This window comes from Pseudomonas sp. UBA2684 (genome assembly GCA_002354655.1).
Classification (GTDB): Bacteria; Pseudomonadota; Gammaproteobacteria; order Pseudomonadales; family Pseudomonadaceae; genus Aquipseudomonas.
Genome location: DELY01000003.1, coordinates 234,306 through 349,648, shown reverse-complemented (window position 1 = coordinate 349,648; position 115,343 = coordinate 234,306). Strand labels below are relative to the sequence as shown.

The following is a 115,343-nucleotide window of genomic DNA, read 5'->3' as shown; positions in this document are numbered from 1 at the left end:
GCGCTTCCTCCAATGAACGCAGGGTTTCCACGTCGAGGTCGTTGGACGGTTCGTCGAGCAGCAGTACGTTGGCGCCCTCTTTCAGGGTCAACGCCAGGTGCAGACGGCCGCGCTCACCGCCGGAGAGGTCCTTGACGAACTTCTGCTGGTCGCCACCCTTGAAGTTGAAGCGACCGACGTAGGTGCGCGACGGCACCTCATAGTTGCCGATCTTGATCATGTCGGAGCCACCGGATACGGCTTCCCACACGCTCTTGCTGCCGTCGAGGTCGTCGCGGCTCTGATCGACGCAGGCCAGTTGCACGGTGTCGCCGACGTCGATGCTGCCCGAGTCCGGCTGTTCCTTGCCCATCAGCATGCGGAACAGGGTCGACTTACCGGCACCGTTACCGCCGATCACACCGACGATGGCGCCCTTGGGCATGCTGAACGACAGGTTGTCGATCAGCATGCGCTCGCCATAGCCCTTGCTGACGTTATTGAACTCGATGACCTTGTCGCCCAGACGCGGCCCCACCGGGATATAGATCTCGTTGGTCTCGCTGCGCTTTTGGAATTCCTGTGACTGCATTTCCTCGAAGCGCTGCAAGCGGGCTTTGGACTTCGACTGGCGGGCCTTGGCGCCTTTGCGCACCCACTCCAGCTCTTCCTTCATGGCCTTTTCGTGGGCCGACTGCTGCTTGGACTCTTGCGCCAGGCGGTTGGATTTCGCTTCCAGCCAGCCGGAGTAATTGCCCTCATAAGGAATGCCGGCGCCGCGGTCGAGTTCGAGAATCCAGCCGGCGACGTTGTCGAGGAAGTAACGGTCGTGGGTGATCGCCACCACGGTGCCGGGGAAATCGTGGAGGAAGTGCTCCAGCCAGGCCACCGAGTCGGCGTCCAGGTGGTTGGTCGGTTCGTCGAGCAGGAGCATATCCGGCGCCGACAGCAGCAGGCGGCACAGCGCCACGCGGCGTTTTTCACCACCGGAGAGCACGGATACCTTGGCATCCCAGGCCGGCAGACGCAGCGCATCGGCGGCGACTTCCAGCTGGCGCTCGAGGTTGTGGCCGTCGGCCGCTTGCAGGATGGCTTCCAGCTTGCCTTGCTCGGCGGCCAGCGCATCGAAGTCGGCGTCCGGTTCGGCGTAGGCGGCGTAGACCTCGTCCAGGCGCGCCTGGGCGTTCTTGATCACGCTGACGGCCTCTTCGACCACTTCGCGTACGGTCTTTTCCGGGTCCAGCTGCGGCTCTTGCGGCAGGTAACCGATATTCAGCTCAGGCATCGGCCGTGCCTCGCCGTTGAACTCGGTATCGACGCCGGCCATGATTTTCAGCAGCGTGGATTTACCCGAGCCGTTCAGGCCGAGCACGCCGATCTTGGCGCCGGGGAAGAACGACAGGGAGATGTTCTTGAGGATTTCCCGCTTCGGCGGCACTACTTTGCCCAGCCGATGCATGGTGTAGACGTATTGAGCCATGGATAACCTTGGTTCTATGACAGGGAACTGGAAATGGCTGGAGGCTCTCGTGCTGCAAACCCGAGCTGGGCTGACGGTGCCTGCCAGGCGCACGAACGCCGCAACAGCAGACGCCCGCTGGCTGAAAGCACAGACAGCTTCCGCGCGCGTGCGGCAAAGCTACCGGAATGCGCGGTGCAGGGCAAACGACGCTCGTCGGCTGCACTGGCACTTCGCCACAGTTATGGCATGCTAGCCGCCCCGCGTATGCCCGCCCCAGACATACGCATCGCGCCGCCTGCTTTTCCTAAGCCGTAGCTGCAGGATTTTCATCAGTGCCAACACCCACACCGTCCTCGTTACCGCGCGCTCCCGGCGAACCGCTGGCCGCGCCTTTACGCGGCTCGATCAAAGGCGCCCTGGTCGCGCTGGTGCTGGGCATGCTGGTGCTATTGCTCTGGCAATTACAGCTGGAATCGCGCCAGTTGCAGGACAACCAGCGCCAGCTCAATCACGAATTCAACGCGCAACTGGCCAATCACCTGAGCCTGAGCATGGAGCTCAAAGCCCGCGCCGGGCTGGCGATGCTCCGGCAGAGCGCCGCACAGCCGTCGGCAACCCCCAGTGCGGAGCAACTGCACAACCTGCGTGCGGTCTTCCCCACCCTGCGCAGCCTGGCCTGGCTGGGCCCGCGCGGCGGCATCGTCGCCGACAGCGAAGAGCGAGGGGATGATGCGCTGTACCTGGCCAGCCTGTTTCAGCGCAGTCATGGCGAAGCCTATCGTTATGCCTTCAGCGCCCGCGATGGCGGGCAGATCTACCTGTTGCTGCGGCACACCGAGGGCAGCGGCGCGAGTGGTTACTGGGCGTTACGCCTGACCACCCAAGCCCTGCGCAGCTGGCTGCAAGAGCACCACCAGAGCACGCACCAGTGGCTGCTGGAAGACCGCCTGGCGCAGCGGGTGATCGCCAGCCAGCAGGATCAGCGGGGCACACCGAGCCCGATCTTCCCGCCCGTTACCGCCGAAGAGCTGGCGCAGAGCATTCTGCTCACCCCGCTGCGTGGCAGTGACTGGCAACTGCGCGCGCTGTTCAACGAACGCAAAGTGCGCGCCCAACTCCTTCCGGAGCTGGCTGGCAAGTTCCTGCTGTTCACCCTGTGCACCCTGCTCACCTTATTCGCCCTGTATCGGTTGCTGCGCGAGCAGAGCACCCTGCATGAACTGAATGCCGCTTCGCGCCGCTCGCTGCACCAGGCCGCCAGTGCGTTGGGCGCCATCGAAGAACGGGTGCTGGTCACCGACAACAACGGCCAATTGCGCTACCTCAACCCGCAGGCCGAAGAGCTGTTTGGCCTGCGCAGCAATGACGCGCCGAACTGGCACCTGCTGGAGCTGTTGCCGCGCCTCGACCCGCTGTTGCTGCACGGCACCACCTTCCACAGCGACCTTGGCCCGGACCTGGTGGAAATCCAGCAGGACGGCATGACCCGGCTGTTCGACATCACCCGCAGCGAGCTGGGCGACGAGTCGAAACGCCTAGGGTTCGTCTGGGTGCTGCGCGATGTCACCGAGGAACAGCACGCCACCCGCGTCTTGCAGGAAACCCGGCGGCGCTATCAGGACATCTTCGAGGGCACCGGCACGGCGCTCTGCGTGCTCGACCTGGCCGGCCTGCACCAGTACCTGCAAGCCCAACAGCTGCGCGACAGCGCCAGCCTGACGCGTTGGCTGCACGAGCACCCGCAGCGGCACGACGAGCTGCTGCAGCGGCTGCGGTTCACCGAAACCAACCAGGTGGCCCTGCGCCTGCTCGGTGTCGACTCTACCGAGCAGGCCTGGCAGCACCTGATCGACAGCGGCCCGCTGCGCCCCGGCGGCTTCCGCGTGCAGTTGCTCGGCGCACTGCTGGAGGGCGGCGGCCAGCTCGAACTGGAAAGCCAGATCAGCACACCACAAGGTCAAGAGCGTCACCTGTGGCTGGTATTGCGCCTGCCGGACAGCCCGCAAGACCTGAACGCGGTGACCCTGAGCATCAGCGACATCACCAGCCGCAAACGCATCGAACTCTCGCTGATCGAGCGCGAGCGCTTCTGGTCGGATGTGGTGCGCGCCGTACCCGACACCCTGTATGTGCACGACCTGAGCAACCAGCGCGTGCTGTTCAGCAACCACCACCTGGGCCTGCAGCTGGGTTACAGCGCGGCCGAGCTGAAGGACATGGGCGAGCATTTCTGGGAGCGCATCCTGCACCCGGACGACAGCGACTACTACTGGCGCATCCGCAACCTGCAGAAGGTGGTCGGCGACGGCCTGCTGCTCGAATCGGTACTGCGCTGGCGGCAACGCGACGGCACCTGGCGCTCGTTCAGCATTCGCGAACAGGCCCTGGCGCGCGACCACAATGGCCGCGTCAGCCGGCTGATCGGCGTGGCCAAGGACATCACCGAACAAATTGCCCGCAGCGAATCTTTGCGCGACAGCGAGCAGCGTTACCGCTTGCTCGCAGAAAGCATCAGCGACGTGATCTTCTCGACCAACGACACCCTCCGACTCAACTACGTCAGCCCCTCGGTGACGCCGGTACTCGGCTACGAAGCGGAATGGGTGCTGGCCAACAGCTTTACCAGCCTGGCCACCAACCCGCAGCAGCTGGCCGGCCTTTATGTGCTGCTGGAGCGGGTGCGCAGCGCGCTGGGCGACCCACAGCGGATGAGCGAACTGCGCAGCCAATTCCAGCCACAGCTGTTCGTCTTCGACTGCCTGCGCGCCGACGGCCGGAAGATTCCGGTGGAGCTGCGCCTGGTGCCGATGTGGGACGAAAACGGCCGCTTCGAAGGCCTGCTCGGCGTTGGCCGCGACATCGGCCAGCAACGCCGGGCGGAAAAAGACCTGCGCATGGCCGCCACGGTATTCGAGCACTCCACCGCAGCGATTCTGGTTACCGACCCGGCCGGTTACATCGTCCAGGTCAACAAGGCGTTCAGCCGGGTCAGCGGCTATAGCTCGGCGCAGGTGCTCGACCAGTTGCCCGGCATGCTCACCGCCGACCGCCAGCAGGCCAGTCACCTGCACTACATCCTGGGCCAGCTCAACCAGCGCGGCAGTTGGGAGGGTGAGGTGTGGCTGAAACGCCGCGACGGCGAGAGCTTCCCGGCCTGGGTCGGGATCACCGCAGTGCAGGACGAAGAAGGCGACTTGGTCAGTTATGTGTGCTTCTTCAGCGATATCAGCGAACGCAAGGCCAGCGAACAGCGCATCCACCGCCTGGCCTACTACGACGCCCTGACTCAACTGCCCAACCGCACCTTGTTCCAGGATCGCCTGCACACCGCCCTGCAGCATGCCGAACGGCATCAGGAATGGGTGGTGCTGATGTTCCTCGACCTCGACCGCTTCAAGCCGATCAACGACTCGCTCGGCCACGCCGCCGGCGACCGCATGCTCAAGGACGTGGCGATCCGCCTGGCCGCCTGCGTCGATGGCGACGACACCGTGGCGCGCATGGGCGGCGACGAATTCACCCTGCTCCTGCAATCGCGCAGCAGCCGCCAGGGCGCGCTGAACCGGGCCATCCACGTCGCCGAACAGATCCTCTCCAGCCTGGCCCGGCCGTTCGTCCTCGAAGGCCGCGAGTTTTTCGTCACCGCCAGTATCGGCATCGCCCTGAGCCCGCAGGACGGCAACGAACTGAGCCAACTGATGAAAAACGCCGACACGGCGATGTACCACGCCAAAGAGCGCGGCAAGAACAACTTCCAGTTTTACCAGGCGGCGATGAACGCCAGCGCCCTGGAGCGCCTGGAGCTGGAAAGCGACTTGCGCCATGCCCTCGAACAAGGCGAATTCGTGCTGTATTACCAGCCGCAGTTCTCCGGAGACGGCAAACGCCTGACCGGCGTGGAAGCGCTGTTGCGCTGGCAACACCCACAGCGCGGCCTGGTGCCGCCGAACGACTTTATTCCGGTACTGGAAGAGCTGGGCCTGGTGGTGCAGGTCGGCGACTGGGTACTGGCGGAAGCCTGCCGGCAGTTGAACAGCTGGCACGCAGCGAAAATCCGCGTGCCGAAGATCTCGGTCAACCTCTCGGCCCGGCAATTTGCCGAAGGCGCGCTGGATCAACGCATCGCCAAGATTCTCGCGGAGAATCGCACGCCACCGGCCTGTCTGGAGCTGGAGCTGACCGAAAGCATTCTGATGCAGGACGTCGCCAGCGCCCTGCAAACCCTCGCCGACCTCAAACGCCTGGGCCTGTGCATCGCCATCGATGACTTCGGCACCGGCTATTCGTCGCTGAACTACCTCAAGCAGTTCCCCATCGATGTGCTGAAGATCGACCGCAGCTTCGTCGACGGCCTGCCGCAAGGCGAGCAGGACGGGCAGATCGCCCGCGCCATCATCGCCATGGCGCACAGCCTGAACCTCGCGGTGATTGCCGAAGGCGTGGAAACCCAAGCGCAGCTGGACTTCCTGCGCATGCACGACTGCGACGAAGTACAGGGTTACTTGCTCGGCCGACCGATGCCCGCCCACCAGTTCGCCGCACAATTCAGCGGCACCGCACTGTTTATGCTCAGTTGAGAGCGCAACCGGCAAGAACTGTAGGATGGGTTAGCCGCCTAGACGATGCTCGGTAAACCGCCCTTTCTGCGCGGCGTAACCCATCATTAACGACGCACCCGCTGACACTGACACCGTGTTGGGTTACGCGGCGGCTGAAACCGATGGCTTGCTGAATAGGGCATCCGCCGCTAACCCAATCTACGAACTGGGCGCGGCAAGCCAGGCTCGTAGAGTGCGTTCGCGCGCCGACAGCAAGCGCATGGGGCGCGAACCATGCCGCCAGCGATGAAGCCCACTTGTCTGCCATATGACCAACCTTCATATGCCTGTTTGCGGCGGATGCGCTAGAATCCGCCCCCTCTTTCCACCGCCCAGCTGATTTTCTCAGGGGATTGCCATGTTCAGCCGTGATTTGAATCTTGCCCGTTTTGACGCCGATTTGTTTGCTGCGATGGAGCAAGAAGCCCAGCGCCAGGAACATCACATCGAGCTGATCGCCTCGGAAAACTACACCAGCCCGGCGGTGATGGAAGCCCAGGGCTCGGTACTGACCAACAAGTACGCCGAAGGCTATCCGGGCAAGCGCTACTACGGCGGCTGCGAATACGTCGACATCGTCGAGCAGTTGGCCATCGACCGCGCCAAACAGCTGTTCGGCGCCGACTACGCCAACGTCCAGCCGCACTCCGGCAGCCAGGCCAATAGCGCCGTGTATATGGCCCTGCTGGAAGCCGGCGACACCGTGCTGGGCATGAGCCTGGCCCACGGTGGCCACCTGACTCACGGCGCCAGCGTCAGCTTCTCCGGCAAGCTGTACAACGCCGTGCAGTACGGTATCGACAACGTCACCGGCCTGATCGACTACGACGAAGTCGAGCGCCTGGCCGTCGAACACCAGCCGAAGATGATCATCGCCGGCTTCAGCGCCTACTCGCAGGTTCTGGACTTCCCACGCTTCCGCGCCATTGCCGACAAAGTCGGCGCTTACCTGTTCGTCGACATGGCCCACGTCGCCGGCCTGGTTGCCGCAGGCGTGTACCCGAACCCGGTGCCGTTCGCCGACGTGGTCACCACCACCACCCACAAAACCCTGCGCGGCCCGCGCGGCGGCCTGATCCTCGCGCGTGCCAACGAAGCGCTGGAGAAGAAATTCAACTCCGCGGTATTCCCAGGCGGCCAAGGCGGCCCGCTGGAGCACGTGATCGCCGCCAAGGCCGTGTGCTTCAAGGAAGCCCTGCAGCCGGAATTCAAGGCTTACCAGCAGCAAGTGATCAAGAACGCCCAGACCATGGCCAGCGTGTTCATCGAGAACGGCTACGACGTGGTCTCCGGTGGTACTGAAAACCACCTGTTCCTGCTGTCGCTGATCAAGCAGGACATCACCGGTAAAGACGCCGACGCCGCCCTGGGTCGCGCATTCATCACCGTGAACAAGAACAGCGTACCGAACGACCCGCGTTCGCCGTTCGTCACCTCGGGCCTGCGCATCGGCACCCCGGCCGTGACCACCCGCGGCTTCAAGGAAGGCGAGTGCCGCCAACTGGCGGGCTGGATCTGCGAGATCCTCGCCAACCTGGGCGACGCGTCGGTAGAAGCGCGCGTGCGCGAGCAAGTCAAAGCGCTGTGTGCCAGCTTCCCGGTCTACGGCCAGTAAGCCCACACCGCGAAACGCAAAAGCCCGCCAATTGGCGGGCTTTTTTCTGTGTGCCTGGTTTTACGCCGGGGTTTTCGCGTAACGCGCCAGTTGCGCATCACGGCTCATCACGTCCAGGGTCGCGGCCAGCACATGCTCGCTGGTCACGTCTGCGGCGCTGAAGATACTGCCGAAATTCTCATGGGTGACCTTGGCGAAATGTGCACGGTCAGCGGCTTCGATGCCCAACAGCGTGGCATAGGCATCCAGCGCCTCGCCCTGGCCCTGGGCCATGTCTTCGGCAATCGAATCGAGCATGCCGTTCATCGCCAGCAACGAGCGGCCACCGTAGCCCAGCTTGACCCCGGAGTCGCAGCCGTTGGTGCCGGAGGTCAGGCCGAAGGTGGCGTTACCCGACGTGCCGTTGGTGGTAGTCGCCAACAGATGAGGAACCAGACCACGTTGACCTTCGAACAACATATTGCCCCAGCCGCAGCCTCCGCCACCGGCCTGGTCAGCCTGGGCAGCCAGACTGGCTGCACTCAACAAACCAAAAATCAGCCCTTTGCTCAGCAGTCGCTTATCCATTTTTTTGGTGCTCCGCAAATAATTGGTAATAAATCCGCTCTAGCAGCTTTGGCGACACTGACCGAACTGTCAAACCGCTGCTGCAAGAAACCATCCAGTCCCCCAAATGGCCCGCCACGCATGGCACAAGGCCGCTACTCTGGCGATGCGCCGCCCCAGGTAAACCGCGCCAGAGGCGGCAGCCTTAGCTATAGTGGATAAAACTGCCCCGGAGTTTTTTGCATGAGCGAAACAGCCAACGAGCGTCGGCGCTTCCAGCGCATCGCCTTCGACGCGCCCACCGAAATCATGCAGGGCACACGGCGCTGGGCAGTCGAGTTGCATGACGTGTCCTTCAAGGGGTTGCTGGTCAAATGCCCACCCGACTGGAACGGCGATCCACACCAACCCTTTGAGGCCAGCATCGAACTCGGCATTGATACCCATGTGCGCATGGAAGTGGTGTTGACGCGCACCCAGGATGATCTGCTGGGCTTCGTCTGCCGCCATATCGACCTCGACTCAATCAGCCACCTGCGGCGTCTGGTGGAGTTGAACCTGGGTGACGAACACCTGCTGGAACGCGAACTGGCGGCACTCGGCGAACAAGAATAGGCGACGAGCGAATCGCAGCTCCTATGCTGATCCAAATGACCTTGGAACCGTACAAAGGCTGGTCCGCCATCGGGCTCCATCGGTGGACAAGGCTTCGCCATGTCCACCCGACAAACGCCGCTATTCGAATAGCGCATCCAGTGCCTGCTCCAGGCGTGTTACCGCAACCACCTGCAAACCGGCCGGCGCCTCTTTCGGCGCATTGCCTTTGGGCACGATGGCGCGCTTGAAGCCGTGTTTGGCGGCTTCCTTGAGCCGCTCCTGACCACTCGGCACCGGGCGAATTTCGCCGGACAGGCCAACCTCGCCAAACACCAGCAGGTCATGCGACAACGGCTTGTTGCGCAGGCTGGAAATCACCGCGGCCATCAAGGCCAGGTCAGACGCGGTTTCCAGCACCTTGACCCCGCCGACCACGTTGAGGAACACATCCTGGTCATAGGTCGGAATCCCGCCGTGGCGGTGTAGCACGGCCAGCAACATGGCCAAGCGATTCTGATCCAGGCCCAAGGTGACGCGGCGCGGGTTGCCCATATGGCTGGTGTCGACCAGCGCCTGCACCTCTACCAGCATCGGCCGGGTGCCTTCCCAGGTGGCCATGACCACACTGCCCGGCACTTCCTCCTGGGCGCGGGTGAGGAAGATCGCCGACGGGTTGGTGACCTCCTTCAAGCCCTTGTCGGTCATGCCGAACACGCCCAGTTCGTTGATCGCGCCGAAACGGTTCTTCACCGCGCGCAACAGGCGCAGACGGCCATCGGACTCGCCCTCGAAATACAGCACGGTGTCGACCATGTGTTCCAGCACGCGCGGGCCGGCCAGCGCGCCTTCCTTGGTCACGTGGCCGACCAGGAAGATCGCCGTGCCGCTCTGTTTGGCGAAGCGCACCAGCAGCGCCGCGCTCTCGCGCACCTGGGCCACGCCGCCGGGCGCCGATTGCAGTTGCTCGGTGAAGATGGTCTGGATCGAGTCGATCACCATCACCTTGGGTTTCTCCACCCGCGCGGTGGCGATGATGGTTTCGATGTTGGTTTCGGTCATCACCTTGAGTTTGTCTTCCGGCAACCCCAGGCGCCGCGCACGCATGGCCACCTGCTGCTGCGATTCCTCGCCGGTGACATACAGCGCCGGGAAGCGCGTGGCGATATTGCACAGGGTCTGCAACAGGATGGTCGACTTGCCGATCCCCGGATCACCGCCGATCAGCACCACCGAGCCATCCACCAGGCCACCACCGAGTACCCGATCCAGCTCCCCGGAAGCCGTGGAAAACCGCGGCATTTCCTCGACGCTGACTTCGGCGAGCGTCTTGAGCTGCGCTTGCTGGCCCGCCCAACTGGTGCGCCCGCTCGGCGTCAAGGCATTGGCCTCCAGCAAGGTTTCCACCAGGGTGTTCCAGGCGCCGCATTCGCCGCACTGGCCTGCCCATTTGGGGAATGTTGCACCGCACTCGGTGCAGCCATACATGCGTTTGGCCTTGGCCATCAACGGGCTCCGTCAGACAAAGAGCGCATGATAGCCCGTCCCCGCGTCTGAACGGCAAGCGCATGGCCGGCGGGGCGGGTTCGTGTCAGCTGAAGCCGAGCGCGCAAGCGCAGGTCGGCTCTCTTCTCGGGAGCGAGGTGCGTAGCCAGGGGGAATAAGGGTCGTTCTAAGCGGCTGCGCTATGCCGGACCAACACTTGGCAGACACTGACTCGACAGCGCTGTCGAGGTGAAAAAAAGCGTATTCCGCGTGTCGAATCCGCGGAGCAAGCCCGCGAAATCCATACCGGCCTCCCCCCGCGGGCCATTCGCGGAAGTGCGCGGTAAGCGATCAGCAGTTCGCCGCTTGAGCGCGATCAACGCGCCCGTCAGCCACCGGCGCCGTTGCTCAGTAACGTGGCAACTTCGTCCTTGAGGCTGACGCGCTGCATCTTCAAGCCGAGCAAGGTCATCTCATCCATGGCCACGCGGCCGTCCTCCACCTCATAGATACGTTTATCCAGTGCTTCATACTCCTGAGCCAGCCGAACGAAGTGACCGTCGGCCTGAAGCAAATCGCTCAATTGCGTCTCGAACTCGGGGAAGTCGCGACGCAGGGGATGATGTTCCAATGGCATGGCAGCACCCTCTAAGGCTTGGTTACTATGAGACTAGCTCAGCTTGTGGCTTTCCACAGAAGACCTCGAACATGCCAGGCCGGCTGTTTTTTGCTTAACTTGATCCGCCCCCACGAATAGAGAGAACGCATTATGCGTGCCACCCCAGGTTGTTCCGACTGCCGTGACGGCAAAGGACTGGAGTTCCCCATCAGCATGGCCTTTCAGCCAATCGTCAACCTCGACACCCGGCAGATTTTTGCCCATGAGGCCTTGGTGCGCGGCAGCAATGGCGAATCCGCCGGCCACGTACTGGCGCAGATAAATGCCGAAAACCGCTACGCCTTCGACCAGAGCTGCCGGATTAAAGCCCTCGAATGGGCGGCCAAATTGCAAGTGCCGGGCATGGTCTCGATCAATTTCATGCCGAATGCCGTGTACCGCGCGGAGACTTGCATCCGCGCCACCCTGGAGGCGGCGCAGCGCTTCAACTTTCCGCTTGAACGGATCATCTTCGAGGTCACCGAACAGGAACAGGTGCTGGATATCGACCACCTGAGCGGCATCCTCAAGGCCTATCGCAAGCAAGGCTTCATGACTGCCATCGATGACTTCGGCTCGGGTTATGCCGGCCTCAATCTGCTCGCCGACTTCCAGCCAGACCTGATCAAGCTGGACATGGAGTTGATCCGCGGCATCGACCAGGACAGCGTGCGGCAAATTCTGGTGGAGGCAACCCTGCAGATGTGCCGCAAGCTGAAGATCCAGGTGATTGCCGAAGGCATCGAAACCAGCGCTGAGTTGCAGACCCTGAGCGCGATGGGCGTGGAGCTGTTCCAGGGTTACCTGTTCGCCAAACCGGGTTTCGAGACGCTGCCCACCCTGCACTTTCCCTAGAACACCCCGCTGGCAAGCGCGCGGCGCTGGATTACACTCAGCGCACACCATTCTTCAGGGAGCGACACATGAGCATCGTCAGCGAGTTCAAGGCCTTCGCGGTCAAAGGCAACGTGGTCGACATGGCCGTCGGGATCATCATCGGCGCGGCATTCGGCAAAATCGTCTCGTCCTTCGTCGGTGACGTGATCATGCCGCCCATTGGCTTGTTGATCGGCGGCGTCGACTTCACCGACTTGGCGATCACCCTCAAGGCCGCCGAAGGCGAGCTGCCGGCGGTGGTCCTCAGCTACGGCAAGTTCATCCAGACCATCCTCGACTTCATCATCGTTGCCTTCGCCATTTTCATGGGCGTCAAAGCCATCAACCGGCTCAAGCGCGAGGAAGCCGTGGCTCCTAGCCTGCCGCCGACGCCGAGCCCGGAAGAAACCTTGCTCAGCGAAATCCGCGACCTGCTGAAAGCCCAGCAGAACAAGGAATAGCGCCCAGTCGGACAACGAAAAATGGCGCCCGAAGGCGCCATTTTTTATGACTGCTGGTTATGCGTGCTGCGGCGTGAGCAACAACTTAGCCACCCGTCGGTCCTTGACCTCGATCACCGTCAGCTGCCAGTCGGCATACTCGACCTGATCACCGATCAGCGGCAAACGATCCAGCAGGCTCATCGCCAGCCCGGCGAGGGTCTGGTAGTCGTCGGTCGGCTTGGCCTTGAAATCCAGACGTTCGCGCAACACCGCCAGGTTCAGTGCACCGCTGACGCGATAACCGCCCTCCACGGCCTCGATATCCGGGCCGTCCACTTCACTGGCATCCGGTAGCTCGCCGGCAATCGCCTCAAGGATGTCGGTGAGGGTCAGCAAGCCTTCGAAACCACCGAACTCGTTGACCACGAAAGCTACGTGGGTCGAGGCCTGGCGCATCTGCTCCAGGGCGCTGAGCACCGAGGCGCTGTCCGGCAGGTTGAGCGGCGCACGCACCAGGCTTTCGATGTCCGGTTGCTGGCCCTTGAGCAGCTCCTTGAACAACTCCTTCTTGTGGATATAGCCCAGCGGCTCATCCGCGGCATCGCCACGCGACACCAGCAGGCGCGAGTGCGGCGACTCCAGCAGCGCCTGGTGGATGCTCTCCAACGAGTCATCGAGGTTGATCCGGTCGACCTGCATGCGGTCGGTCATGACTTTCTGGATCGACTGCCCAGCCAAGCTCAGCACGCCGCTGATCATCACCCGCTCGCGACGGTCGAACAGCACGGCTTCGCCGGCGCCGCCTTCGAGCATATCGGCGATGTCCTCGCCCACCTCGTCGGCCTGCACCTTGCCGCCGAGCATGCGCATCACCGCATGGGCGGTGCGCTCACGCAGGCCGCGCTCGCCTTGCAGGTTGCGCTTGCGCCGCGAACGGGCCAACTGGTTGAACAGCTCGATGAGGATCGAGAAGCCAATCGCCGCGTACAGATAACCTTTCGGAATATGGAAACCCAGGCCTTCGGCGGTCAGGCTGAAGCCGATCATCATCAAAAAGCCCAGACACAGCATGATCACCGTCGGCCGTGCGTTGACGAAGGCGGTCAGCGGCTTGCTCGCGACGATCATCAAACCCATGGAAATCACCACGGCGATCATCATCACTTGCAGGTGTTCGACCATGCCGACCGCGGTGATCACCGCGTCCAGGGAGAACACCGCATCGAGCACGATGATCTGCGCCACCACCGGCCAGAAGCGCGCGTAGACCTTACTGCCAGACGCCTGATGGGTATGCCCTTCAAGACGCTCGTGCAACTCCATGGTGGCCTTGAACAACAGGAACACACCACCGAACAGCATGATCAGGTCTCGTCCGGAGAAGCTCTTGCCGAACACCTCGATCAGCGGCTCGGTCAGGGTCACCAGCCAGGCGATGCTGGCCAGCAGGCCCAGGCGCATGATCATCGCCAGGCTCAGGCCGATCAGTCGGGCACGGTCGCGCTGCTCGGGCGGCAGCTTGTCGGCGAGGATGGCAATAAACACCAGGTTGTCGATGCCCAGGACAATTTCCAGGACGATCAGGGTCAGCAGGCCTAACCAGGCCGTGGGATCAGCGATCCATTCCATTTAGTGTGCAGCTCTCTTGGCTAAAAAACGGGCACAGCCGAATACGACCAGCGCGCAGGAAAGTGCGGCACTAGCAAACGGCTGAAGGGGAAATCGTGCAGCGGGTTGCTGCAGAACACGCGAACGCAGGGCTGCGTCGCCGGAAGTCAGCGCCGCCCTCGCGCTTTGTGGCGAGGGCGGCTTACACCTGTCACTGTCCATACAATCCAGGAAGGAATCAAAGAGGGGCACGATATTAGGGAATTTGCCGGCAAAGACTAAGCGACAAAACGTTACGAGATTTTTACCGGCGAACGTCTACCAGTAATTTTCCACCGCTACCTGACCTGGTCGGCGCGCCAGGCTGAGCTGCAAATCGCGCCGATTCAGCAGGGTGCGGGTGTCGTCGATCATCTGCGGATTGCCACAGAGCATCAGCCGCGAATGCTCGGGGCTCAGCGCCAGACCCGCAGCCCGCTCCAGTTCGCCAGTGCTCAGCAACGTGGTGATGCGCCCATGCAGGCAGCCTGGCGCCTGCTCGCGGGTGACCAGCGGCAGGTAGGTCAACTTGTCGGCATAGCCGGACAGATGTTCCAGGCGCGCGAGCCCGTGAATCAGCGGCTGATAGGCCAACTCGCTGGCGGTGCGCGCGCTGTAAACCAGGACGATGCGCTCGAAACGCTGCCAGGCCTCGAAGTCCTGCAACAACGAGAGGAACGGCGCCAAGCCGGTGCCGCTGGCCAGCAGCCAGAGATCGCGGCCATCGGCGAAGCGATCGAGAGTGAGAAAGCCGAAGGCCTGCTTGTCCACCAACAGGCTGTCGCCGGCCTTGAGCCGGCTCAGTTCGCCGGTGAACTCGCCGCCGGGCACGACAATCGAGAAAAACTCGAGGAACTCATCGTGCGGCGCCGAGACCATCGAATAGGCGCGCCAGACCAGCGTGCCGTCGGCTTTCTGCACCCCCAGGCGGGCGAACTGTCCGGCGCGAAAACGGAACCCCGGGTCGCGCGAACAGCGCAGGCTGAACAGGCTCGGCGACCAGACCCGCACCTCGCTCAGGATCTGCCGGGTGAACTTGTCTTCGCTGACGGTCATACTTCACACCCTTTTGCGCTCACATCGCCCACAGTGTCCCGCAAACCGCCCCGGACAAACACCAGCAGCTTATATGCCTATATTCGTTACGCCTTTCGCCCAGCTCGACCTGATCCGCCAACCCGAACAGCAGGCCGAGCCGCTGCAAGCCTTCGACGCCGCCGACGAGTACCTGCTCGGCCACGTGCACACGCAGGGTCTGACGCCGGACGCGCGGGTGCTGGTACTCAACGACAGCTTCGGCGCCCTCGCTGCCAGCCTGGCAGGCCGAGCCGAAGTCAGTAGCAGCGGCGATTCGCATTTGGCCCAGCTGGGCTTGCAGATCAACCTGCGGCGCAACCAGCTGCCGGCCGCGGCCGTGCACTTTGTACCGACCAGCGAAGCCGCTCAGGGCCCCTTCGATCGGGTGCTGATTCGCGTACCCAAGACCCTGGCGCTGCTGGAAGAACAGCTGATTCGCCTGCACGGCCAACTCGCCCCCGGCGCACAGGTGATTGCCGCGGCGATGGTCAAGCACCTGCCGCGCGCCGCCGGTGATCTGCTGGAGAAATATATCGGTCCGGTACAGGCCTCGCTGGCGGTGAAAAAGGCCCGCCTGCTGTTTGCCACCCCAGAGGCCAAACCGGCCCCACTATCGCCCTACCCGACGTGTTATCGCCTGGAAAAACCGGCCATCGAGCTGCTTAACCACGCCAATGTGTTCTGCCGTGAAGACCTGGATATCGGCACCCGCGCGTTTCTACCGCACCTGCCCAAACACCTCGGCCGCGTGCGCGTCGCCGATCTCGGCTGCGGCAATGGCGTGCTGGGTATCGCCTATGCGCTGGGCAGCCCGCAGGCCGAGCTGACCCTGGTCGATGAGTCGTATATGGCGGTGCAATCGGCGCAAGAGAACTGGCGTGCGGCGCTGGGCGAGCGGCCGGTGGAGATTCGTGCGGGCGATGGCCTGGCCGAGCAGGCGGAGGATTCGCTGGATCTGGTGCTGTGCAACCCGCCGTTCCATCAGCAGCAGGTGGTTGGCGACTTCCTCGCCTGGCGTATGTTCCAGCAAGCCCGCGCGGCCTTGGTCAAAGGCGGCGAGCTGTGGATAGTCGGCAACCGCCACCTGGGCTACCACGCCAAGCTGGGCCGCTTGTTCCGGGGTGTCGAGCAGGTGGTGGCGACGCCAAAGTTTGTGGTGCTTAAGGCGACCAAGTAGCAATAACGAGTGTAGGGTGGATCACGCTTCACCGATCCACCATGGCGTCGGCACGGTGGATGAAAAAGGCGTCATCCACCCTACACAAACGTCCGTCTTTACGGCGTGCCCATCCCCGCCGCCTGCATAAATAGGCGCAGCAGATAGGACACCGTGCCCAAGGCCAGCACGCTGCCGGCCCAGATCAGTACCAGCCAGCCGAGGCGTTGCCACAGCGGCTTTTTCTCGTCTATGTCGTTCATCTTGCGCCCTCAGAACCTATTCGAGGTCTCGCGAGCTAGAGCCATGCAAGGCGCTACGTTAGTAACAGCCTCCGGCTGGTCAAAGCGGCGAGAAACGTAGCGTAGCGGAGTAACAGCCGCAGGCTGGCCCGCAGGGTGAGCGCAGCGAATCAAGCGGAGTGTACTTTTGTACATGAGCATTACTCGTTTCACTCGCCCTTCGGGTCGCGCTAAAGCGCGTTAGCCGCAAGCGGCTTTCCGAGCCTGTTTTTAACGCAGCAGGGCCGACGCGCAGCAGACCGAACTAGGACCTCAGTGGTAGCCATCTTCTTCGGTGACCTTGCCGCGGAACACGTAATAGCTCCAGGCGGTGTACATCAGGATAAAGGGGATGATGAACAGCGCCCCGACCAGGATAAAGCCCTGGCTCTGCGGCGGTGCGGCGGCTTCCCAGATGCTGATCGACGGCGGGATGATATTGGGCCACAGGCTGATGCCCAGGCCGCTGTAGCCGAGAAAGATCAGCGTCAGGGTCAGCAGGAACGGCGAGTAGTGGGCATTGTTGGCCACCGCGCGCAGCAGCGCCCAGGTGCACAGCAGCACCAGCAGTGGCACCGGCATAAACCAGAAGATATTCGGCAGACTGAACCAGCGTTGGGCGATATCGGCATGCGCCAGCGGCGTCCACAAGCTGACGATACCGGTAACGCCGAGCAGCACGAACACCAGCGGCCGCGCCATATCGTGCATCTGCTGCTGCAAACGGCCCTCGGTCTTCATGATCAGCCAGGTACAGCCGAGCAAGGCATAGGCGGCGATCAGCGCCAGGCCGCAGAACAGCGAGAACGGCGTCAGCCAGTCCAACGCGCCGCCGACATACACCCGGTCGACCACCTCGAAACCCTCGATATACGCGCCCAGCGCCACGCCCTGGAAGAAGGTCGCGGTCAGCGAGCCGCCGATAAACGCCTTGTCCCAGATGTGCCGTTTGCGCGCCTTGGCTTTGAAGCGGAACTCGAAGGCCACGCCACGGAAGATCAGCCCCAGCAGCATAAAGATCAGCGGCAGGTACAGCGCACTGAGCACCACCGCATAGGCCAGCGGAAAGGCGCCGAACAGCGCCGCACCACCGAGCACCAGCCAGGTTTCGTTGCCGTCCCAGACCGGTGCCACGGTGTTCATCATCACATCGCGCTCGCCTTCGCTTTTGACGAAGGGAAAGAGGATGCCGATGCCCAGGTCGAAGCCGTCCATCACCACATACATCATCACCCCGAAGGCGATGATCACGGCCCAGATCAACGAGAGATCAATGCCCATATTCAGCTCCTTTCGCTCAGGGAGTCAGTGTCGCCGTCTTCCAGGCCCTCTTCGGGCGCGGACAGCGGACGCGACGGCGTACGTTGCTGGCCCGGTCCGCCCTCGACGGGCTCCTTGCCTTCGTCGGTGATCGGACCTTTGCGCACCAGGCGCAACATGTAGCTGATACCCGCGCCGAACAGGGCGAAATACACCACCACGAACAGCACCAGAGTCAGGCTCATCTGCGCAAAGCTGTGCCCGGACGAGGCATCGGCAGTGCGCATCAGGCCCTGGATGATCCACGGCTGACGACCGATCTCCGTGGTGTACCAGCCGGCGAGGATGGCGATGATCCCCGACGGGCCCATCCACACCGCCAGATGGAGGAACGGTCGGCTCTGGAACAGCGTGCCGCGCGAACGCAGCCACAGGCCCCAGAGGCCGGTAAGGATCATCAGCATGCCGATGCCGACCATCACCCGGAAGGTCCAGAACACGATGGTCGAGTTGGGCCGGTCTTCCTTGGCGAACTCTTTGAGTGCCGGCACCTGCTTGTCCAGGCTGTGGGTCAGGATCAGGCTGCCGAGCGCGGGAATCTCGATCTTGAAGCGGGTTTCCTCGCGCTGCATATCCGGCCAGCCGAACAGAATCAGCGGGGTCGGCTCGTCACCGTGGTTTTCCCAGTGACCTTCGATCGCGGCGATCTTCGCCGGCTGGTACTTGAGGGTATTCAGGCCGTGGAAGTCACCGATCACCGCCTGGATCGGCGCCACGATCAGCGCCATCCACATGGCCATCGACAGCATCTTGCGAATCGCCGGGTTGTCGCGGCCGCGCAGCAGGTGCCAGGCCGCCGACGCGCCGACAAAGAACGCCGTGGCGAGGAACGCCGCGGTGGCCATATGCGCCAGGCGATAAGGGAACGAGGGGTTGAACACCACGGCGAACCAGTCCACCGGGATCACCCGGCCGTCGATGATTTCGAAGCCCTGGGGGGTGTGCATCCAGCTGTTGGAGGCGAGAATCCAGAAGGTCGAAATCAGCGTGCCGACCGCCACCATCACCGTGGAGAAGAAGTGCAGGCCCGGGCCGACGCGGTTCCAGCCGAACAGCATGACGCCGAGGAAGCCCGCCTCGAGGAAGAATGCGGTGAGCACTTCATAAGTCAGCAGCGGTCCGGTGACCGCTCCGGCGAAGTCGGAAAACGCGCTCCAGTTGGTGCCGAACTGGTAGGCCATGACCAGGCCGGAGACCACGCCCATGCCGAAGTTGACCGCAAAGATCTTCGACCAGAAGTGGTACAGATCGCGGTACACCGTCTCACCGGTCTTCAGCCACAGGCCTTCGAGCACCGCCAGGTAACTGGCCAGGCCGATGGTGATGGCCGGGAAGATGATGTGGAACGAGATGGTGAAAGCAAACTGGATTCGGGCGAGATCGAGCGCCTCTAAGCCGAACATAGAACTTCCTCAGTCAGGTTACTCGGGGCATAGCTGTGTGTGGGCTCCAGACGCTGGAGCGCAATGCGGCGCAATTGTTCTTGTCATGCGGGGATCACGCGGCAGGTGGAGCCAAGCAGCTCCTCAGGCAAGCCCAAGGTGGGTATTGACCTGGATCAAGCAACGACTAAAGAGTAACTCCGGATTACCGGCTTGCTGCTGTGGTTATTTGTCGCGCAGAACCGCCGCGAGCAGCCCGCTTGCGCGGCGAATTGAGCGTGCTAGGCTGGCATACCTTTAGCTACCTAAGTATCTATCTGGCCTCCAGTGGGGCACGGCATGGCCGGCTCCACGGCCACAACATCGCGGGCCACCCCGCAGCCATGGGCTGGCGTTGTCGACGTCACGCCCGCCACCGTTACCCAGTCAAAAGCCAAGCGCCCATGTCAGTCCACGGCAAACTGCTCCTGCGTCACCACCGTCCGTTCATCGCCTTCTGGCTGGCGCGGGTATCTACCGCCAGCGGCTTCCAGATGCTCACCGTGGCCATTGGCTGGCAGATGTACACGCTCACCGGCAACGTGCTCGACCTGGGCCTGGTCGGTCTGGTCGAGTTCCTGCCGCGGGTGCTGTTTATCCTGCTGACCGGGCACGTCGCCGACCGCTTCGACCGGCGCAAGGTTGCCGCGTTGTGCCAGAGCGCGCAGGGCCTGATCGCCCTGGCGCTGCTGCTCGGCAGCACGGTCGAGGGCATCAGCCGTGAAAGTATTTTCCTCATCGCCTTCCTGCTCGGCACCGCGCGGGCCTTCGAGATGCCGACCACCCAAGCCTTGCTGCCGAACATCGTGCCGCCAGGGCTGTTTCCCGCAGCGGTTGCCGCGTCCGCGTCGGCAATGCAAACCGCGACCATCGTCGCCCCGGCGGTCGGCGGCCTGCTCTACGCGGTCGATGCGGGCTGGGTCTATGGGCCTGGCGCGGTGCTCTATGGCATCGCCCTGAGCCTGATGCTCAGCCTGCCGGCGCAACAGAAGCCGCTGAAACAAAAGGTCTCGCTGCAATCGCTGCTCGCCGGCTTCCGCTTTATCCGCAGCCGGCCCGCGGTGTTCGGCGCGGTGTCGATGGACATGGTCGCCGTGCTGCTCGGTGGCGCCACGGCGTTGCTGCCGGTGTTCGCCAAGGACATCCTGCTCACCGGTCCCTGGGGCCTCGGCCTGCTGCGTTCGGCGCCGGCGGTGGGCGCGCTGTTGATGTCCATCTGGCTGGCCCGCTTCCCGATCGAACGGCGGGTCGGCCCGGTGATATTCACGGCGGTGGCGATTTTCGGCGTGGCGACCATCGGTTTCGGCCTCTCCACTTCACTGTGGTTCAGCCTGGCGACCCTGGTGCTGCTGGGCGCGGCGGACATGATCAGCATGGTCATTCGCGGCGCCTTCGTGCAGTTGCAAACCCCCGACGAGATGCGCGGCCGCGTCGGCGCGGTCAACGGCCTGTTTATCGGCGCGTCGAACCAACTGGGGGATTTCCGCGCCGGGGTCAGCGCCGCCTGGTTCGGCACGGTGCCGGCAGTGCTGATCGGTGGTGTCGGCGCGCTAGTGGTCACCGGCCTGTGGATGCGCCTGTTCCCGGAACTGGCCAAGCGCGATCACCTGCATGGGCCAGCGCCTCGCGCGGCCGACTGAAGCGCCGCTCAACCGACCAGCATCGCCTCGGCCACCTGCTTGCGCGTGCCCTTGCCGCGCAGCTGTTCGACCAGGGTCAGGGCGAACTCCAGCGCCGTACCCGGGCCCTGACTGGTGATGCAGTTACCGTCGACCACCACCGGCTGATCGACGAAGGTGCAACCGCTGAGGCGATCGCTGAACGCCGGGTAGCAGGTCATCCGACGCTGCTTGAGTACGCCGAACTGCTGCAACGCCAGCGCGGGTGCCGCGCAGATCGCGGCGAACAACTTGCCGGCCTTGGCCTGCTGGCGCACCCGCTCGGCCAGCGGTTCGTGCTCGGCCAGGCGCTGGGCACCCGGCATGCCGCCGGGCAACACCACCAGGTCGAATTCCTGGGCCAGCACGTCGACCAACATGGCATCGGCGGTCAGCCGCGTACCGCGAGCGCAGGTGATCATCCGCCGGCCCTCGATACTGGCCACCACCACCTCGATTTCGGCACGCCGCAGCACGTCGATCAAGGTCACGCACTCGAGGTCTTCGACGCCATCGGCAACAGTGATTACGGCACGTGAGGTCATGTTCGTCTCCTCGAAAAACAGAACGTTAACTGTCTGCCCGGTCATAAATTCACCGGCCACAGGCATGCTGTTATGATGCGCGCCTTTTTCCAGATCGCCAGCACAATCATGCACTCGCTCGAGGATGTGCTTTGCTTTCGATCTGCACATTCACGGCGCGATTGGCGCCACGGGGAGCCAGCATGCTGGAAAGACTGTTCCAACTCAAAGCGCACAACACCACGGTGCGCACCGAGATCCTCGCCGGTCTCACCACCTTTCTGACCATGGCTTACATCCTCTTCGTCAACCCGAGCATCCTCGGCGAAACCGGCATGGATAAAGGCGCGATCTTCGTCGCCACCTGTCTGGCCGCCGCCATCGGCTCGGCGGTGATGGGCCTGATCGCCAACTACCCGATCGCCCTGGCCCCCGGCATGGGCCTCAACGCCTTCTTTACCTACACCGTGGTGCTCGGCATGGGCCACACCTGGCAGGTGGCGCTCGGCGCGGTGTTCCTCTCCGCGTGCCTGTTCTTTCTGCTGTCGATCTTCAAGATCCGCGAGTGGATCATCAACAGCATCCCGCTGGAGCTGCGTTCGGCGATTGCCGCCGGTATCGGCCTGTTCCTCGCGCTGATCGCCCTGCAAAGTGCGGGCATCGTCGTCGATAACCCGGCCACCCTGGTGGGCATGGGCGATCTCAGCAAGCCCTCGGCGCTGCTGGCGATCCTCGGTTTCTTCCTGATCATCGGCCTGGAGGCACGCAAGGTCACAGGCGCGGTGCTGATCGGCATTCTGGTGGTGACCGTATTGAGCATCGCCCTGGGCATTTCCGAGTTCGGCGGTGTGCTGTCGATGCCACCTTCGCTGGCGCCGACCTTTATGCAGCTGGACATCATGGGCGCGCTGGATATCGGCCTGGTCAGCGTGGTCTTCGCCTTCCTCTTCGTCGACCTGTTCGACAACTCCGGCACCCTCATCGCCGTGGCCAAGAAGGCCGGCCTGATGCGCAAGGACGGTTACATGCCGAAGATGGGCCGCGCGCTGATCGCCGACAGTACCGCCGCGATGACCGGCTCGCTGCTGGGCACCTCGACCACCACCAGCTACATCGAATCGGCCGCCGGCGTGTCCGAGGGCGGACGCACCGGCCTGACCGCCTGCGTGGTGGCGGTGTTGTTCCTCCTGGCGCTGTTCTTCGCCCCGCTGGCCGGCAGCGTACCCGCCTTCGCCACCGCGCCGGCACTGATGTTCGTCGCGGTGTTGATGACCGCCGGCCTGGCCGAGATCGACTGGAGCGACATCACCGTCGCCGCGCCGGTACTGATCACTGCCCTGGCCATGCCGCTGACCTTCTCGATTGCCTCGGGCATCGCCTTCGGCTTTATCGCCTGGGTCGCGGCCAAGACCCTGTCCGGGCGCTGGCGCGAGCTGAACGCCATGCTGGTGATCCTCGCGGTGTTCTGCGTGATCAAGCTGGGTCTGTTCTCCTGAGGCCACCCGTCAATAGCGCAGGCGCGTGCGCCTGCGGATGCTGCAAACCCTAGATTACCGAGTCGTCCATGAGCCGTGCACCGTTCGATCCCACCACCTACGCCGACCAGCTTGCGGTAAAGAAACAGCGCCTGATTGAGCTGTTGGCACCGTTCGATGCCCCGGCCCCCGAGCTGTTCGAGTCGCCGCGCGAACACTACCGCCTGCGCGCCGAATTCCGCCTGTGGCGCGAGGGCGAAGATCGCCACTACGCGATGTTCGAGGCCGGCGACAAATTCACGCCGATCTTCTTCGAAGACTTCCCCATCGCCAGCGCGCAGATCAACGCCCTGATGCCGCGACTAAAGGCTGCCTGGCAAGCCAGTAGCGCCCTGAGCTTCAAACTGTTTCAGGTCGAATTCCTCACCACCCTGGCCGGCGACGGGCTGATCACCCTGTGCTACCACCGCCCGCTGGATGCGGCCTGGCAGGCCGAGGCCGAAAAGCTCGCCGCCGACTTGCAGGTCAGCATCATTGGCCGCTCCAAGGGCAAGCGCAGCGTCATCGGCAGGGACTATGTCGAGGAACAACTGCAGGTCGCTGGCCGCACCTTCAGTTACCGCCAACCGGAAGGCGCGTTCACCCAGCCCAACGGCGAGGTGAACCAGAAGATGCTCGGCTGGGCCTATGAGGTGCTGGGCGAGCGTGAGGACGATCTGCTGGAGCTGTATTGCGGCAACGGCAATTTCACCCTGCCGCTGGCCACCCGTGTGCGCAAGGTGCTGGCCACCGAGATCAGCAAGTCCTCGGTGAATGCCGCCCTGGCCAACCTGCAAGACAATGGCGTGGATAACGTGACCCTGGTGCGCCTGTCCGCCGAGGAACTGACCGAAGCGCTCAACGAGGTGCGGCCGTTCCGCCGCCTGGCCGGCATCGACCTGAAGGGCTACGACTTCGGCAGCGTGTTCGTCGACCCGCCGCGCGCCGGCATGGACCCGGACACCTGCGAGCTGACCCGGCGCTTCGCGCGCATCCTGTATATCTCCTGCAACCCGGAGACCCTGGCCGCCAACATCGCCCAGCTCAGCGACACGCACAAAATCACCCGCTGCGCGCTGTTCGACCAATTTCCCTACACCCACCACATGGAATCGGGCGTACTGCTGGAGCGTCGCTGAGCAACAGGCTTCAGGCCTTGTTCAGCCCACGCAAGGCCCAGAATGCCAGCCCTGCCGAGACTACCTCGATCAGCAGGGCGATCAGGTTGAAGGTCTGCTGGGCGCCGCCGTCCAGCCACAAGCCGCCAATACGCGCCAGTGCCAGCGAGCTGTAGAGCAGCACCAGCAGGGTCAGCGCTGCGCGAACCAGTTCGAGGCGGCTGAGCGCCAGCAGCAGAAACGCCGCCAGGCCAATCTGCATGCCGCCGTAATAGGCGCGCACATCGGTTGCCGCGGCGGGCGCCATCAGCAGCATGCCGCTGAGGTTGCTCATCTCATGCGGATGAGTGAAATACGCCAAGCCCAGGCCGGCCAGGGCCAAAACTTGAACCAGCAGCAAGATTCTTGCAAACAGCATGGCTGAACTCCGCGAAGAAGGGGACGGCGAGGATACGTCTGCGCACCTGAAGCGAATACCCTGAGCCGCCGGTGATCGCAAGGCGAACAAGGACTGTTCGGCGTTTTTTGGAAAAACCCATGGCGCCTTCCGCGAGATGTTCTACAACTACTGGCACAGAAACGCCATTCACGCAGCTGATCGACAAGGAGGTCGACATGTTTCGCATCCCCCTCCCCAACGCCATGAACGCCCGGCCGCTGCGCCAGCCGGGTGCCTTTAGGCACATCCATTCACAACCCACCCAGGAGGTAACCACCCACCACCCGATAAACCGTGACACGGCCTAATCCCCCGCGGACGCCGGCCTGATAACCCATAACGGAAACCCTGCAGGTTCGACTGCGAACCGCTTTATTCAGCCAATGGCAGGCGTTATCCACATCAAGGAGAGAATCAATGCACAAGCCCCATGGACATATCGCCCGGGCACTCGCTATCGCCGCCCCGTTGTTCGCTGCCGCAGCGAACGCCGGCACCTATCCCGACTTCGGCTACCAGCCACCGAGCAGCCAATACGCCGGCCCGCTGTTCCAACTCAGCCAGTCGTACCCCAGTACAGCACCACCGGCGACGTCCTTGCCGGCGTTCTTCGAGCAATTGCCCAGCCCGATGAGCAACGATTTCGAAACCTGGCGCGCCTACATGTCGGCGGTCAAGGATTACTGCCTGGAAGGCAACGTGGCAGCGAACTGGGACGTGCAGAAGAACTCGCTGCGCCAGTGGTTCCACATGCCCTGGCAGCACTACGGCCCGCTGGGTCGCGAAGGCATCCACGGGTTGACCAAGGAAGCGCAGATCCAGGCGAAACAACTCGCCCCAACCCAGGTGACCACCGGCCAGACCTATGCCGTCGGCATCTACAACGACATTGGCGCGTACACCATCGGTGAAGTCTGGAAGGACCCGCATAACCCCAACCCGGACTTCACCTCCAGCCCCAACAGCTTCGCCAACGGCACCGTGGTCTGTAAGGCACTGTTCGCCGACGTCAACCTCAGCGAAGTGCCCTTCTTGCAGAACCCGGTGCTCTGGCAAGGCTACATCACCAAGACCTTCGACTCGGCTGACCGCGAGGTGAAGAACGTCGCCCTGATCCAGATGGACATCGCCGTACGCGACACTCGCGCCAGCGACACCGGCTGGATCTTCGGCACCTTCCAGTACAACGGCGCCATCACCGGCAAAGCGAGCTGGGACAACCTGGTGCCGGTGGGCATCATGTGGGGCAACGATCCACAGGAGACCGGTAACGATTTCACCAATCCGCAGCCGACCCAGACCAAGATCAATCCCAACCTCAAACAAACCGCCATCAACGCCAAAACCAGCGAACTGCCGCCCACCCACCTGGGCTGGAATGGCCGGTTGAATGGCCCGGTGGATAACCCCAACAGCTCGTGCCTGAGCTGCCACATGACCGGCGAATACCCGCAACTGGCGATCATGAACCCGACCTTCCAGGCGAACCCGCCAGCGGTGGGCTCAGCCGAGTGGATGCGCTGGTTCCAGAACATCCCTGCCGGCCAGCCATTCAGTGCCGGCACCAAGAGCAGCGATTACAGCCTGCAACTGGCCGGTGGCCTGGCCAACTTCTATGACTGGAAGTGCAATCAGGACGGCGTCTTCGTCGACGGCCACAACGCCTGCCAGAAAGCCGATCAACTGAAGCTGATGCTCAAGAGCGGCGTGAAACAGCAGCACGTTCAACCGGTCCAACGCGACCCAGGGCTGATGGAACTGGAATAACCACAACCCCGGTTCCGGGCCGTCCTGCGCCCGGAACCACTTCCGTTTACCGCTGGCAACAACCGGCCGATGGGCACACCGTAGGCAGGGCGCTATGCTTGGCCCTCAGCCCTATCGGAGTTCCGCCATGCGCCGCTCGCTACTTGCCCTCGCCCTGTTCAGCAGCCTCGCCAATGCGGCCGAGCCGCTCACCATCGACGTGCACCGTGATCCCAACTGCGGCTGCTGCAAAGCCTGGATCAGCCATCTGCAAGCCAACGGCTTTACCGTCAACGACCATGTCGAAAGCAACATGAGCGCGGTCAAACAACGCCTCGGCGTGCCGCCACGCCTGGCCTCCTGCCACACCGGGGTGATCGACGGCCAGTTTGTCGAAGGCCATGTGCCGGCCGCCGACATCCTCAAGCTGCGTCAACAGCCCGATCTGCTCGGCGCCGCCGTACCGGGCATGCCGACCGGCTCGCCCGGCATGGAATATGGCGATGTGCGCGATGCCTACCAAGTCATCGGCCTGAGCAAGCAAGGTAACGAACGGGTGATCAGCGAATACCCCGGCAACTGATCGCGGCCCTGGCCTGACGACCGGACTGGCGCGCGCCCGCCACTACGACAACACTCAACCCCAGCAATGGCACAGGGAACCAGGTGATGCGCTGGAAACGGGCACGACGCAGTGACAACGTAGTGGATGCGCGCGGTGGTGGCGGCGGGATGCGCTTCGGCGGCGGCAAAGGCTTGAGCCTGGGCGGCATCGCCGCGGTGGTGATCATCGGCTTGCTGATGGGCCAGGACCCAGTGCAGATCCTTGGCCAACTGGCCGGCCAGGCCACACAGAGCAGCTCGCTCGGCCTGCCGCAAAGCGCGCAGCCGGCGAACAACGACGAGCAATCGGAGTTCGTTCGCGCCGTGCTCGGCGACACCGAAGACACCTGGCGTGAAATCTTTCAAAGTGCCAACCGGCAGTACCGCGACCCGACCCTGGTGCTGTTTCGCGGCGGAGTCAATTCCGCCTGCGGCTTCGCCGACTCGGCCGTCGGGCCGTTCTACTGCCCCGGCGATCAGCGGGTCTACCTCGATCTGGAGTTCTTCCGCGAACTGGAGCAGCGCTTCGCCGCGGCGGGCGACTTCGCCCAGGCCTACGTAATCGCCCATGAAGTGGGTCACCACGTGCAAACGCTGCTCGGCGTCTCCGCCAAGGTCAATGCCGCGCGGCAACGCGGCGAACGCGTGGCGGGCGATAACGGTTTACTGGTGCGCCAGGAGTTGCAGGCTGATTGCCTGGCCGGCATTTGGGCCCACCACGCCCAACGCCGCCTCGACTGGCTGGAGCCGGGAGATCTGGAAGAAGCGCTGACCGCCGCCAACGCGATTGGCGATGATCGCCTGCAAAAACAGGCACGCGGTCAGGTGGTCCCGGATTCCTTCACCCACGGCACCTCGGCGCAGCGCGTGCGCTGGTTCAAGATGGGTTTCGAACACGGCAATGTCGGGCGCTGCGATACGTTCACAACCGCTCGCCTGTAAGCGCCCACCGGGGTCTGTACGCGAGGCGTTCACTTCATCTGTTGAAGCCTGGTTAGCCAAGCCGGCTAGCGCGGAGCTTAGAAACGAAAAACCCTCGGAGAGATTATCTTCCGAGGGTTTTTCGCTTGGGAGCCCTTGAGCGGCAAGCCTTTGAGCGTAATCCATCAACCGAGCAAGCCAACAGCTCGGCCTGTACGCCCCTGGTTATTGCATCCAGGGCGGTGGTGGTTCTTCGCCCCGGGGCTCGTCCTCGGCATTCAGCAACGCCTGGCGCCGGGCTTCCTCGGCCAGGGTGGCCTTGATCTCACGCATCACCGCGTCGATGTCGGCGGCATCTTCAGGGTCGTCGAACTCGCCGGTCAGCGGGCTGTCCGGGGTCAGCTCGCCGGCTTCGTAGAGCGCCCACATTTCCTTGGCGTACTTGGTGAACTTCAACTCGGGGGCGAACTGACCGAAGTAGGCGGCCATGTTGCCGACATCGCGTTCAAGCATCTTGAAGGCATGGTTGTTGCCGGCCGCATCCACCGCCTGCGGCAGGTCGATGATCACCGGGCCTTCGGGGCCCAGCAGCACGTTGAACTCGGACAAATCGCCATGCACCAGGCCGGCGCAGAGCATCTTCACCACTTCATGGACCATGAAGGCGTGGAACTCACGGGCATCGTCCGGGTGCAGGTCGACATCGTTCAAGCGCGGCGCGACATCGCCTTCGCCGTCATCGACCAACTCCATCAGCAGTACGCCTTCGAGGAAGTCGTAGGGCTTGGGCACGCGCACTCCGGCACTGGCCAGGCGGAATAACGCCCCCACCTCGGCGTTCTGCCAGGCGTCTTCCTGGCCTTTACGGCCGTACTTCGAACCCTTGGCCATGGCGCGGGCATCGCGGCTATTACGGACCTTACGGCCCTCCTGATACTGCGCGGCCTGGCGGAAGCTGCGCTTGTTCGCCTCTTTATAGACCTTGGCACAGCGCAGCTCGTCACCGCAGCGCACCACGTATACCGCGGCCTCTTTACCACTCATCAGCGGGCGTATCACTTCGTCGACTAGGCCAGCCTCGACCAGGGGTTCTATGCGTTTTGGCGTCTTCATCAGCTTTAATCAGGGGTCCTGTGTTGCCCAATTCGCGTCTGCCGCCCGTTATACGGCAATCCTCCCGCAGAGCCCAGCCTATGCAGAGCCATGCATCCATTAACAGGCCAATAAAATCTTGGCGCGGCGCTTCGATTGACCGATTGCCGCGATGTTGGCCGGGCGTTTCAGGCATTTGAAAGCGCGATTCGGATTGGCGTTCGCGGCTCCAACGCCGACAATCGGCTTATCGTCCACTGGAGCCGCGCCATGCTCGACCTCGACCGCTGCTGGCAAGCCGTGTGCGCCCGCGATGCCGCACACGACGGCCAATTCGTTTTCGCCGTGCGCTCCACCGGCATCTATTGCCGGCCGAGCTGCCCCGCAAGGCGCCCGTTGCGTCACAACGTCAGCTTCCACGCGACACCAGCAAGCGCCGCAGCGGCAGGCTTTCGTCCGTGCAAACGGTGCTCGCCACAGGCCGCCAGCCCCGCCGAACAACTCGACGCGCTGGTTGCCGCCGCCTGCCGCCTGCTCAGCGAGCCGGCGCAAACCCCGACTCTCGAGCAACTCGCCGCCCGCATCGGCCTATCGCCCTCGCATCTGGCGCGCGCCTTCAAGGCACGCACCGGGCTGACCCCGAAAGCCTGGGCCAGCGCCCAGCGGCGCGCCCAACTGGAAGCCGGTTTACCGCAGGCCGGCTCGGTGCTCGATGCGGCGCTGGCCGCCGGTTATTCCGGCACCCGCGCGCTGTACGAGCATGCAGACGCCCTCAGCCCGACCCAACGGCGCAAACAAGGTGCGGGGGAAACCCTGCGTTACAGCATCGCCGCCTGCCCGTTGGGCCAACTGCTGCTGGCGGCCAGCACACGCGGCGCGTGTGCGCTGCTATTCGGCGACAGCGCAGAAGAACTGGAAAAACAATTACAGCAACGCTTTGCCGCCGCCCAACTAGTGCCTGACGACCGTGGCCTGGGGGACTGGCTGGGGCAAGTCATCGGCCAACTCGAAGCACCGCAACGCGCCGCGCACCTGCCGCTGGACCTGCGCGGCACGGCGTTTCAGCAACAGGTGTGGCGCGCACTGCAACACATCCCACTCGGCCAGACCCGCAGCTATGGCGAACTGGCCAGCAGCCTCGACAGCCATCCGCGCGCGGTGGCGCGGGCCTGCGCCAGCAATCCACTGGGGCTGCTGGTGCCCTGTCACCGGGTGATCGGCGCCAATGGCGCGTTGAGCGGCTACCGCTGGGGGCTGGCGCGCAAGGCCACGCTGCTGAAGCGCGAGGCCGAGGCAAGCGCCACCACGGAATAGGCGCGTGGGCTGATAACGCCATTCGCACAGGCAAAAAAAGGGCGGCACCGCCATGGCGGGCCGCCCTAAATCACGGAGTTGCATACTGCTCGCGACCGCGCTGAATTGCGCTCACGGCCAGCAGACCACCGAAAAACTACTGCGCTCGGCTATGCCGCGTTGCCATCAACCTCGGATGCTCATGTACAACTCGTACACTCGGCTCGGGCTTCCTGCTTCGCCTTACCGCCTGCATCCATACAGTCGTCCGCTTCCTCGGCTGATTGCGCCTTGCCTAGCCTTCGCTCGCTACGTTTTTCAACGATCTGCTGTTGGATTACTTTTCCAGGATCGCGGTCACACCTTGGCCGCCAGCGGCGCAAATCGAGATCAAACCGCGCCCCTCTTGCGCCACCGCAAGCAACTTGGCCAGGTTGGCGACGATCCGTCCGCCAGTGGCGGCGAACGGGTGGCCGGCGGCCAGCGAGCTGCCCTTGACGTTCATCTTGCTGCGGTCGATGGCGCCCAACGGCGCAGCCAGGCCCAGGCGGGTCTTGCAGTAGTCGGCGTCTTCCCAGGCCTTGAGGGTACAGAGCACCTGGGCGGCGAAGGCTTCGTGAATTTCGTAGTAGTCGAAGTCCTGCAACGTCAGTTTGTTGCGCGCCAGCAGGCGCGGCACCGCGTAGGCCGGCGCCATCAGCAGACCTTCCTGGCCACCGACGAAATCCACCGCCGCCGCTTCGCCGTCCCTCCAGTAAGCCAGGATCGGCAGACCGCGGGCCTTGGCCCAGTCTTCGCTGGCCAGCAGCACCAGGGACGCACCATCGGTCAGCGGCGTCGAGTTGGCGGCGGTCAGGGTGCCGCGCGGGCCGCGCTCGAAGCAGGGTTTGAGGGTGGCGAGCTTTTCCAGGCTGATATCGGCGCGCAGGTTCTGGTCGCGGGTCAGGCCGAGGAACGGCGTCAGCAGGTCATCGTGCCAGCCCTCGGCATAGGCGGCGGCGAGCTTCTGGTGGCTGGCGACGGCCAGTTGGTCCTGCTCGTCGCGCGCAATCGCCCAGGTCTGCGCCATCAATTCGCAATGCTCACCCATCGACAGCCCGGTGCGCGGCTCGCCGTTGCGCGGAATGGCCGGAGCCAGATGGCGCGGGCGAATCTGCAACAGGCTCTTCAGCTTGTCGCCGGTGCTCTTGCCGCGATTGGCTTGCAGGAGAATCTGCCGCAGCCCCTCGTTGACCCCAATCGGCGCGTCCGAGGTGGTGTCGACGCCGCCGGCGATGCCGCTCTCGATCTGCCCCAGGGCGATCTTGTTGGCCACCAGCAACGCCGCTTCCAGACCGGTGCCGCAGGCCTGTTGCAGGTCGTAGGCCGGGGTTTCCGGGGCCAGGCGCGAGCCGAGCACGCATTCACGGGTCAGGTTGAAGTCGCGCGAATGCTTGAGCACCGCACCGGCGACCACTTCGCCCAGGCGCTCGCCATGCAGGTTGAAGCGCTCGATCAAACCTTCCAGGGCGCTGGTGAGCATCTCCTGGTTACTCGCCGTGGCGTAGACCGTATTCGAACGGGCGAAAGGGATACGGTTGCCGCCAACGATGGCGACGCGGCGCAGCTGGGTCATGGGTGACTCCTTGCGTGAAGTGAATGGCGCACAGGCTAGCGCCTGCTGGGAGTGTCGCATTGGCCGCCTTGCCGGCACAGCGGGCGGCGCGGTCAATTGCGCATTTCTGCGGTCTGCGTAGAGTGAGCGCAACTTTTTGATGCACCAGCAGGAGCCTGTCCCATGTCCGATCGTTACCTCGCCTTCGCCAACTCCACCGCCGGTCGCCGCCTGGTCGGCGCCCTCGGCCTGCCCGCGCCACTGCGCCTGGAGCGCTGGCTGGCAGGACGCAGCCGGCCGGTGGACGGCGCCCTGCTGATTGGCGGCGCCGGCAGCCTGGGGGCTGCCGTGCTGCCGTTTGCCAACAAACTCACCGATCAGCTGTTCGCGGCTGCCGAGGGCCAGCTGGAGCTGCCGCGCTGGACCGCCGAGCACGGCCCCAAGCTCAAGGCGCTGGTGTTCGATGCCAGCGGCCTGAGCCGCTTCGAGCAGTTGATCGAGCTGCGCAACTTCTTCCAGCCGGCCTTCAAAGGCCTGGCGCAATGCCCGCGCGTAGTGATCCTGGGCCGCGCCCCGGAATCGTTGAAAGACCCGGTGGCGGCCAGCGTGCAGCGCTCGCTGGAAGGCTTCAGTCGCTCCCTGGGCAAGGAAATCCGCCGCGGCGGCAACGTGCAGCTGATCTACGTCGGCAAGGGTGCGGAGAATCAGTTGGAAGGCGCGCTGCGCTTCTTCCTCTCGCCGAAAAGCGCCTATGTCTCCGGCCAGGTGCTGCGCCTCAGCGCCTGCCCTGTCGAGGTCAAGGACTGGACGCGTCCGCTGGCCGGCAAGAAGGCCCTGGTCACCGGCGCCTCGCGCGGCATCGGCGCGGCCATCGCCGAGACCCTGGCGCGTGACGGCGCCGAGGTGGTGTTGCTGGACGTGCCGCCGGCCAAGGATGCCCTCAACGCCCTGGCCGCGCGCCTGGGCGGACGTGGCGTAGCCCTGGACATCTGCGCCAGCGATGCCGCCGCACAACTGATCGAGGCGCTGCCGGACGGTATCGACATCGTCGTGCACAACGCCGGCATCACCCGCGACAAGACCCTGGCGAAGATGAGCGACGCGTTCTGGAACTCGGTGATCGACGTCAACCTGAATGCCCCGCAGGTGTTGACCCAAGCCCTGCTCGACGCCGGCACGCTGCGCGACAATGGCCGCGTGGTGCTGATCGCCTCGATCAGCGGCATCGCCGGCAATCTGGGTCAGACCAACTACGCCACCAGCAAGGCCGGGGTGATCGGCCTGGCCCAGGCCTGGGCACCCGCGCTGGGCAAACGCGGCATCACCATCAACGCGGTGGCGCCGGGCTTTATCGAAACGCAGATGACCGCGGCGATTCCGCTGACCATCCGCGAAGCCGGGCGGCGGATGAACTCCATGGGCCAGGGCGGTTTGCCGCAGGACGTGGCCGAAGCCGTGGCCTGGTTCGCCCAGCCCAGTTCCGGCGCCCTCACCGCTCAGGTTCTGCGGGTGTGCGGGCAAAGCTTGCTGGGGGCCTGACAACGCGCCATGCGCAGCTCTGCCCACCCATCTCCCGGCTTACGCTGGGCGACAGGTAAGGCCTGTGGGAGGGGCTTTAGCTGCGGCAGGAATCGCCGAAGGCTCGCCGCTGAAGCGCCTCCCACAATCGGGAGTCGGCCTGGCGCGCCTCACGTCTTACCGCGCTTTCTGAACTCCACCGGGGTCTCGCCGACCCAGCGCTTGAAGGCGCGGTAGAAGGTGCTCGGCTCGGAGAAGCCGGTGCGCTCGACAATCACTTCGATGCGCTCGTCGGTCTTCAACAGCAGCTCCTTGGCCAGCCGGCAACGGTAGTCGGTGACCAGGTCGTTGAAGCGCACCCCGGCCATGGCCAGGCGCTCGCGCAGACGCCGCGCCGGCATGTTCAGGCGCGCGGCGACCTGCTCCAGGGTGGCGCCGCTGTCGACCAGCAATTCGCCGATCAGCTCGCGCACCTTGCGCACCAGGTCCAACCGCTCAACCTCCGCCAACTGCCGGCGCGCCAGCGATTCGTGCATGCGCAGCAACTCCGGCGCGGCGTGGCGCGAGGCCTTGTCCAGCACCTTGGCGTCGAACACCAGGGCATAGCGCTGACCGCCGAGCTGCACCGGGCAGCCGTACACCTGCAAATAACGCTCGGCGGGCGCACCCTCGGCATGCATGAACTGCACCTCGCGCGGGACGAAATCCCCCTCGGTCAAGGCATCGAACAGGCGGATCACCGCTCCGGCGAGCATTTCCGGGAAGTGCCGGGGCGTGCCGGGAATCAGGCCGAGGGTCAGCAGCGCGCGCTCGCCTTGCACATCGAGCGTGGCATTCAGCGTGTCGGAGAGCAGGCGCACGTAGCGCAACGCATGGCGCAGACCTTCGCCAAAGGTCTCGCTGGAGAGGAACAGGTATTCCAGCAGCAAGCCGTGGAACGCCGGCAGGTGCTGGGCCAGAAACAGGCCCACGTGCTCTTCGCCGCATTCCTCGCTGGCGGCTTTCCAGAACAACGCTTGCGCGGCATGGGGGAAGCGTCCGGCAGGCAAGCCTGCGGGCGGTAGGCCGACGCGCGCCAGGACTCGATCGGGATCGGCTCCACTGGCACGCAAGGCATCGATCACCGGGCGCATCAGCGCCACGTCATCGGTCAGGTCACGCATATTTTTAGGTTTCTTGTTATCCGCGAGGCGCGGCCATCTTATGCAGCTTTAGCGTTCCGGCTCAAGGCGCGAATCGGCAGTGCAGACCGATTGACTGCACTTGCCGGGGACAAAGGCGGTGCGGCCAATGTCCTAATCACTGGGCGGACTAAGCTTGCCCATCTTTAGACAAGGAGCGCGCAATGGCTACAGACTGGCTCGACCTGCCCACCGCACCGGCACTGCCCGGCCTCTTCGCGCGTGCGGCCCTGCGCCGTGGCATCACCGGCAAGACCCTGCCCAACCTCGGGCTGCGCTGCGCCGTCACTGTCGAACCTGGGCATTTGGCGCGTTATCGCCAGGTCTGCGGCTTTGCCGACGACGGCCGCTTGCCCGCCACCTACCCACACATCCTGGCCTTCCCGCTACAGATGCAGTTGCTCACCGACAAGGTATTCCCCTTCCCGCTGCTCGGCCTGGTGCACCTGGAAAACCGCATCCGCGTGCTTCGCCAACTGGGCGGCCTGGGCCCGTTTATCGTCAGCGTGGCAGTCAACAACCTCGCGCCCCACGAAAAAGGCGCGGTGTTCAGCATCATCACCCGCCTGGAAGACCAACTCGGTCTGCTTTGGGAAGGCGACAGCCGCATTCTCTGCCGCGGCCTGACGCTGACGGGGCCCATGCTCGAACGCGCCGAGGAGCCAGCCCTGCCGCTGCATGAGCTCGACCGTTGGCCAGCGCCCGCCAATATCGGCCGCGCCTACGCGCGCATCGCCGGCGATTACAACCCGATCCACCTCAGCGCACTCAGCGCCAAGCTGTTCGGCTTTCCGCGCGCCATCGCCCATGGCCTGTGGAACAAGGCACGCAGCCTGGCGGCGCTGAGCGAACACTTGCCCGCCGCCGGCTACGCGGTGGACGTGCGCTTCCAGAAACCCGTACTGCTGCCGGCCCAGGTCACCCTGCACGCCAGCGCGCCGGCGGCCCACGGCCAGTTCAGCCTCACCGGCACGGACGACCTGCCGCATATGGCGGGACGCTGGCAGGTGATCTGACCCCGTGAAACAATGCGGCTCCATCCGACCGGAACCTCGCGGAGCCGCATGAACCTCACCGAACTCACCGCCCGCCTGCACGCCATCCGCGACCGCAACGACTGGCGGCAATTCCACAGCCCGAAAAACCTGGCCATGGCCGCCAGCGTGGAAATGGCCGAGCTGGTGGAAATCTTCCAATGGCTCAGCGAAGCACAGTCGCGCCAGCTCGCCCCCGCACAGCTGGCCCACGCCGGCCAGGAAGTCGGCGATATCGTGCTCTACCTGTTGCTGTTGTGCAGCGAGCTGGGCATCGACCTGGAGCAGGCGGTAAGCGCCAAACTGGCCGACAGCGAGCGGCGGTTCTGCCCATGACGGACCGGCACTTCGATGAACTGGCGACGCGCTTCGCCGAGAAGATCTACGGCGGCGCCAAGGGCGCGATCCGCCTGGCGGTGCTCCAGGCCGACCTCGCCGAAGCCCTGCCGGAGCGCCCGTTGCGGGTCCTGGATATCGGCGCGGGCCTCGGCCATATGGCGCTGTGGCTGGCCGAACGTGGCCATCGGGTAACCCTCGCCGAACCTGCCGAACCGATGCTCAACGGCGCCCGCGAGCGCTTTGCCGCGGCCGGGCAACCGGCGACCTTTATCCAGGCGCCCTGGCAGGAACTGCTTGGCCAGCTCAACCAACCCTATGACCTGGTGATCTGCCACGCGGTGCTGGAATGGCTGGCCGAGCCACATGCCATCCTGCCGGTGCTGCACCAGCTCACCGCGCCCGGCGGCTGGCTGTCGCTGGCGTTCTACAACAAGGACGCGCTGATCTACCGCAACCTGCTCAAGGGGCATTTCCGCAAGTTGCGCAAAGCCGAATTCGCCGGCGAAAAGCAGAGCCTGACGCCGCAGCGACCGCTTGACCCACGCGAGCTGGCGGCGCAACTTGCCGAGCATTGGCAGGTCGAAAACTCCAGTGGCGTGCGGGTTTTTCACGACTACATGCCGCAGGAGTTCCAGGCCAAGGCCGAACTGATCGACCTGCTGGAAATGGAACTGGCGTATCGGCGGCACCCCAGCTTTGCGGGTTTGGGTCGCTACCTGCATTGGCTCTGTCGGCCACGTTGAAGACCCGCGGCGGATGCTCGAACGGGCCTCGCCCGGTCCAATCCGCCACTCAACGACTTCGCAGCGCCCGCCCGCAGGCATAGGATTGAGACAGTCAATGGAGGTTGAACCGAGCATCATGAGAGCCGTGGCGTTTTTACTCTTGTTGCCGCTGCTGGCGGCCTGCCAGAGCCCCAACCCTTACACGCAGCAGTCCAACCCACTGCCGCCGGCGCCCGCGCAGGCGGCCAATCATCTGGATCTCAGCGCTTACCCGGCGCCCGCGCGCGATTACGCGCGCTACCGCAACTGGAGCTGGCTGGACGGTCGGCAGCCAGCGGCCAGCGCCTGGGCCAGCTCGGCCCTGGTGCAAGAAGCGCTGAGCAACGCCCTCGACCAGCGTGGCCTGCGCCCGGCGCAAGGCACTGCCGCCGACCTCAAGGTCAGCGCCGAGCTACGCCTGGAGCGCCGCGTGCGGCAGGTCGTCGACCGCTATGGCAGCTACTACGGGCATAACCATTACAGCGACGACTTCGGCCTATGGGGCAGCGCTCCGCTGGTGCGCACCTACGAAGAAGAAGTGGTGGTGGTCCGCATCGACCTGTTCGACGGCCAGGACGGCCAGCCGGTGTGGAGCGGCAGTGCCGAAGTGCTCAGCGACGGCAGCCAGGCCGAACGCGCCGATGCCTTGCGCGCCGCCCTGCAACGCGCGCTGGAGAATTACCCGCCAGCCTGATACACCGCTTATCAGCCGCCCTCGTCCGGCATCGTGACCGGGGCTCAGGAGAATCGATCATGCGCCTGCATGTGTTACTGATACCCGCGTTGCTGCTGCTCAGCGCCTGCCAAACCGCACAGCTCAGCCGCGACTTCGACCCCAATCGCGATTTCGCCGCCTACCGCAGCTGGAGTTGGCAGGAGCCGGCACTGCAATACCGTCCCGACGACCCACGCATCAAGAGCGACCTCACCGAGCAGCGCATCCGCGCCGCGGTTGGCGAGCAACTCGACCAGCGCGGCCTGCGCCCGGCGCCTAACGGCACTCCCGCTGACCTGCGGGTGCAGGCCTGGCTGATCGTCGACAACCGCCAGCAGCAAGTCAGCACCGGTTACGGCGGCGACTTGAGCGGGCGCTGGGGCGGTTTCTGGGGCGGGCCGACCTATATCGAAACGCGCACCGTGGACTACCAAGTCGGCACCCTGCAAATCGACCTGCTCGATGGCCAGGACGGCAAACTGGTGTGGCGCGGCAGTGCCGAGCAAATCCTGCGCAACCCGCAACCGAGCCCGAACGAGCGCAGCGCAGCGGTACGCGAAACCGTCGCCAAGGTGCTCAGCCAATACCCGCCGCGCTAGCAAGCCGTTTTTAACGCCGTATCGGCAACGTAGGTAGTTCGAGGACATTCAATGACGCAACCCTCTGCCCTGACCCACCGCCCGGCCGACGCCGCCGACCTGACGGCCATCGTGGCGTTTGCGCAAAGCGCCCAGGAGCTGTTTTTCGCCTACCCGAAAGCCAACTGGCCGCTGAGCGTCGGCCAGTTGGCCGCGGCCATGGCCGAGCGCCGCGACAGCACCGTGGTGCTGCTGGATGGCCGGGTCGCCGGCTTCGCCAATTTCTACCAATGGCAGCATGGCGAGTTCTGCGCCCTCGGCAACCTGATGGTCGCGCCGTGGGCGCGCGGCCAGGGCGTGGCGCATTACCTGGTGGCGGTGATGGAGCAACTGGTGCGCGACCACTACAAGGCCCCGCGCATGCGGGTGTCGTGCTTCAACGCCAACAGCGCCGGGTTGCTGCTCTACCCCAAACTCGGCTATCGACTTGAAGGCGTGGTCGAACGACGCGACCCGCACGGCGCACGGGTCGCGCTGATCCAATTCGGCAAGCCGCTGTAAAGCCCCCAGGCGGCGTTTCAGCCGTGCCGGCGCGGGCCGCTTTTGCGGCATAATTGCGCGCCCCACGCCCTGGAGAACCCCGCTCATGCCCGCCCCGATCTGGTGGTTACTCGCTTTGCCTTTTATTGCCGGCGCCTGCCTGCCCTTGCAGGCCGGTATCAATGGCCAGTTGGCCAAACAGGTGTCCAGCGTGCTGTCCGCCTCGCTGATCTCCTTCGGCGTGGGCACCTTGGCCTTGTTGATCGTGGTTCTGGCGCAGCGCGAAATGCCCAGCCTGGGCGCCCTCAAAGGATTGACCTGGTGGCACTGGAGCGGCGGCCTGCTCGGGGTGATCTTTATCGCCACCGCGGCCTTCGCCGGGCCGCGCGTCGGCGCACTGCTGTTTATGGTGCTGGTGATCGCCGGGCAACTGAGCATGGCCCTGACTCTCGACCATTTCGGCTGGGCCGGCTTTCGCGAAGCCCCCATCAGTCTCGGCAAGATCGGCGGCCTGCTGCTGATCGTTGCCGGCATCTGGCTGATTCGCCGCGGCTAACGCCAGCAACGCGCCTCGCGATGAAACAGCAACAGACCCTAGGCGACTGAGGCCGCGTTATTCATCGCGTTCGAAGCGGTAAAACAGGTTCGGTTCGCTGACCAGGTAGAGGTTGTCGCGATCGTCGAAGGTCAAGCCCTCGCCCTGCGGCACGCTGTCTTCCAGGCCGGCGAAACCGCCCAACAAGGAGCGAAAGCTGATCAGTTTACCGTCGCCATCCAGCTCCATCAGCAGCTTGGATTCATCGCTGAGCAAAGCCAGGTGACCGGTCTGTTCGTCGTAATGCACCGAGGACAAATCCGTGGCGAAGACCTTGCTCTGAATCCACTCGTCGCGGTCGATCACTTCGAGGTTGAAGGCGCCTTGCAGGCTCGATTTCAGCCCGCGAATTTCATACAGCTTGCGCGGCGAGTGCTCCTTGACCACGAACAAACGGTCGCCGGCCCGGTCATAGCCCGCCCCCTCGAAGCCCTGGTTGCCGCCCAGGTCGATGCCCAAGGTCAACGCCTGGTAATCCTCACGAAACAGCGCACCGGCCTGTGCGGGCACCTTGACCACCACCAGCGCCTGGTTGCGTTCTTCGGTTAGCAGCAACAGGTCATCGCCCAGGTAGGTAATGCCTTCCACATCGCTGAAACCGCTGAGCGGATAACGCGCCAACACCTCGCCGTCCTTGCTCATGGCCAGCAGCTCTTCGGGGTTATTGAGCACCGCCCAGAGCTGGTCGCGGCGCTCGTCGTAGGTCAGCCCGGAGAGGTTATCGCTAACCCCGGGCACGGCCTTGGCATCGATCTGCACGCGGTATTCCGGCAGCCACAGGCTGCGGTTCTCCCACTCGGTTTCATGCCAGGAGGTTTTGATCCAGAAGTACAGCCGGTCATCCAGGTGCAACGCACGCACTTGATACGCCAGGAGCAGTACGCTCAACAACAGTGCCCATTTCCATGGGCTTAGCACAGGTAGCCGTCCTAGCACCCCTTTCGCAGCGGACATCATGAATAGTCATTCTCGCGTGCTGTCGGGAAAAGAGCAGTCTGCCCAGGGATTGTTGCAATCCGGGTGTTCGGCGCAGCAATGCACAAAACCAGAAAGCCCGCGCCAGTCGGCGCGCGGTTTAGACCGACCGCGATGGACTTAGTTCCAAGGAATCCGTGGCGAGCACGCACAGCATGCTCACCGCGTTAAGTGAGTCGCCTTTTGCCTGGATCGAGAGCAGCCGCTGCCGCGCGCACCTGCGGGCCATCACCGCCCTCAACCGCGCCAGCGGCGCCTGGCCGCTTCGCCAGTGCAGCCATCGACCAGGCAACGCGCTATGCTTTAACGATCCGTTTTGTGATCACAGCCCATGAGCCGAATCGACCCGCCCCGCCAGCCGCAAGCCTTCGAACTCTGGCGTGAAGCCCAAGACACACGCATGCGCACGCGCCTGGGCGGCATCTACTACCTGCTGGCCTGGCTGCTGACCTGGCTGTTCAGCGTTGCGCCCAGCACCCAACTGCACCTCGGCCTCGCCGGCTGCGTCCTTTTCGCCCTGCTGTTGCTGCTGCGCCTGCGCCATCGCCTGCCCAGCGACGATACGCCGCAAGCCTTGCGCGTATGGCTCGATCGGCACTGGATCTTGATTCTGCTGACCGCCCTGGCCTGGGGCATGACCCACGCCCACACCCTGAACAACCCGGCATATGCCAGCTCCTGGATTATCGCCACCCTCAGCACCATCGCCTTCAGCACCGCGTTGGCCTTCAATTTTTCCATGCGCAAGGGCCGCGCCATCGTCGCCCTGCTGCTGCTCTACCTGCCCGGCCTGGCCGCCCTGGCGCTGCACTGGGAGGAACAGCGCGCCACTCTGATCACCCTGGCGTTCTACCTGAGCTACCTGATCCTCGCGCTCAACCGCAGCCACCGCGAGTACCGCAACACCCTGGCCCTGGAACTCAAACTGCTCGAACAACAGGAAAGCCTTGAAGTGCTGAGCCGCACCGACAGCCTGACCCAGCTGGGCAACCGCTACCAATTCAACAGCCTGTTTCCGGTGATGATCGCCAACGCCCAGCGACAGAGCGATCCGCTGTCGTTGGTGCTGCTGGATATCGACTTCTTCAAGCGGGTCAACGACGAACATGGCCATGCCTGCGGCGACGCCTGCCTGAGCGCTTTCGCCGAGCGCATGCGCCAGGTTTTCCGCCGCGACAGCGATGCCCTGCTGCGCCTGGGCGGTGAAGAATTCGGCGTGCTGATGCCCAACACCCCACTGGATCAAGCCCGCCTGCTGGCGGAAAGCTTCCGCGAGGAACTGGCCACGCATGGCTTCAAGGTCAAGGAACACCACCTGCCGCTGACCGCCAGCCTTGGCGTCGGCTGCTTCGACCGGCACCGTGACGACAGCGCCGAAGCCTTTTTCAAGCGCGTCGACGATGCGCTCTACCTGGCCAAAAGCGCCGGACGCAACCGCCTGGTGCTGGCGTGAGCCGCCTTATCTTGTAAAGATTGACGTCAATAAATTGATGGCCAAGCGCCATCAACCCGCTAGGCTTTCCCTTCCATCGCCAGTTAATACGAAGGGACTTGTCTTATGCCTAGATTCCTATCCACCTTCCTGCTCAACCTGAGCGTGCGCAAAAAGCTGCTCAGCGGCTTCAGCATCGTCCTGCTGATCACCCTGGGTATCGCCGCCATCAGTTACAGCGCCCTGGGCGCCCTGCTCGAACGCTTTGCCAAACTCAACCAGGTCGCCAGCATCAACACCCTGGTCTACCAGGCGCGCCAAGGTGAAAAGAACTTCATCATCCGCAACGAAGACAGCTACATCCAAGAGGCGCAAGAGGCCATCCAACAGACCATCGGCATCGCCGATGAAGCGAAAAGCCTGCTGATCGATCCGGCCGACATCGCCTTGATGGAGCAGATCAACCGCGATGCCAGCGGCTACCAGCAAGACCTACAGGCCTTGCAGCAAATGGCCCAGCAAAGCCAGCACGCCCAACAGGGCATGGAGTTGGCCGCACGCGAGGCCATCACCCAGATCGACGAACTGCAGAGCAAGCTCAACGCGGCGGCCGTCGCGCAGATTCGCCTGACGGGCGACGACAACAGCATTCGCAGCCTTGAACTGGCCAACCAGGCCGGCAGCCTGGCTCGGGAAGTGCTGCATGCGCGGCGTAGCGAGAAGAACTTTATCATCAGCGGCCAACAGGACTATGCCGACCAGTTGCTCAAACAGTTGGACACGATGCAGCAGATCGGCCAGCGCATTAATAGCAACCTGAACGACGCGGCCACCCGCGACGACCTGCAAGCGGCGCAAACGCAGATCGACCAGTACCGCCAGGATTTCGAGGCCTACCGCACCACCCTGACGGCCAGCAGCAGCACCGAACGCGATATGACCGAGCGCGCGCGCTTGGTGATGGAAGCGTCCGAAGAGGCCTATAAACGCCAGGTACAAGTGCTCGAACACGAGCAGGCGCAGATCGAAACGATCCTCCTGGCCTCGACGCTGGTGGCGTTCATCATCGGCTTGTGCGCCGCGGTGCTGATCACCCAGATGATCGTCGGCCCGCTGCAACGGGTCGTCGGCCTGGCGCGCAAAGTCGCCCAAGGCGATCTCTCGGAGAATATCCACAGCGAGCGCAAGGACGAGCTGGGCATGCTGATGCACGCCATGCAAGGCATGACCGAAAGCCTGCGCGACCTGCTCTCACGCTTGAGCAGCGGCATCGAGCAACTGGCCACCGCCGCCGAGGAAATGTCCGCGGTCACCGAACAAACCAGCGCCGGCGTGGCGCAGCAGAAGATGGAGACCGAGCAGGTGGCCACCGCGATGAATGAAATGACCGCCACCGTGCAGGATGTCGCGCGCAACGCCGAGTCCGCCGCCGGCTCGGCGCAGGACGCCGACCGACAGGCGCAACAGGGCAGTCAGACTGTGCAACAGGCCATCGAACGCATCGAGGGCCTGGCCCAGTCGATCGAACTTTCCGCCGAATCCATCGAACGGCTCAAACACGACAGCACCAACATCGGCAGCGTGCTCGACGTGATCAAAAGCATCGCCGAGCAGACCAACCTGCTGGCACTCAACGCCGCCATCGAGGCGGCGCGGGCCGGCGAGGCCGGGCGCGGGTTTGCCGTAGTCGCCGACGAAGTCCGCGCGCTGGCCAAGCGCACCCAGGAATCCACCCGCGAAATCGAGGGGCTGGTCGCCACGCTGCAAGGGGGTGCCGAGGGCGCCGTGGCGATGATGGGCAAGAGCTGCGCCCAGGCCAGCGATACCGTGGCGGCAGCCCAACAAGCCGGACAGGCGCTGGAGGCGATCAACACGGCCGTGTCGAGCATCCAGCAGATGAACCAGCAGATCGCCACCGCGGCCGAGCAACAAAGCTCGGTGGCCGAGGAGATCAATCGCAGCGTGCTGAATATTCGCGACGTGGCCGATCAATCGGCGGCGGCCACCGAAGAGACCTCGGCCGCCAGTACCGACCTGGCACGCCTGGGCGGCGAGCTGCAAACCCTGGTCAACCGCTTCAAACTGGCGTGATGCCGCTGAGGTAAGCGCATGATATCGCCCGTACCGTAGGCTGGGTCGGGCGGCACTCCAGGCACGCGCTACAACCGGAAGCTGCCCATCTGCGTGGCCAGGTCATTGGCCAGGCCACGCAAGGTCTGGCAATCCTCGCGACAATTGCGCACTTCACCAGCGGTGGCATGCGCCAAGTCGGCGATGCCCTGGACGTTGCGATTGATTTCCTCGGTCACCGACGACTGCTCCTCGGTCGCCGCCGCCACCTGGGTGTTCATGTCGCTGATCTTCTCCACCTGCTCGGTAATCGCACCCAGCGACTGCCCGGTGCGCTGGCTGGCCTCGACGCCGGTGCCGGTCGCCGCCTGCCCGGCATGCATCGAGCTGACCGCGGTTTCCGCGCCATGCTTCAAGCGCTGGATCATCTGCTGGATTTCATCGGTGGAACTTTGCGTGCGACTGGCCAGGGTACGCACCTCGTCCGCCACCACGGCAAACCCCCGGCCCATTTCCCCGGCCCGCGCCGCTTCGATGGCGGCGTTGAGTGCCAGCAGATTGGTCTGCTCGGAAATCCCACGGATCACCGCCAAGACCTGATCGATCGAAGCCACCTGCTGCGCCAACTCACTGACTGCCGTGGCCGCCCCGCCGATCTCCGCGGACATCTTCTCGATATGGCCAATCGACTGACCGACGACCTGGCGCGCCTGCTGCGCCTCGTCGCGGGCACTGTGCGAGGCCTGCGCAGCGCTGCTCGCATTGCGCGCGATTTCCTGCACGGTAAGGCCCATCTCATGCACCGCAGTGGCGACCATATCGGTCATTTCCTGTTGCTGGCTGGAGCGTCCTGCGGTGTTCTCCACCACCTGGGCCACCTGGCCGACCGCGCTGCGCAAGCGCTCGCTGGTAGCCAGCACAGCGCTGATCAAGACACGCTGGCTGTTGATAAAGCGGTTGAACCCGCGCGACAGATCGCCCAGCTCATCGGCCCGCGACTCGTCCAGCCGGCGCGTCAGGTCGCCGCCACCGCCACCGATCTCCACCAAAGCCGCCGTGACCTGGCGAATCGGCCGCACCAGCCCACGGGCCAACAGCACCACCAGGCCGAGAAACACCAAGGCCACGCCGATGCCGATCAGGCTGGTCATCCACAACGCCTGCCGTGCTTCGGCATAAATCTCCGCCTCGGGCACCTCGCTGACCAGCAACCAGTCCAGGCTGTCGAGTTTTTGCGCCACCGCCAGGTAGGTTTCGCCATCGCGCTCGAAGCGCACCGCCTTGCCGCCGCTGCCGAGCAACGCACTCGCGGAGGCCTCGCCGAACAACTCGCGCAAGCGCCCGCTGCCATTCAACTCGGCCTGCGGATGCACCTTGATCTCGCCCTGGGCGTCGATCAGGAAAACTTGACCGTTTTCGCCAAACCGAAAATTGCGAATCATTTCCGACATGGCCTTGAGGCTGAAGCCAAGACCCGACACACCGAGGGTCTTGCCATCGCGTTTGATCCGCTGGTTGATGAACAGCGTCGGCAGGCGTGTGCCCTTGTCGATGTCAATTTCCAGCACGCGGTCGCGGTTGCTGTCGACCAGCGTGTAGAACCACTGGTTCTCCGGCTGGTTACGGTTGAGCGTGCGCACCAGGCCCTCGCCGGTGGTGTAGTTGCCGCTGTCCAGCACGGCAATCGACGTGGTCAGGGCATTCTGCTGAGCGCGCACGCCCTCCAGATAACGGGCGAACGCCTCGCGCCGCGCCGGGTCTTCACCAGCGACCAGCCAATCCTGCACCAGGCTGTTCTCGGCGATCCCGGCATTCGCGGTGATCGGCGCAGCCAACACCCGCTCCAGGTCGTTGCGGATCGATAACACCCGCGCCGGCAAGGCCTCCTCGACCAAGTAACGCTCGGTCAGGCGATTGACCACCGCCGAGTAAACCCCGACCACGATCAGGATGCTGGCCAGCAGCGCCGCGCCCATGCTGAGGATCAGTTGCCACTGAATACTGCGTTGCCAGAGGCGCATGGCGGCTCTCCTATTGTTATTGTCGAGACAGTGCCAGAAGTATTGGATACAACATTGTGCACAAATTACCGAGCTGTGACAGCCATAGCCTGTTATCGACCACTTGCCGCGGGAGTTTAAGCAACGCCTAGCGCCGCTCAGGCGCGGCGCCGGCTGACCTAATCGCTGAGCGAAAATTCCAGACGAGCGGTCTGCCCGCTCTCGTCCAACACACTGAGCTAGCACTGGCCGTTGCGGCCGAAAGCCTGGTTGAACATCGCCTCGGCAGCGGTTTCGGCGACCGGCTGGCCGCAGCCCCGAGGTGAGGCGCAGCGATCAGTTCAGAGAGAGAAATACAACGTTAAACCGCTCCGAATTAGACGCACGCCACTGTTTGCGCACGCATGGCTAGCATGCTCGGCAGCTTCTTCGTAGACTCCCACTGCTGGCTTCGTGATATCACTGCTATGTCGCGGCCATCGTCGCCACACCCGAGCACACCCGCAAACCTGACCGCCTCGACGCCGGTTCAGGCATTTAATTCAGGAACCGATGGTCATGGATGAACCAACACCCCCACACAACGTGCGCAGCCCTTCAGGCTGTATGCCTCTCGACAGACCTGGCACGACGCGGCACATCCTTGCCGGCAGAAGACCACCCTGCCAACGCATGCCCACTGACCTGGCTAAAAAGCGGGCCTACCCATAGCCCGGCAACAGGTACCACCTGTGCCGCGCCTAACCTCGCCTTCCCCACTCAACAAGAGCACCCTCATGAAACAGACAGTACTCGCCGTAGGCCTGGTCGGCCTGTTAGCCGGCTGTGCCACCGAGCAATCACGCACACTTGAAGTCGCCAAAGTGGCGACTGCCCATCACGCCTATCAGGGCGCTCGCAACCCGATAGCGGTTGGCAAGTTCGATAACCGCTCCAGCTATATGCGTGGCTTGTTTTCCGATGGTGTGGATCGCCTTGGCGGACAGGCCAAGACCATCCTGATTACCCATTTACAGCAGTCAAATCGCTTTAACGTACTCGACCGCGACAATCTCGCGGAGATCAAGCAAGAAAGCACCCTCGCGCAAAAGAGCCAGCAGCTTCGCGGTGCCGATTTCGTCGTTACCGGCGATGTCACCGAGTTCGGGCGCAAAGAAGTTGGCGATCATCAGCTGTTTGGCATTCTAGGCCGCGGCAAATCGCAAATTGCCTACGCCAAGGTCAACCTCAATATCGTCAACGTACGCACCTCTGAAGTGGTGTTCTCGGCACAGGGCGCAGGTGAGTACAGCCTGTCCAATCGAGAAATCATCGGCTTCGGCGGCACCGCCAGTTATGACTCGACCCTCAATGGCAAAGTCCTGGATCTAGCCGTACGCGAAGCGGTCAACGACTTGGTCAACGGCATAGACACCGGCGCCTGGCGCCCTGCGCAATAACGTTCAAGGAAGAACCCAAATGATCCACATTTTTCAACGATATTCCGCGCCACTCACCCTGGCCATGGCGGCGCTGCTCGGTGGCTGCGTTAGCCAACCCAAACCGCTTTACCACTGGTCGGGCTACCAAGAGCAGGTCTACGAACACTTCAAAAAAGAGAGCGGTCCCGAACAGCAGATCGCGGCGCTCGAGGCCAGCCTGCAAGAGGCAAGAGCCAGGGACGAAACTCCCGCTCCGGGCTTTCATGCCCACCTCGGCATGCTGTATGCCGAGATCGGCAAAGCAGATCAGGTTCGCCAGCAATTCGAAACCGAAAAGGCCCTATTCCCTGAGTCCGCGCCATACATGGACTTCCTGATCCGCAACGCTGAAAAATAGGAGACTGCAATGCACCACATATCCATCAAGACCCTGCTACCACTCCTGCTTATTGGCCTACTTTCAGGCTGTGCAACCCCAACGCCCTACGACTACACCGCATTTGAGCAAAACAAACCGAACTCCATCCTGGTGCTACCGCCGGTAAACAAATCACCGGATATCAAGGCAACCTACAGCATGCTCTCGCAGGTGACTTACCCCCTAGCCGAAGCGGGCTACTATGTGCTGCCTGTGGCTCTGGTTGACGAGACGTTCAAGCAGAATGGCTTGACCAATGCAGACGAGATGCACATGGCCCCTCCGGCTAAACTGCGCGAAATCTTCGGTGCGGATGCCGCCCTCTACATTGATGTCACCCGATACGGCAGCAGCTACACCGTGATCAACAGCGAAGTCGCGGTAGAGGCCACAGCCAAACTGGTCGACCTGCGTAGCGGTCAACTCCTTTGGCAGGGTAGTGCGGTAGCTAGTACAGCGGAAAACCAGAACCACGGCGGCGGGCTTATTGGCATGCTGGTCACCGCCGCAGTCAACCAAATCATCAACACCCTCAACGACCGGGGACACGATGTTGCAGGCATCACCAGCCGGCGCCTGCTCACCGCCGGGCAGCCTAACGGCATCCTCGGCGGTCCGCGCTTGTCGGAGCAGCGACAAGCGAACCTGGCGACCCGCTGATAACGCAGAACCCTCCACCGAAAAAACGGCGCGCTTGCCAGAGCGCGGCCGTCTCTAGATAAGCGCAAAAGAAGAACCAGGGGACACGCAACACGTCCGCCTCAGCCTGACCTTGGTTGGCATAGCCATGTTCCGACATCCACTCCGTTTTCAGGCTTCTGAACAGCGCTCCATCGGTGCGTTATCCCAGCAGTTGCCACGACGGCTCATGCCCTGCTTGATCCGGTAGCGCCACAGCATTTGGCGGAACTCGATGCTGGTGTAATGGCTGCCTTGGTCAGAGTGAAACATCAGCTGCTGCGGGCAACCACGGGACTCAAAGGCCACGCGCAGAGCACGCGTCGTAAGTTGCGAGTCCGGTCGGTTGGGGAGCGCCGGGGAGGCAGTTTTTTAGGGTCTCTTTCTGGCCTGTCCTTTCAGACCAGACTCTTCGCCGCTACCGTTAGGAAGAGTTAAACCCACCCACATCCCAACCGGAGGCCAGCCATGAGCGCTCAGCTTCCCCCCATCGTTTCTGAGTTCGAGACCGAAGAACAAGCAGCCAGCTATGACCGCTGGTTCCGTGCCAAAGTGCTGGAAGCCATGAACAGCAACAAACCCCGCCTCCCCCACGACGAAGCAATGGCGAAGGTACAGGCCGCCTTGGAAGAACGCAGGAAGGTTCGCGCAAACCGTTCGCTGGACTGACGAGGCCACCACCGACTTGGTGGAAATCATCGACTACATCGAGCAGCGCAACCCTCTCGCGGCCGAGGCGCTACATGCCGCCATATTGAGGACTGTCGAGGGTCTTACATCTGCCCCTACTTGTTCCGGCCGGGTCGCGTGCCAGGCTCCCGCGAATGTGTCGTGCATCCCAACTATCTGGTGATTTATCAGCATCGACGTGCTGCGCGTCCTACACGCCCGCCAGGAATACCCTTAGCTACAGCGATCCGCGCATAAGGCGCAGGCTATCCGCGGCGGGTAACCCTAAACGTGCATGTCGTGGTGGATACTGTTGTATTGGTGGTTGCTGCGCTGGCTATTGCCATCCCCCTATCCGCGCTCCAGCACACAGGGATGGCAGCGCACCCGTCCTGCCTCGCCGGTTCGCCAGGCCCGAAAACCACTCCGGGTGGTCGACGAACTGATCCGCCTCAAGGCGCTGATGCCGCAGGCCGGTTGCCGCCTGGTCGCTGACTGCTTCAACCGGCGCTTCGCCGCAAAACGCCAGGTCAGCGTGAGCAAATCCTATGTGGTTTACACCTTGCGCCAGCGGCAGTGAAGCACGGCGGTGCATCAGACGACGTAAAGCTACGGCGGGTCCGGCCAACCACACTTGGGCGCTGGACTTGACCGGTAAACAGGATGTCCACGGCCAGCAGCACGCCATCCTCGGCATCATCGACCACGGCAGCCGCCGGCTACTGGCGCTCACCGCCGTGCCCAACAAGTCCGCCTGGACGCTGCTCGGCTACCTGTTTCTGGCCATCGGCCGTTACGGTAAGCCGCAGGCCATTCAACGCCGTGCGCCCGCACCAGAACCTGGGTGGCCGGACGCCGCTGGAAGCCTGGCAGGGAATTGACCCTTACCGGCAAGCGCCGAAGCGGGAGGAATGGTTCGAGGCCTGGGACGGCTTATTGCAGGGTTACCATTTACGGTTTTAGCGCAACCGGCCGATTCTGGGGTTAGCGATGGCGAGGCACCTGTCCACGGGCGGAACGACAAAACTCGCCTCGTTGGCGGAAAAAGGGGAAATTTCAGGGGAAACCGCCATCCGGTCCAGCTCGGAAACCGGCCGACGGTGGGCTGAAACTCGAAATCTGGCAGGTTTGGAAGAGGAAAATTCCCCGCCGAGAAAGCGGGGAAGGCTTATTGGACAGTTGGACGGGACAGTGAAGTTGCCGACATTCAAGGTCTATATTTTTAAAGAGAGGAGGGGGCTAATTAAATCCACGTTCTTGTGCTTGTGCTTTCTCATATTGATGGGTATTGCAAGCTCAACCCATCCTACGTGCTACATAGCTTTAATTTCAGCAATAATTTCTACAAATTCAGCCTCAGTCATTTCAAACTCAGCCCCCTCGTCCATTGCCATCAGAGCCAGCAGTTTACGATCCATATTTTCAGATATCTCAAGACCATGATCTTGATAAATCCTGAAGGCAGCTCTTGATATTTTAGAAATATCATAGCCGCCAACAGTTTCTCTCTCGAGTTCCGCAGCCATATCTTTCGCCGAATACGTCATTTCCAGCTCTCCAATTCTGCCCCAGTTGGAGGGTAATGCTGAGCGCTCACTGGCTGCCCATTAATATTTTTCGGGTGAACACGAATCACACTCCCAGACTGGCCATAACTTTCCATCCACTGCCTGGTTTGGCCGGTTTGAGGGTTATGCTCTGTCACAAATGATGCGCTGCGCGTACCCCCCTCAGTTCGAGCTGGTACTTCCTGCGTGTAATAACGCACACGTCCATCTGGTAAAGCTTTTGTAACAGCCGCGGTTTGCTGAGCTTTTTGCAAACCAGAGAGCTTAACCCTCAGAGCGGCTTGGGCATTAAGACTTGTCGCCTCACTTGCAACAGTTACTGTCTATTTTGCACCATTTAACTACCGAAGCAAAAACTTTCCCTGCAACTCCTTCACAACTTGCTTCATAGCCACAAGCGGACAAACATCATCTTGAGAATATACGCTACATGAAACCATATCTTCTGGATAGCCGAAGTCCGCGTAAACTTCCTGAAGTCTATTTATTTTATCTTGCTCGCAGTCATCGGACCCATCAATACAAAGGAGAAAAGCTAAACGCCACTTATCCAGATCAGCGACATAATCTGACTTTTCTATCTGTTTTGATACAAGACTAAGAAGTTCATCATCACTTAGATATTCCCCTCCCGCAATAACAGCAACATCCTCACTTTCGTTACCGCTCACAAGGAGACTGACAGCATATTCAAAGACATCCTTGCGTTTTACCCAGCCCTTTCTAAAGCCCAGAAAAATGACCGACCAGCACATCAAACCTAAATCAATCAATATCTTAAACGGAGACATTATCTTCCCCCCTACTTCTTCGGAATTTGGTTAGGCAATCCAGTGACTTTACCATCAGGGATAAAACGCCGATGAGTTACATCTCCTTGATCAATAATCCACTCAAAAACCCCATCAACTCCGTTATTGCTGCCCTCTATTTGTCTTAATTCGGATACCCTAACGACCTTGCCGCCAGCACCCTTGGTTGGTATTTCAAATTTAGCGGCATCACCTGCATAGTTATCAATGATGTTATTGAATCCATGCTGACCATCAGGGAGTTTATTTGCGCTCCCGACTCTCGGCTTCCCTATAACCGAATTATCTATTTCTTTTACACTACTTCGCGCAAACACCCCAGCGAACGCCTTTATTCCACTCTTTACGGCGACAGCGGCTCCACCAAGTCCCGCCAGAGTACCCGCCCACTCTGCTGTAGTCTTGGCCGCGTCTAGCGCCTTCTCCGTGCCCGTTTCCGGAATAAAAATTCGCCCTGCCAGCGATACATCCTCATCCAACATCTGCGCAGCAAACAGCCGTGCATCTGGGTTTATCTCCGCCAGCGCCTTCCCGTCCTTAGCCGCTATCACCTCGAAAGCGTTCATCACCTCTTGCGAATCCAGCTTCGAGAATTGCTCCGTACAAGCCGGACTTAGCTGACACCGCTCCATTACCTGATCTACCGCTGCCGCGGTCTCTTCGCGATGCAACAAGTAGTTATTCGCCGTCGCATTCGCCGCAACCGCCGCGCCTGCTTCGGCATCGCCCTCAGCCACCACCGCCGCCAGCACACCAATGATTTGCGAGGCCGCCAGTAGGTTCTTTGCGCCCTGCTTATATTCCGGGCTGTTCTGGTCCTTACCTGCCGGCAATAGCTTGTCGCCGAGCAACTCCACCAGGGCTTCGTTGGCCCCGACGGCCAAGGCGCCGGTGCGGAAGTCGCCGCCCATCGCCTCGGCCAGCAGGCCACCCAGCGCGGCGTGCATGGCAATCTTCGGCAGGCTGCTATTTGTGAACTGATTGCCGATCTCGTTGGCTCCGAGCGCCCCGCCGATACTCACGGCATTACCCACCGCTGCATCGGCCAGGTTGTCTTTGAAACTGCCGCCGTACACGGCGGTTTCTATCAGCGAGTCAGCCACTGTTTTAACCGCGACAGTTTTTATGCTCTCAGCGTTAAAACCGAGCTCTGTCGGTTTGTAGCCGAGCGAGTCACCAACCCCCGCCGTTGCGGCGGCCACCACGTAGCCCTTGATGGCATCCGAGGAGGTGACGTCCTTGACTACCGCCCCCAAATCGCCGCGATTGTTGATGGTACTGACGGTCGCGTTGGTGGCCACACTAACAGTCACTGCTTGGCCCACTGAGTTCATGCCCATCATCACCGGCCCCATGACCATCGATAAGGCAATGGCAATGATCAGCTGCGCCGCCGGCCCAAGGCTGGAATGGCTGTACTTGAACGACTCATGCACCTCCTGCACCCGCCGCCAATCGACATCGCCGCGCTGCTCGGCCTGTTTCAACCAAGCCAACTGCGGGTCGGCCTGGACCATCGCATCGATGGTCTGACTGACTGACTTCTGGTCGATCTGCTTGATATCGATCTGCAGGCCTTCGGCGGCCTTGATGGCGAGCTCGCCCTGGGCGATCAGCTGGCTCTGGACGACGGTCTCGTCGGTGTGGCCCTTGCCACTCATCGAGTTCCAGGCCCAGCTGTTCTTACTCTTCTCGTGACTCTCCTGTTCGAGGTCCTTGACCGCTTCGAAGGCGATCGCGCCGCCGCTCTCCAAGGTCAGATCGGCGCCGCTGTCCAGCTTGGCCGCCTGGTAGGTTTGGTCGCCGCCGCTGAGCAGGGTCAGGTCGCCGCCCGTGGTGATTTGGCTGCCGACGTTAGTGACTTGGGTGGTTTCGTCACGCTTGAAGCTCTTGCGGCCCCAACTGCCCTTGCTCTTCTTCTCGTAAAGGCTGTAGTCGTAATCCTCGGCGCTGAGCAGGGCCAGTTGCTCGCCCGCCACCAGGTAGGCTTCGCCGCCCGCCTCGACCTGGCTGGCGATCAGCGCCAGGTTGTGGTCGGCGCCGATCAATACATCGCCACCGGCCCGAATTTCGCTGGCCTGCTGGTCGATACGATCTTGCTGGCGGGTGACCTTCTTGCTCTTGGCGTAGAAGTGATCCTCGTTGGCCGCCGAGGCCAGCACCACGTCACCCGCTGCACTGAGGGCGATGCTGCGGCCGGCCGAACTCGCCGCTAGCTCAGCGGTGGCGGTGACGATCGGGTTGAGGAACAAAATACCGATCAGCACCGTGGCGATGTTCTGGAAAAACGGGCTGCGAACGTCCATGTGAGCGCAATCAAAAACCAAGGGGAAAGGAGAAACGCAGCGGCGCAGACACGGATTAAACCACAGAGCCCAATGCCAACCCTCGCGACACAACGAGAGAAGCATCACACTCTGGCGCAGACAAAAATCCCTCGCGGGTGAGGGAAAAGGTGGATGAGGCTGTAGCCACTGGCGCACAATGTACGTACATATGTAAATACGGGATGCAGCATGCGCTTTGAGTGGGATGAGGCTAAAAACCGTATCAACATCCAGAAGCATGGCATCGACTTCAACGATGCCGTGGACATTTTCAACCACCCTCTACTGGCCTTGCCGGATGAGCGCGAAGGTTACGGCGAAGAGCGCTGGATCGCCCTGGGCTGGATAACAGCACTGCTGGGCGTGGTGGTTTATACGGAACGAAGGGGCGATGTGATCCGCATCATCAGCGCCCGAAAAGCGACCCGACGCGAGGTACAACACTATGAGCAACGTATCGGCTAAAACGAAAACTGACTGGAAACGGCTGGAAAGTCTGACCGACGACGAGATCGACACCAGCGACATTCCGGAGCTGGGCGACGAGTTCTTTGCCCGTGCCGAGTTACGTCAGGTCGTTAAGCAACCGGTGACACTGCGCCTCGACGCCGATGTGCTGGAGTGGTTCAAAGGGCAAGGCCAGGGCTATCAGACCCGCATCAACAAACTGTTGCGCCTGTATATGGAGTCGCAACGACACCCATGATCCGAGACTCGCGCAAACGTCATGCATGAACGCACCTCGGCTCCGCAGAACGGGGGCCGAGGGCAGCCCGTCTTTACCGCGAGCGGGAGGCAAGAATGCCCGCCCCGATAAACACCGAGCAAAACCATGCCGCAATGGATTCTGCAGCTGTGCCGGATGCTGCTGCGCTGGCTGTTCCCCAGCCGGCGTCCGCGCCCCAGTCGGCATGGCTGGAAGCGAACGCACCCCGACCAACCGATGCGCCAACCGCGCAAACCCACCTGGATGGTCGATGAGTTGGTTCGACTCAAGGCGCTGATGCCGCAAGCGGGCTGTCGGCGAGTCGCCGACACCTTCAACCGGCGCTTCGCGGCGAAGAAACAGCTGACCGTCAGCAAGTCCTATGTAGCCTATACCTTGCGAGGGCGGCGCTACGAAATCGAATGTCTGCGCCGCAAGATTCGCCAGTACCGACCGGGGCTTGGCGAATCGAACAAGGTGTGGGGGCTGGATTTGACCGGTAAACAGGATGTCCACGGCCAGCAACATCCCATCCTCGGCCTGATCGATCACGGCAGCCGCCAGCTGCTGACCCTCACCGCCGTGCCCAACAAGTCCGCCTGGACGCTGCTCGGCTACCTGTTTCTGGCCATTGGCCGCTTCGGCAAACCCCAGGCGTTGCGCAGCGATAACGAGCGGGTGTTTACCGGTAGGCTGTTCAGCACAGTGCTGCGCCTGGCCGGGATTCGCCAGCAGCTCAGCGATCCTGGCTGCCCCTGGCAGAACAGCCGGATCGAGCGTCTGTTCGGCACCTTGAAAGGCAAGCTGGATCGCTGGCGGCTGCTCGACCGCGCCCAGCTGTACAGCGCGCTGAGCCAGTTCGCCTTCTGGTACAACGCCGTGCGTCCGCACCAGAACCTGGGTGGCCGGACGCCGCTGGAGGCGTGGCAGGGGATCGACCCTTATCGGCGACCGCCGAGACGGGAGGAATGGTTCGAGGCTTGGGACGGCTTATTGCAGGGTTACCATTTACGGTTTTAGCGCAACCGGCCGATTCTGCGGTTAGCGATGGCGCGGCACCTGTCCACGGGCGGGACGACAAAACTCGCCTCGTTGGCGGAAAAAGGGGAAATCTCAGGGGAAACCGCCATCCGGTCCAGGTCGAAAACCGACCGACGGCGGGCCGAAACTCGAAACCGGACAGCTTGAAATAGAAAAATCCCCCGTTGGCAAGGCGAGGGAAGTCGATTGGACAGTTGGACGGGACAGTGGGTATAGGGTCGGGTTTGCGCCTCAGGGGATAGTTGAGGCTGGCGGGAATGTTTGTCACAACAACTAGACCTTATAAAAGAAAAAACAAAAATATATTAAAAGCCCTAACCCACCAGAGAATGCTCTGAGCCACAAATTTTCATCCTTACCGACTGTGGCCCCGCCGGAAAACGGGATGTACCTCCCACTAACGAACGCGTAAAAGGAATACCCAAACCATGCCTGCCCAAACATTACCGTAAAAAAATCCCTCCATACACCATAAAATCTAACCAAATTCAAAATCATAAAACCCAACATCACTAAAACCAAAACCACAAGAGCACTCTTTCTGGAAAACAAAGTAAAGTCACTCACCTAGCAAATCCTTACCATTTTCAACTATGCCTGACCATGCACCAGACAGTGACAACGCATTGGTAATTTTTCTAGCGACCTCAAGAGGAACTCCTCTAGAGGCCGCGTATGACTCGAAGCCTGTACTTACAGCTCCCTCAGTAAGCTTTGTAAGTATAGCATCATTCAGATAACCAGAAAGCAAAGAGGCTCCAGTTGATATATGACCCAATCCCACCACCGTACCACCACTCCCAATTACTGCGCCAGCAGTCATTACTTTACTAAAATCATCCAACGCCTTCGCATCTGCAGCCCTTAACCAACGCAGAGTATCAGCATTCCCAAAGTCAATGTTCGCTCCCACCGCAATACATTCCGCATTACCACAAGGCCAAAATCGAGGCTGATAATATTTACCGTCAATTACTACCGGCACTACATAACCGCCACTGTCACCCAACGCATATCCCGTAAGCCTATCACGGGGATTCTGGCTAGAACCTCCTATATTCTGATTAGGAGCTAGCCCCAATGTTGAGTCATGAAATGAGTAACCCTCCGCGTTACTCAATACATACTTAGCAACATCAGGATCAATATCGACAGGAAGCAACTGAACATAAGTGTCGCCATACTTAACCCAGCGCCCACCTGTGTCATAGACTCCATCCTGCGGCACCACCATATCAGTCCCCGGAAAAATACCCTCATCCGCCCTGCTCGACACCCGCAAGACATCCTCAACTTCCCCCTCAGTAAATCTACCGCCACTTTTCTCTGCCAGTTCCTTGGCAAGAGCTTTTTCACTCTCATGAAGCTGACGGTTATATAGAGTCGCACTCCCCGCCACCCAAGCCCCAGTCTGCAAAGCCTTCTCATCACCTCCCTGCGCCCCAGCCGCCAGAACCCCGATCACCTGCGAGTTCATCACCAGCAGGCTCTTCTTCTGCTCCGGGTCCATCTGCCCGTACCAGCCTGCCAAGCTATCGACGAGGGCTTCGTTCACGCCAGCCGCCAGCGCACCAGTCCTGAAGTCCCCGCCAGCCGCTTCTGCCGCCAGGCCGCCCATCACCGCGTGCAGGCCGATCTTGGCCAGGCTGCCATCCTTGATATCCCATTTACCGGGGGCTGTCTGATCACCGATCAGGTTGAACCCCGCCGCCGCAAAGGTATTGGCCAGACTGCTGCGCAGGGCATCGCTAAGCGAGCTATCGCCGCCCAGGGCACGGTCAAGGACGGCGGAGGTGCCGTTTTGCAGCAATTGGTTGCCGGCAAACTGACCGATACCACTCCAGGTGTTCAGCCCGCCTTCAGTAATGACTTTGCCGCTGTTGACCAAGGCGCCGCTGGCGCCGGTCTCGGTGCCGGTCCAGCCGTTATACAGTCCGTTGGTCAGGCCTGCGGTGGCGCCCGCTACCACATAACCACGCAGCGCATCCTCCGAGGTCACGTCCTTGAGTATCGCTCCGAGGTCGCCCCGGTTGTTGATGGTGCTGATGGCCGTATTGCTGGCGGCTCCAGTAGCGACAGCAGTCAGGGCCACGTTGCCCCAGCCGGCAGCGACCGTAGAACCTATCGCGGCACCGTTCGCCACTGCAGAAGCGGTGGCTGTACCCGCAGCAGCCATCGTGCCTCCCGATCCCGCGGCTGCCCCTGCGACATTTCCGATTGCGGCGCTCGCCGCCCCCGCCGTGAAGTACGCCACCACGATGGCAATTACTATTGCCGCTCCGCCGCCCAACCCCGAGCTGCTGTACTTGAAGGAGTCATGCACCTCCTTCACCCGCCGCCAGTCCACATCCCCGCGCTGTTCCATCTCATTCAGCCAGACCAGGTTCGGGTCGGCCTTGACCATGGCGTCGATGCTCTGGCTCACCGTCTTCTGGTCGATGTGCTTGACATCGATATTGAGACCTTCCACCGCCTTGATGACGATGTCGCCCTGGGCAATCAACTGGCTCTGGCGCAGTGTCTCGTCGGTGGTCCCCTTACCCTTGGCCGACTGCCAGGTAAAGCTACTTTTGCTCTTCTCGTGGCTCTCCTGTTTGAGGTCTTTCACCCCGTCGAAGGTGATCGCGCCGCCGCTGGCCAGAGTCAGGTCGCCGCCGCTTTCCAGTTTCGCCGCCTGATAGAGCTGGTCGCTGCCGCTGAGCAGAGTGACGTCGCCGCCAGCGCTGACTTCGCTGCCGATATGGCTGACCTGGGTGACTTCGTCGCGCCGAAAGCTCTTGCTGCCGAAGCTACCCTTTTTCTTTTTCTGATAGAGGTAGTAGTCGTAATCCTCGGCGCTGAGCAGGGCCAAGTTCTCACCCGCCACCAGATAAGCCTCTCCATCCGCCTGCACCTGGCTGGCGGAAAGCAGCAAGTTGTTCGACGCGCTAATCACCACATCGCCGCCGGCCAGGATCTCGCTGGACTGCTGCTCGACATGGTCTTTCTGAAGGATGACCTTCTTGCTCTTGGACAAGTAGTGGCTTTCGTCGGCTGCCGAGGCGATCAGCACGTCGTTGCCCGCTGCCAGGTCAATATCGCGCCCCGCCTCAATGCGGCTGGCGATCGCCGCCAGGTCACGACCGGCGCTGATGTCGATGTCGCGCCCAGCCGTCACCTCGGCGCCCAGCTGACTGACCCGCTCATCCCGATAATGTGTGCCGCGCGCGTGCAGATGGCGCTCTTCCACCGAGGCAATGGTGACGTCACGCCCGGCGCTAATGCTGAGGTCGCCCCGGCTGTCCAATACGCCGCCGAGGTTGGCCACATCGCGCCCGGCACTGATGCTCAGGCTGCTGGCCGCCTCGATGCGGGCGGCGCTGTCGGCGAAGCTGCTTTCCCAGTGGCTGTTACCGGCGACGCTGGCATGACGGGTGACCGTGCGCTCGTTGAGTACATCGCCGGTCAGCGCCGTCAGGCTGACATCGCGCCCAGCGATAATGCCGCCCTGGGCATTGCGGATGCTGTCGGCCGCCAGCAGGTCGAGGCGGTTGCCGGCCTCGATCAGACCGCTGTTGATCAGGTCATTGCCGGCCACGGCGCTAAGGTTGTTGCTGGCGCGCAAGGTGCCGGCGTTAGTCAAGTCGCCGCCGGCGATCAGCGAAACGTCCTGCCCCTGGATCAGCGCGCCATTGGCCGCCAGGCGGCCTTCGGCCTGGGCCAGGTACAGCACCGGCACCAGGACCTGCTCACCGAGCACTTCGTGCTCTTCCAGCCAGACGATATCGTGGGTCAGCGCCGCCACTTGCTCGGCGCTCAGGCTGATGCCCACCGCCAGGTTTAGTGCGTTCTTGCTGGCGATGGCGTTGTCCATCAGGTAGCGGAACATCGCCTCGTCGCTGGTCAACCCGTCAATAAAGCGCTGGCCAGTGCGCGCGACGATGGCTTCGCGGATCAGCCGTTGCTCGTAGAAGCCGTCGCCCAGGCGTTTCTGCGCCGTGTCCGGGGTGACGCCAAGGTTGCCGAGCAGGTAATCGGTGCTGAGGAACTGCTTGAGGTTGGTCAGCTCGGGGTTGGTTTCGATCAGGTAGTTGTGACTGTTGAGCGGGGCGCTGCTGGTCGGCAGACCCTGTACCTGGTTCACGGTCTGTAGCACAACCGGTGCGGGACCGGACTGCACCTGGTTGGCGCTGGGGACGCCTGGCTGAAGCGTGCCGGGCAGGCTTGACGCGCTACCCAGGACGACAGATTGCGCAGTGGGCACACCGCCGCTGGGCACGTTCCCGGAACCGAGTTGTACCTGCTGCACGGCTCCTGGTATCGGCAGCACGGGCGGCAAGGCTTCGCCGTGCAGCGCGGTGGACACCGGCGCGGCAGGCCCACCACCGGCGCCCGACGTGCCGCTGGCCTGCACGCCCCCACCACTGCCAGACAGGCTCCAGGCACTACCCGCGACCTGATCGGCCGCTATACCCCCTTGGCTGGCGATGACAAACGCGCGAGCCTGGATATCGGCATACCCCAGGCTCTGCTCTTGCTGTCCCAGCGTAATGCTGCGGCCAGATAGGGTGCGATTGCCCACGCTGGTCAGCGCGGTGCTCGCGACGCCACTTTGAGCGGCTTGGCCGCTCAGACGGAACAGGCCGTTCTGGCTTTGCGGCAGGCTGAAACCGGGCAGGGTCAGGGGGTTGACCTGTTGCTGTTGCAGGTCGGGGGGAAGTTGCGAATTCAGGCTGACGAGGGTGCTGACACCCGTCGCATCGGTCGCAGTACTGCCGACTTTTTGTCCACCGCTTACATAGGTGAAGTAAGGGCGGATAACGCCATTGTCGATCCGGTTGCTGGCATTGACGCTGACGTTACCGCCGGCCTGGATGATCGCCGCGTAGCTTTGATCGCCCCTGCTGAGCTCAGTACGCGTTGCCAGGTGAACCAACTCCAGATCGAATTCCTGAGCAAGGAACCTGGCGAGGGACTGGGACAAGTCGCCGATGTTATCCGGATCATAACCCGGGCTCTCAAGCCAATATTTAGCGCTGAAGTCCGCCGCCTGCTGGACATAGACAAGTTGGTATTTGCGATCCATACGTGTCAGCCGGAATACCCGACTGCTTTCCACCTCGCCAATCTCCAAACCCTGGTTGTTCAGATTGGTCAGGTTCAGGACGATGTTGCCGCCGGCACTGATCAAGCTGGACTGGTTGTTGAGTGTGCTGCCTGTAATGTTCAGGTTGCCACCGGCATGAATAGCCGCCAGCGCACTCGCTGCAACCACCTCAAGCTTGTCGCGGCTGGTGACTTTGAACCAGGTATTGCTCTTGCCCGAACAATCCACCCCCGCCTCGACGCAGATAGCCTCTTCGATTTTCGCGGTGTAGAGGCCGGCATCATTAATCTGCAGTACATCGCGCGCGTTCTTGATCACTGCAGCCTTGAGGCTGAAGTCACCGCTGGCCTCCAGAGTTCCGGACAGGTTATCCAGGCGGCTGGCGGAGTGACCCAGGTCATTCTTGGCCAGGTCGATAGCCCCCAAGCTGTACACATCCGCATAACGGTTGGTGAAGTTATCCACCCGCAGCGCCATGTCGTCGCCGCTGAAGATCAGGCCGTTTTGGTTAAGTAACGTTGGGGCGTACAGCCGCAACATTTCGCCGCTGCCCAGGCTGCCGTAGTTATTCAGGGTGCCAGCGCGCACGGTCAAAGCGCTTGCCGAGGTCAGCGTGCCGCGGTTGCTGAGCAGGCCGCTGCTGGTGACGGTGGTCAGCCCGCCGCCGGTAATCCGGGCGCTGCTGGGCAGATCGATGCTGGCAGCGCTGAGGCTCAGGCCGCCCAAGCTACTCAGACGGCCGTTACCGCTGTAACCGCCGCTCAATGAAAGCGACAGCGTGCCGTCGCTGGCCAGCAATCCGTGGTTGACCCAGCTACCGCCTGTGCCGATAAGGGACTGACTGGCCAGTAACTGACCTGTGGCGGTCTGGGTGAAGTTGCCGATATTCAAGGTCAGCCGCCCGGCCTGCAGCACGCTGCTGTTGCTCCAACTGGCGGCGTTGAGAGTCAGGGCGCCGTTGCTGACCAGAGTGCCGCCGGCCTGAGTGACGTTGGCGCTAGACAGACCGAAGTTGCCGCTGCCGGTGTGCAGGATGCGTCCAGCGCCGTTACTCAAGCTCGCCACGTGCAGGTCGAGGTCTTGGTTAGCGCTTTCTATCACGCCGAAACCGTTGTTCAGGCTGCTGCTGACGATCCGCGTGCTACCCGTGCGGCCGAGGGCACGCAGGCTGCCAACGACGTTATTGATGCTACTGGCACTTAGGTCGAGCGCGCTGTCGCTTTCGATCTGGCCGAACTGGTTATTCAGCGCACCACTCAGGCTGAAGTCGATCTGCCCGGCGGCCACTTTGCCGCCTTGTCCCAACGCCATGCCTTGGTTAAGCAGCTGTGTGCCGCTGACACTGAGCAAGGTGCCGGCATATAGACCGCCGCCTTGGTTGTCGAAACCGGCAGTCACAATGCGGTTCTCGCCACTGAGCGCCGAGAGGTGCCCGGAGCGGTTGTCGATGCCCTGGTCGGCCTGGATATCCAGGGCTTGCGCCTGGGTAATCCCGCCATTGGCGTTGTCGAAAAATCCCGCGGTGAGCAGCTTCAGCCAACTGGAAACACTGCTGAGCATGCCATCTGCACTGTTATCGAGACTGCCAGCCCGCACATCGAGGCTGCCGGCCTGGGCGACGATACGCCCGCCCCGGTTGTCCAGCGCAGTATTCAACGTCAGGCTCGTGGCACCTTGGCTTTGCAGGGCGCCGCCCTGGTTGTCGAGGCGTTGCGCGCTCACGGCCACGCTGCCCAACTGGCTGTAAATCAGGCCGTCCTGACTATTGTTCAGGGCGCCGCCGAGGTTGATGGATAGGTCGTTGCGGCTGGCGAGCGTGCCGGAAGCCGAGTTGTTCAGGCTGCCAGTGATCAGTTCGAGCAGCCCCTGGCTGGCCAGTTTGCCGCCGCGGTTATCCACGCTGGCAGCCTTGAGCAGCAGCGCTCCGCCGCTGGCCAGCGTGGCCTGCTGGCTATTACTCAGGGCACCGAGCAGGGTCAGGGTCATGGCGCCATTGCTGGACAACGTGCCACCACGGTTGTCCAGCGCACCGGCGCTGTTCAGGCGAAGGGATTGCTGGGCACTGAGCTGACCGGAACGGTTATTCAGGCTCTGGGCGGTGATGGCCAGGTTGCCGGCACTATTGATCACGCCTGCATCGTGGTTGTCCAGCACGCCGCCGATGGTCGCCGTGAGGTCGCCTTCGGCCGAGAGAATGCCCTTGGCATTGTTCAGGCTGGCGGCCTTGAGCTGCTGGATGCCCTTGCTGACCAGCGCGCCCTGATCATGGTTGTCCAATGCACCGCTGAGGTCGACGGAAAGATCGCCTTCGCGGCTCGACAAGGTGCCGCTCGCTGAGTTGTCCAGGCTGCCGCCCGCCACATCGAGCCCTGCCCAGCCGGATAACAGGCCACCGCTGGCATTACGCAGGCTATGCGCCTGTACGCTCAGTTGCCGACCGCTGATGATGCGCCCCAGGTCGCCGTTGTCGATACTCGCCGCCGACACGGAGAACGCTTGCGAGCTGGAGATTTCACCGCCCTGGCGGTTGTCCAGCGCGCTCAGGTTGTCGAAACTTAGCGGGCCAAACGCGGAGATCAGACCGCCACGGTTATCCAGGTCGCCACCGTTGAGGTTCAGACTCACGCTCGCCTCGCCGATTAACCGGCCCTGCTGCTGGATCAGCCGTGCAAGCGTCAGGCTCAAGTTGCCCTTGGCGGAGATTTCGCCGCCCTGGCTGGAGTCCAGATTGGTGGCGCGCAGGTCGAGCACGCCATTGCTAATGATCAGGCCGTCCTGGCGGTTATCCAGCGCACCGGCGCTTAGCATCAGCCCCTGCTTGCCGCTCAGGGTACCGCCCTGGCTGTTGTCCAGGTCGCCACTGTTCAGGTGCAAGCTGCCGGCGCTGACGATCAGGCCGGCGGCGCGGTTATTCAACGCCCCGGTATCGAGGTTGAGACCAGTCGAACTGGAAATCAGCCCGTTCTCACTGTTGTTCAACGCCGTGGACTGCACGGTGATGCTGCCACCGGCCACCAGCGCGCCGTCGTCGTGGTTATCCAGCTCGCCCTGAAGGGTTAACTCGATATCCGCGGCGCTGGCCAAGGTGCCGCCAGCGCTGTTGTCCAGGCTGCCCGCAGTGATCTGCAAGCCTTTGGCGGCAGAGAGTGCGCCGTTGAGGTTGTTCAACAGGGTGCGGGTAATATGCAGTTGCAGCGCATCGCCGCTGATGATGCGCCCGGCGCTGTTGTTCAGCTCTTCGGTTACCAAGGTGAAAGCGTCAGCACTGGAAATTTCGCCGCCCTGGCTGTTATCGACGCTGGCGACCTGGCGTATCAGCAGGCTACCAGGCGTGGCGATCAGGCCGTGGTCGCGGTTATCCAGACGACCGCCATTGAGGTTCAGGCTGAGCGCAGTTTCGCTGATCAGCTCACCCCGGTCATGCTGATCGAGGCCTTGCAGATTGGCGCTCAGCGCGCCTTTGCTGGCGATCCGCCCCTGAGCGCTGTTATCTACCTGGCCAGCGCTCAGTTGCACACGAGCGCTGCTGGTGATGCTGCCCTGCTGCCGATTGACCAACGCGGCAGTGCTGAGCTCAAGATCGCCCTTGGCGCTGATGCGCCCGCCCTGGCTGTTGTCCAGCGCGCTACTGGAGAGGATCAGCGCGTCATCGGTGACCAGCATGCCCCCGCGGTTGTTCAGTGCGCCGCTGGCGATGTCCAGTTTTCCGGCACTGGACAGGATGCCTGCGGCGTTATTCAGCGCGGCAGAGCGTACCGTCATCGCGCCCTCGCTGATCAGTGCGCCTTCAGCGGAGTTGTCCAGCGCGCCACTCGAGCTAATGTCGAGCAGGCGCTGGCTGGTCAGGGTGCCACCCCGGCTGTTATCCAGGCTGGCGGTTCGCAGCACCAGGCCGTCGCGCCCGGAAAGTACGCCCTTGAGCTGATTGAGCAGGCGCTGCACAGTCAGCGTCAGACCCGCATCGCCGATGATCAGGCCGGCGTCGCTGTTGTTCAGCTCGCTGGCGCTCACCCTCACGCTGGCACGGCTGGAAATCTCCCCGCCTGCGCTGTTGTCCAGGTCCGTGGTGTCGAGGTCGATGCCTTGAGTGGCGGCGATCAGACCGCCGTGGCTGTTATCCAGCGTCGTAGCCTGCAAGCGCAATTGACCCTGACTGAGCAGTTCGCCGCCCTGCTGGGTGAGTTCGTCCACCTCAAGGTTCAGGTCGCCCGTGCTGGCCACTTGGCCCAGAGCGCCGTTATCCAGTCGCTCGGCCTTGAGATCGAGCGTACCGTCGCTGACGATAGCGCCACCGCTGGCGTTATCGATATGGCCCGCAACGAGGCTCATGTCGGCTTTGCTGTTCAACAGGCCCGACTGGCTGTTATCCAACGTCGTGGCATTAATATTCAGCGCGCCATCGGCGACCAACATACCGCCCTGGTTGTGCAACTGCTTGCCGTCGAGTTCCAGCCATTGCTTGCTCGACACTATGCCGCCCTGGTTAGCGAGGCTATCGAGCGTGAGCTTCAACGGCCCTTGGGCGATTACCGCACCGTCGGCCTGGTTGTTCAGCGCCCCCGAAAGCTCAAGGGTGATATCACCCTGACTGACGAACGTGCCCTCCTGGCTGTTATCCAGCATGCCGCCGCTCAGGCTCAGCGCCTGCTGGCCGGAGACGATGCCCTTGATCCGGTTGAGCAATTGCGCCACGACCAGGGTCAAGGTGCTACCGGCGAGTATCTTGCCGGCCGCACTGTTATCCAAGTGTTCGGCCTGGATATCGAGGTTTACCGCACTGGAGATTTCGCCGCCCTGGTTGCTCAGCGTGTCCGCCGCGATGGTCAGCCCCTGACGGCCGGCGATCAGGCCGCCAGCGCGGTTGTCGAGCGTATTCGCGTTCAGCACGAGGCGGCCATTGCTCAGCAATTCGCCGCCGTTGCGCTGGTTCAGCGTTGCCAGGTCGATACGCATATCGCCCTGACTGGACAGCTGTCCGCCTTCGCTGGAGTCCAGGCTGTCGGCTTCGACAGTGGCCCGGCCATCGACGATAAGAGCACCGCCGCGATTATCCAGCGCGTCGCCGCGCAACAGCAGGTCGCCACGGCTGCTGAGCAGCCCGGCGCCGGTATTGTTTAAGTGGTCGAGCGTCAGTTGCAGATCACCGCCACTGAGCACACGGCCGGCATCGCGATTGTCCAAAGTTGCGCTCGTCAGGGTGAGCAGCCGAGCCCCGCTGAGCGTGCCGGCCGCGCTGTTGTCGATCGTCGCGGCACTCAGTAGCAGGTCGGTATTGCTGGCCAGCAGGCCTTGCTGGCTATTGTTCAGGTGCTCCAGCGTGGCGTGCAGCCCCGCTTCGCCGATGACCCGTCCACCATCGCTGTTGTCGACAGTGCCGGCCGTGACGCTCAGGCCGCGCTTGCTGGAGATTTCACCGCCCTGGCGGTTATCGATGGTCTGCGCAGTCAGGAGTAGATCGCCTCCCGCGCTGAGTAGGCCGTTATTGCTGTTGCTCAACTGAGCGGCGTTGAGCGTCAGCAGGGCGCCACTCAAGACGCGACCAGCGAAGCTGTTGTCCAGCAGCTGGGTTTCCAGCGTCAGTGCTCCGCCAGCACTGAGCACACCCAAGGCTCGGTTGAGCACATGGTCGGCGACCAGTTTCAGCGCAGCCTCGGCGATCAGACGACCGTGGGTGCTGTTGTCCAGCTGTGCGGCGCGCAACTGCAGGTTGCGACTGCTGGAGATTTCCCCAGCGTTACGGTTGTCGATGCTGACCGCTTTGACCGAGGCATCGCCTTGGGCGGAAATAAGCCCCTGATTGGCGTTGTCGAGCGACTGTGTGTGCAGCGCCAACGTGCCGCCACTGAGCAGTTGTCCACCGCCCTGCAGACTGAGCTGGCCGGCAATCCGCACCTCTGCCGCGCCATTAGCCCGCAAGCGACCTGCGCCGCCAGCGTCCAGGCTGTCGGCTTGCAACACCAGTTGCCCGGCACTGAGGATTGAACCGCCACGGCTGCTGGCCGTGCCGGTGGTCAGTCGCAAGTCGCCCTGGCTGCTGAGCTTGCCGGCGTTATTGTTCAACGTGGTGCTGTGCAGTTGCGTATCGCCAGCGCCCACCAGAGCACCGTTGGCATTGTTCAGTTCAGCGCTGTTCAGTGTCAGCTTGCCGGCGCTAACCACACTGCCCTCACGGTTATCCACGGCGCCGCTGATCAGCTGCAAGTCCTTGCCACTCAGCACACGGCCACCGGCATTATCGAAAGCGCCTTGAATGGTCGCGTTCACGCTGTCCTGACCTTGCACCAGGCCCTGCTCGCGGTTGCTCAGGCTACCGGCTTTGAGGGTGAACGCCTGTTCGGCGGCCAGCACGCCTTGTTTGCTGTTGTCCAGCAAACCACGGGATTCGATGGCGAGTTGACCCTCGGTCGCCACCAGCCCGCCCTGGTTGTTCAGGCTGCCGGTGTTGAGCAGCAACGCTGCGGTACTGGAAATCTCCCCGGCACCGCGATTGTCGATGCTGTCGGCGTCGAGCTGAAGAGCGCCCTGGCTGCTGACTTTGCCGCCTTGGGCGTTGTTCAGACTCGCCGCCTTCACCGTCAGCCTGCTGTCGCTGGTAATGGAGCCCATCTGGCGGTTGTTCAGCTCGCCGGCGACCGTCAGGCTCATCGCGCCGCCGCTGCCCATCCGGCCGGCGCCACTGTTATCCAGGCTGCCCGCACTCAGGGTCAGTTGCCTGGCCGACGAGAGCACGCCACCCAGGTTATTCAGCAGCGTGCGGGTGATACGCAGCTCCAATGCCTCGCCGCTGAGCAGCTTGCCGGCGCTGTTGTTCAGCTCGCCGGTGACCAGGCTGAAGGCGCGGTCGCTGGAGATCTCGCCGCCCTGGCTGTTATCGATGGCGACGACGTTGTTCAGCAACAAACTGCCGGACGTGGCGAGCAGCCCCTGGCGACTGTTGTTCAGCCGTCCGCCAGCCAGATCGAGGGTCAGCGCCGTTTCGCTGAGCAGCCGCCCACCGCCATGCTGGTCCAGCCCTGTCAGGGTGGCAGTCAAGGCGCCCTTGCTGGCGATACGGCCTTGCCCGCTATTGACGGCCTGCGCAGCCCGGAGCGTCAGGCCGCCCTGGCTGAGGATCGTGCCTTGCCCCTGATTGTGCAGATCGCCGCTCAAGGCGAGACTCAGCCCCGTACCGCCCAGCACCTGGCCAGCACCGCTGTTATCCAGACTGCGACCTTGCACACTCAGGCCCGCCCCCGCGGACAAGACACCCTTGGCGTTGTTGAGCAGCCGCGCCACCAGCAGTTGCAGCGCACCATCTGCGATGACCTTGCCGGCCTGGGCGTTATTCAGCTCGGTGGCCTGCAACAGCAGGCTGGCGTTGCTGGATATCGCCCCGCCTCCGCTATTGTCGAGGCGCACGGCGCTCAGGTTCAGGGCCTGGCCGCTGCCAATGCGGCCCTGGTCGCGGTTGACGAGCGAGTCTGCTTGCAACGTCAGGGCGCCGCTGCTGGCGATCACACCGCCCTGGCTGTTGTCGAGCTGACTCACGACGAGGCCGAGGGCCGCACCGGAACTGATTTCCCCACCTTGATCATTGCTCAGGCTTTGCGCCTTGAGCTGCGCCCCGGACTTCGCCGAGATGACCCCGGCGACGCCGCTATCGATGCTCTGCGCCTCCAGGCGCAGGGTCTCGCCAGCAATCAAGCGCCCGCCCGAACGCAGATTCAAACGACCTTGCAACTCGACGTCCACCGCACCCTTGGCGCTCAACTCACCGCCGTTATCGGCATACAGATCAGTGGCGCGCACCTGCAGGCGGCCAGCCGAATTGATCCGCCCTTGTGCGCTGTTGTCGACCGTTTGAGCACTCAGATCCATAGCGCCATGGCTGCCGAGCGTCCCGCTCTGATTATTCAACTGCGTGGCCTGCACGCTCAGCTTGGCGTTGCTGACAAACTGGCCTTGCTGGTTGTGCAACACCCCCGCCACCTTGACGCCGGCATCGCCCTGGCTTTGGATCAGGCCAGCATTTCGATTGTCGAGCGCGTTGGCATCAATCACCAATGTGCCCTCGGCGAGCACGCGCCCCAAACGGTTATCCAGTTGCCCGGCCTTGACCTGAGCCAGGGTCTTGCCGCTGAGGGTTCCGCCTTGGTTGTCCAATGCTTGAGCAACTTGCACGGTCACTTGCCGATTGGCGATCACGCTACCGCTGTTGCGTAACGACTGACCACTGATGGCAACGTCGCCCTGTTGGTTGCGGCTATTGTCCGGATTCACCCCGGCTTCGATCAGCCCGCTGTTGATGACTTGCCCGCCGCTCAAGGCGATGCTGCCGGCCGCGGCCAGGCTCTGGCGGTTGGCCAACGCGGCGCTGGTTTGCGCACTGATGCTGCCTGCGGCGTAGGTCTTGCCGGTCAGCTCGGCACTCTGCGCGGCAATCCGCACATTACCGCTGGCGGCGGTCTGCGCCAGGCTCAGTTGGCCGTTGGCGTCGATCTGAATATCGCCAGCGCTGGCAGCCAGATTGCCGGCCAGTTTGACGCCAACCCCGGCTTCGGTGCCGACCAGACGAATCGCCCCGGCGTACATGCCGCCCAAAGCCGAGCTGTCGATGGCCAGGGCCGGCGCATCGCCAGGGCGAGCAGCCTTGGCGGTGGTCGCCAGGCTGTCCGCCTTGACCTGGTTGCGCCCGGTTACGATGTTGAGCTGGTTCGCGTGCAACTCGGCATTGAGCTTGGCACTGCGGGTGATCAGGTCGAACTGGTCGAGGTTGCTGGCGTTGAGGCCTTGGCCTTCCAGGGTGATTTGCCCGCCGTCGACGTCGAAACGATCCAGGCGGCCGCCCTCGACGATGGCTTTACCGGTGGTCAGCGTGGCCCGCGGGGTGTTGATAAAGCCGCAACCGTTGCAGGTGATGCCGTGGGGGTTGGCGACGATCACGCGCGCCGCCTGACCGGCTACTTCGGTGTAACCCTTGAGCTGACTGGCATTGGCCCCGGTGACCTCGTTGAGAATCATGCCGGCGGCGCGGCCTTGCAGGTTGGGGTTGCCGACGATGATGCCGCCAAGCTGCGTGCCCTGGGTGCGGGCCGTGGCGTTGTTGAGGATCAGCCCCTGCTGACCGACGTTGTAGTCAATGAACGTGTTATGCGACAGGCCGCTGCCGTTGGGCGTGGCGATATTGACGATGGGCACACCGTTGCCGGCGCGGTCCAGACGGGTATTGCCGCCGGCCTGGCCGTCCACGGCCAACTGCGCGGCCGTGGCGACGATCGGGTCGAGAAACATAATGCCGATCAACACACAGGCAATGTTGTGGAACAGCGGGCTACGAACGTCCATGTAAAAAACTCCAACCGGTACGGCTATAAATCAGAAAAAATCAGAAGAAGAGATCGACGCGCAAATACAGCGGATGCTCTTGTTGCGCGATTGCGTCGGGCCGCTCGAGGGAGCGGGCGAAGGTCACCGATGCAGCCAGGTGCTGGCCACGGGCGCTCAGCTCAAGGGCATTGCCGGACAGTCGGCCGCGCTGCTCCGGGTTGTAGCGCCCGCCGTGGATGACGCCGAGGTCGTAGGCGAACGCCACGCCGTATTCCTGCACGAAGGGCTGCAAAGGCTGCCAGGTCACGGCACGGCGCCAGCGCACCTGGTTGCGCCAGTAACCGCCACTGTCGCCGGAAAGCGACTGCTCCTTGAAACCGCGCACCGAGTTGAGGCCGCCAATGCTGATGCGCTGCGGGCTGAACAGCACGTCTTCGCTGTGCTGCGCGTTGATCAGGCTGTCGAAGCTGAAGGACTCGCCCCACAGCGGCAGCGGCTGCAAGTAGCTCAAGGTCAGGCTGTATTTGTGGTAACGCGCGACCGGTTGGCCGCCCTGAGTCTCGCCACTGCGCTGGGCGTCGAAATTGCCGATGCCCTGTTGCCAGCCGAGGTCGGCGTTGACAAAGGCATTGCCGATGCGCCGGCCATGGTTGAAGCCCAATTGCGCCTCGGACAATCGCTGGCTGGAGACGTCGATCAGGTTGCCGAGGATGAAATTACGGGTACGCAGATGGCTGACTCCGCCGTTGACTGCCGTTTTGCTCAGGCTGTCGCGGTGCAGCACACGCTCGGCGCGCAACTGGTGAGTTTTGCTGTCGCCATCCAGGTCGAAGGCGAAGCCATTGGCCTCGTTCTGTGTCCGGTAATAACTCTGGCTGTAGCTGTAGTTAAAGCTCCACCAGCCGTAGGGCAGGTTGTAGTTGAAGCTCTGGTTATGCGAATGGCGCTGGCTGTCGCTAACGGCGTCGCGCCCGGCACGCAGGTTCAACTGATCCGCCAGGCCCAACGGGCTGTCCCAGTCCAGGCCCAGCCCCCACTGCTGCTCGCCAGTGCTCTGTTGGCCATCGTTGTGTCGCGCCAGGCTGACGCGCCAGGGTTTGCTGCGCTGACCTTGGAGTTGTACGCGGCTACCGCCGACCTGCTCGCCCGGCACCAGTTCAAGCTGCGCCTGCCGCGAAGGCATGCGGTTGAGTTGCTCGACCAGTTGCTCCAATTCACGCAGGTTCAGCACACGCGTCGTCTGCCCGGGAAAGCTCATGGCCAACTCGCGCTCGCTGGCCAGCGCCGAGCTGTCCAGCCCCTCAAGCCGGCCTTCGACCACGATCACGTTCAGCGTGCCGCCGGACAGGTCCTGCTGCGGCAGGTACGCGCGCGAGGTCACATAGCCACGCCCCACGTAATGATTGGTGATGGCCTTGAGTACGTTATTGAGCTGGCCAATGCCCAGGCATTGCCCGGCAAACGGTTGCAGAATCGCGGCTTTATCGGCCGCACTGAGCAATGACGCGCCGCTCAGATTGATCTGCTCGATATTGAAACACCGCGTCTCCTCGACTGGTGCCTCGGCGGGCAGTTGCGCAGCCTCGCCGGGAAGCTGGCGCAGTTCTTCCAGGCGCTGTTGCTGCTCTTGCAACAGGCGCTGCTGGCGTTCGCGGATCAGGTCCTGGTCGCCCGGTGTCTGGGCGTGGGCAGCGGTGGAAACGAGGGCGCACATCAGCCAAATGGCCAAAGGGCTAATACGAAGAGACATGCCTTCAGTCCTTTGAATAGCGATAACAGCAGCAAAAATCCGGCTCGCATTAAAACATATGGCACCTAGCCATCACGGCATCCCCCCGTGACCTCGGTCACAAACCTAGTCATTCACCGTGAATTCGAGACGAGCGGTCTGCCCGCTCTCGTCCAACACACTGAGCTGGTACTGGCCGTTGCGGCCGAAAGCCTGGTTGAACATCGCCTCGGCAGCAGTTTCGGCGACCGGCTGGCCATCGACAAACCACCAACGCCGACCGCTGCCGCCCAAGGCGGAGAGGCGCAGGCGCAGCGGTTCGGCGCTGCCGGCAGGACGGCGCAGGCGGTCGCCGTGGCGCACGCCGACGATCGACAGCGGCGCCGCCAGCGGCTCACCCTGCGGCGGGCAGGTTGGATCGACGGTTGGCAGGCGCGCACTGCGCCGCTCGCGGCGCGGCAGCCAGGGCTCCAGTGGCGCGGGCCACCAGGCGACGGTCTGCGCCTGGGCGCCGACACAGCGGGCGTCGACGCGCTGGCCTGCCGGGTTAAGCCAGAGCGTTTCCTGCAAGCCCAAGCCCAGCGGTTGATCCAGTGCCTGCAAGGTCGGCGGCGTGGTGCCGTCCAGGGTCCAGGCGAAGCGCTGGCGCCTACAGTTCGGGTCGCGGCTGGCCAGTGGCTGGCCGAGCGGCCAGCAGATCGCCGCCACGCCGACCTCGGCCGGTTGCGGGTCGGCGGGCAGGCTCAGGCCGCGCTGGCTGTCGCGGTTGATCAGCAGATCGTGCACTTGCAGCAGCAGCGGCGCCGCCGAGGCCAGGCCGAACTGGCCGGGCACCGGGGTGCCGTCCGGGCGGCCGATCCACACGCCGAGGATGTAACGCGGCGCCACGCCAATCGCCCAGGCATCGCGAAAGCCGTAGCTGGTGCCGGTCTTCCAGGCCAGGCTCGGCCGCTGTACCAGCTGCGCGCGCGGATCGCGGTCCGGGCGCGCCTGGCCGCTGAGGATGCGCCGCACGATCCAGGCGGCGCCGGGCGACAACAGGCGCCGCTCATACAGCGCATCCTGCGGCTGCAAACGCAGACGCGCGGCCTTGCCGCCGCGGGCGAAGGCGCTGTAACCGCTGACCAGTTCCTCCAGGCGGCTGCCGGCGCCACCGAGAATCAGCGCCAGGTTCGGCTCGGCCAACGGCGGCAGCGCCAGGGGTACGCCGACGCTGCGTAATTCACCGGCAAACCGCTTCGGTCCGTACGCCTCCAGCAGTTGCACCGCCGGCAGGTTGAGGGAGCGCGCCAGGGCTTCGCTGGCCGACACCGCGCCGCTGAAACCGGCGGCGAAGTTGCCGGGACGGTAGTCGCCGTAACGCCGCGGCACGTCCTGCAACAGCGATTCGGAGTGGATCAAGCCGGCATCCAGGGCCATGCCATAGAGGAAGGGTTTGAGGGTCGAGCCGGGCGAGCGCTGGGCGCTGACCATGTCGACATGCCCGAAGCGTCTGGCATCGCCGATATCCACCGAACCGAGGTAGGCGCGCACCGCCATGCTCGGCTGCTCGACCACCAGAATCGCCGCAGAGGTGCGCTCGGGCAGGCGCGCACGCCAGCCCAGCAGCAGGTCTTCCAGGCGGCGTTGCAAGGTGGCGTCGAGGGTGGTGCGGATCAGCGGCGGGCTACCCGGCACATTCAAACGCCGCGCCAGCAAGGGCGCCAGACGTGGTTCCTGACGCGGCGCCAGCAGCACCGGCTCTTCCAGCGCATCGTCGATTGCCGGCTGCGGCCACACCGCGAAGCTGGCCAGACGCTTGAGCACTTTGTCGCGCGCCGCCTGCGCGCGGGCGGGGTGCCGGTCAGGGCGCAGGCGGCTGGGCGCTTGCGGCAACACCGCGAGCAAGGCGGCTTCGGCGCGGGTCAGTTGGCTGGGCGGTTTGCCCAGGTAGGCCCAACTGGCCGCGGCGACGCCCTGCAAGGTGCCGCCGAAGGGCGCGCGGTTGAGGTACAGGCCGAGGATTTCCTCCTTGGACAGGTGCCACTCCAATTGCAGCGTGCGCCACAGTTGCTTGAGTTTGCCGCCGTAACTGCGCGCATGCGGATCGAGCAGCCGTGCCACCTGCATCGACAGGGTGCTGCCGCCGGAGACCACCCGCCCGCCCGTGAGGTTCTGCCAGGCGGCACGCCCCAGCGCCAGGGGGTTGATCCCCGGATGGCGATAGAACCAGCGGTCTTCGTAGGTCAGCAGCGCGTCCAGGTAATAGGGCGAAACCTGCGCGGGGCTGACCGGGTAACGCCACACACCGTCGCGGTCGGCGAAACGCCACAGTGGCGTACCGTCCTCGGCCAGCACCACGCGGGCCAGGTCGTCTTCGGGCAACGGCAGCGGAAACAGGCGGTCGGCCGCGAGCAACGCCAGCAGCACAAGCAACGGCATACCCAGCCAGGGTCGACGCAGTGCTTGCAGCATGCGCCGCCCGTATCCTCGCGCCTCGACCACATGAAACTCCTTGCCCCTGGTTCAGTGCGCAGTGGCCTAGCAGGCCGTTGAAAACGTAGGCGGGCAGGCAAGACAAGGCAAAAACGGCCGAGGAAGCGCAGTTTACGAGCTGTAAATGAGCATTCTGACGGGGGCGCCTAGCCTGGGCTCGCATTCCGAGGCCGCTTTTAACGCAGTATTGCCAACGCAGGTAGTTTTTCAACGGCCTGCTAGTCGGCCACCGCGCGGATTGCCGACTTTGTAGCCTGGATACGGGCGCCGAGCAACGGAACTCCGTTCGTCGCCGACAGCCCAATGTGCCAGTATCCACCGCACATGGCCTGCGCCATATCCCACCAGGAACCCTGACTATGTCTGTAGAAGGCTTTTTCGAATCCCTCGGCCAAGCATTCGGTGCGTTTATCCGCTTCATCGTCGAGGCGCTGGACGGCTTTTTCGGCCTGCTCGGCAACGCCATCGGCAGCTTTATCGACGGCATGGCCAGTGCCCTCGGGGTCACGCCCTCGCTGCTGACCATCGCCGTGGTGATCGTGGGCCTGATGTTGTTGTATGCCGCGCTACGCGCCTTTTTGCGCGGCTCGATTATCGGCGGAATCATCTGGCTGCTGCTCGGCCTGTGGTTGCTCAGCGCGCTGATCCGCTGAGTGCCGGTGACCGGGCGCGCATTCTTGAGCTGTGGGCTCGCGGCTAAAACCCGGGGCTCAGGACCAAGACGCTCGCGGCTAAAGCCCCTCCTACTTGGAACCTGGATCACCGCTCGCTTAGCAAGTGCCTGCGCCTGCGTGCAGGAAAGGTTTACCGGCAATCGGGCTGTAACAACGCGCGGCTGAGCCCCGCCCACCTGGGGCGAGGATCACCGCTCGATGGCCAGGCGCTCAGTCTTTAGCCGCGAGCGCTGCGCCCCTCCACGCTTAACGCTCCTTGACCACCAGCCGTCCCGGCGTTTCGCCCAATGCCTGCCAGTTCGGCCGGTACATCGATTCCACTTGCGGCGGCGGCACGCGGTAGCTGCCGGGGGTGACGGCGCGGGCCAGGTACAGCAGGTGGGTGGTGTCGTAGCCATTGACATCCAGCGCCGCGACGTAACGATCGCCACGGAATTCCTGGTGCTTGATGGCCGCGTTCTGCATCGATTGGCGCCACTCCTTCACCGTACTGCTGGCGTCGTCCAGGCTGGCGGCGCTCTGCGCGAGGTTCTGGTTTTCCAGCTCCAGGCCAGCCGGCAGCAGGTCGACCACCAGAGCATCCGGCACCCGCTGCTTGGCCGCCACGGCCAGGTGCACCAGCACCAGCTCGCCGCTGGTCAGCGCAGCGAGGTCCAGCGGCTTGCCGTCCATCCCCAGGTATTCGCGGTAGATGCTCAGGTTCTCGCCGCCGGCCGCTGGCGCCTTGGCCGGATAACCGGAGAGGGTCAGTTGCTGGTACAGCGGCGCCTCGCCAGCGTTGCTCAACGTTAACGGTGCGGCCAGTTCGGCGCCTTGCAACTTGAGGCCGGACTGGGCGTTGCTCAGCGTGAAAGCGAAGCTGCCGCTGCGCAGCGCCGCGTTCCAATCCGGCTCGGGTTTGGTCAACAGGGTGCGCCCGGCCAGGTACAACGAATTGCGCTCCTGGGTCGACAGCCACTGCTGGCTCGCGACTTCATCGGCCAAGGCGAACAGGCGCTCTTCGCGGCTGCCGGCGGCCAGATCGTGCTCCTCAAGCAAGGCCAGGATCAGCGCCTGATCGCGCAACGGGCTGCCGTAGTCGGCCAGCCACTGCTCTGCATCGCGACTGCGCGCCAGGCCGGCGGCCAGGGCCTCGTCGGCGCGCGGCTGGTCGCCCATCTGCGCCAGAGCCACCGCCAGGTGCACCAGCGGCAGACCGGACAAGGCATCGCCACGCCGTTCGTACAGGCTGCGCAGGGCGCCGAGCGGTGCCTGTTGGCTGCGCGCCAGCACGTAACCGGCATAGGCCTGCACGGCGAAGCGGCTGTGGTTGGCGTTGTTGCTGTAGTTGACCTCGATCAGGTTGCGCTCTTGCAGGTAGCGCATCAGCCGCTCATTGGCCTTTTTCAGCGCCTCGGCCGGCACCCCGAAGCCCTGCTCGCGGGCACGCAGAAGGAAGTCGCTGACGTAGGCGGTCAACCAGTATTCCTCATCGCTGTCGGCGCCCCACAGGCCGAAGCCGCCGTTGTAGCGCTGCATGCTCAGCAGGCGTTCGATGCCCAGTTCGATGGCGCGCTTGCGCTGCTCGTCCGGCTCGCCTTGCAGCCCAAGCTTCTTCAGCGCGGCAGCATCGGTATACAGGGATGGATAGAGGCCGCTGGTGGTTTGCTCCAGGCAGCCATAGGGATAGGCCTTGAGCGCCCGCACCTGCTCGCCGAGGTTCAGCGGCGGCCGGCTGGAGATCGCCAGGCGCGCTTCCAGCCCGGCCGGCTCGAAGGCCTGCAAGGCGCCGTCCGGCAGGCTCCAGGTGTCGCCTTTGAGTACCGCGCGGAAATGCTGCAACTGCGCCGGATAAGCCGGACGAATGCCCAGCGTCCATTCGCGGCTGAACGGCGGCAGCGTCTCGCCGGGCAGCTGCAGACCGCCAACGGTAACGCTGATGCGCCCCTGGCCATAACCGCCGAGGGCACGCACCGGAATGCGCAGAATGCGGCGCTCGCCAGCGGCCAGACTGATCGGCGCCAGCGCCGCGTCGGTATTTTGCGTCAGGCTGAGTTGCCCCTCGGCGCGCAGTTGCACCTCCAGCGTCTGCGCGGCACCGGAGAGGTTGCTCAGGTCCAGGGCCAAGGTGGTTTCATCGCCGCCGGCCAAAAAGCGCGGCGCCGACAACTCGGCGATGAGCGGCGCGGCGACGACCGTCTTGCCCTCGGCCATGCCGTAACGCTCATCGGTCCAGGCCTGCGCCATCAGGCGCAGCTCGCCGTTGAAGTCGGGAATGTCCAGGCTGACTTCGCCCTCGCCCTGCTCGTTCAGCGCCAGCGGCTGGCTTTGCAGCGCGACGATCAACACGCTGGTGTCCGGGCGCTTGCCGCCGGCCGCCAACGCGGCATCGCCACCGAAGACCAGCTTGGCCACACGGCCCTGGCCGGCTTCGATCAACTGGCCGTAGATATCCAGGTGGTCGGCGCCGTAGGCCTTGCGTCCGAAGAAGTTAGCGAAGGGGTTCGGCGTGGCGTACTCGGTGATATTGAGGATACCGACATCCACCGCAGCGACCAGCACCTGGACCTGCCGCGGCACGCTGCCATCGGCATGGCGCGCCTGCACCTTGACCTTGAGTGGCTGCTTGGGGCGCATCTTTTCCGCAGCGGTCAGGGTCAGCGCTAGCTTGCGCGGCGCACGTTCCAGCGGCAGATGCAGCAGGCCCACCGCTCGTTTGGGCGTGGCATTGCTCTTGCGCTCGCCGGGACGAATCACCAGGGCGCTGATATACAGGTCATGCCGCGCCCAGTCCTTGGCAATCGGGATGTCGAAGGTCTTACCCGCAGCCGGCACCGCGATCTCCTGCCACCACAGCGGGCCCTCGCTGGACTCCACCAGCAGATAACCGTTGCCGGCCGCCGGCGGGGTGACCGTGACTTTGGCCGTGTCGCCATCGGCGTAGGCCGGTTTGTCCAGCGCCAGCTTGACCTGGTCCGGGCGCACCGCACCGCCGTCGGCGTTGTCCTGCCAGCGGTAACCGGCCCAGAAACGCAGGCTGCTGAGCAGCCCGGTCTGCGCATCGATCACCTCGACGCGGTACGGCCCCCACTCCACCGGGAAGCTGACCTTCGCCGTGCCGCCGCTGGCGACGCTGAGGGTCTGCTCGCTGAGGGTCAGGTATTTCTCGTTGTAGTTGTGGCTCCAGCCATCGCTCTCGGAGAAGTTCCAGTAGTAGTCGCGGCGCTCGCGAATCAGGCGCACGCTCAATTGCTCGGCGGCCAGCTTGTTGCCGGCGGCATCGGCCACCAGCACCTCGAACTCGGCCAGGCTGTCGGCATCGACCTCCTCACCCTCGAACAGCCCGCGCACGCCCGGCAGGCGCTCGGCCGGCCACACCGGCTGGACGATGCGCCGGGTGATCGGCCGGCCGCCGGATTCCTGCAAGCTAGCTTGCACTATCAGGCGCAACGGCGACTTGACCTCGGCCCAGCGGCTGTCGATGGCCAGGGTGGTTTTGCCTTCGGCATCCAGGCTGGTTTCATCCAGCTCGATGTCCTGCTCCAGTTCCTCCTCGGTGACCGAGCCGAATTGATACCCCGGCAAACTCGCCACCGCTTCGCGTAGCGGCCGCACATACAGCTGACCGCTGAGGCGGTTGCCAGCGGCCGGCGCGCCATACAGGTAACGCCCCGTCACCTCGAAGCGCGGGTCTTCGCTGGGCTTGAACGGTGTGTCGCGGCCTTTCAACTCCAGCGCCAGACGCTCGGGCAGGAAGTCCTCGACGGAGAATTCGTAGAGCTGCGGCTTGCCGTCGCCGAGGTCGAAGAGCAACTGCCAACGCCCGGTCGGTGCCTCCTCGGCCAGTTGCAGCTGATACTGGTAGAGGCCGGAAGCATCGGCCTGCCAGACGAACTTGCGGCTGACCTGCTCGTCCGGCCGGCGCACTTCGACGTTCACCGGCTGCGCCTTCACCGCGCGGCCGTCGGTATCGCGCAGCAGCGCGTTGAGCAACACGGTTTCGCCTGGGCGATAGAGGTCGCGCGGGCCGAACACGAAGAATTGCAGGGGGTGCACCTGCGGCCCGGCGATGTCGAACTCGGCCAGGTCCAGCGCCGGCCCGCCCAGGCGCAACACGCTGGTCTGCTCGCCCTGACGCGCCAGCAGCACCTCGGCCTTGGCCGGCAGCGGCAACTCGGCATGCCCGGCAGCGTCGGTCCGGCCCTCGGCCAACAGTTGCCCCTTGTCGTCCAGCAGCTCCAACTCGACCTCGGCCAGCGCCTTGCCGCCGGCCAGGGCCTGGGTGAACACGTCCAGGCGATTCTGGTAACGGTGCGCGGACAAGCCGATGTCGCTGAGGGTGAACAGCGTCGCCGGCTGCGAATAGCTATAGCTGCCGGCGGCGCGCATCACCGCCAGGTACACGCCGGGCTGCTTGAACGGATCCAGGCCGGCAATCGGCAGCAGCAGGGTTTCCCGCGTGTTGCGCGCCGGGTTGAGGTCGAAACGGCCGCCGTAGACCAGTTCGGCCATCGGCAACAGCGACTGCGCTTCCCAGGTATCCAGGTTGCTGCTGCGCCCCCACTGGCTGAGAAAACTCGGCAGCGCCTGCGGTTTGATGCGGAAGAACTCGACGTTGACACGATCGACGTTCAGCGCGATCACCGGCAGGCCTTCGGCCAGCCGCGTCGGCAACAGCGAGCCACGGCTGGCGAAGCCGACGCTGGCTTGCAGGTCGCGGGTTTCCACGCGCGTGACGTGCTCGGCGGCCAGGCGCGTGCCGCTTAGCGCTTGCAACCCGGCATCCACGGTCAGCACCAACTTGCGCCGTGGCTCCAGGTGGCGCAGGCGCAGCTCCATCAGGTTGTCGGCCAGCTCCCAGGCGCCGTCGACCTTGCCGCTTTTACTGTCGACCAGGTGCAGGCGCTCGGCGAAATTCTGCTCCGGGTCCAGCGGTACGGACAGACTCACGGACAGGCTACTGGCACCCTCCAGTTGCACCTCGGAGACATCCACCACACTCAGTTCACGCCCGGCATAACGCTCGACCAAAGCAGCCCGGTCGACCTGCGGTTTCGGTGCCTGCGGCGTGGCGAGCGGAGCCGACGGTGTGCTCGTCACCTGTGCCGGCTCGTTGGAGGAATCACAGGCGCTGAGCAGGCTCAGGGCAAGTGCCAGAAGCAGTCCTTTGTTCGGCATTGCGGGCTCCAAAAATGGCGGTGCACAAGCCAGACACTATAGTTGAGCGACCTGCTAACGACGAGCACGGCACGGCAAAAGCCGCGAGCAGCGCACACCCCTGAACACCCTGTTCGTCAGGCGCGCCACACGCAGCGCTCAGCGCTTTTCGACTCAGTGGCAGAGCTCACAGACTTCGGCATTCGGCGCCAGGCGGAAAAACTCGTCGACCTGCATGTGCAGCAGGTTTTCGTGATCGCCGGCCTCCAGGTAAATGTCCTGCTGACGGGCCAGCATCGGGTCGATCAGCATGGGCAGGCCGTACACTTCGCCGAGTGCCGGCACCGCGCCGCGCTCGCAGTCCTTGAACAGACCGACCAGGCTCTGTTCGCTGCTCAATTGCCAGCGCCACGGGCCTTTGCGCACCTTGCTCAGGTCCAACTGGCGGTTGGCCGGCAACACGGCCATCAAGTAGTGTCCGCGGCGGTCGTCGAGGATCACCGACTTGGCCATGCGCGAGGCGGCGATGCCGGCCTTGCGCGCCGACTCCAGGCTGGTCGCCGATGGCGCATGCTCGACCAGGGTGAATTGACTGTGCGCCCGTTGCAGGCTGCGCTCCAGAGTTTGTGCCATACGCATGATCCACCTCCTCGACCGCACACCACGCGGCCCCTGCGTACAGTTTAGTCAGCGCGCCATGCCGCCGAGGGTGCAGCGCAGAAACCCTTGCTGCTATGGCGCGCCCGGCATAGTCGTAAATGCACTATCGTCGCCGCGCGACGCCTATAATCGGCGCTTTCCCGGAGGCCCCATGCCCGCACTGCTCGATGCCTGGCAGCACGCGCCCACCCACAAGCGGGTATGGGCACTGGCTGCGCCGATGATTCTGTCCAACCTGTCGGTGCCCTTGGTGGCGCTGGTCGACAGCGCAGTGGTCGGCCATCTGCCGCACGCTCACCAGTTGGCGGCGGTGGCGGTCGGCGGCAGCCTATATACCCTGCTGACCTGGGCCGTGGGCTTTCTGCGCATGGGCACCACCGGGTTCGCCGCCCAGGCAGCCGGGCGCGAGGATGGCGGCGCCTTGCGCCAGGTATTGCTGCAAGGCCTGTTGCTCGGCGGGCTGCTGGCGGGCGCCTTGATGTGCTTGGCGCTACCGTTCAGCGCCGCGGCATTGCGCCTGATGCAACCCTCGGCCGAACTCGACGCCCTGGCCCGCAGCTACTTTCAGATCCGCCTGTTCGGCCTGCCGGCGGTACTCACCAGCTATGCGTTGATCGGCTGGTTGCTCGGCACGCAGAACGCCCGCGGGCCGCTGGCAATACTGCTGACCACCAACCTGCTGAATGTGCTGCTCGATGTGCTCTTCGTCTTCGGCCTGCACTGGGGCGTGGCCGGCGCCGCCTGGGCCTCGGTGATCGCCGAATGGAGCGGCGCGCTGCTCGGCCTGTGGCTGGCACGCCGGGCGTTGCGCGGTTATGCCGGCCAGCTCGACTGGCCGGCGCTGCGCCGCTGGCTGAACTGGCGACCGCTGCTGGCGGTGAACCGCGACATCTTTATCCGCACCCTGGCGCTACAACTGGTGTTCTTCCTGATCACCGTGCAGGGCACACGCCTGGGCGATGCCACGGTGGCGGCCAATGCCTTGCTGCTCAACGGCCTGCTGCTCACCGCCTACGCCCTCGATGGCCTCGCCCATGCGGTCGAAGCGTTGTGCGGCCACGCCCTCGGCGCGCGGGACCGCAATGCCTTGCGGCGCAGCTTGATCGTCGCCGGTGGCTGGTCGCTGCTCGCCAGCCTCGGCTTCGCGCTGTTCTTCCTGCTTGCCGGGCACTGGTTCATCCAGCTGCAAACCAACATCGCCAGCGTCCGGGCCACGGCGCTCGATTACCTGCCGTACCTGGCACTGCTACCGCTGGTCGCGGTCTGCAGCTACCTGCTCGACGGCCTGTTTATCGGCGCCACCCGCGCCCGCGAGATGCGCAACGCCATGCTCCTGGCGGTGGCCTTGAGCTTGCCGCTAGCCCTCTGGCTGCGGGAGTTTGGCAACCACGGCCTGTGGCTGGCCTTTCTCGCGTTCATGTTGCTGCGAGGCCTCAGTTTGGCCGTCTATGCTTACTGCCTGACCCGCCACGACCGGTGGTTCGGCGCCCCCACCCAAGGAGCCGCGCATGCTTAGCCCCGAGTTACCCGGCAACGAAGTACTGCGCCAACAGGTGCTGGATGACCAGGAGTTACTCGACACGCCAGCCGACCCGTATCTGGATACTCTGGTACGGGTGGTGCGCGAGCTGTTCGAGGTAAAGACCGTGTTGGTCAGCCTGATCGACCGCGACCGTCAATGGTTCAAGGCCCGCCTGGGGCTGGAAATCGCGGAGACGCCGCGTTCGGTGTCGTTCTGCGGCCACGCGATCCTCGGCAGCGAAATGTTTATCGTCGAAGACACCCATGCCGACCTGCGCTTCTGCAACAACCCGGTGGTGATCAACAATCCCTTTCTGCGTTTCTACGCCGGGCAACCGCTATTTGCCCAGGACGGCCAAGCACTCGGCACCCTGTGCCTGCTGCACCCCGAGCCCAAACGCCTGAGCGCCGTACAAGTGCGCCAGCTGAAGGACATGGCCACGCTGGTCGAGGGCTACCTCAAACTGCGTCAAGTCAGCCAGCAGACCGAACAACTGCGCGCCGCCCTCAGCCGCGAACAGCGTAAAACCATGCTCGACCCGCTGACCCAATTATGGAATCGCGCCGGCCTCAATCACTTCCTGCCACGCGAGCAACGCCTGGCGCGCGAACAGAGCCGCCACCTGGGCTTGCTGTTCTGCGACCTCGATCACTTCAAGCCAGTGAACGACACCCACGGCCATGGCGCCGGCGACCAGGCGCTCTGGGAAAGCGCCCGGCGTATTGCCGCAGCGGTGCGCCCGCAGGATGTGGTGACGCGCAGCGGCGGCGAGGAATTCGTCGTGCTCACGCAAGTGCATGACCGCCAGGAGCTGATACAGATTGCCGAACGCATCCGGGCGGCCATCGGCAGTACGCCGATGGCTATCGGCGACATGCACCTCAACCTGACCATCAGCATCGGTTGCGCCATTGCTGAGGCCGATGAGGATCTGGAGGCCGCCCTGGAGCGTGCCGATCAGGCGCTGTACCAAGCCAAACGCGGCGGCCGCAACCGCGTGGAGTACGCCCGCGAGCAGGCGGATAACTAGACCCAGAAAGGCAGCCCCATGGCCGAAGCGATTGCCGCGTACCTGCATTACCTGTCGATCTTCCTGCTGTTCGCCCTGCTCAGCCTGGAACATCGCCTGTTCAAGTTGCCGCTGGACCTGGACCGCGCACGCAGCCTGATCCGTATCGACATCGCCTACGGCCTGAGCGCCGGCCTGGTGCTGTTCAGCGGCGCCACACGGGTGATCTGGTTCGGTAAAGGGCTGACGTACTACCTGCACAACAGCCTGTTCCACGCCAAGCTCGGGCTGTTCGTCCTGGTTGGCCTGCTGTCGATCCTGCCAACCGTGGTGTTCCTCAACTGGCGCAATACCCTGAACGCCGGCCACGCGCCGCAGATCAGCGCACGCCAGGGCCAGTTGGTGATCATGATCATCCGCCTGGAGCTGCTGTTGCTGCTGCTCATACCCTTACTGGCGGCCCTGATGGCCCGCGGGTTTGGCGTGAGCAGTTAACCGGCCGTGTTTAACGCCAAATCGGCAACCTAGGTAGATTTGCAACGGCCGCTCAAGCGCGGCTAGCGATCGCCGGGCGCTCGCCATGGCGTGCGTCCGCCATCCGAACGCACGAACCGCTCGACCTCATCGAGCACTGGCGCCAAGCCACGCAGCGGGCGCGCCAGGCTGGCAACCAGGGTCAGGTGATTGGTGCGCCCGTAGTAGTGTTCCTCGACCGACACACCGACGGCGCGCAGCTTGTTCGCCAGCCCGCCGCTGTTGCGTTGCGGGTTGACCAGGTCGTCGTCCTCGGCGGCCAGCAATAACGCCGGTGGCGCGGCGGCGCTGACATGGTTGATCGGCTGCGAATCGGCCGGTGAATTCGGGTAGAAAAACACCGGACGGACGCTTGGGTTGACGATCGGCAGGAAGTCATAAGGGCCCGCCAGGCCAATCCACCCGCGCAAGGCCTGCGGGCTCAACGCGACAGCGCCCAGCAGACGCGGATCGAGGGCGAGCATCGCGGCATTGTAAGCACCGGCGCTGTGGCCCATGACGAACAGCTGCGCCGGATCACCGCCATAGCGCCGAATCTCACGCGTGGTCCAAGCCACGGCCTGGGCGCCATCCTGAAGGAACGCCGGGTAACGCACCTGTGGGTACAGGCGGTAATCGGCGATGACCGCAACCAAGCCTTTCGAGGCCAGGGCCTCGCCGACGAACTGATAATCCGCACGGGCGCCGCTGTTCCAACTGCCGCCATAGAAGAACACCACCACCGGCGCGGCCGTTTGCAGGTCACGCGGGGTATAGACATCGAGGCGCTGGCGGGGATCGTCGCCAAACACCACATCGGCCGTTTTGCGGTAAGCACTTTCGGGAGTCAGTGCATTGAGGATGCCCACTGGCGAACAGGCCAGCAACGCACCTGACAACACCAGCAGCAACGCCAGTCGCCATGTCGTACGCATGCAAGCCTCCTTTACCCGCGGCGATTGGCGCCGTCCGAATGAATCGATGCCCTGGGGCGACCCTAGAAGAGCGCAACGAAGGCCGGCGCAATCGCCACGCCGAGAACTTCACGGCCGCGCGCGGCGTTAATCCGCGCTACGGACTACGCAGCCATGTTGTAGGAGCGGGCTTGCCCGCGATCAGGCATACCCGCTTCGCGGCCAAGGTCGCTCCCACAGCACCTGCTCGATCAGGACGACAGGTACGACGAGCGAGTCAGACCCAGACGCAGCGCGTCGAGGAACTGGGTGCGTTCGCGCGGGCTGATCTTGGCGCTGGCGACCTTGTCGCGGTAGTGGTTCATCAACTCCTCCGGCGACAGGTGCACGTAGCGCAGCATGTCCTCGATGGTGTCGTGGGTCTCGATACCGGCGTGGTACACGCTGCCGTCGGCGTTCTGGTAGATGTTCACCGAGTCGGTGTCACCGAACAGGTTGTGCATGTCGCCGAGAATTTCCTGGTAGGCACCGACCAGGAAGATCCCCAGCAGGTAGTCCTCACCCTCGCGCACTTCGTGCACCGGCAGGCTGGTCTCGATGCTCTGCTCGTCGACGTACTGGCGGATCTTGCCGTCGGAGTCACAGGTCAGATCCTGCAGTACAGCACGGCGCAGCGGCTCTTCATCGAGGCGGTTGAGCGGCAGAATCGGCAGCACCTGGCCGATGGCCCAGGTGTCCGGCAGGCTCTGGAACACCGAGAAGTTGCAGATGTACTTGTCGGCCAGCTTGTCGTTGAGCTCATCCAGCACCTGACGGTGCGAGCGCTGACGGGCTTTGAGCGAGTTGTGCAGGCGCCGGCACACGGCGAAGTAGCACTGCTCGGCCAGGGCCTTCTCGGTCAGGCTAAGTTTGCCATCAGCGTACTGAGTAGCCACGTCGCTCATATAGTGGGTGGCGCGCCAGTAAGTCTCGGTGACCATCTCGATATCGGTCGGGCCGAGCAGCTCGACCAGGTAGCGCACGGTTTCCGGCAGGCTGGTGACGTCCTCGATCGGCGGGATTTCGTCGTTGTGTTTCTCCACATCGGTGACCTGCACCACCAGCATGGCGTGGTGCGCGGTCAGCGAGCGGCCGCTTTCCGAGAAGATGTGCGGGTGCGGCAGCTCCTGGGCATCGCAGAACTCTTTGAGCATGCCGACTACCACGCCGGCGTAGTCGTCCATGTCGTAGTTGATCGAGCTGGCGTTGCGCGAGTGGGTACCGTCGTAGTCCACCCCCAGGCCGCCGCCGACGTCAATATGGTCGACCGGCAGGCCGAGTCCACGCAGCTCGCCGTAATAGCGGATGGCTTCCTTGAAGCCGTGCTGGTAGTCGGACAGGTTGGCGATCTGCGAGCCCATATGGAAGTGCAGCAGGCGGATGCCCTGGTCCAGCTTGGCCGCGCGGAAACGCTCGACCACCGACAGCAGCTGCGCCGCCGACAGGCCGAACTTGGACTTCTCGCCGCCGGTGTCGGCCCACTTGCTCGAGGCCAGGGACGACAGGCGCACGCGCAGGCCGATCTGCGGGGCGACCTTGAGTTCGGCCGCCTCCTCGATCACCAGCTGCACCTCGGATTCCTTCTCGATCACGATAAACACGTTGTGACCGAGCTTCTGCCCCATCAGCGCCAGCTTGATAAATTCGCGGTCTTTATAGCCGTTGCAGACGATGGTGCCGCCCTTCGGCGCCAGCGCCAGCACGGCCATCAGCTCCGGCTTGGAGCCGGCTTCCAGGCCGATGGAGACGTTCTGCGTGGCGATGATGTTTTCCACCACCGCTTCCTGCTGGTTGACCTTGATCGGGTACAGCGCGGTGTACTTACTCTGGTATTCGAGCCGGGCGATATTCGCATCGAAGGCTCCGGTGAGCTGACGCACGCGGTCTTGCAGGATGTCCGGGAAACGCACCAGCAGCGGCAGGCTGAGGCCGCTGGAACGCAACTCTTCGACCTGGGCGTAGAGATCGATCGGCTTGCTCTGCGGGCCGTTCGGGCGCACCTCGACACGGCCGCTGTCACTGATCGCGAAGTAACCCGCGCCCCAATGGCGAATCCCGTAGACGCTACGGCTGTCGGCCACTGTCCACTGGCTGCCGTCATCTTTGCGTGTGCGTCGTGCAGACATCGATGTCTCCCTTGCTGGCGATAGAGGCCCTGGCAATGCCAAGGCAGATACAGATTAAAGTCTGGAAATGACGATTGCTCAGCTGTGACCCCCAGGGGGCTGCTGCCGTTTCCGCGCAACCCGCAGGGCCGGGCCTGTTTTAGCGCGATACTGCGTTTCTCGACACTCATTTGGAATACCAAACTTCGTGTCTCGTGCCTGGCCTCGCGCTAAAACAGGCTCCGGCGCGGTCGCGATGAAACGACAGCAGCCCCCTTAGCCGAGTAAGTTTAGAAAAGGCTGGATCAGCCGCCGGACTTCTTGGCTTTGAAGCCGTGCCTGATCAGCTCGGCAATCAGCAACTCGACGTGATCGCCCTGGATCTCGATCACCCCGTCCTTGAGCGAGCCACCGCAGCCACAGCGTTTTTTCAGCACGCTGGCGAGGTCTTTCAGGGGCTCTTCGGCCAGGGGCACGCCGCTGATGCTGGTCACCGTCTTGCCGCCGCGACCTTTGGTCTCACGGCGCACGCGGGCGATGCCATCACCTTCGGGGATCTGGGTCTGTTTGCAGATGCAGGCGTCCACCGGCTGACTGCAGTCCGGACAATGCCGGCCGCTGTCGGTGGAATACACCAGGCCGCTGAGCGCGGCAAATGAGGAAGCTTTCTTGACCACCGGTTGGTCCTCGAAGGGGTCAGGATAGCGACTGGTCGACTGAGCACCGTTTATGGTATCGACCGCGAAGCCCCACTCTGGCAGGGGCAGCGCACCCGAACGATGTAACGCCGGGCTTGAAGGCGGCGCAGTGTAACGGCAAAAACCGCAGCTGCTAAGTGTAAAAATGCGCCATTAATCGGCGGATTGGCGACGCTATGCGGGATGCCGAACAAAACGTCCAACTATCCTGCACAAAGCCAGTAACGGCGAGGCGTAGGATGGGTTAGCCGCAGGCGCAACCCATCAACTCAGCGTTTCAGAAAACGTCAAAACTGCATGGGTATCGCTACGCTCCACCCATCCTACGCTCTGGCCGCCAGATAACGCTGCAAGGCTGCCAACGAGTCGGGGCAATACGGCAGATGCTGGGTCTCGGCCAGCGCCTCATCGATAGAGATAAAGCGCGCTTCCAGCACTTCCTCCGGCTGCAAGCGCAGCGGCGCATCGGACACCGCCGAGTAGGCCATGCACCACAGGCGGCTTTCCGGCGCGTCGTAGAGAAAATGCGCATGCTCGATCAGCGGCGCATCCTCGATCCCCAGTTCTTCGGCCAGTTCGCGGGCGGCGGACTCGGCGTAGCTCTCGCCGTCCAGCACCATGCCGCCGGCGGCCACGTCCCAATAACCGGGATACAGCGCCTTACTTAGCGTACGGCGATGCACGCAGAGCAGGCCGGCGCTGTTGAACAGCAGGATATAAGTGCCGCGCCCAAGCAGCCGGCGCTCGCGCAACTCGCTGCGCGTAATGCCGCCCAGGGGTCGATCCTGTTCATCGACCCAGGCGATACGCTCAGCATCGGAGGCGGCGCGGTGCGCCACCTCGGCCTCAGACCAGGCCACCGATCAACCTTGCGATAGCAGGGTGCGCAGATCGATGACCGCCGCGTTGGCCCGCGAAATGTAGTTGGCCATCACCAGCGAGTGGTTGGCCAACAGGCCATAGCCGCTGCCATTGAGAATCATCGGGCTCCACAGGGTTTCCTGGGCAGCCTCCAGCTCACGAATGATCTGGCGCACGCTGATCGTGGCGTTCTTCTTCGCCAGCACGTCGGCGAAATCCACTTCGATGGCACGCAACAAATGCGACAACGCCCACGCCTGACCACGGGCTTCGTAGAACACGTTGTCGATCTGCATCCATGGCGTCTCGTAACTGCCTTCAATGACGTCCGGCACTTCGCCGTCCGCCAGCAGCGCCGGGTCTTTCACCTCGTTGTTCAGGCGCACCTGACCAACACTTGCAGACAGCCGCTGCGACAGCGAACCCAAGCGGGTGGCGACATCGCCAAACCAGTTATTCAGGTTGTCGGCGCGGGTGTAGAACTGCGCATTCGGCTGGCTCGGGTCGGCCAAGCGCGCCAGGTAACGGTCGAGCGACTTGATGCCTTCGCGGTATTCCGCTTCGGATGCCGGCAACGCCCAGCTCTTGTTGTCGAAGTTGAAGCGCGGCTCGGCCTTGGCCAGATCGGCGTCTTCGGTGGACTGCGACTGCGAACGGGCGAAATCCTTGCGCAGGGCGCGCGACAAGTCGCGGACCTGCACCAGCACGCCGTATTCCCAGCTCGGCATGTTGTCCAGCCACAGCCCCGGCGGGGCGAGGTCGTTGGACAGGTAACCGCCCGGCTTGTCCATCAGGGTGCCGGCCACCTGCTTGAGGGTTTCCACCGTGGTGTAACCATTGACCAGCTTGCGCTGGGCGCTTTGCGCCGAGGCTTCGGCACGCTGCTGCACCGAGAACAGCTCCGGCTCCTGGCTCCAGTACCAGCCAACCACCAGCGCCAGCAGCAAGTAGATACCCAGCAGGCCGCCGATAACCCGGCTGACCCAACCGCCCCCCATATAGCTGCGCACGTTGTCGACTGAATCATCGACGCTGTCGCGCACGCCAGTAGCGCGATTCTTCCAATCCAGCATGGCAATGTCCTTCACTTGTGGCATTCGGTTGTTCGACCACAACCCTGAACCAGGGTTGCGCAACGGTCTTGCACTATAAGTGAAGCGCGGGCCGATGCGCAGCGCCGGCGGGCAAACTAACTGTCGGCGCGGCGCCTGGCGATAGACAGAAGGCCGACGCCAATGGATCGGCGGTACTGGCGTACCGATTCGCCGGTGGTAGCATAGAGCCACCACCCAGGCCGCTCTCTCCGCCACCCCACACCGAATCCAGGCCATGACCGAGCACGAAGATCACAGCCACGACCGACTCAAGCAACACTTTGCCCAGCGGGTGATCCACCAGGCGCGGCAAGTGCTGGAGGTCTGGCAACGGCTGCAGCGCAACGAATGGAACGACAGCGGTATGCATGAGCTGCGTGATGCCGCGCTGCTGCTGCAACGCTATGCCGAGCGCTTCGAGCAAGACGAGCACAGCCAGTTGGCGCAGAGCATCGGCAATTGCCTACAGGCCGTGGCCGAAAATCGCGGCCGCCTCAACAGCGAGCTGATCAGCGAACTCAACCTGCTGATGCAGCGCCTGTCGCGCACCGGCCTGCGCCACGGCGATCGCTTCGAACAGACCGTGCTGCCGCCACTGCGCAAGCCGGTGTACCTGGCCCTGCAACACCTCGAACGCGCCGAGCGCCTGGCGCAACAGCTGGAATTCTTCGGCATGACCGCGCAACCGCTGGACACCGCCAACGCCTTTCGCGCGGCGATGCTCGAACGCCATCCAGCGGCGATTCTCATGGAAGTGGACTTCTCCGGCCCCGGCTGTGGCCTGCAGTTGGCCGAAGCAGTGCAGCAAGGCTTGGAAGAAAAAATCCCGCTGCTGTTCTTCAGTCACGACGACACCGACACCCCCACCCGTCTGGCGGCGGTACGCGCTGGCGGCCAAGAGTTTTTCACCGGCACGCTGGATGCCTCCAGCCTGCTCGAACGCATCGAAGTACTGACCCACGTGGCGCAGTACGAGCCTTATAAAGTGCTGATTGTCGACGACTCGCGGGCCCAGGCCACACACACCGAGCGCGTGCTCAACAGCGCCGGGATCGTCACCCGCATGCTGATCGAGCCGATCCAGGCGATGGCCGAGCTGGCCGAGTTCCAGCCCGACCTGATCATCCTCGACATGTACATGCCGGACTGCAACGGCACCGAATTGGCCAAGGTGATCCGCCACAACGACCGCTATGTCAGCGTGCCGATCATCTACCTGTCCGCCGAAGACGACCTCGACAAGCAACTCGACGCCATGAGCGAAGGCGGTGACGACTTCCTCACCAAGCCGATCAAGCCACGTCACCTGATCGCCACCGTGCGCAACCGCGCCGCCCGCGCGCGCAACCTCAAGGCGCGCATGGTGCGCGACAGCCTGACCGGCCTGTACAACCACACCCATACCCTGCAATTGCTCGATGATGCGCACTACCGTGCCCAGCGCGACGGCCAGCCGTTGAGCTTCGCCATGCTCGATATCGACTTCTTCAAGAAGGTCAACGACAACTACGGCCACCCCATGGGCGACCGGGTGATCAAGAGCCTGGCGCTGTTCCTCAAACAGCGCCTGCGCAAGAGCGATCACATTGGTCGTTATGGCGGCGAGGAGTTCGCCGTGGTGCTGCCCAACACCAACGCCGAAGCGGCCTACCAGGTGCTCGACGAAATTCGCCGGCGCTTCGCCGAAATCCACTACCCCGCGCAACCGCAGGACCTGTCCTGCACCTTCAGCGGCGGCATCGCCCAGTTGCACGGCGACATGGACAGCAAAACCCTGTCCAAGCACGCCGACGAAGCGCTGTACGCAGCCAAACATGGCGGCCGCAACCGGGTCGAGCTGTTCCGCAGCGAATGACGCCCAAACCCCTCCGTGGTTGACCCACGAAAAGCTATGTACCCGTTAACGGTTGCGCAGATTCTGTAGGGTGGCTTAGTGGCGCTGAGGCGGGCTGGCAAAGCGACTGCGCAATGGGGGCGCCACGTAACCCACCCAGCGCTAATCGCCCCCTCTGCTGGGTTACGGCGCAATGGACAATGCAGCCGCCGCTAGTCCGTGGTCATGCGCCTAACCCACCCTACGCATTACCGAGCTCCAGGCACCGCCTAGCCGCCCCCACGGTTCAACACATAACGGGGACATCGCCCACGAAAAACTGTGACACCGCGCACGTCGTCATAACCCTGTCATGAAAACGCAATAACTTCAGCGACATAGCGATTGTGTCCGGGCATTGCCGGGCGCAGTCGGCAGCGTTCCGTCGTCGGTCGAGCCCTATGCGCCTGAAGTCACTTACCAACCTCAACACCCTGCTCCTGGTCACCGTGTGCATCGCCCTGGGCGCTACGCTGTGGTGGTCGCAACGCGCCCTGGAGCGCCCCTATCTGCTGATGGAGCGTTACATGAGCCTGTCGCAGCAGTTTCAGCAGGACGTCGCCCGCAATATCCAGGGCTACCTGGGCAGCGGCGACGCATTGCGCCACAGCGCCGCCATGCAGGCCCTCGCCAGCCTGGAACTGGCACTCGCCGAACTGCCCCCGACACTGGCCGACAACCTGCGCCCCAGCCTCGCCGAACTGCATGCGTTCAGCACCAACCAGCTGCTCGCTGCCGGCAAACTGGCGGGCGATCCACAGGGTTTGCTGCTACAGGCCGAACGGGAAATGGCCGACGCGCTGGAGCAACTCGCGCAATACGCCGACAGCGCCACCACGCCCGCCGCGACCGACTACCGCCAGCCGCTGTTCAACGCCGCGCAGCACCTGATCCGCCTGGCCCATGCACGCGACAAACTGGTCAGCAGCGGCCGCAGCGAATTGGCCGCCGACGTCGAGCGCGAGCTGCTCGCGATTGAGCGCCAGGCGCAGGCGCTGGGTGCTCTGCCGCTGCTGGGCGTGGAAACGCAGAGCAACTCTGGCAGCGCTGCGTTCGCCTCAATGCTGGGCCTGGACAGCGACAGCGCCAGCACCCAGGCAGAAGACCGCGGCATCGCCCTCAAGCGCGACTTCGCCAGCCTGGTCAGCCGCTACCCGGCGGAACTGGCACGTACACGCGCGCTGATCGAACAGCGCAGCGAACTGGCTCAGGCCACCGCAGCGCAGGTCGAGCGCGTGCACCAGGCGCTGGCCGCACTGGAGCCGGCGGTGCGCAGCGAACACGGACGGATTCAAGGCGAAGTGCGGCTGCTGCAAGGCCTGATGATCGGCCTGATCCTGCTGATCGCGCTGATCATCGACACCCTGCAACGGCGCCTGACCCGCGTTCTCAACCATCTGGTGCCGGCCTTGTCGGCCTGGGCCGCCGGCGACTTCGGCGACGATGTCCGGCTCGGCTCACGCACCCGCGAGCTGCGCGATATCGAAGACTCGCTGAACCGCCTACGCGCTTACCTGGTCGACCTGGTCGGCACCATTCGCCTGCATGCCGAACAGGTCGCCGGCTCCAGCCGCACCCTCGCCGACCTCAGCGGCGGCCTGCATGCCGGCGCCGAACGCCAGGCCGGCGATACCGCGCAGATCCGCGATGCGCTTGGCGAACTGGAAGCCACTATCCAGCAGGTCGCCGGCGACGCCAGCCATGCCGCCGATGCCAGCCGCGACGCCGACCGCGCCCTGGAGCAGGGCCAGCACGTGATCGGGCAAAGCCTGACCGGGCTGCACGCCCTGGTCGACGAGGTACAAGGCAACGCCCAGGCCATCGAGCGCCTGGCCGAGGAAACCACCACCATCGGCAATGTGCTAACGGTGATCCGCGGGATCGCCGAGCAAACCAACCTGCTGGCCCTCAACGCCGCCATCGAGGCCGCGCGCGCGGGCGAGATGGGCCGTGGCTTTGCCGTGGTCGCCGACGAAGTGCGCTCTTTATCGCAACGCACCAGCGGCGCCACCGCCGAGATTCAAGAGCTGATCGGGCGCTTGCAGCTCGCCGCACGGCAATCGGTGAGTGCCATGCGCGCCCAGGTCGAACACGCCGAAACCACCGCCAGCCAGGCCGAAGCCGCCGACGGCGCGCTCGACGAAATCGTCGCGGCGATCCGCACCATCGCCAGTGTCGCCGAACGCATCGCCGAGGCCACGGCCCAGCAGAGTGGCGCGGTCAGTGAAATTCGCGGCCATAGCGAGCGCATCCACCAACTGGGCGGCGACAACCTGGTGCGCATCGGCGAGGGCCGCCACCAGGGTGAACAACTGCTGCACCTGGGCGGCCAGTTGCACACCGCGGTGCAGGCCTTCCGCCTGTAACCGCCACGCCCGACCGCGCGGCGTTATGCCGCACTCGGCGGCAGGCCGCGCCGCCGTTCGGCGGCGCGACAAAACCGCTTACAGCCTCGCCCATGCGTTGAGCCCCACCGCTCCGCTATGATGCCGGCATTCCCGCCGCACGAGACGCCCATGCGCCGTTTAATCAGCCTGATCCTGCTGCTGCTCGCCCTGCCCGCCAGCGCCGGCCTGTTCGACAGCCGCCCCACTGCCGCGCCATTGGGCGCCGCACTGAACAACAGCGCCGATTTCTTGCCGGTGCGCGAAGCCTTCAAGCTGAATCTGCTGGCCAGCACAGCGGACTCGATCACCCTGCGCTTTGTCGCCGCGCCGGGGTATTACCTGTACCAGCACCGCTTCACATTCAGCAGCGAACCGGCGGATATCGGCCTCGGCGCCGCCAAGCTACCGCCTGGCGAGGCGAAGACGGATGAGTACTTCGGCGATGTCGAAGTGTATTACGGCGTACTGGATGTCGAGCTACCGCTGAACAACCCAGACAACCGTCCGTTCAATTTGAACGTCACCTACCAGGGCTGCGCCGACAAGGGCCTGTGCTACCCGCCGGAAACCGAACAGCTGAAGATCGGCGGCGGCGCGGCGAGCAACGCCAGCGCTGCCGGCGCCGCGGCCGCCAGTTGGAGCTGGGGCGACCTGGCCTTGTTCTTCCTCGCCGGCCTGGGCCTGACCTTCACCCCGTGCGTCTTGCCGATGCTGCCGATCCTCTCCGGCGTGGTGCTGCGTGGCCGTCCCAGCAATAAACGTGGCCTGGTGCTGTCGCTGGCCTATGTGCTGCCAATGGCGGCCTGCTACGCCGCCCTCGGCGCGCTGATGGGTCTGTTCGGCGCCAGCCTGAACCTGCAAGCGATGCTGCAATCGCCCTGGGTGCTGGTGCCCTTCGCACTGTTCTTCAGTCTGTTTGCCCTGGCCATGTTCGGCGCCTTCGAGCTGCGCCTACCGGCCTTCATCCGCGAGCGCCTCGACCGCAAGGCCAGCCACACCCAGGGCGGCTCGATTGCTGGCGCAGCGAGTCTCGGCGTGCTTTCCAGCCTGATCGTCTCGCCGTGCGTCACCGCACCGCTGACCGCCCTGCTGCTGTACATCAGCAGCACCGGCGACGCCCTCGGCGGCGGTCTGCAACTGTTCGCCCTGGGCCTGGGCATGGGCACGCCTCTGGTGATTTTTGGTGCCGGCGGCGGCGCGCTGCTGCCCAAGTCCGGCGACTGGATGGTCGCGGTGCGCAATGCCTTCGGCGTGATGCTCTTGGCGGTCTCGATCTGGCTGCTCGAGCGCGTGCTGCCGGGGACTCTGGCCCTGGCGTTGTGGGGCTTGCTGGCCGCCGGCGTGGCGCTGTTCCTCGGCGCCCTGGAGTTCGGCAGCAAAACATCGAAGGAAAAACTCGCCCAGCTCGCCGGCCTGGCGCTGCTGGTGTATGCCCTGGCCGCCTGGACCGGCGCCTTGCAGGGCCAGGACGACCCATTGCGCCCACTCGGTCGCCTGCCACTGGCCGGCACGGCAAGCAGTCAGGTCGCGCCGGGCAGTTGGCAGACCATCAGCACCTCCGCCGAATTGCACAGCGCGTTCGCCGCGGCGCAACGCAATGGCCAACCGCTGCTGCTCGACTGGTACGCCGACTGGTGCATCAGTTGCAAAGTGATCGAACGCGAAGTGCTCAGCGCCGCCGAAGTCGTTAGCCAGCTGGGCGACTATCAGTTGGTGCGCTTCGACATGACCGACAGCAACGCCGCCCAGCGCGCACTGCTCGACCGCTACCAACTGTTCGGCCCGCCGGCGATCCTGTTGTTCGATAAAAAGGGTGACGAATGGCGGGATTTGCGTGTCGTAGGTGAGGTCGATGCAGCAACCTTTGCGCATCGTCTGAGCCAGGCACGCGAGCGTTTCTGAGCGCTCGGCGCGCGCTTTCACGCGCACGATTTTCAGTCAGTCGTTTGATTCTTTTTCATATATTTGCCGCAAACAGCTGGCATCGTGTCGACTATTGCCGACAACTGGACAGTCTTTAGCCGTATCCGGCATAGTCCTGCACAGCGCAAAAAACAAGGAATACCGGATCATGGCCACTTTACTGGTGCTGCACGGCCCCAACCTCAATCTGCTGGGCACCCGTGAACCGGGCGTCTATGGCGCCACCACCCTGGAACAGATCAATCTCGATTTGGAGCGCCGCGCCCGTGACGCCGGCCATCATCTGCTCTATCTACAGAGCAATGCCGAGTACGAATTGATCGAGCGCATTCACGCCGCAAAAGGCGAAGGTGTCGACTTTATCCTGATCAATCCCGCCGCATTTACCCACACCAGCGTCGCATTACGTGACGCATTGCTGGCGGTGAGCATCCCATTCATCGAAGTGCACCTGTCCAACGTGCACAAGCGCGAAGCTTTCCGCCATCACTCCTACTTTTCCGATGTTGCGGTAGGGGTGATCTGCGGCCTTGGCGCCAGCGGTTATCGGCTGGCCCTGGAGGCTGCACTCGAACAACTTGAACGGCCCTGACCTCACTGGGAGTTGAACACCTATGGATATTCGTAAAGTCAAAAAACTGATCGAGTTGCTGGAAGAGTCCGGCATCGACGAACTGGAAATTCGCGAAGGCGAAGAATCCGTACGCATCAGCCGCCACAGCAAACAGCCGGCCTTTATGCAACAGCCGATGTATGCGCCGGCTCCTGCGCCAGCCGCCGCTCCGGTGGCCGCTGCACCGGTCACCGCTGAGGCATCCGCCCCGGCTGCCGCCAAGCTGAACGGCACCGTGGTGCGTTCGCCGATGGTCGGCACCTTCTACCGCGCTTCCGGCCCAACTTCGAGCAACTTCGTTGAAGTGGGGACCGCCGTCAAGAAAGGCGACATCCTCTGCATCGTCGAAGCGATGAAGATGATGAACCACATCGAGGCCGAGACCAGCGGCGTGATCGAATCCATCCTGGGCGAGAACGGCCAGCCGGTGGAATACGATCAACCTCTTTTCACCATCGTTTGACCCGCGGAGAGCCTGCGATGTTGGAAAAAGTTCTGATCGCCAACCGCGGCGAGATCGCCCTGCGCGTCTTGCGCGCCTGTAAAGAGCTGGGCATCAAGACCGTCGCGGTGCATTCCACCGCCGACCGCGAGTTGATGCACCTGGGCCTGGCCGACGAGTCGGTGTGCATTGGCCCGGCCTCTGGCGCGCTGTCCTACCTGAATATTCCGGCGATCATCAGCGCCGCTGAAGTCACCGGCGCCACCGCGATTCACCCCGGCTACGGCTTCCTTGCGGAAAACGCCGACTTCGCCGAGCAGGTGGAAAACTCCGGCTTCGCCTTTATCGGCCCGAAAGCCGAGACCATCCGCCTGATGGGCGACAAGGTGTCGGCCAAGGACGCCATGAAGCGCGCCGGCGTACCGGTAGTACCTGGCTCCGACGGCCCGCTGCCGGAAGACGAAGAGACCGCCCTGCAGATTGCTCGCGACGTTGGCTACCCAGTGATCATCAAGGCCGCTGGCGGCGGCGGTGGTCGCGGCATGCGCGTGGTGTACAAGGAAGAAGACCTGATCAAATCGGCCAAGCTGACCCGCAGCGAAGCCGGTTCGGTGTTCGGCAACCCGATGGTCTACCTGGAGAAGTTCCTCGGCAATCCACGCCACGTGGAAGTCCAGGTCATCTCCGACGGCCAGGGCAACGCCATCCACCTGGGTGACCGCGACTGCTCGCTGCAACGCCGCCACCAAAAGGTCCTAGAAGAAGCGCCAGCCCCGGGCATCGATGAAAAAGCCCGCGCCGAAGTGCTGCAACGCTGCGTCGATGCCTGCATCGAGATCGGCTACCGCGGTGCCGGCACCTTCGAGTTCCTCTACGAAGACGGTCGCTTCTACTTTATCGAGATGAACACCCGCGTGCAGGTGGAGCATCCGGTATCGGAAATGGTCACTGGCATCGACATCGTCAAGGAGATGCTCAGCATCGCCGCTGGCAACAAGCTGTCGTTCAAGCAGAGTGACGTGGTGATTCGCGGCCATTCGCTGGAATGCCGGATCAACGCCGAAGACCCGGACAACTTCATGCCCTGCCCCGGCAAGGTCAAACACTTCCACGCCCCGGGCGGCAACGGCGTACGGATGGATTCCCACCTGTACAGCGGCTACAGCGTGCCACCGCACTACGACTCGCTGATCGGCAAGATCATCACCTACGGTGCCACCCGCGACGAGGCCATGGCCCGTATGCGCAACGCCCTGGACGAGATCGTGGTCGACGGCATCAAGACCAACGTGCCGCTGCACCGCATGCTGGTTCGTGACAAAGGCTTCTGCAAAGGCGGCGTGAATATCCATTACCTGGAGAAAAAACTGGGTATGGATAAGCACTAAGCCCCATGACCTGCTGCGCGTCGGCCCCTCTCGATAAAAGAAAGGGGGCGTTAAAAGCGGCCTCGGAATGCTCATTTACAGACGTAAACTCCGCTTCCTTGACCGTTTTCGCCTTGTCTCGCTCTAGCTCGCGAGGTCATGACTGAAATGCTCAACAAGGGCTGCCATTCGGCGGCCCTTGTCGTTTCTGCCGACCGCAAGCGGTGGCAGCGGCACCACCGCTTCAAGTAAGCTGCGCGCCAATTTGCAGCGTCCCGCCACAGTGTTTACGAGGTTTCCCATGCCCTGGTTACAAGTCCGTCTCGCCATCACCCCGGAGCAGGCGGAAACCTACGAAGACGCCCTACTGGAAGTCGGTGCGGTGTCGGTGACCTTCATGGACGCCGAAGACCAGCCGATTTTCGAGCCGGACCTGGGCACCACGCCGCTGTGGTCGCATACCCACCTGCTGGCCCTGTTCGAGGCCGACACCCAGGCCGAGGCGGTGTTCGCCCACCTGCACTTACTGACCGGAACCAAACTGCCGGAGCACCACGCCGAAGTGATCGCCGACCAGGATTGGGAACGCAGCTGGATGGATGGCTTCGAACCCATGCGCTTCGGCCAGCGTCTGTGGATCGTGCCGAGCTGGCACGCCGCCCCGGAGCCGGATGCGGTCAACCTGCTGCTCGACCCGGGTCTGGCCTTTGGTACCGGCACCCACCCGACCACCGCGCTGTGCCTGGAGTGGCTCGACGGCCAAGACCTGACCAATTCCAGCGTGCTGGATTTCGGCTGCGGCTCGGGCATCCTGGCCATCGCCGCCCTGCTGCTCGGCGCCCCGCAAGCAGTCGGTACCGACATCGACCCGCAAGCCCTGGAAGCCTCGCGCGACAATGCCGGGCGCAACGGCATCGACCCGGCACGCTTCCCGATCTACCTGCCCGCTGACCTGCCGCCGCAACCGGCCGACGTGGTGGTCGCCAATATCCTCGCTGGCCCGCTGGTCGCCCTGGCACCGCAGATCACTAGCCTGGTCAACCTGGGCGGACGCCTGGCGCTGTCGGGTGTCCTCGCCGAGCAGGCCGACGAGGTACGCGCGGCGTATCAGGACGCCTTCGCACTCGACCCGACGGCCGTCAAAGACGGCTGGGTGCGCATCAGCGGCGTGCGGCGCTAACGCCGCCCGCGCAGCACTTGCGTTAGACTAATCGCCTTGTTTCGCCGGATCGCCGGCCGCCGGATTGCCGCATGACCGAAAGTTTCGTCACCCAGTGCCCCCATTGCCGCACCAGCTTTCGCGTGAACCGCGCGCAACTCGGCGCGGCTCATGGCGCCGTGCGCTGCGGGGCCTGCTTGCACGTGTTCAATGCGGCGCAGCAACTGCTCGAACAGGGACAAACCCTGACCGCAGCGGCGCGCGCGACGCCCCTGCCAACGCCCACGCCGCCCGTCACGGCGCGACCCGACAGCGGCCAAGTCGCCGCACAACCGGCCAAATCGGCCCTCGCGCAGAGCACGCCGCCCGGCAAGAATCCCAGCGATACGTTATGGATTCACGACGATCTGGACCTCGACGGCCTCGACCTCGACGAAGAGCTGGCCAAACTGGAACAGCAGGAACAACAGCTGTCGCAGCAGTTCCTCGCCCTTGAACGGGCACCCAAGTATGCCGAGGACTTCCGGGCCACCCCGCAAACCGAACACTCCGCGCACGACGAACAATGGGCCGAAGCCCTGCTGCGCGACGAGGCGCCGGCAGCGCCGCTGAGCCTCAGCCCGGTCACTCCTCGCGAAACACCGGCGGCGCCCACAGCGCCCAGCAACCCGCTGCCCGTAACAACGGCCACGACGAGCCAAAGCCCCCGCAGCGAGCCGACGTTCGACCTGCACGATGCCGAGCCCGATGAGCCCGGCCTGACGCTGAGCGCCGAGCGCGACGACGCGGCGCCAGAGCCAGAGCCGCGCGAAGGCGACGACAGGCCAGAAACGCTGCAACTGACGCCCCACGAGCGCAGCGAACCCGGCCTGCGTGACGAGCACCTGTTCGACCTGGACGAAGAGCCGCTGCAACTGGACTGGCAAACGCCGCAAAAACCCTGGGGCCGCTGGCTGGGCTGGGGGCTGCTGAACCTGATCGGCGCCGCCGCCCTGGCCGGTCAATACATCCACTACCACTTCGACGAGTTGGCGCGCCAGGATCAATACCGCCCCTGGTTCGAGCAGCTCTGCCCAACCATCGGCTGCACCCTGCCCTCCAAGGTCGACATCGCCCAAATCAAGAGCAGCAACCTGGTGGTGCGCAGCCATCCGCAGTTCAGCGGCGCCCTGGTGGTCGATGCAATCCTCTACAACCGCGCGCCGTTCGCCCAGCCGTTCCCCTTGCTGGAAATGCGCTTTGCCGACATCAACGGCCAACTGCTCGCCAGCCGACGCTTCAAGCCCAGCGAATACCTCGCCGGCGAACTGGCCGGACAGGCGGAAATGCCGCCACAGACGCCGATCCACATCTCCCTGGACATCCTCGACCCCGGCACCCAGGCGGTGAATTACAGCCTCAGTTTTCACTCGCCCGAATAACCGGCACTAGGCACAACCAAACCCTTGGCGATAAGCCCATAGCTGTTCAGAATTTGTTCAAAACAGCCTTTATCCGGTCATCCAGAGCGGGTATGATTCTCACCCTTTTTCGCACTCTCCTATTCGCCTCAACAGCACGTCTCTTGAGCAGGGAAGCCCTATGTCGACGCTATGCATCGGCCCCTACACACTGCCAAATCAGCTGATTCTCGCGCCCATGGCCGGAGTCACCGACCGGCCGTTTCGCCAGCTGTGTCGCCGTTTGGGCGCCGGCCTGGTGGTATCGGAAATGGTCACCAGCGATGTGCGCTTGTGGAACACCCGTAAGTCGAGCCTGCGCTTGATGCACGAGGGCGATCCCGAGCCCCGCTCGGTGCAGATCGCTGGCGGCGACCCCGAGATGCTCGCCGAAGCGGCGCGGCGCAACGTGGACCTGGGCGCGCAGATCATCGACATCAACATGGGCTGTCCGGCCAAGAAGGTCTGCAACAAGGCCGCCGGTTCTGCGCTGCTGAAGGACGAACGCCTGGTCCGCGAGATTTTGCAGGCTGTGGTCGCCGCCGTGGATGTGCCGGTGACCCTGAAAATCCGCACCGGCTGGGATCGACAGAACAAGAACGGCCTCGATGTGGCGAAGATCGCCGAAGATACCGGGATCGTCGCGCTGGCGGTGCACGGTCGTACCCGCGCCGACCTGTACACCGGCGACGCCGAGTACGACACCATCGCCGCGATCAAGCAGGCGGTGTCAATCCCGGTGCTGGCCAATGGCGACATCGACTCGCCGGAGAAAGCCAAGGCGGTACTCGCCGCCACCGGCGTCGATGGGCTGTTGATTGGCCGGGCGGCGCAAGGGCGGCCGTGGATTTTTCGCGAAATCGAGCATTACTTGCGCACCGGGACAACACTGCCGGGGCCGAGCCTGTTCGAGGTGGAACGTATTCTGCTAGAGCACCTGGCCGAGCTGCACGTCTTCTATGGCGACGTGATGGGCGTACGCATCGCCCGCAAGCATGTCGGCTGGTATCTCGCAACCCTGCCGGGCGCCAGGGAGTTTCGCGCCCAATTCAATCGTCTAGACAGTACGGACGCGCAGTGCGCCAACGTTCGCGAGTTTTTCAGCGAACGGCATAACGATGGAGAAGGGGTGGCCGCATGACGATGTTGACCGAGACTTTAGGAAGTGGAATTGCACCCGTGAGTGACAACACCAGTTTGAAACAGCATCTCAATACGCCGAGCGAAGAAGGGCAAACCCTGCGCGGCAGTGTCGAGAAAGCGCTGCATAACTATTTCGCCCACCTAGAGGGCGCGGACGTCACCGATGTCTACAATCTGGTGCTCACCGAAGTGGAAGCACCCTTGTTGGAAACCGTGATGAACTACGTCAAGGGTAACCAGACCAAGGCCTCCGAACTGCTCGGCCTGAACCGCGGCACTCTGCGCAAGAAGCTCAAACAGTACGATTTGCTCTGACCCTGCATTCTCGAAAAGGGCGGCTCCGACGAGCCGCCCTTTTTTGCTAATACCCTGCTCTGATGGATTCTGAAATGACCGACCAGACCACCCGCCTTCCCGTTCGCCGCGCCTTGATCAGTGTTTCCGACAAGACCGGCATCCTCGAGTTTGCCCGCGAGCTCGTCGCCCTGAATGTGGAAATTCTCTCCACCGGCGGCACTTACAAGCTGCTCAAGGACAACGGCATCGCCGCTGTGGAAGTGGCCGACTACACCGGCTTCCCGGAGATGATGGACGGTCGGGTGAAGACCCTGCACCCGAAGATCCACGGCGGCATCCTCGGCCGTCGCGCCCTCGACGGCGCGGTGATGGAGCAGCACGGCATCAAGCCGATCGACCTGGTCGCGGTCAACCTCTACCCCTTCGCCGCCACCGTGGCCAAGCCCGGCTGTGACCTGGCCGACGCCATCGAGAACATCGATATCGGCGGCCCGACCATGGTCCGCAGCGCCGCGAAGAACCACAAAGACGTGGCCATCGTGGTCTCTGCCTCCGACTACGCCGGCATCGTCGAGTCGCTGAAAGCCGGCGGCCTGAGCTACGCCCAGCGCTTCGACCTGGCGCTGAAAGCCTTCGAGCACACCGCCGCCTACGACGGCATGATCGCCAACTACCTGGGCACCATCGACCAGGCGCGCGACACCCTGAGCACCGAAGAGCGCGGCGCCTTCCCGCGCACCTTCAACAGCCAGTTCATCAAGGCCCAGGAAATGCGCTACGGCGAGAACCCGCACCAGAGTGCGGCGTTCTACGTGGAAGCGCAGAAGGGCGAGGCCAGCGTCGCCACTGCCATCCAGCTGCAAGGCAAGGAGCTGTCGTTCAACAACGTGGCAGACACCGACGCCGCGCTGGAATGCGTGAAGAGCTTCGTCAAACCGGCCTGCGTCATCGTCAAGCACGCCAACCCATGCGGCGTGGCCGTGGCTCTGGACAGCGAAGGCGGCATCCGTCAGGCCTACGAGCTGGCCTACGCCACCGACACCGAATCCGCGTTTGGCGGCATTATCGCCTTCAACCGCGAACTGGACGGTGCCACCGCCCAAGCCATCGTCGAGCGCCAGTTCGTCGAAGTGATCATCGCGCCGAAAATCAGCGCCGAAGCCCGCGCTGTGGTCGCTGCCAAAGCCAACGTACGCCTGCTCGAGTGCGGCGAATGGCCGGCCGAGCGCAGCGCCGGTTGGGACTTCAAGCGGGTCAACGGTGGCCTGCTGGTACAGAGCCGCGACATCGGCATGATCACCGCCGAAGACCTGAAGATCGTGACTAAACGCGCGCCGAGCGAGCAGGAAATCCATGACCTGATCTTCGCCTGGAAAGTGGCCAAGTTCGTCAAATCCAACGCCATCGTCTACGCCAAGGGCCGCCAGACCATCGGCGTCGGTGCCGGCCAGATGAGCCGCGTCAACTCCGCCCGGATCGCCGCGATCAAAGCCGAGCACGCCGGCCTGCAAGTCGCCGGCTCGGTGATGGCCTCCGACGCCTTCTTCCCGTTCCGCGATGGCCTGGACAACGCCGCCGCCAACGGCATCACCGCGGTGATCCAGCCGGGCGGTTCGATGCGCGACGCCGAAGTGATCGCCGCCGCCGACGAAGCGGGCATTGCCATGGTGTTCACCGGCATGCGTCACTTTAGGCACTAAAATCGGCCGCACTCGGACAGGCATCTGCGGCGTTGTCCGGCCCTCCCCCATGCTCATTGCCAGAAGGCAACTCCGCTGGGTGAAGGGCCGGACGCCTTGCATCTACCAGCCCGATCGCGACCTCGAAATTTGTAGGGTGGATAACGCTTCGCTTATCCACCAAACGGCCATACGCCGGCCTCCATTGGGAGAGAAACATGAACGTATTGATCATCGGTAGCGGCGGTCGTGAACACGCCCTGGCCTGGAAAGTGGCGCAGGACAAGCGCGTCGAGAAAGTCTTCGTCGCCCCGGGCAACGCCGGCACCGCCGTTGAGCCCAAGTGCGAGAACGTCGCCATCGACGTACTGGCCATCGAGCAGTTGGCCGATTTCGCCGAGCAGAACGTGCAACTGACCATCGTCGGCCCGGAAGCGCCGCTGGTTAAAGGTGTGGTCGACCTGTTCCGCACCCGCAAGCTGGACATCTTCGGTCCTACCGCCGCCGCCGCCCAGTTGGAAGGCTCCAAGGCCTTTACCAAGGACTTCCTCGCCCGCCAGAACATCCCCACCGCCGACTACCAGAACTTCACCGAAGTCGAACCGGCCCTGGCCTACCTGCAAAAGGTCGGCGCGCCGATCGTGATCAAGGCTGACGGCCTGGCCGCCGGTAAAGGCGTGATCGTCGCCATGACCCTGGTTGAGGCCGAAGACGCCGTGCGCGATATGCTCGCCGGCAATGCCTTTGGCGAAGCGGGCTCGCGCGTGGTGATCGAAGAATTCCTCGACGGCGAAGAAGCCAGCTTTATCGTCATGGTCGACGGCGAGAACGTGCTGCCGATGGCCACCAGCCAGGACCACAAGCGCGTCGGCGATGCCGATACCGGCCCGAACACCGGCGGCATGGGCGCTTATTCGCCAGCCCCGGTGGTCACCGCCGACGTGCACAAGCGGGTGATGGACGAAGTGATCTACCCGACCGTGCGCGGCATGGCTGCCGAAGGCAACGTCTACACCGGTTTCCTCTACGCCGGACTGATGATCGACAAGGCCGGCAAGCCGAAAGTCATCGAGTTCAACTGCCGCTTCGGCGACCCGGAAACCCAGCCGATCATGGTGCGTCTCGAAAGCTCCCTGGTGCTGCTGGTCGAAGCCGCCCTGGCCAAGGCGCTGGACAAGGTCGAAGCGACCTGGGACCCGCGCCCGACGGTGGGCGTGGTGATCGCCGCCGGCGGCTACCCGGCCGACTACGCCAAGGGTGACGTGATCGAAGGCCTGGACGCCGCCGCGCAACTCGACGGCAAGGTGTTCCACGCCGGTACCGCGCTGAATGCGGCAGGCCAGGTGGTCACCGCAGGCGGCCGTGTACTGTGCGCCACCGCCATCGGTCGTACGGTCGAGGAAGCCCAGCAGCAGGCCTACCGCCTGGCGGAGAAAATCCGCTGGAACGGCTGTTTCTACCGCAATGACATCGGTTATCGCGCCATTGCCCGCGAACGCGGAGAAGATTGACGCTAAATAAGCGGTAAAACTCGACAAAGGCGGCCTGATGGCCGCCTTTGTCATATTCCGCTACACATCGGCTTGGCTATAATCCGGCCACTCACCTTCGAAGGGAATTCACCGTGCGCCGGCTCAGGATTGCCACTGGATTGTTTTTCGGCCTTGCGCTGACGGCGCTACTGCTCTTGCCCGCACAGGCTGCCCAGGCTGCCGGGTGGTCCGCCTTGAGCGAAACCGACGCCGCACTGCAACTGGCTGACATCCGTTCGCCGCGCTACCGCGGACAGTTCGTGCCGACCGACCTGACCCGGCTCTACACCTCCGGCAACGAAACCGCCCTGTGGCTGCATTACCGCTTACCGGCCAACACCGAATCCCAACTGCTGCGCGTATTTGCCCCGTACCTGGCCTACCTCGACCTTTACCTGCTGAACGGCGACGAGCTGCTCACCCACACCCGCACCGGCAGCAAGCTGCCCTTCTCCAGCCGCCCGCTGGCCAGCCGCGATTTCCTCCTGCCGCTGCCACAGACCGACGCGCCATTGGACCTCTACCTGCGCCTGGCTTCCGAACACGCCCTGCGCCCGACCATCAGCCTGCAAAGCGCCAGCGCCATGGCCGCCGACGACAAGCGACCCTTGCTGTTCGGCCTGCTGTTTGGCGGCCTCGGCATGCTGGTGGCGTATAACCTCGTACGTTTCGCCTACACCCGCGCGCCCAGCGGCCTGTGGCTGGCGGCGACACAAGCCGGCCTGCTGGCCGCGGCACTCAACCTGCTGGGCATCAGCACGCCATGGCTCGGCGACTGGCAAACCCTGCAACCGCAGATCGCCAACCTGTCGATGCTGCTGACCATGCTCTGCGCCCTGGCGTTCACCGCCAGCTTCTTCCGCAGGGTCTGCCCGAGCACACCGCTGTCGCGTCTGCTGATTGGCGAAATCATCCTGATTAGCGGGGTCTGCGTGGTGCTGCTGATCGCCACCAACCTACAGTTCAACCAACTGGTGTACCTGCTCGCAGCGATTACCGGCCTGAGCATTCTGCTGGTGGCCCTGTATCACTGGCAGCATGGTTATTTACCGGCGCGGCTGTTCAGCGCCGCCCTGCTGATTTTTTGCGCGGCCTTCATCGGCGCGCTGCCGGTCTTGTTCGGCTACTGGTCGGTGCAAACCGACTGGCTGGCCTACGGCTTGCTGGCCAGCACCGTGTTCAGCGGTTTTATCCTCAGCATGGCGCTGAGCGAACGCCAGCGGCGCATCGTCCAGGACGAATTCAGCACCAGCCGCGCCCTCGCCGCCAGCTCTGCCGAACTGAAAGCCAAAGCCGAATTCCTCGCCAAGATCAGCCACGAAATCCGCACGCCGATGAACGGCGTGCTGGGCATGACTGAACTGCTGCTCGGCACCCCGCTGTCGGCCAAACAGCGCGACTACGTGCAGACCATCCACAGCTCGGGCAACGAGCTGCTGACCCTGATCAACGAAATTCTCGACATTTCCAAGCTGGAGTCCGGGCAGATCGAACTGGACGATGTGCAGTTCGACCTCAACGCGCTGATCGAAGACTGCCTGGACATCTTCCGCGCCAAGGCCGAACAGCAGAAGGTCGAGCTGATCAGCTTTATGCAGCCGCAAGTGCCACGGGTGATCAGCGGCGACCCCACGCGCCTGCGCCAGACCCTGCTGAGCCTGCTCGATAACGCCTTCAAGCAGACCGACGAGGGTGAAATCCTGCTGGTGGTGGCGCTCGACAGCAGCAGCGACACACCGCGCCTGCGGATCGCCGTGCAGGACAGCGGCCGGCCGCTGAAAGCCAGCGAACGCGATGCCCTGCTCAACGCCGAACTGCACAGCAAGGATTTCCTCGCCGCGACCAAACTCGGCGGCCGTCTCGGCCTGATCATCGCCCGCCAACTGGTGCGCTTGATGGACGGCGAGTTCGGCATCCAGAGCGGCGGCAACCAGGGTTCGACCCTGTGGCTGACCCTGCCGCTGGACAGCGAACGCCTGCAACATCCGACCGCCGACCTCGATGGACCGCTACAAGGCGCGCGTCTGCTGGTGGTCGACGACAACGACACCTGCCGCAAGGTGCTGGTGCAGCAATGCAGCGCCTGGGGCCTGAACGTCAGCGCCGTGCCGTCCGGCAAGGAAGCGCTGGCCCTGCTGCGCACCAAGGCGCACCTGCGTGAATACTTCGATGTGGTGCTGCTCGATCAGGACATGCCGGGGATGACCGGCATGCAGCTGGCGGCGAAGATCAAGGAAGACCCGAGTCTCAACCATGACATTCTGCTGGTCATGCTCACCGGCATCAGCAATGCGCCGAGTAAGATCATCGCGCGCAATGCCGGGATCAAGCGCATCCTCGCCAAACCGGTGGCCGGCTATACCCTCAAAGCCACCCTGGCCGACGAACTGGCGCAGCGCGGCAACGGTCACTCGACGCTGTTCAGCCCCACCGTCAGCGCACCGCTGAGCGCGCCCAGCGATTTCCGCATCCTGGTGGCCGAAGACAACAGCATCTCGACCAAGGTGATCCGCGGCATGCTCGGCAAGCTCAACCTGCAACCGGACACTGCCAGCAACGGCGAAGAAGCGCTCAACGCGATGAAAGCGCAGCACTACGACCTGGTGTTGATGGACTGCGAAATGCCGGTGCTCGACGGGTTCTCCGCCACCGAACAACTGCGCGCCTGGGAAGCGGCCGAGCAGCGCGACCGCACGCCAGTGGTGGCCTTGACCGCGCACATCCTCAGCGAACACAAGGAGCGCGCCAAGCAGGTCGGCATGGATGGCCACATGGCCAAGCCGGTGGAGCTGTCGCAGCTGCGCGAACTGGTCGAGTACTGGATCGCCGAACGGGAAAACCGCCGCCAACGCGACGCTCTGCCGTCCTGACCGGTAGGTATTTCAGGCAAAGCACAGGGCATAGATAGGCGGCAGGTTGCCGGCCAGCGCCTGCCAGCTGTCGCCCTGATCGTCCGACAGCCACAGATGCCCGGTGGTCGAGCCCAGCGCCAGGCAGCGGCCGCTGGCATCGACCTGCAGACCATGGCGATAGACCAGATCGAAGCAATCCGCCTGCGGTAACCCCGTACTCAACACCTCGAAACTGTGCCCCGCATCGCGGGTGCGGGTGACCACCAGGCGCTGCTCCACCGGTACCCGGCATTCGTCCTTGACCGCCGGCACAAACCAGGCCGTCGCCGGATCATGCGGGTGCACGGCCACCGCGAAGCCGAAGGTCGATGGCCCGGCCTCGCGGATTTCCTGCCAATGCGCGGCGCCGTCGGTGCTGTGGAAAATCCCGTTGTGGTGCTGCACCCACAGGCTATCCGGAGCGGCCGGGCACGCGACCATGCGATGCGGGTCCTGAATCTCCGGGGTTTGCGCCAGTTCCTCCGGCATATAGGCCGCGCGCATGCCCTGGGTACGGCAGGCCCAGCTTGCGCCGGCGTCCTCGCTGCACCAGACACCGCCACAGGACACCGCTACCCGGAGCCGCGCGCTGTCACGCGGGTCGACACAAATCGAGTGAATGCCCGGCTGGTCGTAGCCGCCGCCGAACCACTGCGCCCGCTCTGGGCGTTGCCACAGCGCCTCGTTCAACTGCCAGGACTCGCCCCGATCGCTCGAACGGAACAATGCCCCTGGAATGGTGCCGGCCCACAGCGTTGCGGGTTGATCCGCACCGCCGCTTTCCAGCGACCAAATCATCGCCACCGATGGCCCATCGGCCTCGCTCGAGACGGGGAACGCCGGCGCGGCGAGTTCTTGCCAGCTCTGCCCGGAGTCCAGCGAGCGCCACAGTTTGGGGCCGAAATGGCCAAGGTGCAGGGCCGCATACAGGCCGCCGTCGCGCCGGTCGAGCAACAGCATGCTCACCGGCTCGCCGAGAAACGCGCGGCGGGCGAGGCGCCACTGCCCGCCGCTGCGCAGAAAGGTGAGCAGGCCCTTGCGCGTGGCCACGAAAAGCTCATCCGACATAATGGTCTCCTGACTATTCAGCCACCGGACAGCGCCTGCACCACATAGATCTCGCTGCTGGCGCCGACTTGGTCGCTCAACTGTCGACGGTCGCCGATCGGCTCGGCATCGACGAAAATCGCCACATGCTGGCGCACGCGGCCCTGATCATCCAGCAGGTAACTGCGCAGCCGGGGGTTGGCGGCGAAGACCTCGGCTAGTGCGGCAGCGACCGTGCGGCCGCTGACCGCATGCGTGGCCACGTCGAGGTGACGCTGCAGGTTGGGGGTAAAGCTGATGCGCGCCATGGGCGGCTCCGTGCGGCAAACCAACACTCGCGCAACAGGTATAGCCGATCCACTGCGCACGGTTGCGCCGACACGCCAAACGGTCGGCGCCGCGCACCGGCGAATTTGCCGCGTCAGGCACTGGAGATCGTGCCGCCAATCCCGGATCATACTGCCCCACGAAGGAGCAGCGGCACGGCACAAGGTCGGCTTGCTTCTACACTCAGCCCACCGCCCTGCCGAAGAGACGAGTCCACGCCATGTCGTCCGAGCTGTTCAGTCTGTATCTGAAGTTATTGGTGCTCTACAGCCCGTTCTTCGTCCTCTCCTGCTTCATTGGCCTGAGCCGCGGTTACACGGTCAAGGAACGCAAGAAGCTGGCCTGGAAGGTCGCCACCGGCGTGCTGATCGCCAGCGTGCTGCTGTACCTGTTCGGCAAGCACATCTTCACTCTGTTCGGCATCACCATCGACGCCTTCCGCATCGGTGCCGGCAGTGTGCTGTTCATCTCGGCGCTGGGCATGGCCCAGGGCAAGTCGGCGGTGCAAAGCGAAACCGTGCAGCAGGATGTAACCATCGTGCCGCTGACCATTCCACTGACCGTCGGCCCCGGCACCATCGGCGCGCTGCTGTTGATGGGCGCCAGCCAACCGCACTGGAACGACAAGCTGCTGGCGGTGCTGGCCATCGCCCTGGCCAGCCTCACCGTCGGCGTGGTGCTGTATTTGTCCAACCAGTTCGAGCGCCTGCTCGGCGACCAGGGCCTGCAAATCGTCAGCCGTCTGATGGGGTTGTTCGTCTGCGCCCTGGCCGCGCAGATCATCTTCACCGGGGTGAAGAACTACCTGTCGCTCTAAAGCGGCGCAGCCACAGCGGCCGCGCACCAAAGCGGCGCAGCCGCACTACCTGCACAACCAGTCAACAAAGGCGCAAGCCTTCTAAAACAAGGCTTTGCCACGCTTGGCACGGATGCTGCCATTGGACTGACGACCCTCAGGTCTCTTCCAACCGTTGCGCATGGAGCCATAACAATGAAACGCCGTCCTTTTCTGAAGTCGACAATTGCCGCCAGCGCATTGCTGCTCAGCGGTCTGTTCCCTTACACGCTGCAAGCCGCCGAGACCATCAAGGTCGGCATCCTGCACTCGCTGTCCGGCACCATGGCCATCTCGGAAACTTCGCTGAAGGACATGGCGTTGATGACCATCGACGAAATCAACGCCAAGGGCGGCGTACTCGGCAAGCAGCTGGAGCCAGTGGTGGTCGACCCGGCCTCGAACTGGCCGCTGTTCGCCGAACGCGGTCGCCAGTTGCTGACCCAGGACAAGGTCGACGTGACCTTCGGCTGCTGGACCAGCGTGTCGCGCAAATCCGTGCTGCCGGTCTATGAAGAGCTCAACGGCCTGCTGTTCTACCCGGTGCAATACGAAGGCGAAGAGCTGTCGCCGAACGTCTTCTACACCGGCGCTGCGCCAAACCAGCAGGCCATCCCGGCGGTCGAGTACCTGATGAGCGAAGACGGCGGCGCCGCCAAGCGCTACTTCCTGCTCGGCACCGACTACGTCTACCCGCGCACCACCAACAAGATCCTGCGCGCCTTCCTGATCAGCAAGGGCGTGGCCGAAAAAGACATCGAAGAGGTCTACACCCCGTTCGGTCATAGCGACTATCAAACCATCGTCGCCAACATCAAGAAGTTCTCCGCCGGCGGCAAAACCGCCGTGATCTCCACCGTCAACGGCGACTCCAACGTGCCGTTCTACAAGGAACTGGCCAACCAGGGCCTGGAAGCCACCGACGTACCGGTCGTGGCCTTCTCCGTGGGTGAAGAAGAACTGCGCGGCATCGACACCAAGCCGCTGGTCGGCCACCTCGCCGCGTGGAACTACTTCCAGTCGGTGGAAAACCCGGTCAACACCGAGTTCGTCGCCAAGTGGAAGGCCTACGCCAAGGCCAAGAACCTGCCGGGCGCGGACAAAGCCGTGACCAACGACCCGATGGAAGCCACCTACGTCGGCATCCATATGTGGGCCCAGGCGGTGGAAAAAGCCGGCACCACCGACGTCGATAAAGTGCGCAGCGCGCTCTACGGCCAGACCTTCGCCGCGCCGAGCGGCTACACCCTGACCATGGACAAGACCAACCACCACCTGCACAAGCCGGTGATGATCGGTGAAATCCAGGAAGACGGTCAGTTCTCGGTGGTCTGGGAAACCAGCAGCCCGGTCCGCGCCCAGCCATGGAGCCCGTACATCGAAGGCAACGACAAGAAGCCGGATTACGCGGTGAAGTCGAATTAAGCGCCTGCAAAGATCCTAGTTGAGATGCAAGGCCTGCAATCTCGTAGGGTGGACATGCCGAAGGCTTGTCCACCGTCTAGACGCCAGCGGTGGACAAGCCTTCGGCATGTCCTCCCTACAAAAGCGCACTTCGTAGCCCGGATGTTATCCGGGAACGCCCTGCCCGGATCGCATCCGGGCCAAGGCTTGCCATCCGCAGCGCCAGCGCTGCGGGCGGCACTCCCAAAGGACTGCCCCATGCCCACTGCCCTTACCCGAATTCTGCTCAGCCTGCTGTTGCTGCTGCCCCTGGCCGCGCACGCCGGTGACGCCCAGGACTTTGTCGCCGCCAACCCGGCCAAGCAGGCAAGCCTGCTGGAACGCTGGTCCGCCGCCCCCGATAGCGCGCGTCTGCCGCTGCTCGAAGCCCTGCAACAAGGCCGCGTCGCCGCCGATAGCAGCAAAACCGCCTTTATCGAAGTCAATGGCACTTACCAGCCCGCCGAAGGCGCCGCTGCGCCCAGTGAACCACCGCGCAAACTGCGCCTGAATAACCGCCTGCGCGGCTTGATCGGTACCGCCATGGCCAGCCACCAGCTGCTGGCTGAAGACCCGGCACTGCGCCTGGCCGCCGCCCAGCAATTGCAGAAGAGCGCCAAGCCGGCGCAGCTGCAATTACTGAATGCCCAGGTCGCCAGCGAAACCGATGAGGGCGTGCGCGATGCCCTGACCCTGGCCCTGGCCAACCTGCAACTGGTCGACACTGACCCGGCCGTACGCCTGGCCGCTGTACGCCTGCTCGGTGAGACCGGCGACCCGCTGGCGCGTACCCGCCTGGAAGCGCTGCTCGACCCGGCCGTGGAAAGCGACGCCACGGTACGCACCGCCGCGGAAACCAGCCTGGCCCAGGTCAAACGCAAACTGCTGATCGGCGAACTGCTCGGCCAGGCCTTTAGCGGCCTGTCACTGGGCTCGATTCTGCTGCTGGCGGCGCTGGGCCTGGCCATCACCTTCGGCCTACTCGGCGTGATCAACATGGCCCACGGCGAGATGCTGATGCTCGGCGCCTACTCCACCTATATGGTGCAGGTGCTGTTCCAGCGCTTCGCCCCGGAAGCCCTGGCGCTCTACCCACTGGTGGCACTGCCGGTGGCGTTCTTCGTCACCGCGGCTATCGGCATGGCCCTGGAGCGCACAGTGATTCGTCACCTCTACGGTCGCCCGCTGGAAACCCTGCTGGCGACCTGGGGCATCAGCCTGATCCTAATCCAGCTGGTGCGGGTGATCTTCGGCGCGCAGAACGTCGAGGTGGCCAACCCCTACTGGTTGTCCGGCGGCATCCAGGTGCTGCCCAACCTGGTGCTGCCGTACAACCGCATCGTGATCATCGGCTTCGCCCTGTTTGTGGTGGTGCTGACCTGGCTACTGCTGAACAAGACCCGCCTGGGACTCAACGTCCGTGCCGTCACCCAGAACCGCAATATGGCCGCCTGCTGCGGCGTGCCAACCGGTCGCGTGGATATGCTCGCCTTTGGCCTCGGCTCCGGTATCGCCGGCCTCGGCGGCGTGGCCCTGAGCCAGATCGGCAACGTCGGCCCGGACCTCGGCCAGAGCTATATCATCGACTCGTTTCTGGTGGTGGTGCTCGGCGGCGTCGGCCAACTCGCCGGTAGCGTGATGGCGGCCTTTGGTCTGGGCATCGCCAACAAGATTCTCGAACCGCAGATCGGTGCCGTGCTCGGCAAGATCCTTATCCTCGCGCTGATCATTCTGTTTATTCAGAAACGCCCGCAAGGCCTCTTCGCTCTCAAGGGACGGGTGATCGACTGATGACCATGCCACTCAATCAAACGCTATTGGCGCGCGCCAGCGCCAAGCTCGGCCCGCAGGTATCCATCGCCATCGGCCTGCTGGTACTCGCCGTGCTGCTGGCCATGCCGTTGCTGCACCTGCTGCCGGCGGACAACGCCCTGCATGTCTCGGCTTATACCCTGACCCTGGTCGGCAAGATCCTCTGCTACTGCATCGTCGCCCTGGCGCTCGATCTGGTCTGGGGGTACGCCGGCCTGCTGTCGCTTGGCCATGGCCTGTTTTTCGCCCTCGGCGGCTACGCCATGGGCATGTACCTGATGCGCGAAGCGGCCGGCGACGGCCTGCCGGCCTTTATGAGTTTCCTCGCCTGGACCGAGCTGCCCTGGTATTGGTACGGCACCAGCAACTTCCTCTGGGCGCTGTGCCTGGTGGTGCTGGCCCCCGGCTTGCTGGCCCTGGTGTTCGGCTTCTTCGCCTTCCGTTCGCGGATCAAGGGCGTGTACTTCTCGATCATGACCCAGGCCCTGACCTTCGCCGGCATGCTGCTGTTCTTTCGCAATGAAACCGGTTTTGGCGGCAACAACGGCTTTACCAACTTCAAAACGATTCTGGGCTTCGATATCACCGCGGCACACACCCGCGCGGTGCTGTTTCTCGCCACAGTGGTCTTGCTCGTAGCCAGCCTGTATCTGGGCTGGACGCTGGCGCGCAGCAAGTTCGGCCGGGTGCTGACGGCGCTGCGCGATGCGGAAAACCGGCTGATGTTCTGCGGCTACGACCCGCGCGGCTACAAGCTGTTTATCTGGGTACTCAGCGCGGTGCTCTGCGGTTTGGCCGGCGCGCTGTATGTGCCGCAGGTGGGCATCATCAACCCCAGCGAGATGTCGCCGACCAACTCCATCGAGGCCGCCGTGTGGGTCGCCCTCGGCGGGCGCGGCACGCTGATCGGCCCGCTGCTCGGCGCCGGCCTGGTGAATGGCATGAAGAGCTGGTTTACCGTGGCCTTCCCCGAATACTGGCTGTTCGCCCTGGGCTTTCTGTTTATCGTCGTGACGCTGTTCCTACCGAAGGGCGTGATCGGCCTGCTGCGCAAGAGGGGCGAACAATGAAAACCCTGCCGATTCCCGAACTGATGCTCGAGCCGGCCTTCGATCCGGCGGGCAGCGGCCGCGACCCCATCGGGACCAGCACCGCGGCGACCAAGGGCCTGAACGTCCGTCACGGCACCATCCTGACCCTGGAAGACATCAACGTCAGCTTCGATGGCTTCAAGGCGCTGACCAACCTGACCCTGTATATCGGCGTCGGTGAACTGCGCTGCATCATCGGCCCCAACGGGGCCGGCAAGACCACCATGATGGACGTGATCACCGGCAAGACCCGACCGGACAACGGCGTCGCCTACTTCGGCGAAACCCTCGACCTGACCCAGATGAGTGAAGTCGAGATCGCCCAGTCCGGCATCGGCCGCAAGTTCCAGAAACCCACGGTGTTCGAGGCACTCAGCGTGTTCGAAAACCTCGAGCTGGCGCAGAAAACCAACAAGTCGGTGTGGGCCAGCCTGCGCGCCACACTCAGCGGCGAGCAGAAAGACCGCATCGATGACGTGCTGCAGACGATCAAGCTCGACGCCTCGCGCAATCGCCCGGCCGGGCTGTTGTCCCACGGGCAGAAGCAGTTTCTGGAGATCGGCATGCTGCTGGTGCAGGACCCACAACTGTTGCTGCTCGATGAGCCGGTGGCGGGCATGACCGACGCCGAAACCGAGTTCACCGCCGAGCTGTTCAAGTCCCTGGCACGCAAGCACTCGCTGATGGTGGTCGAGCACGATATGGGTTTTGTCGGCTCAATCGCCGACCACGTCACCGTGTTGCACCAGGGCAGCGTGCTGGCCGAAGGCTCGCTGGAGCAGGTGCAGAACGATGAGCGGGTGATTGAGGTTTATCTCGGTCGCTAGAACGTAGGGTGGATGACGCCGTTTTCATCCACTAATGACATCGCACGGTGGATGGATAAAACGCGAGCTACGCGCCCCGATCCACCCTACGCACAAACAAGGACATCGACATGCTGCAAGTCCAACAACTGCATCAGTATTACGGCGGCAGCCATATCCTCCGTGGTCTGTCGTTCGAGGCCAAGGTCGGCGAGGTCACCTGCCTGCTCGGCCGTAACGGCGTGGGCAAGACCACCTTGCTGAAATGCCTGATGGGCCTGATCCCGGCCAAGCAAGGCGCCGTGCAGTGGGAAGGTCAGCCGATCACCGCCTTCAAACCGCACCAGCGCGTGCACGCCGGCATCGCCTACGTGC

At 63.5% G+C, this 115,343-nt stretch carries 86 protein-coding genes and 4 pseudogenes (2 of these 90 cut by a window edge); 57 read left to right on the top strand and 33 right to left on the bottom strand.

What is annotated here, in order from left to right:
• Positions 1–1,459: the 5' portion of an energy-dependent translational throttle protein EttA gene (ettA, locus tag B3M58_RS02535; protein ID WP_296216983.1), read on the bottom strand. It extends 206 nt beyond the left edge of the window; only the first 1,459 of its 1,665 coding nucleotides appear in the window; the start codon lies at positions 1,457–1,459; the stop codon falls past the left edge of the window.
• Positions 1,460–1,878: 419 nt separating this feature from the next.
• Between ettA and B3M58_RS02530 the strand changes: the two genes are divergently transcribed.
• Both B3M58_RS02530 and glyA read left to right on the top strand, forming a co-directional pair.
• Positions 1,879–6,018 carry a bifunctional diguanylate cyclase/phosphodiesterase gene (locus B3M58_RS02530; protein ID WP_296216993.1) on the top strand — a complete coding sequence of 1,380 codons (4,140 nt, stop codon included), beginning with the start codon at positions 1,879–1,881 and terminating at the stop codon, positions 6,016–6,018.
• Positions 6,019–6,397: 379 nt separating this feature from the next.
• Complete coding sequence (gene glyA, locus B3M58_RS02525; protein ID WP_296216982.1) at positions 6,398–7,654, top strand: serine hydroxymethyltransferase; 1,257 nt, start codon at positions 6,398–6,400, stop codon at positions 7,652–7,654.
• 60 nt (positions 7,655–7,714) lie between these two features.
• Here the strand turns inward: glyA and B3M58_RS02520 are convergent, their stop codons facing one another.
• On the bottom strand, positions 7,715–8,221 hold the full coding sequence (locus B3M58_RS02520) for a DUF3015 domain-containing protein (RefSeq protein ID WP_296216981.1): 507 nt from the start codon (positions 8,219–8,221) through the stop codon (positions 7,715–7,717).
• Between the two features lie 222 nt (positions 8,222–8,443).
• On the opposite strand from B3M58_RS02520, the gene B3M58_RS02515 reads away from it, so the two are divergent.
• Positions 8,444–8,815 carry a PilZ domain-containing protein gene (locus B3M58_RS02515; protein ID WP_296216980.1) on the top strand — a complete coding sequence of 124 codons (372 nt, stop codon included), beginning with the start codon at positions 8,444–8,446 and terminating at the stop codon, positions 8,813–8,815.
• A gap of 120 nt (positions 8,816–8,935) precedes the next feature.
• Here the strand turns inward: B3M58_RS02515 and radA are convergent, their stop codons facing one another.
• Positions 8,936–10,300 carry a DNA repair protein RadA gene (gene radA, locus B3M58_RS02510; RefSeq protein ID WP_296216979.1) on the bottom strand — a complete coding sequence of 455 codons (1,365 nt, stop codon included), beginning with the start codon at positions 10,298–10,300 and terminating at the stop codon, positions 8,936–8,938.
• 367 nt (positions 10,301–10,667) lie between these two features.
• Positions 10,668–10,916 carry a YdcH family protein gene (locus B3M58_RS02505; protein WP_296216978.1) on the bottom strand — a complete coding sequence of 83 codons (249 nt, stop codon included), beginning with the start codon at positions 10,914–10,916 and terminating at the stop codon, positions 10,668–10,670.
• 132 nt (positions 10,917–11,048) lie between these two features.
• Between B3M58_RS02505 and B3M58_RS02500 the strand changes: the two genes are divergently transcribed.
• A complete protein-coding gene (locus tag B3M58_RS02500; protein ID WP_296216977.1) occupies positions 11,049–11,792 on the top strand; it encodes an EAL domain-containing protein in 744 nt (247 codons plus the stop codon).
• Between the two features lie 68 nt (positions 11,793–11,860).
• The gene (gene mscL / locus B3M58_RS02495) at positions 11,861–12,274 is read left to right on the top strand and encodes a large-conductance mechanosensitive channel protein MscL (RefSeq protein ID WP_296216976.1); all 414 of its coding nucleotides are present in this window, start codon (positions 11,861–11,863) and stop codon (positions 12,272–12,274) included.
• Positions 12,275–12,331: 57 nt separating this feature from the next.
• On the opposite strand, the gene B3M58_RS02490 is transcribed toward mscL, so the two are convergent.
• Positions 12,332–13,885: a TerC family protein gene (locus B3M58_RS02490; protein WP_296216975.1), complete on the bottom strand. Its 1,554-nt coding sequence runs from the start codon at positions 13,883–13,885 to the stop codon at positions 12,332–12,334.
• Between the two features lie 297 nt (positions 13,886–14,182).
• Positions 14,183–14,959 (bottom strand): ferredoxin--NADP reductase, encoded by a 777-nt coding sequence (locus B3M58_RS02485; protein ID WP_296216974.1) that lies wholly within the window; start codon positions 14,957–14,959, stop codon positions 14,183–14,185.
• 73 nt (positions 14,960–15,032) lie between these two features.
• Here B3M58_RS02485 and B3M58_RS02480 point away from each other — a divergent pair, with 73 nt between their 5' ends.
• Entirely contained in the window at positions 15,033–16,157 is a 1,125-nt protein-coding gene (locus B3M58_RS02480; protein WP_296216973.1) for a methyltransferase, read from the top strand.
• 98 nt (positions 16,158–16,255) lie between these two features.
• Here the strand turns inward: B3M58_RS02480 and B3M58_RS02475 are convergent, their stop codons facing one another.
• The 3 genes from B3M58_RS02475 to B3M58_RS02465 all read right to left on the bottom strand — a co-directional run bounded on the left by B3M58_RS02475 (position 16,256) and on the right by B3M58_RS02465 (position 19,140).
• The gene (locus tag B3M58_RS02475; RefSeq protein WP_296216972.1) at positions 16,256–16,399 is read right to left on the bottom strand and encodes a DUF2474 domain-containing protein; all 144 of its coding nucleotides are present in this window, start codon (positions 16,397–16,399) and stop codon (positions 16,256–16,258) included.
• Between the two features lie 291 nt (positions 16,400–16,690).
• On the bottom strand, positions 16,691–17,698 hold the full coding sequence (gene cydB / locus B3M58_RS02470) for a cytochrome d ubiquinol oxidase subunit II (RefSeq protein WP_296216971.1): 1,008 nt from the start codon (positions 17,696–17,698) through the stop codon (positions 16,691–16,693).
• Between the two features lie 2 nt (positions 17,699–17,700).
• Positions 17,701–19,140, bottom strand: coding sequence for a cytochrome ubiquinol oxidase subunit I (locus tag B3M58_RS02465; protein ID WP_296216970.1), 1,440 nt, complete (start codon positions 19,138–19,140; stop codon positions 17,701–17,703).
• A 422-nt stretch (positions 19,141–19,562) separates the two neighbouring features.
• Between B3M58_RS02465 and B3M58_RS02460 the strand changes: the two genes are divergently transcribed.
• Positions 19,563–20,798: an MFS transporter gene (locus B3M58_RS02460; RefSeq protein WP_296216969.1), complete on the top strand. Its 1,236-nt coding sequence runs from the start codon at positions 19,563–19,565 to the stop codon at positions 20,796–20,798.
• An 8-nt stretch (positions 20,799–20,806) separates the two neighbouring features.
• Here B3M58_RS02460 and B3M58_RS02455 read toward each other — a convergent pair whose 3' ends face one another.
• On the bottom strand, positions 20,807–21,361 hold the full coding sequence (locus tag B3M58_RS02455; protein ID WP_296216968.1) for a DJ-1 family glyoxalase III: 555 nt from the start codon (positions 21,359–21,361) through the stop codon (positions 20,807–20,809).
• Positions 21,362–21,543: 182 nt separating this feature from the next.
• On the opposite strand from B3M58_RS02455, the gene B3M58_RS02450 reads away from it, so the two are divergent.
• Together B3M58_RS02450 and trmA are read left to right on the top strand one after the other, a co-directional pair.
• Complete coding sequence (locus B3M58_RS02450) at positions 21,544–22,836, top strand: NCS2 family permease (RefSeq protein WP_296216967.1); 1,293 nt, start codon at positions 21,544–21,546, stop codon at positions 22,834–22,836.
• A 68-nt stretch (positions 22,837–22,904) separates the two neighbouring features.
• On the top strand, positions 22,905–23,993 hold the full coding sequence (gene trmA, locus B3M58_RS02445) for a tRNA (uridine(54)-C5)-methyltransferase TrmA (RefSeq protein WP_296216966.1): 1,089 nt from the start codon (positions 22,905–22,907) through the stop codon (positions 23,991–23,993).
• A 10-nt stretch (positions 23,994–24,003) separates the two neighbouring features.
• Here the strand turns inward: trmA and B3M58_RS02440 are convergent, their stop codons facing one another.
• Positions 24,004–24,390: a DUF4345 family protein gene (locus B3M58_RS02440; RefSeq protein ID WP_296216965.1), complete on the bottom strand. Its 387-nt coding sequence runs from the start codon at positions 24,388–24,390 to the stop codon at positions 24,004–24,006.
• 438 nt (positions 24,391–24,828) lie between these two features.
• On the opposite strand from B3M58_RS02440, the gene B3M58_RS02435 reads away from it, so the two are divergent.
• The 3 genes from B3M58_RS02435 to B3M58_RS02425 all read left to right on the top strand — a co-directional run bounded on the left by B3M58_RS02435 (position 24,829) and on the right by B3M58_RS02425 (position 27,702).
• Entirely contained in the window at positions 24,829–26,178 is a 1,350-nt protein-coding gene (locus B3M58_RS02435) for a hypothetical protein (RefSeq protein ID WP_296216964.1), read from the top strand.
• Positions 26,179–26,305: 127 nt separating this feature from the next.
• Positions 26,306–26,740, top strand: coding sequence for a DUF411 domain-containing protein (locus tag B3M58_RS02430; protein WP_296216963.1), 435 nt, complete (start codon positions 26,306–26,308; stop codon positions 26,738–26,740).
• Between the two features lie 86 nt (positions 26,741–26,826).
• Positions 26,827–27,702 carry a KPN_02809 family neutral zinc metallopeptidase gene (locus B3M58_RS02425; RefSeq protein WP_296216962.1) on the top strand — a complete coding sequence of 292 codons (876 nt, stop codon included), beginning with the start codon at positions 26,827–26,829 and terminating at the stop codon, positions 27,700–27,702.
• Positions 27,703–27,906: 204 nt separating this feature from the next.
• Here B3M58_RS02425 and B3M58_RS02420 read toward each other — a convergent pair whose 3' ends face one another.
• Positions 27,907–28,794, bottom strand: a complete 888-nt coding sequence (locus B3M58_RS02420; protein ID WP_296216961.1) for a PA4780 family RIO1-like protein kinase — start codon at positions 28,792–28,794, stop codon at positions 27,907–27,909.
• A 249-nt stretch (positions 28,795–29,043) separates the two neighbouring features.
• On the opposite strand from B3M58_RS02420, the gene ada reads away from it, so the two are divergent.
• Positions 29,044–30,087, top strand: coding sequence for a bifunctional DNA-binding transcriptional regulator/O6-methylguanine-DNA methyltransferase Ada (gene ada / locus B3M58_RS02415; RefSeq protein ID WP_296216960.1), 1,044 nt, complete (start codon positions 29,044–29,046; stop codon positions 30,085–30,087).
• A 316-nt stretch (positions 30,088–30,403) separates the two neighbouring features.
• On the opposite strand, the gene B3M58_RS02410 is transcribed toward ada, so the two are convergent.
• Entirely contained in the window at positions 30,404–31,681 is a 1,278-nt protein-coding gene (locus tag B3M58_RS02410; protein WP_296216959.1) for an acetyl-CoA C-acetyltransferase, read from the bottom strand.
• 162 nt (positions 31,682–31,843) lie between these two features.
• On the opposite strand from B3M58_RS02410, the gene B3M58_RS02405 reads away from it, so the two are divergent.
• Entirely contained in the window at positions 31,844–33,199 is a 1,356-nt protein-coding gene (locus tag B3M58_RS02405) for a 3-oxoacyl-ACP reductase (protein ID WP_296216958.1), read from the top strand.
• A gap of 149 nt (positions 33,200–33,348) precedes the next feature.
• Here B3M58_RS02405 and B3M58_RS02400 read toward each other — a convergent pair whose 3' ends face one another.
• Positions 33,349–34,341 carry an AraC family transcriptional regulator gene (locus tag B3M58_RS02400; protein ID WP_296216957.1) on the bottom strand — a complete coding sequence of 331 codons (993 nt, stop codon included), beginning with the start codon at positions 34,339–34,341 and terminating at the stop codon, positions 33,349–33,351.
• Between the two features lie 182 nt (positions 34,342–34,523).
• On the opposite strand from B3M58_RS02400, the gene B3M58_RS02395 reads away from it, so the two are divergent.
• From B3M58_RS02395 to B3M58_RS02365, 7 genes are all read left to right on the top strand, one after another.
• Positions 34,524–35,375, top strand: coding sequence for a MaoC family dehydratase (locus B3M58_RS02395; protein ID WP_296216956.1), 852 nt, complete (start codon positions 34,524–34,526; stop codon positions 35,373–35,375).
• 48 nt (positions 35,376–35,423) lie between these two features.
• The gene (locus B3M58_RS02390; protein ID WP_296216955.1) at positions 35,424–35,729 is read left to right on the top strand and encodes a nucleotide pyrophosphohydrolase; all 306 of its coding nucleotides are present in this window, start codon (positions 35,424–35,426) and stop codon (positions 35,727–35,729) included.
• Positions 35,726–36,475: a methyltransferase domain-containing protein gene (locus tag B3M58_RS02385; RefSeq protein WP_296216954.1), complete on the top strand. Its 750-nt coding sequence runs from the start codon at positions 35,726–35,728 to the stop codon at positions 36,473–36,475. The genes B3M58_RS02390 and B3M58_RS02385 overlap by 4 nt, the downstream gene beginning before the upstream one ends.
• Before the next feature lie 118 nt (positions 36,476–36,593).
• Positions 36,594–37,190 carry a DUF4136 domain-containing protein gene (locus tag B3M58_RS02380; RefSeq protein ID WP_296216992.1) on the top strand — a complete coding sequence of 199 codons (597 nt, stop codon included), beginning with the start codon at positions 36,594–36,596 and terminating at the stop codon, positions 37,188–37,190.
• Positions 37,191–37,249: 59 nt separating this feature from the next.
• Positions 37,250–37,810: a DUF4136 domain-containing protein gene (locus B3M58_RS02375; RefSeq protein WP_296216953.1), complete on the top strand. Its 561-nt coding sequence runs from the start codon at positions 37,250–37,252 to the stop codon at positions 37,808–37,810.
• Positions 37,811–37,861: 51 nt separating this feature from the next.
• Positions 37,862–38,350, top strand: a complete 489-nt coding sequence (locus B3M58_RS02370; RefSeq protein WP_296216952.1) for a GNAT family N-acetyltransferase — start codon at positions 37,862–37,864, stop codon at positions 38,348–38,350.
• A gap of 85 nt (positions 38,351–38,435) precedes the next feature.
• Complete coding sequence (locus tag B3M58_RS02365) at positions 38,436–38,885, top strand: DMT family transporter (RefSeq protein WP_296216951.1); 450 nt, start codon at positions 38,436–38,438, stop codon at positions 38,883–38,885.
• Positions 38,886–38,942: 57 nt separating this feature from the next.
• Here the strand turns inward: B3M58_RS02365 and B3M58_RS02360 are convergent, their stop codons facing one another.
• Positions 38,943–39,881 (bottom strand): SdiA-regulated domain-containing protein, encoded by a 939-nt coding sequence (locus tag B3M58_RS02360; RefSeq protein ID WP_296216950.1) that lies wholly within the window; start codon positions 39,879–39,881, stop codon positions 38,943–38,945.
• A 349-nt stretch (positions 39,882–40,230) separates the two neighbouring features.
• Between B3M58_RS02360 and B3M58_RS02355 the strand changes: the two genes are divergently transcribed.
• From B3M58_RS02355 to B3M58_RS22530, 3 genes and pseudogenes are all read left to right on the top strand, one after another.
• Positions 40,231–41,352: a GGDEF domain-containing protein gene (locus B3M58_RS02355; protein ID WP_296216949.1), complete on the top strand. Its 1,122-nt coding sequence runs from the start codon at positions 40,231–40,233 to the stop codon at positions 41,350–41,352.
• Between the two features lie 105 nt (positions 41,353–41,457).
• Positions 41,458–42,564 (top strand): annotated as a pseudogene (locus B3M58_RS22535) (methyl-accepting chemotaxis protein); the annotation flags it as partial.
• Positions 42,538–43,422, top strand: a complete 885-nt coding sequence (locus B3M58_RS22530; RefSeq protein WP_414704042.1) for a methyl-accepting chemotaxis protein — start codon at positions 42,538–42,540, stop codon at positions 43,420–43,422. The pseudogene B3M58_RS22535 and the gene B3M58_RS22530, both read left to right, overlap by 27 nt.
• 68 nt (positions 43,423–43,490) lie before the next feature.
• On the opposite strand, the gene B3M58_RS22525 is transcribed toward B3M58_RS22530, so the two are convergent.
• Together B3M58_RS22525 and B3M58_RS22520 are read right to left on the bottom strand one after the other, a co-directional pair.
• Positions 43,491–44,219, bottom strand: coding sequence for a methyl-accepting chemotaxis protein (locus B3M58_RS22525; protein WP_414704041.1), 729 nt, complete (start codon positions 44,217–44,219; stop codon positions 43,491–43,493).
• A gap of 138 nt (positions 44,220–44,357) precedes the next feature.
• Positions 44,358–45,377: pseudogene (locus B3M58_RS22520) on the bottom strand (HAMP domain-containing protein); the annotation flags it as partial.
• Between the two features lie 800 nt (positions 45,378–46,177).
• Between B3M58_RS22520 and B3M58_RS02340 the strand changes: the two are divergent.
• The 3 genes from B3M58_RS02340 to B3M58_RS02330 are packed head-to-tail and all read left to right on the top strand — an operon-like array spanning position 46,178 to position 47,900.
• Positions 46,178–46,840, top strand: a complete 663-nt coding sequence (locus tag B3M58_RS02340) for a CsgG/HfaB family protein (RefSeq protein WP_296216946.1) — start codon at positions 46,178–46,180, stop codon at positions 46,838–46,840.
• 19 nt (positions 46,841–46,859) lie between these two features.
• Positions 46,860–47,219, top strand: a complete 360-nt coding sequence (locus B3M58_RS02335; protein ID WP_296216945.1) for a DUF4810 domain-containing protein — start codon at positions 46,860–46,862, stop codon at positions 47,217–47,219.
• 9 nt (positions 47,220–47,228) lie between these two features.
• Positions 47,229–47,900 carry a DUF799 domain-containing protein gene (locus B3M58_RS02330; RefSeq protein ID WP_296216944.1) on the top strand — a complete coding sequence of 224 codons (672 nt, stop codon included), beginning with the start codon at positions 47,229–47,231 and terminating at the stop codon, positions 47,898–47,900.
• A 100-nt stretch (positions 47,901–48,000) separates the two neighbouring features.
• Here the strand turns inward: B3M58_RS02330 and B3M58_RS02325 are convergent.
• Positions 48,001–48,275: pseudogene (locus B3M58_RS02325) on the bottom strand (DDE-type integrase/transposase/recombinase); the annotation flags it as partial.
• Positions 48,276–48,386: 111 nt separating this feature from the next.
• On the opposite strand from B3M58_RS02325, the gene B3M58_RS02320 reads away from it, so the two are divergent.
• From B3M58_RS02320 to B3M58_RS02305, 4 genes and pseudogenes are all read left to right on the top strand, one after another.
• Positions 48,387–48,587: a stability determinant gene (locus tag B3M58_RS02320; protein ID WP_296216943.1), complete on the top strand. Its 201-nt coding sequence runs from the start codon at positions 48,387–48,389 to the stop codon at positions 48,585–48,587.
• A 16-nt stretch (positions 48,588–48,603) separates the two neighbouring features.
• Positions 48,604–48,825: pseudogene (locus tag B3M58_RS02315) on the top strand (type II toxin-antitoxin system RelE/ParE family toxin).
• 87 nt (positions 48,826–48,912) lie between these two features.
• Entirely contained in the window at positions 48,913–49,167 is a 255-nt protein-coding gene (locus B3M58_RS02310; protein ID WP_296216942.1) for a hypothetical protein, read from the top strand.
• A gap of 67 nt (positions 49,168–49,234) precedes the next feature.
• Positions 49,235–49,468 carry a hypothetical protein gene (locus tag B3M58_RS02305; RefSeq protein WP_296216941.1) on the top strand — a complete coding sequence of 78 codons (234 nt, stop codon included), beginning with the start codon at positions 49,235–49,237 and terminating at the stop codon, positions 49,466–49,468.
• 432 nt (positions 49,469–49,900) lie between these two features.
• Here B3M58_RS02305 and B3M58_RS02300 read toward each other — a convergent pair whose 3' ends face one another.
• The 3 genes from B3M58_RS02300 to B3M58_RS02290 all read right to left on the bottom strand — a co-directional run bounded on the left by B3M58_RS02300 (position 49,901) and on the right by B3M58_RS02290 (position 53,273).
• Positions 49,901–50,134, bottom strand: a complete 234-nt coding sequence (locus tag B3M58_RS02300; RefSeq protein WP_296216940.1) for a hypothetical protein — start codon at positions 50,132–50,134, stop codon at positions 49,901–49,903.
• 362 nt (positions 50,135–50,496) lie between these two features.
• Entirely contained in the window at positions 50,497–50,946 is a 450-nt protein-coding gene (locus tag B3M58_RS02295; protein WP_296216939.1) for a DUF2247 family protein, read from the bottom strand.
• A gap of 11 nt (positions 50,947–50,957) precedes the next feature.
• Positions 50,958–53,273, bottom strand: coding sequence for a DUF637 domain-containing protein (locus B3M58_RS02290; RefSeq protein WP_339627551.1), 2,316 nt, complete (start codon positions 53,271–53,273; stop codon positions 50,958–50,960).
• A gap of 210 nt (positions 53,274–53,483) precedes the next feature.
• Between B3M58_RS02290 and B3M58_RS02285 the strand changes: the two genes are divergently transcribed.
• The 3 genes from B3M58_RS02285 (at position 53,484) to B3M58_RS02275 (ending at position 55,020) form a co-directional block, all read left to right on the top strand.
• A complete protein-coding gene (locus B3M58_RS02285; protein WP_296216938.1) occupies positions 53,484–53,759 on the top strand; it encodes a BrnT family toxin in 276 nt (91 codons plus the stop codon).
• The gene (locus B3M58_RS02280) at positions 53,740–54,000 is read left to right on the top strand and encodes a BrnA antitoxin family protein (protein WP_296216937.1); all 261 of its coding nucleotides are present in this window, start codon (positions 53,740–53,742) and stop codon (positions 53,998–54,000) included. The genes B3M58_RS02285 and B3M58_RS02280 overlap by 20 nt, the downstream gene beginning before the upstream one ends.
• A gap of 126 nt (positions 54,001–54,126) precedes the next feature.
• Positions 54,127–55,020: an integrase core domain-containing protein gene (locus B3M58_RS02275; protein WP_296216936.1), complete on the top strand. Its 894-nt coding sequence runs from the start codon at positions 54,127–54,129 to the stop codon at positions 55,018–55,020.
• Between the two features lie 580 nt (positions 55,021–55,600).
• Here B3M58_RS02275 and B3M58_RS02270 read toward each other — a convergent pair.
• The 3 genes from B3M58_RS02270 to pbpC form a co-directional block, all read right to left on the bottom strand.
• Positions 55,601–69,451 carry a filamentous hemagglutinin N-terminal domain-containing protein gene (locus B3M58_RS02270; RefSeq protein WP_296216935.1) on the bottom strand — a complete coding sequence of 4,617 codons (13,851 nt, stop codon included), beginning with the start codon at positions 69,449–69,451 and terminating at the stop codon, positions 55,601–55,603.
• A gap of 40 nt (positions 69,452–69,491) precedes the next feature.
• Positions 69,492–71,183, bottom strand: coding sequence for a ShlB/FhaC/HecB family hemolysin secretion/activation protein (locus B3M58_RS02265; RefSeq protein ID WP_296216934.1), 1,692 nt, complete (start codon positions 71,181–71,183; stop codon positions 69,492–69,494).
• Positions 71,184–71,288: 105 nt separating this feature from the next.
• A complete protein-coding gene (pbpC, locus tag B3M58_RS02260; protein WP_296216933.1) occupies positions 71,289–73,616 on the bottom strand; it encodes a peptidoglycan glycosyltransferase PbpC in 2,328 nt (775 codons plus the stop codon).
• Between the two features lie 380 nt (positions 73,617–73,996).
• Between pbpC and B3M58_RS02255 the strand changes: the two genes are divergently transcribed.
• Positions 73,997–74,290 (top strand): hypothetical protein, encoded by a 294-nt coding sequence (locus tag B3M58_RS02255; protein WP_296216932.1) that lies wholly within the window; start codon positions 73,997–73,999, stop codon positions 74,288–74,290.
• A gap of 267 nt (positions 74,291–74,557) precedes the next feature.
• On the opposite strand, the gene B3M58_RS02250 is transcribed toward B3M58_RS02255, so the two are convergent.
• Entirely contained in the window at positions 74,558–79,468 is a 4,911-nt protein-coding gene (locus B3M58_RS02250) for an alpha-2-macroglobulin family protein (protein WP_296216931.1), read from the bottom strand.
• A 153-nt stretch (positions 79,469–79,621) separates the two neighbouring features.
• The gene (locus tag B3M58_RS02245; RefSeq protein ID WP_296216930.1) at positions 79,622–80,086 is read right to left on the bottom strand and encodes an aminoacyl-tRNA deacylase; all 465 of its coding nucleotides are present in this window, start codon (positions 80,084–80,086) and stop codon (positions 79,622–79,624) included.
• Positions 80,087–80,258: 172 nt separating this feature from the next.
• Here B3M58_RS02245 and B3M58_RS02240 point away from each other — a divergent pair, with 172 nt between their 5' ends.
• The 3 genes from B3M58_RS02240 to B3M58_RS02230 are packed head-to-tail and all read left to right on the top strand — an operon-like array spanning position 80,259 to position 83,133.
• A complete protein-coding gene (locus B3M58_RS02240; protein ID WP_296216929.1) occupies positions 80,259–81,623 on the top strand; it encodes an MATE family efflux transporter in 1,365 nt (454 codons plus the stop codon).
• Positions 81,616–82,659, top strand: coding sequence for a sensor domain-containing diguanylate cyclase (locus B3M58_RS02235; RefSeq protein WP_296216928.1), 1,044 nt, complete (start codon positions 81,616–81,618; stop codon positions 82,657–82,659). Before B3M58_RS02240 ends, B3M58_RS02235 begins: the two co-directional genes overlap by 8 nt.
• Positions 82,660–82,677: 18 nt before the next feature.
• Positions 82,678–83,133, top strand: a complete 456-nt coding sequence (locus B3M58_RS02230; RefSeq protein WP_296216927.1) for a DUF2214 family protein — start codon at positions 82,678–82,680, stop codon at positions 83,131–83,133.
• Positions 83,134–83,195: 62 nt separating this feature from the next.
• Here the strand turns inward: B3M58_RS02230 and B3M58_RS02225 are convergent, their stop codons facing one another.
• From B3M58_RS02225 to B3M58_RS02205, 5 genes are all read right to left on the bottom strand, one after another.
• Positions 83,196–84,086, bottom strand: a complete 891-nt coding sequence (locus tag B3M58_RS02225; protein ID WP_296216926.1) for an alpha/beta hydrolase — start codon at positions 84,084–84,086, stop codon at positions 83,196–83,198.
• 230 nt (positions 84,087–84,316) lie between these two features.
• A complete protein-coding gene (gene speA, locus B3M58_RS02220; RefSeq protein ID WP_296216925.1) occupies positions 84,317–86,230 on the bottom strand; it encodes an arginine decarboxylase in 1,914 nt (637 codons plus the stop codon).
• Positions 86,231–86,514: 284 nt separating this feature from the next.
• Complete coding sequence (locus B3M58_RS02215) at positions 86,515–86,886, bottom strand: translation initiation factor Sui1 (RefSeq protein WP_296216924.1); 372 nt, start codon at positions 86,884–86,886, stop codon at positions 86,515–86,517.
• A gap of 344 nt (positions 86,887–87,230) precedes the next feature.
• Positions 87,231–87,767: an NUDIX hydrolase gene (locus tag B3M58_RS02210; RefSeq protein ID WP_296216923.1), complete on the bottom strand. Its 537-nt coding sequence runs from the start codon at positions 87,765–87,767 to the stop codon at positions 87,231–87,233.
• 3 nt (positions 87,768–87,770) lie between these two features.
• Positions 87,771–88,841 (bottom strand): DUF2333 family protein, encoded by a 1,071-nt coding sequence (locus tag B3M58_RS02205; RefSeq protein WP_296216922.1) that lies wholly within the window; start codon positions 88,839–88,841, stop codon positions 87,771–87,773.
• 256 nt (positions 88,842–89,097) lie between these two features.
• On the opposite strand from B3M58_RS02205, the gene B3M58_RS02200 reads away from it, so the two are divergent.
• From B3M58_RS02200 to B3M58_RS02140, 13 genes are all read left to right on the top strand, one after another.
• Positions 89,098–90,717, top strand: a complete 1,620-nt coding sequence (locus B3M58_RS02200) for a PleD family two-component system response regulator (RefSeq protein WP_296216921.1) — start codon at positions 89,098–89,100, stop codon at positions 90,715–90,717.
• A 419-nt stretch (positions 90,718–91,136) separates the two neighbouring features.
• A complete protein-coding gene (locus B3M58_RS02195) occupies positions 91,137–93,101 on the top strand; it encodes a methyl-accepting chemotaxis protein (RefSeq protein WP_296216920.1) in 1,965 nt (654 codons plus the stop codon).
• 150 nt (positions 93,102–93,251) lie between these two features.
• Positions 93,252–95,024 carry a protein-disulfide reductase DsbD gene (locus B3M58_RS02190; protein ID WP_296216919.1) on the top strand — a complete coding sequence of 591 codons (1,773 nt, stop codon included), beginning with the start codon at positions 93,252–93,254 and terminating at the stop codon, positions 95,022–95,024.
• 169 nt (positions 95,025–95,193) lie between these two features.
• Positions 95,194–95,637 carry a type II 3-dehydroquinate dehydratase gene (gene aroQ, locus B3M58_RS02185; RefSeq protein WP_296216918.1) on the top strand — a complete coding sequence of 148 codons (444 nt, stop codon included), beginning with the start codon at positions 95,194–95,196 and terminating at the stop codon, positions 95,635–95,637.
• Positions 95,638–95,659: 22 nt separating this feature from the next.
• Positions 95,660–96,121, top strand: a complete 462-nt coding sequence (gene accB / locus B3M58_RS02180) for an acetyl-CoA carboxylase biotin carboxyl carrier protein (protein ID WP_296216917.1) — start codon at positions 95,660–95,662, stop codon at positions 96,119–96,121.
• Positions 96,122–96,138: 17 nt separating this feature from the next.
• Positions 96,139–97,488 carry an acetyl-CoA carboxylase biotin carboxylase subunit gene (gene accC, locus B3M58_RS02175; protein WP_296216916.1) on the top strand — a complete coding sequence of 450 codons (1,350 nt, stop codon included), beginning with the start codon at positions 96,139–96,141 and terminating at the stop codon, positions 97,486–97,488.
• A 280-nt stretch (positions 97,489–97,768) separates the two neighbouring features.
• Positions 97,769–98,647 (top strand): 50S ribosomal protein L11 methyltransferase, encoded by an 879-nt coding sequence (prmA, locus tag B3M58_RS02170; protein ID WP_296216915.1) that lies wholly within the window; start codon positions 97,769–97,771, stop codon positions 98,645–98,647.
• Positions 98,648–98,718: 71 nt separating this feature from the next.
• Positions 98,719–100,047 (top strand): DUF3426 domain-containing protein, encoded by a 1,329-nt coding sequence (locus B3M58_RS02165; RefSeq protein ID WP_296216914.1) that lies wholly within the window; start codon positions 98,719–98,721, stop codon positions 100,045–100,047.
• Positions 100,048–100,207: 160 nt separating this feature from the next.
• Entirely contained in the window at positions 100,208–101,206 is a 999-nt protein-coding gene (gene dusB, locus B3M58_RS02160) for a tRNA dihydrouridine synthase DusB (protein ID WP_296216913.1), read from the top strand.
• The gene (fis, locus tag B3M58_RS02155; protein WP_288359209.1) at positions 101,203–101,523 is read left to right on the top strand and encodes a DNA-binding transcriptional regulator Fis; all 321 of its coding nucleotides are present in this window, start codon (positions 101,203–101,205) and stop codon (positions 101,521–101,523) included. Before dusB ends, fis begins: the two co-directional genes overlap by 4 nt.
• A 74-nt stretch (positions 101,524–101,597) precedes the next feature.
• Positions 101,598–103,205 (top strand): bifunctional phosphoribosylaminoimidazolecarboxamide formyltransferase/IMP cyclohydrolase, encoded by a 1,608-nt coding sequence (gene purH, locus B3M58_RS02150; RefSeq protein ID WP_296216912.1) that lies wholly within the window; start codon positions 101,598–101,600, stop codon positions 103,203–103,205.
• Between the two features lie 197 nt (positions 103,206–103,402).
• Positions 103,403–104,695 (top strand): phosphoribosylamine--glycine ligase, encoded by a 1,293-nt coding sequence (gene purD / locus B3M58_RS02145; RefSeq protein ID WP_296216911.1) that lies wholly within the window; start codon positions 103,403–103,405, stop codon positions 104,693–104,695.
• A gap of 113 nt (positions 104,696–104,808) precedes the next feature.
• The gene (locus tag B3M58_RS02140; RefSeq protein ID WP_296216910.1) at positions 104,809–107,586 is read left to right on the top strand and encodes a hybrid sensor histidine kinase/response regulator; all 2,778 of its coding nucleotides are present in this window, start codon (positions 104,809–104,811) and stop codon (positions 107,584–107,586) included.
• 12 nt (positions 107,587–107,598) lie between these two features.
• Here the strand turns inward: B3M58_RS02140 and B3M58_RS02135 are convergent, their stop codons facing one another.
• A complete protein-coding gene (locus B3M58_RS02135) occupies positions 107,599–108,675 on the bottom strand; it encodes a WD40/YVTN/BNR-like repeat-containing protein (protein WP_296216909.1) in 1,077 nt (358 codons plus the stop codon).
• 17 nt (positions 108,676–108,692) lie between these two features.
• A complete protein-coding gene (locus tag B3M58_RS02130; RefSeq protein ID WP_296216908.1) occupies positions 108,693–108,962 on the bottom strand; it encodes a MoaD/ThiS family protein in 270 nt (89 codons plus the stop codon).
• 239 nt (positions 108,963–109,201) lie between these two features.
• On the opposite strand from B3M58_RS02130, the gene B3M58_RS02125 reads away from it, so the two are divergent.
• From B3M58_RS02125 to urtE, 6 genes are all read left to right on the top strand, one after another.
• Positions 109,202–109,798: a MarC family protein gene (locus B3M58_RS02125; protein ID WP_296216907.1), complete on the top strand. Its 597-nt coding sequence runs from the start codon at positions 109,202–109,204 to the stop codon at positions 109,796–109,798.
• A gap of 174 nt (positions 109,799–109,972) precedes the next feature.
• Complete coding sequence (urtA, locus tag B3M58_RS02120; RefSeq protein WP_296216906.1) at positions 109,973–111,241, top strand: urea ABC transporter substrate-binding protein; 1,269 nt, start codon at positions 109,973–109,975, stop codon at positions 111,239–111,241.
• Between the two features lie 237 nt (positions 111,242–111,478).
• Positions 111,479–113,050: an urea ABC transporter permease subunit UrtB gene (gene urtB / locus B3M58_RS02115; protein WP_296216905.1), complete on the top strand. Its 1,572-nt coding sequence runs from the start codon at positions 111,479–111,481 to the stop codon at positions 113,048–113,050.
• Positions 113,050–114,141: an urea ABC transporter permease subunit UrtC gene (gene urtC / locus B3M58_RS02110; RefSeq protein ID WP_296216904.1), complete on the top strand. Its 1,092-nt coding sequence runs from the start codon at positions 113,050–113,052 to the stop codon at positions 114,139–114,141. Before urtB ends, urtC begins: the two co-directional genes overlap by 1 nt.
• Positions 114,138–114,989 (top strand): urea ABC transporter ATP-binding protein UrtD, encoded by an 852-nt coding sequence (urtD, locus tag B3M58_RS02105; protein WP_296216903.1) that lies wholly within the window; start codon positions 114,138–114,140, stop codon positions 114,987–114,989. The genes urtC and urtD overlap by 4 nt, the downstream gene beginning before the upstream one ends.
• A 110-nt stretch (positions 114,990–115,099) precedes the next feature.
• Positions 115,100–115,343: the 5' portion of an urea ABC transporter ATP-binding subunit UrtE gene (gene urtE / locus B3M58_RS02100; RefSeq protein ID WP_296216902.1), read on the top strand. It continues 455 nt past the right edge of the window; 244 of the gene's 699 nt are visible here — the first part of the coding sequence; it begins with the start codon at positions 115,100–115,102; its stop codon lies beyond the right edge, outside the window.

Bases quoted from the DNA above. Each gene is read 5' to 3' on its own strand.
- B3M58_RS02530 (WP_296216993.1), top strand. From the start codon at position 1,879: ATGCTGGTGCTATTGCTCTGGCAATTACAGCTGGAATCGCGCCAGTTG.
- glyA (WP_296216982.1), top strand. From the start codon at position 6,398: ATGTTCAGCCGTGATTTGAATCTTGCCCGTTTTGACGCCGATTTGTTT.
- B3M58_RS02520 (WP_296216981.1), bottom strand. From the start codon at position 8,221: ATGGATAAGCGACTGCTGAGCAAAGGGCTGATTTTTGGTTTGTTGAGT.
- B3M58_RS02515 (WP_296216980.1), top strand. From the start codon at position 8,444: ATGAGCGAAACAGCCAACGAGCGTCGGCGCTTCCAGCGCATCGCCTTC.
- radA (WP_296216979.1), bottom strand. From the start codon at position 10,300: ATGGCCAAGGCCAAACGCATGTATGGCTGCACCGAGTGCGGTGCAACA.
- B3M58_RS02505 (WP_296216978.1), bottom strand. From the start codon at position 10,916: ATGCCATTGGAACATCATCCCCTGCGTCGCGACTTCCCCGAGTTCGAG.
- B3M58_RS02500 (WP_296216977.1), top strand. From the start codon at position 11,049: ATGCGTGCCACCCCAGGTTGTTCCGACTGCCGTGACGGCAAAGGACTG.
- mscL (WP_296216976.1), top strand. From the start codon at position 11,861: ATGAGCATCGTCAGCGAGTTCAAGGCCTTCGCGGTCAAAGGCAACGTG.
- B3M58_RS02490 (WP_296216975.1), bottom strand. From the start codon at position 13,885: ATGGAATGGATCGCTGATCCCACGGCCTGGTTAGGCCTGCTGACCCTG.
- B3M58_RS02485 (WP_296216974.1), bottom strand. From the start codon at position 14,959: ATGACCGTCAGCGAAGACAAGTTCACCCGGCAGATCCTGAGCGAGGTG.
- B3M58_RS02480 (WP_296216973.1), top strand. From the start codon at position 15,033: ATGCCTATATTCGTTACGCCTTTCGCCCAGCTCGACCTGATCCGCCAA.
- B3M58_RS02475 (WP_296216972.1), bottom strand. From the start codon at position 16,399: ATGAACGACATAGACGAGAAAAAGCCGCTGTGGCAACGCCTCGGCTGG.
- cydB (WP_296216971.1), bottom strand. From the start codon at position 17,698: ATGGGCATTGATCTCTCGTTGATCTGGGCCGTGATCATCGCCTTCGGG.
- B3M58_RS02465 (WP_296216970.1), bottom strand. From the start codon at position 19,140: ATGTTCGGCTTAGAGGCGCTCGATCTCGCCCGAATCCAGTTTGCTTTC.
- B3M58_RS02460 (WP_296216969.1), top strand. From the start codon at position 19,563: ATGTCAGTCCACGGCAAACTGCTCCTGCGTCACCACCGTCCGTTCATC.
- B3M58_RS02455 (WP_296216968.1), bottom strand. From the start codon at position 21,361: ATGACCTCACGTGCCGTAATCACTGTTGCCGATGGCGTCGAAGACCTC.
- B3M58_RS02450 (WP_296216967.1), top strand. From the start codon at position 21,544: ATGCTGGAAAGACTGTTCCAACTCAAAGCGCACAACACCACGGTGCGC.
- trmA (WP_296216966.1), top strand. From the start codon at position 22,905: ATGAGCCGTGCACCGTTCGATCCCACCACCTACGCCGACCAGCTTGCG.
- B3M58_RS02440 (WP_296216965.1), bottom strand. From the start codon at position 24,390: ATGCTGTTTGCAAGAATCTTGCTGCTGGTTCAAGTTTTGGCCCTGGCC.
- B3M58_RS02435 (WP_296216964.1), top strand. From the start codon at position 24,829: ATGCACAAGCCCCATGGACATATCGCCCGGGCACTCGCTATCGCCGCC.
- B3M58_RS02430 (WP_296216963.1), top strand. From the start codon at position 26,306: ATGCGCCGCTCGCTACTTGCCCTCGCCCTGTTCAGCAGCCTCGCCAAT.
- B3M58_RS02425 (WP_296216962.1), top strand. From the start codon at position 26,827: ATGCGCTGGAAACGGGCACGACGCAGTGACAACGTAGTGGATGCGCGC.
- B3M58_RS02420 (WP_296216961.1), bottom strand. From the start codon at position 28,794: ATGAAGACGCCAAAACGCATAGAACCCCTGGTCGAGGCTGGCCTAGTC.
- ada (WP_296216960.1), top strand. From the start codon at position 29,044: ATGCTCGACCTCGACCGCTGCTGGCAAGCCGTGTGCGCCCGCGATGCC.
- B3M58_RS02410 (WP_296216959.1), bottom strand. From the start codon at position 31,681: ATGACCCAGCTGCGCCGCGTCGCCATCGTTGGCGGCAACCGTATCCCT.
- B3M58_RS02405 (WP_296216958.1), top strand. From the start codon at position 31,844: ATGTCCGATCGTTACCTCGCCTTCGCCAACTCCACCGCCGGTCGCCGC.
- B3M58_RS02400 (WP_296216957.1), bottom strand. From the start codon at position 34,341: ATGCGTGACCTGACCGATGACGTGGCGCTGATGCGCCCGGTGATCGAT.
- B3M58_RS02395 (WP_296216956.1), top strand. From the start codon at position 34,524: ATGGCTACAGACTGGCTCGACCTGCCCACCGCACCGGCACTGCCCGGC.
- B3M58_RS02390 (WP_296216955.1), top strand. From the start codon at position 35,424: ATGAACCTCACCGAACTCACCGCCCGCCTGCACGCCATCCGCGACCGC.
- B3M58_RS02385 (WP_296216954.1), top strand. From the start codon at position 35,726: ATGACGGACCGGCACTTCGATGAACTGGCGACGCGCTTCGCCGAGAAG.
- B3M58_RS02380 (WP_296216992.1), top strand. From the start codon at position 36,594: ATGAGAGCCGTGGCGTTTTTACTCTTGTTGCCGCTGCTGGCGGCCTGC.
- B3M58_RS02375 (WP_296216953.1), top strand. From the start codon at position 37,250: ATGCGCCTGCATGTGTTACTGATACCCGCGTTGCTGCTGCTCAGCGCC.
- B3M58_RS02370 (WP_296216952.1), top strand. From the start codon at position 37,862: ATGACGCAACCCTCTGCCCTGACCCACCGCCCGGCCGACGCCGCCGAC.
- B3M58_RS02365 (WP_296216951.1), top strand. From the start codon at position 38,436: ATGCCCGCCCCGATCTGGTGGTTACTCGCTTTGCCTTTTATTGCCGGC.
- B3M58_RS02360 (WP_296216950.1), bottom strand. From the start codon at position 39,881: ATGATGTCCGCTGCGAAAGGGGTGCTAGGACGGCTACCTGTGCTAAGC.
- B3M58_RS02355 (WP_296216949.1), top strand. From the start codon at position 40,231: ATGAGCCGAATCGACCCGCCCCGCCAGCCGCAAGCCTTCGAACTCTGG.
- B3M58_RS22530 (WP_414704042.1), top strand. From the start codon at position 42,538: ATGCACGCCATGCAAGGCATGACCGAAAGCCTGCGCGACCTGCTCTCA.
- B3M58_RS22525 (WP_414704041.1), bottom strand. From the start codon at position 44,219: ATGGTCGCCACTGCGGTGCATGAGATGGGCCTTACCGTGCAGGAAATC.
- B3M58_RS02340 (WP_296216946.1), top strand. From the start codon at position 46,178: ATGAAACAGACAGTACTCGCCGTAGGCCTGGTCGGCCTGTTAGCCGGC.
- B3M58_RS02335 (WP_296216945.1), top strand. From the start codon at position 46,860: ATGATCCACATTTTTCAACGATATTCCGCGCCACTCACCCTGGCCATG.
- B3M58_RS02330 (WP_296216944.1), top strand. From the start codon at position 47,229: ATGCACCACATATCCATCAAGACCCTGCTACCACTCCTGCTTATTGGC.
- B3M58_RS02320 (WP_296216943.1), top strand. From the start codon at position 48,387: ATGAGCGCTCAGCTTCCCCCCATCGTTTCTGAGTTCGAGACCGAAGAA.
- B3M58_RS02300 (WP_296216940.1), bottom strand. From the start codon at position 50,134: ATGACGTATTCGGCGAAAGATATGGCTGCGGAACTCGAGAGAGAAACT.
- B3M58_RS02295 (WP_296216939.1), bottom strand. From the start codon at position 50,946: ATGTCTCCGTTTAAGATATTGATTGATTTAGGTTTGATGTGCTGGTCG.
- B3M58_RS02290 (WP_339627551.1), bottom strand. From the start codon at position 53,273: ATGGACGTTCGCAGCCCGTTTTTCCAGAACATCGCCACGGTGCTGATC.
- B3M58_RS02285 (WP_296216938.1), top strand. From the start codon at position 53,484: ATGCGCTTTGAGTGGGATGAGGCTAAAAACCGTATCAACATCCAGAAG.
- B3M58_RS02280 (WP_296216937.1), top strand. From the start codon at position 53,740: ATGAGCAACGTATCGGCTAAAACGAAAACTGACTGGAAACGGCTGGAA.
- B3M58_RS02275 (WP_296216936.1), top strand. From the start codon at position 54,127: ATGCCGCAATGGATTCTGCAGCTGTGCCGGATGCTGCTGCGCTGGCTG.
- B3M58_RS02270 (WP_296216935.1), bottom strand. From the start codon at position 69,451: ATGGACGTTCGTAGCCCGCTGTTCCACAACATTGCCTGTGTGTTGATC.
- B3M58_RS02265 (WP_296216934.1), bottom strand. From the start codon at position 71,183: ATGTCTCTTCGTATTAGCCCTTTGGCCATTTGGCTGATGTGCGCCCTC.
- pbpC (WP_296216933.1), bottom strand. From the start codon at position 73,616: ATGCTGCAAGCACTGCGTCGACCCTGGCTGGGTATGCCGTTGCTTGTG.
- B3M58_RS02255 (WP_296216932.1), top strand. From the start codon at position 73,997: ATGTCTGTAGAAGGCTTTTTCGAATCCCTCGGCCAAGCATTCGGTGCG.
- B3M58_RS02250 (WP_296216931.1), bottom strand. From the start codon at position 79,468: ATGCCGAACAAAGGACTGCTTCTGGCACTTGCCCTGAGCCTGCTCAGC.
- B3M58_RS02245 (WP_296216930.1), bottom strand. From the start codon at position 80,086: ATGCGTATGGCACAAACTCTGGAGCGCAGCCTGCAACGGGCGCACAGT.
- B3M58_RS02240 (WP_296216929.1), top strand. From the start codon at position 80,259: ATGCCCGCACTGCTCGATGCCTGGCAGCACGCGCCCACCCACAAGCGG.
- B3M58_RS02235 (WP_296216928.1), top strand. From the start codon at position 81,616: ATGCTTAGCCCCGAGTTACCCGGCAACGAAGTACTGCGCCAACAGGTG.
- B3M58_RS02230 (WP_296216927.1), top strand. From the start codon at position 82,678: ATGGCCGAAGCGATTGCCGCGTACCTGCATTACCTGTCGATCTTCCTG.
- B3M58_RS02225 (WP_296216926.1), bottom strand. From the start codon at position 84,086: ATGCGTACGACATGGCGACTGGCGTTGCTGCTGGTGTTGTCAGGTGCG.
- speA (WP_296216925.1), bottom strand. From the start codon at position 86,230: ATGTCTGCACGACGCACACGCAAAGATGACGGCAGCCAGTGGACAGTG.
- B3M58_RS02205 (WP_296216922.1), bottom strand. From the start codon at position 88,841: ATGCTGGATTGGAAGAATCGCGCTACTGGCGTGCGCGACAGCGTCGAT.
- B3M58_RS02200 (WP_296216921.1), top strand. From the start codon at position 89,098: ATGACCGAGCACGAAGATCACAGCCACGACCGACTCAAGCAACACTTT.
- B3M58_RS02195 (WP_296216920.1), top strand. From the start codon at position 91,137: ATGCGCCTGAAGTCACTTACCAACCTCAACACCCTGCTCCTGGTCACC.
- B3M58_RS02190 (WP_296216919.1), top strand. From the start codon at position 93,252: ATGCGCCGTTTAATCAGCCTGATCCTGCTGCTGCTCGCCCTGCCCGCC.
- aroQ (WP_296216918.1), top strand. From the start codon at position 95,194: ATGGCCACTTTACTGGTGCTGCACGGCCCCAACCTCAATCTGCTGGGC.
- accB (WP_296216917.1), top strand. From the start codon at position 95,660: ATGGATATTCGTAAAGTCAAAAAACTGATCGAGTTGCTGGAAGAGTCC.
- accC (WP_296216916.1), top strand. From the start codon at position 96,139: ATGTTGGAAAAAGTTCTGATCGCCAACCGCGGCGAGATCGCCCTGCGC.
- prmA (WP_296216915.1), top strand. From the start codon at position 97,769: ATGCCCTGGTTACAAGTCCGTCTCGCCATCACCCCGGAGCAGGCGGAA.
- B3M58_RS02165 (WP_296216914.1), top strand. From the start codon at position 98,719: ATGACCGAAAGTTTCGTCACCCAGTGCCCCCATTGCCGCACCAGCTTT.
- dusB (WP_296216913.1), top strand. From the start codon at position 100,208: ATGTCGACGCTATGCATCGGCCCCTACACACTGCCAAATCAGCTGATT.
- fis (WP_288359209.1), top strand. From the start codon at position 101,203: ATGACGATGTTGACCGAGACTTTAGGAAGTGGAATTGCACCCGTGAGT.
- purH (WP_296216912.1), top strand. From the start codon at position 101,598: ATGACCGACCAGACCACCCGCCTTCCCGTTCGCCGCGCCTTGATCAGT.
- purD (WP_296216911.1), top strand. From the start codon at position 103,403: ATGAACGTATTGATCATCGGTAGCGGCGGTCGTGAACACGCCCTGGCC.
- B3M58_RS02135 (WP_296216909.1), bottom strand. From the start codon at position 108,675: ATGTCGGATGAGCTTTTCGTGGCCACGCGCAAGGGCCTGCTCACCTTT.
- B3M58_RS02130 (WP_296216908.1), bottom strand. From the start codon at position 108,962: ATGGCGCGCATCAGCTTTACCCCCAACCTGCAGCGTCACCTCGACGTG.
- B3M58_RS02125 (WP_296216907.1), top strand. From the start codon at position 109,202: ATGTCGTCCGAGCTGTTCAGTCTGTATCTGAAGTTATTGGTGCTCTAC.
- urtA (WP_296216906.1), top strand. From the start codon at position 109,973: ATGAAACGCCGTCCTTTTCTGAAGTCGACAATTGCCGCCAGCGCATTG.
- urtB (WP_296216905.1), top strand. From the start codon at position 111,479: ATGCCCACTGCCCTTACCCGAATTCTGCTCAGCCTGCTGTTGCTGCTG.
- urtC (WP_296216904.1), top strand. From the start codon at position 113,050: ATGACCATGCCACTCAATCAAACGCTATTGGCGCGCGCCAGCGCCAAG.
- urtD (WP_296216903.1), top strand. From the start codon at position 114,138: ATGAAAACCCTGCCGATTCCCGAACTGATGCTCGAGCCGGCCTTCGAT.